The sequence below is a fragment of the Martinezella sp. CNPSo 3959 genome (genome assembly GCF_057784355.1).
In genome coordinates, this window is sequence record NZ_JBXSOV010000015.1 from 55,338 (window position 1) to 145,107 (window position 89,770).

Here is an 89,770-nt window from a genome sequence, read left to right on the forward strand (position 1 = left end):
GCCGACGGCACAGGAGCTGGAAGATATGAAGTTCGCCTTCCGTGTCGCCAAGCACGTAAAGTCGAATGCCGTCGTTTACGCCAAGGATGGCCAGACGGCCGGCATCGGCGCGGGACAGATGAGCCGCGTCGATTCTGCCCGCATCGCTGCCATCAAGGCCGAGGAAGCCGCCAAGGCCATGGGGCTTGCAGAGCCACTGACGCGCGGCTCCGCCGTCGCTTCCGAAGCCTTCCTGCCCTTTGCCGACGGCCTGCTCTCGGCGATCGCCGCAGGCGCCACAGCCGTCATCCAGCCCGGCGGCTCGATGCGCGACCAGGAAGTGATCGATGCGGCCAACGAGCACAATGTCGCGATGGTCTTCACCGGCGTGCGCCATTTCCGCCATTGATGACGTTACCCTCACCCCAGCGGAATTCCAAGCATTGAAGAGGAATCCGCAATCTGACCTACGGCAAGCGTTGCGGCTCCTCGTTGAGTGTCAGACCGAAGGCAACCAGCGCTGCCAGAGGCAGCGCCAGGAGCTTCGCCACGCTGAGACGTTAAATCTTCAGATGGAAGCTGCCTAAGTCTTTCCCCGCCGTCTCATTCATCATTTAACCGAGTATCCACCGTCGATGATGAGGTTTTGGCCAGTGACATAAGAAGCGGCATCGCTCGCTAGGAATACCGCCGGCGACCCGAATTCGCGCATGGTGCCTCGTCTCTGCAAGGGCGTCGTCGCGCGAATATCTTCCTCAAGGTCGCCGGTCCCGGCGGCTACGTCCGCACCGTCGGGCGGCACGTGTTCCGTCCAGCCCGGATTGATGGTGTTGACTCGTATGCCGTCGCTACCCCACTCAACGGCCAAGTTCCTCGCCATCATGTCCAAACCGCCTTTCGCGGTGGCGACCCCCACCAAATCGGCATAGCCGACAAGGCTGGAATTAGCGGAAACGAATATGACCGAGCCTGAACGTCGGCTGGCCATATACGGATGCGCCGCCTTGGAGAGGTAGAAGTAGCCCGAGAGTTCGACGTCGATCACCCGTCGCCAGCTTTCGGCCGTCATCCCGGCCGCCGCGCCTTGAATGTTCGTGGCGGCATTGCAGACCAGAATATCGATCGTGCCGAAAAGGTCGTTCGTTCGCCGCATTAAAGCTTCGCAATCGTCAGGCAATGAAATATCGGCCCGTGTCGTCTCGACCCGTCGCCCTCCTGCACGGATCGTTGCGGCGGTATCTGCCAGGTTGTTCTCCGTCCGGGAGGCGAGCATCACGTTCGCGCCGGCGGCGGCAAGCTCTTCGGCAATTGCGCGGCCTATACCTCGTCCGGCACCTGTCACCACTGCGGTTTTTCCAACCAAATTAAAGGCTTCAAGTCCACCAACTATATCTTTTCCGCTCACTGTCACGACCTCCTATGGACAACTTACCGACCGTTAATCCATTTTGCTTGCTCATGCAAATAATTTGGTAGATTCGGCTTGAATGCTTTGACTTTCGAACCGCGACAGCGTCTTGTGATGATTGAGTAATGCCAAAGAGATCGTCGTTAAAATGCCACTCAAGAAGAAACAAAGCGAAACGAACCGCTCGCTTGCGAATGCAAATGTCACCAGGAAGGAGATGCGAGCAGACCGTCGCAAGGCCCTCGTTGATGCTACCGTGAAGGCTATCTATCAATATGGGTTCGCTGGGATCACCGTAGCGAATATCGCATCGATCGCAGGGATTTCAGCGGGCAATGTCCACCACTACTTCGGGGGCAAGGATGCCCTTCTCGGCGAGGCAATGCGTGTCCGCCTCGAATCCGTTCGCATTGAAACCGTAAGAAGGATGGCTGGTGCAACAACGCCACTAGAGCGCTTGCATGCGATCATCGAAAGCAATTTCCTACCTTCTGTATTCTCCCGCGAGATGTGCGTAGCATGGTTACACTTCGCGGCTCACTCTACCCATGACGAAAGATTGCGGCGTCTATCGCGCATCAATGCCCGGAGGCTCAAAAGCAATTTGGTTGCCGATCTCAAAGTCCTAGTCGGGAAAGAGAAGGCCTTGGTAACAGCCGAGACCTTAACCGCAATGATCGACGGAATGTGGATGCATTGTGCCCACGAGGAAGTGACAGTGCCACCCATTCAAGGCATCCTCGAATATCTCGACAACGTGGTGACATCACACGCCTAACATCACAAAGAAACGTCGCCGGAAATTCCCGACGACGCCGCATATTCGATCAAGATGCCTAGCGTTGATTAGGCCGCCAGCGGCAGCCCCGCATCTTCGTGAACTTTAGCCATGACGGCCTCGCTAAGGTTCGTCTGAATTGAACCCTCTCGATTGTCCCGGCAAACAGCCGTCGGGAGAGGGTCGCGCGTCACGCGCGGGGTGAGGGGGCGTTACCGGGAAGGTATATGTTGTTCGCAATGACATAGGCCGCTTCCGGGTTACGCCGCGCTATCCCCTCATCCGACCCTTCAGGCCACCTTCTCCCCACGGGAGAAGGGAAGAGCATATCCCAACTTGAATAGAAGGATATCCCTACTTTGCCCCCTTGTCAGCCGGATAGGGCGTCGGTAACAGGAGTAGAAGGCCCCCGGCGAGGAAGATGACCAGCGTCGCCATGCCGAGACGGGCCGAACCGCTCCAATAGGTCATCAGCGAAAAGAACAGCGTCGCCATGAAGCTGGTGGCGCGGCCGGAGAGCGCATAGATGCCGAAATAGCGCCCGGCCTCCGAGAGGCTGACGCTGCGGGCGAGATAGGAGCGCGAGGAAGCCTGGACGGGGCCGAAGGCGATGCCGATCAACAGGCCGTAGCCGATATAGGCTTTTTCCGCCGCGGTGCCGAACAGACCGCCGGAGCTGATGGTGGAAAGCGGCACTAGGCCGAAGAGCGTGAAGCCGGGTCCGGTGGAGATGATGCCGAAGGTTGCTATAAGCAGCAATGTCAGGCTGATGACGACAGTCACTTTCGAGCCCAGCCAGCGATCGACATAGCCGGCGGCGAAGCAGCCGAAAATGGCGATGATATTGAGGATGATGCCGTAGATACCGATCTCGATCGTCGCCCAGCCGAACATGCCGGCCGCAAAGGTGCCGCCGAGGATAAGCAGGCCGTTGACGCCATCCTGGTAGATCATGCGGGCGATGAGAAAGAGACTGATGCCGCGCCGGCGCTTCAGCTCGCCCAAGGTCGCCGATAGCTCACGCAGGCCCGAGCGAACGGCGGCGCCAAGCGGCAGGCCGCGGGCGGCATCCGGTGTGAAGAGGAACATCGGCAGAATGAAGATGAAATACCACACGGCCGAGATCGGTCCGGTGATGCGGGCGTCCTCACCGAACGTGGCATCGAGGCCGAAAAGCGGCGCCAAGCCGAAGATAGTCTTGCCGGTCTGCGGATTACCGGCCAGCAGGGTCACGACCGTGATCAGCACGATCATGCCGCCGAGATAGCCGAGCCCCCAGGCGGCGTTCGACAGCCTGCCGACATCGTCCTTGCCGACCAGCCGCGGCATCATCGAATCGTTGAAGACGATCGAGAATTCGGCCGAGATCGAAGCGAGGATCATGAAGATCACGGGATAGATGAGGGGCGATCCCGGTGCTGCTCCCCAGAGACAGAAGAGACTTGCGATCTTGATGACGGCGAAGAAGGCGATCCAGGGCTTGCGGGCGCCGGATTGATCGGCGATCGAGCCGAGAACCGGCGAGAGGATGGCGATGATCACCGAGGAGATCGTCGCCATGTTGCTCCATGTCGTCTGCGCTGAGACGGGATCGGCCGTCAGCCGCGCGACGAAATAGGGGCCGAAGATGAAGGTGGTGACAACGGTGAAGAACGGCTGCGCCGCCCAGTCGAAGAACATCCAGCCCCAGATGCCGCGTGCCGGCACTTTTGCCGGCACGTCATTGCTAACTTCGGTTGCCACCAGATCCTGCCCCTGATTCCGTTACCACATCAAGCGGTCGGGGCGGACTGTGTCACCTTGCCCGGCCGTTCGCAAGATCGCTGAGCAGGCCGGCGGCGACGGTGATGCGGGCGAGGTTCGGATCGCCGCTTTCGCTGAGGCCGCCGAGCTCTTCGGCGATGCGATTGATGCGGATACGGTCTTCCGCATGCCATGCCTGAACCGGCTGCTTGTCCTTCGGATGGTTGGACAAGGCGGAGATGACGATATCGCGGCGGGCGCCGGCGATTTGGTCGAGGCTGCGTGCCAAGGCGAGGCTCTCATAGTGATCGCCTGTCACGATCCGGCTGCCGGCCAGCAATAGGCGGCTGACGCGGAAGGTTTGAGAGACGGTGAAGTAGCTTTCGGCTGCCCGGTTCAGCGTATCGCCGGTGCGCTCGGCGATCTGCATGATCTCCGGCACGAGAACGAGCGCATAGATGGTGGCGATCTCCGAAGCCAGCTTCTCCGGCAGGCCGGCAGCCTGATATTCCGATTCGCGAGCGGCGATCTCCGCGGCAAAATCCGCCGGAATATGCGTCAGGAAGACAGGTCGCAGTCTCTTCAGAGCTGCGCGAAGCCGGCTAACGGTTTCCTCGATTTCACCCTTGGCGGCCCCGGTCTTCAGCAGGAGCCGCGTCAACACGGTATAGACTTCGGTGATCTCGCCATAGACGCGATTCTGCATCTGGCCGCCGACCTTACCGTCAAGCGCATCCGTCTCGTTCCAGAGCCGGTCGAGATCGAAGCCGTCACGGGCGATGACCGCGGCCTTGACGACTTCGGCCGCCGACGCCGCCGTCGCATCCATCATGCTGACCGCAAAGCCCGGGCCGCCGCGATTGATCGCTTCGTTGGCAAGCGCCGTGCCGATGATTTCGCGGCGCAGACGATGGCTTTCGATATCGGTGGCGTTCGAACGCTGCATCTTGGCCGGAAAATAGCGGCTGAGCGTGGCGGCAAAATAGGGGTCGTCAGGCAGGTTGCTGGCGACAATCGCGTCGAAGAGCACGATTTTGGCGTAGGAAAGCAGCACGCCGATCTCGGCGCGGGTTAACGGACGTCCGTTGGCATAGCGCTCCGCGAAGGTCTGATCGTCGGGCAGGGTCTCGACCTTGCGGTTGAGCTGTTTTGCCGCTTCCAGCACGCTCATGAAGCGGCTGAGTTCCAAGCCGTTACCGGTGCCCTTGCGCTCGGTCAGCGAGATCGCCAGGGATTGCAGATAGTTGTTGCGCAGGACGAGCGAAGCCACCTCATCGGTCATGGAGGCAAGCAGCGTATCGCGCTTGGCGCGGGTCAGCCGGCCGTCATGCATGGCGTTGGCAAGAGCGATCTTGATGTTGACCTCGACGTCGGAGGTGTTGACGCCGGCGGAATTGTCGATGGCGTCGGAGTTGCAGCGCCCGCCCTTCAGGCCATAGGCGATACGGCCCTTCTGCGTGACACCGAGATTGGCGCCTTCGCCGATGACCTTGGCACGGACTTCATCGGCCGTGATGCGGATCGGATCGTTGGCGCGGTCGCCGACTTCCGAATCGGTTTCGGACGGTGCCTTGACGTAGGTGCCGATGCCGCCGAACCACAGGAGGTCGACGGGAGCCTTAAGAATCGCCGTCATGATCTCGAAAGGCGTTGCCATCGACTTGTCGATGCCGATGGCGGCGACCGCCTCCGGCGTTAGCGTGACCGACTTTGCCGAACGGGAAATGATCATCGCGCCCTTCGACAGGACGGACTTGTCGAAGTCCTGCCAGCTCGAGCGCGGCAGGTCAAACAGGCGTTGCCGCTCGGCGAGCGTCTTTGCCATGTCCGGATCGGGATCGATGAAGATGTCACGATGGTCGAAAGCGGCAAGCAGGCGGATCTTCGGAGAGAGCAGCATGCCGTTGCCGAAGACGTCACCGGACATGTCGCCGACGCCGACGACGTTGAAAGGCGTGGTCTGGATGTCGATGTCCATCTCGCGGAAGTGACGCTTCACGGTTTCCCACGCGCCGCGGGCGGTGATGCCCATCTTCTTGTGGTCGTAGCCGGCCGAGCCGCCTGACGCAAAGGCATCGTCGAGCCAGAAGCCGGCTTCCTGCGCCAGGGCATTGGCGGTGTCGGAGAAGGTAGCAGTGCCCTTGTCGGCGGCAACGACGAAATAGGGGTCGTCGCCGTCGAGCCGGACCGTATCGGCCGGCGGGATGATATCGGCGCCGGAAATGTTGTCGGTGATCGACAGCAGCGTGCGGATATAGGTCTTGTAGGCTTCGCGGCCGGCGTTGAATATCTCGTCGCGGCTGCCGCCGACTGGAAGCTTCTTCGGATAGAAGCCGCCCTTGGCGCCGACGGGCACGATAACGGCGTTCTTGACCTGCTGTGCCTTCACGAGACCCAGCACTTCGGTGCGATAGTCTTCAGCACGGTCAGACCAGCGCAGGCCGCCGCGCGCCACCTTGCCGAAGCGCAGGTGCACACCTTCCACCTCGACGCCATAGACGAAGATTTCACGGAAGGGCCGGGGTTCGGGCAGGCCATCGAGCAGCTTCGGATCGAGCTTGAAGGCAAGCATGGCCTTCGGCGTGCCGTCGGCATTTTTCTGGAAGTAATTGGTGCGCAGCGTTGCATCGATGGCGTTGACGTAGCGGCGCAGGATGCGGTCGTCATCGAGGCTTGGAACGTCGGCAAGCTTGGTTTCGATCGCAGCATGCAGTTCCGGGAGCTTCTTCGTGCGGCTCTTGTCGCTGAGCTTCGGATCGAGCGTGTCGTGAAACAGGCGGAAGAGGGAGGCGGCAATCCCGGGATATTTATCCAGGGTAGAGGCGATATAATCCTGCGAATAGGCAATACCGGCCTGGCGCAGATAGCGAGAATAGGCGCGCAACACATTGGTTTCACGGGCTGAGAGATCGGCGGAGACGATCAGCCGGTTGAAAGCGTCATTGTCGATCGTGCCGCCGAAGGCAGCGAGGAAGGCTTCTTCAAGAGCGGCGCCGTGGCGAGCGAGATCGATCGTCAGGCCGCTGCGGGTTTCGAGCTCCATGTCGTGGAGGACGACATGGCCGGTCGAGCCGTCTTTAGCCGTAACATAGATATCGAAGGTGCGCTCGCTGATAACGTTGAAACCGAGATTTTCGAGCAGCGGCACGCGGCGCGACAGCGCCAGGTTGCCATCGCCGTGGAATATCTTCAGCGAGAGAATATCACCCGCTTCATCCTTGCGGATATAGAAGCCGATACGGATCGGCTCGGTGCCGGCCGTGGCAATGATATCAGGCAGGTCGGCAAAGGCATCTTCCGGCGAGAAGGCTTCCTGGAAGGCCTGGCTGACGGAAATGCTTGGCGCCTTTGGACCCGCCAGCATGGCAAAGCGTTCGTCCCAGCGGGCCGTTATGGCGCGGATCGCTTCTTCGAGCTTGGCTTGCGGAACATGCGGCGTCTTTCCCGCGCTGCGGCCAATAATGAAATGAACGCGCGCCACTCCGCCTTCCGGGAAGGCGGGGTAATAGGCGGAGACGCGGCCGTCATAGATGGTCTTCAGATAATTGCCGATCTTTTCACGAACGACGGAATCATACTCCTCGCGCGGGACATAGACGATGACCGAGACAAAGCGGTCGAAATGGTCGATACGCGGCAATACGCGTACGCGCGGCCGATCGGTGAGGTCGTTGATCTGCTCGGCGAAGCTTGCCAGCAGCGTCGTGTCGATCTGGAAGAGATCGTCACGGGGATAGGATTCCAGCGTGTTTTCGAGCGTGCGACCCGAGTGGCTCGTCGGGTCGAAGCCGAAGTGATCCTTGACCTTCTGCACCTTCGAACGCAGCAACGGCACTTCGGTGGCGGCGCTCGTATAGGCCGTCGATGTGAAGAGGCCGACGATGCGCAGTTCGCCGGTCACGTTGCCATCAGCATCGAAACGCTTGACGCCGACATAATCCATATAGGCACGGCGGTGGACGATCGACTTGACGTTGGCCTTGGTGACGATCAGGAAATCCGGGCCGTCGAGGAAGGCGAGGATTTCCGGCGTCGTGGTGACGGCGTCCTTGCCCTGCCGGAGAACGCGAACATCCGGATTGGAGAGAATGCCGAGGCCGGTGCCGCGATCCCGCTCGACCTTGGCGTTGGCGCCCTTGCCGGAATAGACATATTCGCGCATGCCGAGGAAGGTGAAATTGCCGTCGCGTAGCCAGGCAAGGAAGGCAAGCGCCTCATCGCGGTCATTCTTGCGGCGGCCGGCAGCCTCATAGGTCGATAGTTCCGATATCACGGTATCGAGGCGCGACAACATCGGCTTCCAATCGGAAACGGCAAGATGCGTCTGATCGAGCACGGTCTGGATCCGCTTGGTCAGATCGGTCGCCTGCGCTGTCGTCAGGGGCGAGAGATGAAGCTGGATATGGCTAACCCGATGGGCCGGATCGCTCGGGCGATCGGCGGAATAAAGATCCGGCTGCTTGCCCTTCTCGATGACCAGGATCGGATGCACCGCCATATAGAGATCGCGATAGCTGCTGGTCACTTCGCCCATGATCGATTCATAAAGGAAGGGCATATTGTGGTCGGTGATCGAAAGGATCGAGACGGCAACGCCATCGGGTTCGATACCGCCGACCTGCTCGATGCTGACGCGAGGGGACGTGGCGCTCCAGGCTGCGAGCTCCTTGGCCGCATGCGCCGCGGCAAGTGCCAGCATCTCCGGGCTGTAAAGCTCCATGTCGTCATTGCTCGCCCGACCAAACAGGATTTCGGGATCGAGATGTGCCTCGCCTGTCGCCGCCGCAATCTTGCGTGCCGCCTCGATCTGTTTTTCCCGTTTCGGATTAGTCTTGGGCGCCATGAAATCCCTCCCGATTTTCGAATTCTGACGACAGTAGCAGAAGGTTTAGCGAAAAAACTGGCAAAAAGAATGCGAATTTGGTTCGTTTCGGACTGATTTTGGTCGGTTTTTTCAAAAAACTTGCCGAAAGCGGCGATATTGATGAAAAACAGGCTTAATTGGCGAGAAATTGGCGGAATCGACTCGTCAACAGAGGTTTTCATGACTCTGTGAAGGGCGGTTGACAGAGTGCCGCGAAAGGGATCATCAACTTGCGCAATTGCAGTTTGAAGCCCTGAACTGAAAGCACAATCATGTCGCAAGTGTCGGCCGGCGCCGTTATCGTCATTTCCAGTCATGTCGTTCGAGGGTCCGTCGGCAATCGCGCCGCAGTCTTTGCGCTGGAAACACTCGGCCATCCGGTCTGGGCGCTGCCGACCATCGTTCTGCCATGGCACCCCGGCCATGGCCGCTCGACGCGCCTGACCTTCAACGAAGCCGATTTCGACCATGCGATTGACGATCTTATCGCCGCACCCTGGCTTTCCGAGGTCAAGGCGGTGCTATCGGGCTACTTCGGCAACGCCGCCCAGGCGCATGCCGTCGCCCGGCTGGTGAAGGCTCTGCGGGAGAAAAACCCGGATATCCTCTATGCCTGCGATCCCGTCATCGGCGATGCCGGCGGGCTCTATGTGCCGCAGGCGACAGCGGAAGCGATCCGCGACCACCTGATCCCGCTGGCGTCGCTCGCAACGCCGAACCGCTATGAGCTTGCCTGGCTGGCGGGAGCGCCGCTCGAGGATAACACCGCCATCATGGAGGCGGCGCTCGCGCTTGGACCGTCGCGCATGCTGGTGACGTCCGCCGTTCCGATGATGGCCGGTGGTATCGGGAACCTCTATCTCAGCGGCCGAAACGCGCTGCTTGCCGAGCATCGCAGCATCGAAGGCGCACCGAATGGGCTCGGCGATCTCCTGTCTGCCGTCTTCCTGTCGCGCCTGCTTTCGGGGATGGATGAGGAGCGGGCATTGCAGCTGACGACGGCCAGTGTCTTCGAGGTGCTGGCACGAGCCGTCAAGCGCGGCAGCAACGAGCTGACACTGGCTGTCGATTCCGCAAGCCTGTCGACACCGATGGCGATGGTGCAGCTACGCCGCCTCGTCCATCCTGCACAACGCAGGAAAAAGTAGCGGCCAGAGCTTTTTAGCCTATCGCGCGCCGAAAATCGCCGAGCCGACGCGAACACTGGTCGCGCCGAAGGCAACTGCAATTTCGTAATCGCTCGACATGCCCATGGAGAGCTTTTCGACGCCGGCCTGCTTGGCGAGCTTTGCAAGTAGAGCAAAATGCGGCCCCGGATTTTCGTCGGCGGGCGGGATGCACATCAAGCCCTCGATGGAAAGCCCGAGCTCCTTGCGGCAGAGATCGACGAAACTAGCCGTATCGTCGGGCGCGATACCAGCCTTTTGCGGCTCTAACCCGGTATTGACCTGCACGTAGAGCCGAATGGCCTTGCCCTGCCGCTTGATTTCATCGGCAATGGCCCGCGCGATCTTTTCCCGGTCAATGGTTTCAATCACGTCGAACAGCGCCACGGCGTCTGCGGCCTTGTTCGATTGCAGCGGCCCGATTAGATGCAGCTCAATCCCGGGCGTTTCGGTCTTCAGCTCCGGCCACTTGCCCTGGCTCTCCTGCACACGGTTTTCGCCAAACACCCGCTGGCCGGCCGAAATTGCCGGGCGGATTTGATCGGCATCGAAGGTCTTGGAAACGGCAACGAGCTGCACAGAGCCGACAGCTCGGCCGGCCTGACGCTCGGCAGCCGCGATATGGGAACGGACTTCGTCCAAGCGCTCTTGAAGTTCCATCTTCTCGCCTCGATATTTGGCTTGCTTCTCAAACTTTGCAGTAATGAGGCTCGCGGGCTTTGCCAAGGGCGAATGCGTCCGAATCCGGCTTTGCATTGCAAGATAAGGCACTTGCTGCGGCTGCTAAACTTGACGCTTGGGTGGTTTCGTGGTGAAGGTCACGCCTTACTCCCCATGATTTTCCGGAATACAAGAACAGATGACTAGCGAACGTTATAATCCGCGCGATGCCGAGCCCCGCTGGCAGGAAAAATGGAACGAAGAGAAGGTCTTCGTGACAGACAATGCCGATCCGCGTGAGAAATATTACGTCCTAGAGATGTTTCCCTATCCATCGGGCCGCATCCATATGGGCCATGTGCGTAACTACGCCATGGGCGATGTCGTTGCCCGCTACAAGCGTGCCCGCGGCTATAATGTGCTGCATCCGATGGGCTGGGACGCCTTCGGCATGCCGGCGGAAAACGCCGCACGCGACAATAAAGTGCATCCGAAGGAATGGACCTACCAGAACATCGCCTCCATGCGCACCCAGCTGAAGGCCATGGGGCTGTCGCTCGACTGGAGCCGCGAGTTCGCGACCTGCGACGTCGATTATTATCACCGCCAGCAGATGCTCTTCATCGACATGATGGAGAAGGGTCTGGTCTATCGCAAGAAGTCCAAGGTCAACTGGGACCCAGTTGACAATACCGTTCTCGCCAATGAGCAGGTCATCGACGGCCGCGGCTGGCGCTCGGGCGCGCTGGTCGAGCAGCGCGAGCTGACGCAGTGGTTCTTCAAGATCACAGAGTTCAGCCAGGAACTGCTGGATGCTCTGGATACGCTCGACCATTGGCCGGAAAAAGTACGGTTGATGCAGAAGAACTGGATCGGCCGCTCCGAGGGCCTGACGGTTCGCTGGGAAATCGTTGCCGAAACCGCTCCCAACAGCGATCGCGAGATCACCGTTTACACGACCCGTCCCGATACGCTGTTCGGCGCCTCCTTCCTGGCGATCTCGGCCGACCATCCGCTCGCCAAGGAAGCGGCTGCCAAGGATCCGGCCATCGAGGCCTTCTGTGAGGAATGCCGCCGTGCCGGCACCTCACTGGCTGCCCTGGAAACGGCCGAGAAAAAGGGCATGGACACGGGCATCCGCGTCCACCATCCCTTTGACGCGTCCTGGGAGCTGCCCGTCTATATCGCCAATTTCGTGCTGATGGATTATGGCACGGGCGCTATCTTCGGCTGCCCGTCCGGCGACCAGCGCGACCTGGATTTCGCCCGCAAGTACGGCCTGCCGGTCGTTCCCGTCGTCATGCCCGCGGATAGCGATGCTGCGAGCTTTACAGTCGGAGACGTCGCCTATGACGGCGATGGCGTGATGATCAATTCGCGCTTCCTTGACGGCATGAGCACCGAGGAAGCCTTCCAGACGGTGGCGACGAAGCTCTCTGAGACGAGCCTCGGCAACACGCCGCAGGCTGAGCGCAAGGTGAATTTCCGCCTGCGCGACTGGGGCATCTCCCGTCAGCGTTACTGGGGCTGCCCGATCCCGGTCATCCATTGCGATGACTGCGGCGTGCTGCCGGTGCCGAAGAAGGATCTGCCGGTTAAGCTGCCCGACGACGTGACTTTCGACCAGCCGGGCAATCCGCTCGACCGGCACGCCAATTGGCGGCATGTCGCCTGCCCGCAATGCGGCAAGGATGCCCGCCGTGAAACCGATACGATGGATACCTTCGTCGATTCGAGCTGGTATTACGCCCGCTTCACCGCTCCCTGGGAAGATCAGCCGACGGATCCGAAGGCAGCCAATCACTGGCTGCCTGTCGATCAGTATATCGGCGGTATCGAACACGCGATCCTGCACCTGCTCTATTCGCGCTTCTTTACCCGCGCTATGCGCGAGACCGGCCATCTTGACGTGAAGGAGCCCTTCAAGGGCCTGTTCACGCAAGGCATGGTCGTGCACGAAACCTATAGTCGCGGCAGCGGCCTGACGCGCGAATGGGTGTCGCCGGCCGATATCAGGATCGAGGAAGTCGACGGCCAGCGCCGCGCCACACTACTGTCATCAGGCGAAGACATCGCCATCGGTTCGATCGAGAAGATGTCGAAATCGAAGAAGAACGTCGTCGACCCCGACGATATCATCGCCTCCTACGGCGCCGATACGGCACGCTTCTTCGTGCTCTCCGATTCGCCGCCCGATCGCGATGTCATCTGGTCGGAAGCCGGCGTCGAGGGCGCACATCGTTTCACCCAGCGCATGTGGCGCCTGGTCTCCGAAGCCGCCGATGTCCTGAAGGCGGTCAAACCTGCGCCGGCTAAGGAAGGCGAAGCCCTGGCGATTTCGCAGATCGCCCACCGCACGCTGAAGGCGGTTCAGGGCGATTACGACAAGCTCGCCTTCAATAAGGCCGTGGCGCGCATTTATGAATTCGTCAATGCGCTGGCGGCACCGCTCGGCAAGGTCGCGGCCGGCCAGGCCGATAGCGCCTATCGCTCCGCCGTTCGCGAAGCTGTGGAAATTCTGATTGCGCTGGTCGCGCCGATCACGCCGCATCTGGCTGAGGAATGCTCCGCTGCGCTTGGCAACGTCAACATGGTCGCGACCAGCCCATGGCCGGTTTATGACGAGGCGCTCGTGATCGAGAACGAGATCGTTTATCCCGTTCAGATCAACGGCAAAAAGCGCGCCGAATTGACAATCGCGCGCGATGCAGATCAGAATGCCGTGCAACAGGCCGTGCTCGCCCTGGACGCCGTTACAAGCACATTGAATGGTCAGGCGCCAAAGAAGATTATCGTCGTTCCACAGAGGATCGTAAACATTGTCGTCTGATAGACTTTTCAAATTCGCCCGCATGGCCGGCGTTGCGTCTCTGGTGGCCGTTGCCGGCCTCTTGTCTGCATGTCAGGTTCGGCCGCTCTATGCCGTCAGCACGGGCGTGACGCAGAAGTTGTCGGAAGTTTCCTTCTCTGACGTCGGCTCGCGCGTGGGTCTCCAGGTGCGCAACCAGCTGATCTTCATCGCCGGGCGTGGTGCAGGGGAGACCAAGACGCCGAAATACAGTGTCGACCTAAGCGTCAGCTCCGGCACTGGTGGCGTGCTTTATCTGCCGTCTTCGAGTACGTCGGCCGCAGGCCGCACGACTGTGACCGCCTCCTTTACATTGAAAGAGATCAGCACCGGCAAGGTCATCAAGTCCGGTAGCCGTGCGGTAACTTCGCTGGTTGACTTCCCGACGCAGGAATTTGCCAAGCAGCGCGCAATCCGTGATTCGGAAGACCGTGCCGCCCGCGAAGTCGCCGAGATGGTCGCAGCCGACATCGGCGCTGCGCTCAGCCGCTGATAGAGAGCGCGGCATGGCAGAAATCAAGTCTCATGAATTTGACGGATTCCTGCAAAATGCCGCGCGCAATTACCGGATCTTCGTGATCTATGGTCCGGATCGCGGTCTCGTTTCCGAACGCGCCGCGCAGATTGCCGGCAAGACGGGCGTCGATCTCAGTGACGCATTTTCCCTCATCAAGCTCGACGTCGGCGACCTGCAGAATGACGCTGGCCGCCTGCTTGACGAAGTCAACGCGATCGGCCTGTTCGGCGGCGAAAAGCTCGTCTGGATTCGCGGCGCCGCCAATGAGAAGGCGCTGGTCGATGCGCTGCAGATCATCGCGGACAATCCGCCCGATGCCAGTTTTGTCATCGTCGAGGCTGGCGATCTCAAGAAGGGATCGGGATTGCGCAAGGTGGCAGAGCCGGCTCGAACTGTCGCAACCATTCCCTGCTATGCCGATGACGCAAGAGCCCTCAACAATCTGATCGACACCGAATTGGCGAATGAAGGCCTGCGCATCTCATCTGCTGCCCGCCAGGCGCTGCTCGAACTTCTCGGTGGCGACCGCATCGCCTCGCGCAACGAAGTACGCAAGCTCGCGCTCTACTGCCGCGGGCAGGGGACGATCGAAGAAGAGCACGTGATCGAAATTATTGGCGATGCCAGCGCCATTTCCACCGACGATGCCGTTGATGCGATTCTAAAAGGGGATTCTGGCGCCTTTCTGCATGCCATGCAGAAAATCGCCTCGTCCAAAACGCCTATGTTTCTCGTACTGCAAGGCTGTCTGAGGCAGTTTCAGATGCTTGACACGATGCGGGCCGAGATGGATGAAAAGCGCCTCGCACCCGCTCAGGTCATGCAGACCCATGGGCGCCATCTCCATTTCAGACGAAAGCCCGTGATCGAGCAGGCGCTGAAAAGCTGGAACGCTCCCGCCATTGCCCGCGAGATGAACAGGCTGCAAATGGCCATTCTGCAGACGCGTCAGCGCGCCAGCCTCGAAGACACGATCGCAACGCAAACGCTGCTTGCGACCACACTCCAATCAGCCCGCAAGGGCTGATGTTTCACGGGAATCACGCACACGCAAATCTCGGAAAAAGCCAGAACTCTCCGCTAATATATTGTTCTTATTGCATTTTTTCTATGTTACCGGCGCTCCAGCAGCCGGCATATCTCTTCAAGCTGCTCCAGCGTCTTATAGCTGATCTTCACCTGGCCGCCATTGCCGCGGTGATTGATCGAGACATCCAGCCCGAGTGTGTCCGACAGTGTGCGCTCGAGCGCAAGCGTATCGGAATCCTTTTCATCCCTGCGCGCACCGGCGGGGCGGGGGTCATTCTGAGCCTTAATGTCGTTCTGCGCGAGACGCTCAGCATCACGAACCGACATGCCCTTTGAAACAACGGTTCTCGCAAGCCCCGTCGGATCGGAGGTCGAAACCAGGGCGCGGGCATGGCCGGCGGAAAGCGAACCCGCGGCAAGCATATCGCGCACCGGATCGGGGAGTTTCAACAAACGCAGAGAGTTGGCAACGTGGCTGCGGCTCTTGCCGATGATTTCGCCGAGATCGTTTTGTGTGTAGCCGTGTTCGGCAATCAGCTGCTCGTAACCCAGCGCCTCTTCCAGGGGATTGAGATCCGCTCGCTGCACATTCTCGACGATCGCAATCTCAAGTGCGGTCTTATCATCGACATCCCGAACGATTACCGGGATTTCGATCAACCCGGCAAGCTGCGCCGCCCTCCAGCGTCGTTCACCGGCGATGATTTCGTACCGATCGGTGGAAACGGTGCGAACGACGACCGGCTGTACGATGCCGTGCTGGCGAATGGAGCTGGCAAGATCATGCAACTCGGTCTCGTCGAAATAGCGGCGAGGATTGCGCGGGTTGCGGCTGATGAATTCAATCGGGACCAAGCGATCGGGATTGACCGCCGGTCGGCTTGCATCCACGGGCGTCGGCTGATCCATCTCCCCGATGAGAGCCGCCAGTCCGCGCCCGAGGCGCCGCTTCGAAAGATCATCATTCATTTTGCCGATACTCACCCTGAAACAAATACTAGATATCAGGCGGCAGCTTTCCGCTGCCGCTCTCTTTGAATGACTTCGGAAGCCAGTTGGAGATAGGCCTGACTGCCTGCGCACTTCAGATCGTAAAGAATGGCTGGCTTGCCATAGGAAGGCGCCTCGGACACGCGTACGTTGCGCGGAATCAACGTATGGTAGACTTTTTCGCCAAGATGGGTCCGTACGTCGCTCACCACTTGCTGCGCTAGATTATTGCGGGAATCGAACATGGTTAAGACGATCCCCTGGATATCCAGAGATGGATTGACCGTGCGCCGAACCTGATCGACCGTTTCAAGTAATTGACTGAGGCCTTCTAGGGCGAAAAATTCGCATTGTAACGGCACCAAAACGGAATGCGCCGCAGCCATCGCGTTCATCGTCAGGAGATTGAATGAGGGCGGGCAATCAACGAGAATATAGGAAAAGGAGAGGGCATCCGGCGCATTCAACGCACGGCGCAGCTTGAAGACGCGATCAGATTGCTGCGCAATCTCCATCTCGATCCCGAGCAGATCCATGGTCGATGGAACGATGAAGAGATTCGGCACGGCCGTTTCCTGCACCGTATCCATGATGCCGTGGCTACCGACCAGCAGATCATAGGAAGACAATTTGCGATCGCGCCGTTCAATACCCAAACCCGTGCTGGCATTACCCTGCGGATCGAGATCGACGATCAGGACACGCTCGCCGATGGCGGCAAGGGCCGTCGCGAGGTTGATTGCCGTCGTCGTCTTGCCGACGCCGCCCTTTTGATTTGCGATGGTAATAATCCGGTTTCGCTCGCCGATCATCTGCCGCATATCCAATTATGGTTAAATCAGGCGTCGAAGGTGGCTGAATTCCAAAATAACCGAATCTCGCTCAACGACACTCTGATGTTTTACCAGATCGAATTGCCAACGACCACGGACTTTCTGAAGCTCTCGCTCGTAATCCCGGCCTTTGTGCAGCAGAAGGCGGAGATTTTCATTGCGCCTGAGCCAAGGCTCTGCATAGTCCAGCAACGTCTCTAGCTCCGCAAGTGCGCGCGCCGAGATCACATCGCAGTTCTGGATGACCGCGGGCGCTTCTTCGATACGAATGGCATGAACCGCGCCGCGGGCATCGCATTCACGCAGGCAGACGCGCAAAAAGGCAGCCTTCTTCTGATTGCTCTCGACCAGATCGACATGACCTGCGCCTTTTTCTGCAAGCAGGATCGCAGTTATAACGCCCGGAAATCCGCCGCCGCTTCCCAAATCAACCCAATGATCGGTCACGGGATGCAATTGAAAAATCTGCGCACTATCCGAAATATGGCGACGCCAGAGATCATCGATCGTGGACGGTGCGACAAGATTGATGGTCTTTGCCCATTTTTGAAAGAGTTGCGCAAAATGCTGCAGCCGCTCCTGTGTTTCACGTGAAACACGTACGCCGTTCAATTCCATACTATGGACTCTCTAGCCTTGTATTGTCAGGAAACGAGTTTCTGCTCTTCGGCTGTACTCAACTTCCTTAGATAAGCCAAGAGCAAAGAGATCGCAGCTGGCGTCATTCCGTCAAGGCGTGATGCTTGCGCGATATTCTTGGGGCGGGCGGCCATGAGCTTCTGCTTCAGCTCGTTGGATAATCCCGAAATAAGGGAGAAGTCGAATTCTGCCGGTATGGCACGCTCTTCCTCTCTCCGAGCCTGAACGATATCGGCGGTCTGGCGATCCATATAAACGGCGTAGGCCGCCTCGATTTCAATCGCCTCGCCAATCTTTCGCTGCATTGAATGCAGTTCCGGCCAAATGCGCGAGAGACTTTCAATAGACTGGCCGGGATGCGAAAGAAGCTCATAAGCCGAGCGGCGTTGGCCATCCTTATTGAGATGCATTCCGACGCGTTCCGCTTCATTTGGCGTCACCGTCAAGCTCTTCAAGCGATCGCGGGCCTGATCGAGAGTCTTTATATATTGCTCAAAGCGCAGGGCCCGATCAGAGGCGACACAGCCTACTGCAATACCCATCGGCGTCAGACGAACGTCTGCATTGTCTGCCCGTAGCGATAGGCGATACTCCGCCCGCGATGTAAACATGCGATAGGGCTCCGCGACACCGCGCGAGGTCAAATCGTCAATCATCACCCCAATATAGGATTCCGTCCGACTGAACTCGATTGCTGTGCCGCCCGCCGCTAGACGCGCAGCATTCAGTCCGGCAACGAGCCCCTGAGCGCCGGCTTCTTCATATCCCGTTGTGCCATTGATCTGGCCTGCCAGAAAAAGACCGGGAATCTTTTCCACTTCTAGGGACAGCTTCAATTCGCGCGGATCGACATGGTCGTATTCGATCGCATAAGCATGTTGAAGAATACGAACTCGTTCCAGCCCCGGAATGGTCCTAATAAACGCGTCCTGAACCTCCTCGGGCAAGGACGTGGATATGCCGTTTGGATAGACCGTAGTGTCGTCCAAACCTTCTGGCTCGAGAAAGATCTGGTGACCGTCACGTTCCCCGAACTTGACGATCTTGTCCTCTATGGAAGGACAATAGCGCGGCCCGACACCTTCAATCTGCCCTGAATACATCGCTGACCGCTTCAGGTTTTCAGCAATAATTCTATGCGTTTCCGGCGTCGTGCGGGTAACACCGCATTCGATCTGCGGATTCACGATAGCATCCGTCATGAAGGAGAAGGGCGTCGGATCTTCATCCGCACCCTGACGCCCGACCGAGCCCCAATCGATCGTTGCACCATCAAGCCGGGCAGGTGTCCCAGTCTTCAAACGACCCAATGCCAGTCCGTGCCGGAGCAACGTATTCGAGAGTCCAATAGAGGGGTCTTCTCCGACGCGGCCCGCCGGTATCTTTTTATCGCCGATATGAATAAGGCCGCGAAGAAAAGTACCTGTCGTCAAGACGACCGCGCCACAGGGAATATGACGTCCGTCCTTCAAGATTACGGCGGACACGCGGCCATGCTCCAAGACAAGATCGAAAGCATCACCCTCTATAACATCGAGATTGTCGATGGCGGCGATTTCTGCCTGCATGGCCAGGCGATACAGCTTGCGATCCGCCTGTGTGCGGGGGCCGCGCACTGCCGGGCCTTTCTTGCGATTGAGCATGCGAAATTGAATGCCGGCGGCATCGGCAACCCGGCCCATCAGGCCATCAAGCGCATCAATTTCTCGAACCAAATGTCCCTTGCCAAGCCCGCCAATCGCGGGATTGCAGGACATGACGCCGATCGTCTCGCGCTTATGCGTTACGAGCGCGGTGCGTGCACCCAGGCGCGCCGATGCAGCGGCAGCTTCGCTTCCGGCATGGCCACCGCCCACAACAATCACATCATACGCTTTATCGAACATCATAAAGTCCTCGGTCGTGCCGTTTGTTTGGCACACCAATTTCAGGAGTCAAGAAGGTTTCACGTGAAACGTTCAGCGAGAGTGTGCCGCTCTCTGTTTCACGTGAATCATTTGCCGATGCAGAATTCCGAGAAGATCACATCCAGTAGATCTTCAACATCAACGCGCCCGGTTATGCGCCCCAAGCTTGTGGCTGCCTGCCGCAAATATTCCGCTCTGATATCCAGACCTCGATCTTCCGACGCAAGCGCTGCCGTCACTGCACGAAGACTATCCGTCAGCAATGTGCGATGACGCAGCCGACTCGGCAGGGCCAAGGATAGCATCCCCGAACGCGCCTGCAGATCCTTCCGGAGAAACTCATGCAGCTCAGCCAGCCCGACGTCGGTCGCGGCCGATATCACCACATCATAACCGTCGTGAGCATCGGGGTGAATATCAGATTTTGTTCCGACAGTCAGCACCTTGCCGGCAAACCCCGGAAAGATGCGTTGCGGTTCCTCGCCGATTTCGGCAAGGGATAAAACCAGATCCGCGTCTGCCACGGTGCGTAACGCACGGCGAATGCCTTCACGCTCCACGATCTCGTCCGTCTCCCGAAGCCCCGCCGTATCGTAGAGCTTGACGGCATATCCCTCGATATTCAGATCGACGTGCAGCACGTCGCGGGTGGTTCCAGCAATTTCTGTGACGATCGCCACTTCGCGCTTTGCTAGCGCGTTCATCAGGCTGGATTTACCGGCATTGGGGGGGCCCGCAATCACCACCTTCAGCCCGTCGCGAATGATCTCGCCGAGATCGGCGCCTGCGAGATGATCAGACAGTTCGCGGTGCAATTGCTTCATATCCGCCCAGACCATATCCGATACAGAGCCGGGCACATCATCCTCATCGGCAAAGTCCAGCTCCGCTTCAATCAGAGCGCGCGCGCGCGTTAGACGGTCCGCCCAGCGGTTATAGAGGTCGGATAGCCCGCCGGCGGCATGCTCCATCGCGAGCCGCCGCTGCATCTCGGTTTCGGCGCTGATAAGATCGGCAAGGCCCTCTACCTCGACCAGATCCATCTTTCCATTTTCCAGCGCCCGTCGGGAGAACTCACCATGTTCCGCCAGGCGAAAGTTTTCGAAGCTCGAGAGCTCGTCGAGGAGCGCGTTCACGACCGCCTTGCCGCCATGAACGTGAATTTCCACGCAGTCCTCACCCGTGAAGGAGGCTGGACCGAGAAAAGTCAGGACAAGAGCTCGATCGATAATGAGACCGTTACGAGTCCGAATCGTTTTAAGAGCCACTTGTCGTGGCGTCGGCAACGCGCCAGCGAGCGACTCCGCCGCGTAAAAGGCTCCATTTCCGCTGATACGCACTACAGCAACTCCAGCAGGTAATCCGCCACTGGATAGTGCATAGATTGTCTCACTTGTCGCCAACATCAGATTAAACCGCATCCGAATCGATTGCCGAAGATTTCTAACTTTGACATTCGATACATCAAAAACAAAATCGGGCCGCATAACGCAGCCCGATCATAGCACTATTCATCACCGACAAACCTTCGACGGGAGCAATCCCGTAGCAGGTTAGGTGTTCATCGAATCGAAGAAATCCGGGTTGTTCTTCGTCTGCTTGAGCTTGTCGATCAGGAATTCGATCGCATCGGTCGTGCCCATGGGCGCGAGGATACGGCGGAGAACGAAGATCTTTTGCAGATCCTGGCGGGGAACGAGAAGGTCTTCCTTACGCGTACCGGACTTGAGGATGTCCATCGCCGGGAAGATGCGCTTGTCGGCAACCTTGCGGTCAAGAACGATTTCCGAGTTACCGGTACCCTTGAACTCTTCGAAGATCACTTCATCCATGCGGCTGCCGGTATCGATGAGGGCCGTCGCGATGATCGTCAGCGAACCGCCTTCTTCGATATTACGCGCCGCACCGAAGAAGCGCTTCGGGCGCTGCAGAGCGTTGGCGTCGACACCACCGGTCAGAACCTTGCCGGAGGAGGGGACGACGGTGTTGTAGGCGCGGCCGAGGCGGGTGATGGAATCGAGCAGGATGACGACGTCGCGGCCGTGCTCGACGAGGCGCTTGGCCTTTTCGATGACCATTTCGGCGACCTGGACGTGGCGGACGGCCGGTTCGTCGAAGGTCGACGAGATGACTTCGCCGCGGACGGAGCGCTGCATATCCGTCACTTCTTCCGGACGCTCGTCGATCAGCAGAACGATCAGGTAGCAATCCGGATGATTGGCGGTGATCGAATGGGCGATGTTCTGCAGCAGGACGGTCTTACCCGTGCGCGGCGGAGCGACGATCAGGCCGCGCTGGCCCTTGCCGAGCGGGGCGACGAGATCGATCACGCGGGGCGACAGATCCTTCGATGTCGGAACGTCGAGTTCCATGCGGAAGCGCTCATTCGGATAGAGCGGCGTCAGATTATCGAAGTGAACCTTGTGACGGATCTTTTCCGGATCGTCGAAATTGATGGTGTTGACTTTCAGGAGTGCGAAATAACGTTCGCCTTCCTTCGGTCCGCGGATCGGTCCCTCGACCGTGTCGCCGGTCTTCAAGGAGAAGCGGCGGATCTGGGAGGGGGAGATGTAGATATCATCCGGACCGGGAAGATAGTTTGCATTCGCGGAACGCAAGAAACCGAAGCCGTCCTGCAGAACTTCGACGACGCCCTCGCCGATGATTTCTACGTCTTGGCTCGCCAATTCCTTCAGAATTGCAAACATCAGTTCCTGTTTGCGCATCGTGCTGGCGTTTTCGACCTCGAGCGATTCGGCAAAGGCCAGGAGATCGGTCGGGGATTTATTTTTCAGTTCCTGAAGCTTCATTTCAGCCATGAAGGGAATTACTCATTTTTTTAGGAGGGGAAAGGCAATGTTGCTCGTATTCAGAACCGCGATAGGGGCGCTCGCGGGCGACAGAATGGATACATGCCACGAAGAGAAGATGGCGGGAAAATAGCGACTCACTTTCTGAACCGCAAGGGGGGCAGGCAAAATGAAAGAAATTTAACGCCGCCCCTAATACAGCCCGCTTCACGCAAACGGCTTGACGACCACGAGAATGACGATTGCGATCATCAAAAGCGTCGGCGCCTCGTTCATGACACGCCAGTAGCGAGCCGAATGCTTGTTCTCGTCGCGGGCAAAGGCGCGGACCGCACTGCTGAAATGGCCGTGAACGCCCGAGAGAACCAAGACAAGCCCGATCTTGGCATGCAGCCATCCGCCCTGGAAATCATACACCGACCAGGCAAGATAAAGCCCGAAAATCCAGGTCAGGATCATCGCCGGGTTGATGATGTAGCGCAGCAGCCGCTGTTCCATCACCTTGAACGTCTCAGATTGCTGCGAACCGGGTTCGGCGTCGGTGTGATAGACGAAAAGCCGCGGCAGATAGAACATGCCGGCCATCCACGAGATGACCGCGATGATGTGCAGCGCCTTGATCCAGAGATAAAGATCGGCCGGATGCCAGGCGAAAAGCCCGATCGCCAGCGCCGCAAAGATCAGGATCATGAAATAGGCCCGCCGTCCAGCCTTCTGACCCGCCGCGGAATCCGTCTGCTTTTCCACCGTCATCAGCTCCTCCATCCCCGCACGCGTTCGACCAGCGCCGCCACATTGGCCGGATCGGCCTGCGGCGTAATGCCGTGCCCGAGATTGAAGATCAGCGGGCCATTCCCGAGCTGCTGCAGGACATCGTCGATTCCGTCGTCCAGCGCCTTGCCGCCGGCAACGACACGCATGGGATCGAGATTGCCCTGCACCGGGCCATCCTTCTGAAGCTCCCGCGCGAAGGCGAGCGGTACGGACCAATCAAGCCCGATCGCATCGGCACCGGTCTTCTGCCGATAGGTTTTCAGCAGATAGCCCGCTCCCTTGGCGAAGGCGATTACCCGAGCCCGCGGCCGCCGCGCCTTGATCGACGCGATCATCTTCGCGACGGGCTTGATGGCGAAAGCCTCGAATTCCTTCTCACCAAGCACGCCCGCCCAGGAATCGAAAATCTGCACGGCATCCGCACCGGCATCGATCTGCGCCACGAGGTAATCGGCCGAGATCTCGGCAAGCAGCATCAACAGATGTTCGAAGGCCTTAGGATAGCGATAGGCAAACAGCCGGGCAGGAGCCTGATCCGGCGTGCCGTGTCCGGCGATCATATAGGTCGCAACGGTCCAGGGAGCTCCACAGAAGCCAAGAAGCGTGGTTTCCTGGGGCAGGTCCCGCCGCAGCCGTCGCACCGTCTCCATGACGGGCTCCAGATACGCCAGAATGCCCTCAGGTTTCAAAGCCAGGATACCCGCCTCGTCGATTGGGTCCATTTCCGGCCCATGTCCCTCGGTGAAGCGAACATTCCGCTTCAGCGCATCGGGGATGACGAGAATATCGGAGAAGAGAATGGCAGCATCGAAGCCATAACGCCGGATCGGCTGCAGCGTGACTTCGACGGCGTGGTCAGGCGTATAACAGAGATCGAGAAAGCTTCCCGCCTTCGCACGTGTTTCACGATACTCGGGTAGATAACGGCCTGCCTGCCGCATCAGCCAGAGCGGGGGAGGGGTGAGCGTTTCTCCGCTCAAGACCCGCATGATCTTCCGGCGTTCATCGGTCACAGACGTCGTCCTATATAAAACCAAACATATATTGAAAGGTTTCTATTTCTTAGAGTCGGTGAGTAGCAAGGATTAAAGTTCATCCCTTGCCTATCCAATTTGTCGCGCCTTGAGCATGGAATTGGGAGAGATTTCGAGATCACAAGCCGATATGTGGAAAAGAAAGGCGATTTTTCAATCTTTTGAGGAGGTTGAAGAGAAATTTGGCTCTTCCCCATCTGGGGACAAGTCGGGGATGAGCGAGCTGTTGCCAATCTTGTCCACATTGCCCACAGCCGCTGCGAAAGCCTTCTCTCGAAAATTCCAAATGTGGAAAACTCGGCCGTTTTCCACTTGCCCTAGATAGCCCCCTTCTCGTACCTCTCTTTTCTCCCGAGATATCAACAGGTGATGGAAAGTAGCGTGGAAAACCGGACGAGCTTCTTTCATCTGCACCTGATTTCTGACTCAACGGGCGAGACTCTCATTTCGGCCGGCCGCGCCGCCTCCGTGCAATTCCATGCCAGCCAGCCGATCGAGCACGTCTATCCGCTGATCAGAAACCGCAAGCAGCTTCTGCCTGTCTTGGAGGCGATCGACCACAGCCCGGGTATCGTCCTCTATACGATCGTCGATCGAGAACTTGCCGATTTCATCGCCGAGCGCTGCAGGGAGATGGGCGTACCGTCAGTCAATGTTCTCGAGCCGGTGATGAACGTGTTCCAGACCTATCTCGGCACGGTCTCGCGCCGCCGCGTCGGCGCGCAGCATGTGATGAATGCGGACTATTTTGCCCGCATCGAAGCGCTGAACTTCACCATGGATCACGATGATGGCCAGATGCCCGATGATTATGACGACGCCGACGTCGTCATAATCGGTATCAGCCGCACCTCGAAAACGCCGACGAGCATTTATCTGGCCAACCGCGGCATCAAGACAGCAAACATTCCGATCGTCTATGGCGTGCCGTTGCCGGAAAGCCTTGCCAGGGCGACGAAGCCCTTGATCGTCGGACTTGTCGCGACGACCGACCGTATCTCGCAGGTTCGCGAAAACCGCATCCTCGGCACGACGCCCGGCTTCGATCGAGGCGACTACACCGATCGGGCTGCGATCTCCGAAGAGCTGAAATATGCCCGCTCGCTTTGCGCCAGGCACAACTGGCCGATCATCGATGTCACACGCCGTTCCATCGAAGAGACCGCCGCCGCCATTGTTGCCCTGCGACCCAAGCTGCGCTAAGCGCTCCCCATGACTATCTCGGAGGCAGCTGTCATGACCTCGCCCCTTATCCTTGCATCCTCCAGTCCATTTCGGCGGATGCTGATGGAAAACGCCGGATTGCATTTTCAGGCGATCGCTGCCGATATCGATGAGCGCGCGATCGAAGCACCGCTGGAACTGGGTGGAGCTAGCCCGGATGCGGTCGCGCTCGTGCTGGCGAAGGCGAAGGCAAAAGAGGTGAGCGATCGCTTTCCCGCCTCGCTCGTCATCGGTTCCGATCAGACCATGTCGTTGGGTGCCCAGGTCTTCCACAAGCCGAAGTCGATAGCCGATGCGGAAAATCATCTGCGGACCTTGTCCGGAAAGACGCATCGGCTGAACAGCGCCATCGCGCTCGCACGCAAGGGCGACATTATATGGGAGCATGTGTCTCACGCCGATCTGACCATGCGGGAATTGTCGGCCGATTTCATTCACCGCCATCTGGGCCGGGTCGGCGATAAGGCTTTGTCGAGCGTCGGCGCCTATCAGCTGGAAGGCGAAGGCATCCAGCTCTTCTCCAAAATCGACGGCGATTACTTCACCATCCTCGGATTGCCGATGCTGCCGCTTCTGGAAAAACTGCGAGAGTTGGGGACGATCGATGGATGATTCACGTGAAACACAAAGCGTAAACGCTTTTGTAACGGGTTATCCGGTCAAGCATTCGCGCTCGCCGCTGATCCATGGTTACTGGCTGAAGCAGCTTGGTCTGGCCGGCAGCTATCGTGCCCACGAAGTTCCAGTAGAAGCTTTCGAAGCCTTCATTGCATCCTTGAAGGACGGCACCAGCGGCTTCGTCGGCGGCAACGTCACCATCCCCCATAAGGAAGCGGCATTCAAACTCGCTGATCGGCCTGACGAACTTTCGGAAGAATTGGGCGCGTCCAACACCCTGTGGCTCGAGGGCGGCGAGCTGCATGCAACGAACACCGATAGCCGCGGCTTTACGGCAAACCTCGACGAGCGTCACCCTGGCTGGGATCGCAGCGATCGTGCCGTCATCCTCGGGGCAGGGGGTGCCAGCCGCGCCGTGATCCAGGCGGTGCGCGACCGCGGCTTCAAGGAAATTCATGTGGTCAACCGCACGGTCGAGCGGGCGCAGGAATTGGCGGATCGCTTCGGCGACCGGATCCATGCCCATCCGATGGCCGCACTCGGCGAGGTCATGCAGGGCGCCGGTCTTTTTATCAATACGACATCGCTCGGCATGGACGGCGAAGCAGCGCCCCGCATCGATTTTTCTACTCTTGCAGAAGGCGCCGTCGTCACCGACATTGTCTATGTACCGCTGAAGACGCCGCTTCTCACCCAGGCCCAGGAACAGGGCTTCGCCATCGTCGATGGCCTCGGCATGCTGCTGCATCAGGCCGTGCCGGGCTTCGAAAAATGGTTCGGAAAACGGCCGGTGGTCGATGAAACCTTGAGGACATTGATCATCGCCGACATGGAAAAGCACTAATATGATCAAGATCGGGCTCACCGGATCGATCGGCATGGGAAAATCGACCTCGGCAAAACTTTTCGCTGAAGCCGGAATACCGGTGAACGATTCCGATGCGGTCGTGCATGATCTCTATAGTGGCGAAGCCGTGCCGCTGGTCGAGGCTTCCTTTCCGGGAACGACCATCGACGGCAAGGTCGATCGACAGGAGCTCAGCCGAAAGCTTGCCGGCGATCCCTCCGGTTTCAAGCGTCTCGAGGCCATCGTTCATCCGCTGGTGCGCGAACGCGAACGTCAGTTCCTGGAACGTCAACGCAAGGCCGGCGCCGGCATGGTTGTGCTGGATATCCCTCTGCTCTTCGAAACCGGCGCCGACAAACGAGTGGATAAGATCGTTGTCGTCAGCTGCGATCCACAGATTCAGCGGGAGAGGGTGCTTGCCCGACCGGGCATGACGGAGGAAAAATTCAACATGATTCTCTCCCGCCAGACGCCGGATGTGGAAAAGCGGGCGCGCGCCGATTACGTCATCGATACCGGCGGAAGTATCGAGACGGCCGGCGAACAGGTCAGAGAGATTATTGCGGATCTGCGGCGCAAACAGCAGAACAAGCCATAGGAAAGCGGAGTTTCGATATGCGCGAAATCATTTTCGATACGGAAACCACGGGCCTCGACAACAGGGCCGACCGTATCATCGAAATTGGCGGTATCGAGCTCATCAATCATTTCCCGACAGGAAACACGCTACACCTCTATATCAATCCGGGTGACCGCAAGGTGCATCCGGATGCGCTCGCGGTGCACGGCATCACCGATGAATCGCTGAAGGACAAGCCGCCTTTCGAAGAGGTCGCCGACAAGATTCTCAACTTCTTCGGCGATGCCAAATGGATCGCGCACAACGCCACCTTCGACATGGGCTTCGTCAATGCCGAATTCGCAAGGCTAGGCCGGCCGCCGATCCTGCCCGACATGGTGATCGATACTTTGGCCATGGCCCGGCGCAAACATCCGATGGGTCCGAATTCGCTCGATGCTCTTTGCCGTCGCTACGGCATAGACAACTCGCACCGTACGAAACACGGCGCGCTGCTCGACTCCGAACTGCTGGCCGAAGTCTATATCGAGATGATCGGCGGCCGGCAGACGGCCCTTGGGCTTGGCAGTGTCAACGGCTCATCGGCGCGCTCGCGCCAGAACGATGTCGCGGAGGAAGTCGTTGTCGACATCCTGGCACGGCCCGCTCCGTTGCCGAGTCGCTTGACTGAGGAAGAACTCGCGGCTCATGCGGCGCTGGTCGCCAAGCTCGGCACGAAGGGAATCTGGTCGAAATACAGCGCTTCCGAATAGAGCAGCTTTTCAAAGTATCAAAAGAAAATGCCCGGACGTGCGATCCGGGCATTTTCGTTTCTAGGAAAAGGGAAATTCAGGCTCAGTTCGGAACGGCCGAAACCTGGGCGCGGGCCTGTTCTTCGGCCATGCGCTGCGTGAACATCTGCGCGAAATCGATCGGGTCGATCATCAGCGGCGGGAAGCCGCCATTGCGCGTGACGTCGGCGATGATCTGGCGTGCGAAGGGGAACAGCAGGCGCGGGCATTCGATGAAGAGCAGCGGCAGCATGTGTTCCTGCGGGAAACCGGTGACGCGGAAGACGCCGCCATAAACCAGCTCGGTGTGAAAGAGAACGCGCTCGCCATCCTTGGCTTCGGCGCTCAGCGTCAGCACGACGTCGAAATCGGAATCCGACAGCGGGTTGGCGTTGACATTCACATTGATATTGATGTCCGGAGCATTTTCCCGGGCCTGGAGCGAGCGCGGAGCACCCGGATTTTCGAAGGAAAGATCCTTGGTGTACTGAGCAAGGATGCTGAGGCTCGGGCTGGCAGCACCGTTGCCGTTGGTCTCGTTGGCCATGGGGGTGTCCTCTCACGTCTCGATGGGTGTCGCCATCTAGCATTTAGAAAAGGGGCTTACAACCCTTATGGCTCCGGCGCTCCGGAGGCCGTTCTCTAGTCTTCCAGCCGCTTTTGGTCCGACCAGGGCGAGTTGCGGTTTGGTTCCCGATGGAAATCGCCTTCATCGAGATCGACGACGTTTCCGGGTTTGTTCGGCCGGCTCTGCGGTCCGGCGCCCGGGCCTTGCCCGCGGCGGAACGCCCGCGAATTGCCGACAACGACGATGCGCTTGCGCAAAACCTGCCAGGCGAGATCGCGTACGGCAGGGATGAAGAGCAGCAGGCCGATGATATCAGAGATGAAGCCGGGCAGCATCAGGAAGAAGGCGGCAACGACGATCATGGCGCCATGCACCATCTCGCGGCCGGGATCGCCGCCATTACGACTTTCGGCCGAAATGCGCTGTAGAATGCCGATGCCCTGGATTCTCAAGAGAGCTGCACCGAGCAGCACGCTGAGGATGACGAGCCCCAGTGTCGCCCAGACGCCGATCATCTTTCCAACGACGATGAATCCGGCAATTTCAGCCAGAGGCATCAGAAAGACGAAGATAGGAAGAAGTGATAGGCGCATGTTACGGTGGTCCTGAGAGCGGGGTTTCTTCACGTAAGCGTTGGTTTCGCGCGTATAATAAAGAAACCGGTCCGCTATTTGAATGATAGATCGATGCGGACTATATGGGGATTGATCTTTTAATTTTAACGGTGGTTCCGATACGAGATGGGTGCAAACGATTTTGTGACGATCTTTTTCCTGGTGGCAGCGGTGCTGATCTTCTTTCAGCTGCGCAGCGTTCTCGGCCGCCGCACGGGGAATGAGAAGCCGCCGCGCGATCTCTATGGTTCCGCAGATCCGGCCAATGGCCCAACGGCACCGGATGCCGGCAAGGTGGTGACCTTGCCGCGGCGCGATGGGACCGAAGAGGAAGATCGTTTTGCTGCCATCGATGCCTTTACCCCGGCCGGCACGCCGCTCAATGATTCGCTGCGCGACGTAAGCAAGGCGGATCCTTCCTTCAATCCCAAGGAATTCGTCAACGGTGCCCGCATGGCCTATGAGATGATCGTCATGGCCTTTGCCGAGGGCGATCGCAAGTCACTGAAAGGGCTGCTGTCGCGCGAGGTCTACGAGGGCTTCGATGCCGCCATCGCCGAACGCGAAGCCAGGGGCGAAAAGGTGAAGTCCACCTTTGTCGGTATCGACAAGGCCGATATCGTCACCGTCGAGGTAAAGGGAACGGATGTCCTCATCACCATGCGCATCGTCAGCCAGATGATCTCGGCTACCTACGACAAGGCGGGCACTTTGATCGATGGCGATGCCGAAGCCGTAGCCGAGGTCAGCGATCTCTGGACCTTCGCCCGCGACACGCGTTCGCGCGATCCGAACTGGAAACTTGTGGCGACCGAATCGGAACAATGACGAGCCTATCGCAGGATTTCAGGCTGGAGCCGGCAACCTTCGCCGATCTGAAGGGCTGGGAGGACGACGATCCTTCCAGCCTTTTTCGCGCGATGAAAGACTGTCGCACCCATATCCGCAATGTGAAGCCCTATCGCACGGGTGCGGTGGGACTGACAGCCGATGATCTCCTGACGCTCCTCGAAGCGGCGGAAGGCAAGGAACCGCGCGATGCGGCCGAAGCCCGGGCTTTCTTTGAGGAACGCTGTCAGCCCTTTTTCATTCGCCGCGATAGCGGCGCGGCCGGCTTCGTGACAGCCTTCTACGAGCCGGAAATCGAAGTCTCCGCCGAGCCTAACGAGATCTACCGCTATCCCTTTTATCGCCGCCCGGACGATCTCATCGATCTCGATGACAGCAATCGTCCTGCCCAGCTCGATCCGTCCTACATGTTCGGCAGGCTTGAGAACGGTTCGATTTCCGCCTATCCCGACCGCGGCGAAATCGATCGCGGCTATCTCGAAGGCAAGGGCCTGGAGATCGTGTGGGCGAAATCCAAGGTCGATATCTTCTTCGTACATGTGCAGGGCGCGGCACGTCTGCGCTATCCAGACGGGCGTCTCGGCCGCATCACCTATGCCGCCAAGGCCGGTCATCCCTTTTCGGCGGTCGGGCGCCTGCTCATCGACCGCGGGTTGCTGGATCGCGCAACGATTTCCATGCAGACGATCCGCGACTGGCTTTACGCGCACCCCGAGCAGGTCGATGAAGTCCTCTGGCACAATCGATCCTATATCTTCTTCCGCGAGGCCGATGTTAGCGACCCGGCTCTTGGGCCGATTGCAGCGGCGAAGGTGCCGCTGGTGGCTGGCCGTTCTCTTGCGGTCGACAGGCTTATCCACACCTTCGGTTTTCCCTTCTTCATCCGTTCGGAAAGCCTGACGCACCTCGACGCCGGCAAGCCCTTCGCCCGGCTGATGCTGGCGCTCGATACGGGCTCGGCGATCGTCGGGCCGGCGCGTGGCGATATCTTTACCGGCTCCGGCTACGATGCCGGGGAGCTCGCCGGCACCGTGCGCAACGACGCCGATTTTTATATACTCATTCCGAAGGCGGCGGCGCAGAGGTTTGGCTGATGGCCCCGGAACGGCAGAACAAGGAACGAAAGCTCAGCACGGAAGACCGCATCCTCTGGGGTAAGGTCGCCAAGAGCACGCGCCCTATGCCGGGCCGGATAGCTGACATCGAGGCTTTCGAGGCGGCGCTGCAGGCGGAAGCCGAAAGCGAGGAACGCACCCGAGCCGCAAAGGCAAAGCCGGCGCCGGTATCGGCGGAAACACCGGAAGCTCCCGCGCCTGTAAAGCAGCCCGCCGGCCGCCATCATCCGCTCGAACGTCCCGTCAAGCGCAAGATCGCTAGGGGTCATCTGGCACTCGAAGCCAGGATCGATCTTCACGGCCTCATCCAGAGCGAGGCCCATGGCATGCTTCTTGATTTCCTGCTGCGCGCCCATAGCCGCGGCCTTCGCCATGTGCTCGTCATAACAGGCAAGGGCAGCTCCATGGGCAGCGAAGGAGCGCTGAAGCGTGCCGTACCGCTCTGGTTTTCCAAGCCCGAATTCCGCTTTCTGATTTCCTCTTACGAGACGGCGGCGCAGCATCACGGCGGCGAGGGCGCGCTTTATATCCGCCTATCGCGCCTGAAGGGGGAGAAGCTTTGACCCCTTTCGGCGAAGCGGTACGCAAGCTGCGGCTGCGCAAGGGCGTCTCGCAGAAGCAGATGGCGGCGGCGCTGAACGTGACTCCGGCTTATTTATCCGCCTTGGAACACGGAAAGCGCGGCCTGCCGACCTTCGATCTCCTGCAGCGCATTGCCGGTTATTTCAACATCATCTGGGACGAGGCCGAGGAATTGTTCCTGCTGGCGCGGTTTTCCGACCCCCGCGTTGTCGTCGACACGTCCGGGCTTTCGCCGGAATATACGGCTTTTGTCAATCACTTGGCAGGCAAGATCCGCAGCCTTGACGCGGCAACGATCCGCGAACTCTCGAAGGTTCTGGAAAATGCCGGAAAAACCGGCTGAAAACCGCCTTAATCCCCTGTTTTATACCTGATTTCGGGGCCTTCCGTTTGGAACTTCAGGGTGAAACATCCTATATACAGGCTAGGAAAAACCGCTGATTCGTTAGAGTCGGATGATGTTAGGTCGAAACGACCTGAAATCTGAATCCGCTCTAAACTCAAAGAAGTGGAGCATGATGTCGTCCGAAAACCGCTCACACTTTTCGGCATCGTGCTCTACGGATCGGCAGCGTTCTCTAAACACTGGAAAGACTTCAATATATGACCGACATATCCGTAACCGATAATGGTGGCAACGCCGAGTATGGCGCAGACTCCATCAAGGTCCTGAAAGGACTCGATGCGGTGCGTAAGCGTCCCGGCATGTATATCGGCGACACGGATGACGGCTCGGGCCTGCATCATATGGTCTATGAGGTCGTCGACAACGCCATTGACGAAGCCTTGGCCGGCCATGCCGATATCGTAACGGTGACGCTCAATCCCGACGGCTCGGTCACGGTCACCGATAACGGCCGCGGCATCCCGACGGATATTCACAGCGGCGAAGGTGTTTCGGCGGCTGAGGTTATCATGACTCAGCTTCATGCCGGCGGTAAGTTCGACCAGAATTCCTATAAGGTTTCCGGCGGTCTGCATGGCGTCGGCGTTTCGGTCGTCAATGCGCTGTCTGTCTGGCTAAAGCTGAAGATCCGCCGCCAGGGCAAGATCCATGAAATGAGCTTCACCCATGGCGTGGCGGATGCACCGCTGAAGGAAACGGGTGATGCGGGCGACGAGACAGGCACCGAAGTCAGCTTCATGCCGAGCTCCGAAACCTTCACCATGATTGAGTTCGACTACGGCACGCTCGAGCATCGTCTGCGCGAACTCGCTTTTCTGAATTCCGGCGTCCGTATCCTTCTGACCGACAAGCGTCATTCCGACGTCAGGCAGGAAGAGTTGCTTTACGACGGCGGCCTGGAAGCCTTCGTCTCCTATCTCGATCGCGCCAAGAAGCCACTCGTTCAGAAGCCGGTGTCGATCCGTAGCGAAAAGGACGGAATCACCGTCGAAGTGGCGATGTGGTGGAACGACAGCTACCACGAAAACGTGCTCTGCTTCACCAACAACATCCCGCAGCGCGATGGCGGCACGCATATGGCCGGCTTCCGCGCCGCCCTGACGCGCCAGATCACCTCCTATGCGGACAGCTCGGGCATTACCAAGAAGGAAAAGGTGACGCTGACCGGCGACGACTGCCGCGAAGGCCTGACGGCCGTGCTGTCGGTCAAGGTTCCCGATCCGAAATTCTCGTCGCAGACCAAGGACAAGCTGGTTTCCTCCGAAGTTCGCCCCGTCGTCGAGAGCCTGGTTAACGAAGCTCTCAGCACGTGGCTCGAAGAGCATCCGTCCGAAGCCAAGGTTCTGGTCGGCAAGGTCGTCGAGGCCGCCGCTGCCCGCGAAGCGGCCCGCAAGGCCCGCGAATTGACCCGCCGCAAGGGCGCGCTTGATATCGCCTCGCTCCCCGGCAAGCTTGCCGACTGCTCGGAGCGCGATCCCGCCAAGTCCGAGGTCTTCCTCGTCGAGGGCGACTCGGCAGGCGGTTCGGCCAAGCAGGGCCGTTCGCGCGAAAACCAGGCCATCCTGCCGCTGCGTGGCAAGATCCTCAACGTCGAGCGCGCACGCTTCGACAAGATGCTGTCGAGCCAGGAAATCGGCACGCTGATCACCGCACTCGGCACCGGCATCGGCAAGGACGAATTCAACGCCGAAAAGCTGCGCTATCACAAGATCATCATCATGACGGACGCAGACGTCGACGGCGCGCATATCCGCACTCTGCTGCTGACCTTCTTCTTCCGGCAAATGCCCGATCTCATCGAGCGCGGCCATCTCTATATCGCCCAGCCGCCGCTCTATAAGGTGACGCGCGGCAAGTCGGTGCAATATGTCAAGGACGAAAAGGCACTGGAAGAATATCTGATCGGCCAGGGCACGGACGATGCGAGCCTGCGCCTCGGCAACGGCGAGGTCCGTACCGGTCAGGATCTGCGCGAGGCGATCTATGACGCGCTTCGTCTGCGCACGCTGATCGACAATCTGCATTCCCGCTATAATCGCTCTGTCGTCGAACAGGCCGCTATTGCGGGGGCTCTCAACGCCGAAATGGTCAGCGATCCCGCACGTGCGGAGGCGCTCGCCAATGATGTCGCCAAGCGGCTTGATGTCATCGCCGAGGAAACCGAGCGCGGCTGGACTGGCGCCGTGACGGGCGAGGGCGGCCTGCGCTTTGAGCGCACCGTACGCGGCGTCAAGGAAGTCGTCTTCCTCGACATGGCGCTCATCGGTTCGCAGGATGCCCGCCTTATCGATCAGCTCGGCGCGCGGTTGAAGGAAGTCTATGTCACACCGCCAAAGCTCGTTCGCCGCGATGGAGAGACGGAGATTTCCGGCCCTCGCCAGCTGCTGGACACGATCTTCGCCGGCGGCCGCAAGGGGCTGACGCTGCAGCGTTATAAAGGTCTCGGCGAAATGAACGCCGAGCAGCTCTGGGAAACGACGCTCGACCCGAACGTCCGCTCGCTGCTGCAGGTGAGGGTCACGGATGCGACCGATGCAGACGGCCTCTTTGCCCGGCTCATGGGCGATGAGGTCGAGCCGCGGCGCGAGTTCATTCAGGACAACGCGCTGAACGTCGCCAATCTCGACATCTGATCGTTCGACGAAGACATAAAAGGCCCGCCGGATAGTTTCGGCGGGCCTTTCCTTTTTTATCAATTACTTGGCGATAAAGGTGCCGTTGAAGGCTAGTCCAGAGAGCGGATTGCGCTGGCTCGGCACTTCGCGCTCGCGCAGCTTTTCCGGAAGTTGATTCTTGTCGCCGATCTTGCCGATCGCAACGGCAGCCTCGACGCGGAAGCCATCCGGAATGCCGAGAACCTCATATGCCTTTTCGACGTGGAAGCCCGTCATGCCATGAGCTTCATAGCCGGCTAAATGCGCCTGGATGGCCAGGAAGCCCCAGGCCGCGCCAGCATCGAAGGAGTGGCTGTAGCTGGGCTTCTGCTCGGCGGAGCCAAGCTCGCCGCTGTGAGTGCGGGAAATGACGAAAAGCAGCGCACCAGCGGATTTCACCCAGCCCTGATTGAAGTCGATCAGGACGCTCAAAAACCGGTCCCAATGTTCTGAGCCGCGCAGAGCATAGAGGAAACGCCAGGGCTGCAGGTTCGAGGCGGAGGGTGCCCAATGAGCCGCTTCCAGAATGGTCAGCAGGTCGGCTTCCGGCAGGGTCTCGTTGGAAAAGGCGCGCGGCGACCAGCGGTCGAGAAAGAGCTTGTCGATCGGATATTGGGATTCGCGGCTATTGCTTGATGTCATGAGGGCTTCTTTCCTTGGTGAGCGTCTGCCGCGGGCGATCGAAACTCGCCGTTGGCTGGTTATAAATAGAGGATGGAAACTTAAACTCGGGCAGTCCAGCTCACGTCGAGCTCCTCGCGGAAGGCGAAGCGCTTGAGGTGGTCGGCAACGACGTTCTGCATGCGCTCGAGGTCTTCGGGCTTCTCGACCGTCAGTGTCATGACGAGGTTGCCGGGCTCGGCCGTCAGATCGAGGAAGTTTTCCGCGCCGAACGGCACCCTGCCGGCAGCCGCATCGAATTCCACGCTGAAGCGATGGCTCCAATGCTTGCAGAGCTGCTGGAGATAGCGGCTGGCATGGTCGGTCCTGACGTTGGAAACGGATGTCGCCATGGGATTTCTCCGATAAACCTGATCGCAAATGCGTCATTTGATACATAGAGGCATCAGCATTCGCCAGGTAGACAGTCTGTTTCAAGTTTGCGTTATTCCCGTGAAATTCTGTTCCGCTATGCTTCGCCCCTATAGGAACGCGTGCGAGCGGAGATAGAGCCTTGCTGGTAAATGGAAAATGGACTGAGGATTGGCAGCCGGTTCAGGCCAAGGATGAGAAGGGCGGTTTCGTTCGCCAGATTTCGAGCTTCCGCAACTGGGTCACGCCCGATGGTCGTGCAGGACCGACGGGTGACGGCGGTTTCAAAGCAGAGGCCGGCCGCTATCATCTTTACGTCGCTCTGATCTGCCCCTGGGCTTCACGTACCCTGATTGGCCGCAAGCTGAAGGGTCTGGAAGAGGTCATTTCCGTTTCCATCGTTGAACCCGTGTTGTCCAAGCAGGGCTGGCAGTTTGGCGACTATCCCGGCGCGACGAACGATCCGATAAACGGTGTCAGCCACATGCATGAGATCTATACCAAGGCTGATCCGACGTTTACTGGCCGCGCCACCGTACCGGTCCTATGGGACAAGCAGAAAGGCACGATCGTCAACAACGAATCCTCCGATATCCTGCGCATGCTGAATGACGGCTTCGGCGATCTTGCCCGCAATGATATCGATCTCTATCCGGCCGGCAAGCGGGATGAAATCGACAGTTTCAATGCCCGGATCTATCCCGCTCTCAATAATGGCGTCTATCGCACGGGCTTCGCCACGACGCAGATCGCCTATGAAGAAGCCTTCAGCGAGGTCTTCGATTGCCTTGATCAGATCGAAACCGAGCTGGAGGGCAGGGATTTCCTCTTTGCCGCCAATCCGACGGAGAGCGATATCAGGCTGTTCGTTACCCTCGTCCGTTTCGATGTCGCCTATCACGGCCTGTTCAAATGCAATCTGCGCCGGCTGTCGGACTATGCCAACCTCCAGTCTTTCTGCCGCCGGATGTTCGATTGGCCAGGTGTTGCCGAAACCGTTGACTTCGATCATATCAAGCGCGGCTACTACTCGATTTCGACGCTCAATCCCACAGGCATCGTGCCGCTGGGGCCGGCGCTGGACGAGCTTTTCTGATACTCGACCGAGTATCGAAACCGGTCTAAGGTCCGCCCGTCCGATGGAGCAGGGAGGATCGTCATGGATTGGGAGCAGTTTCGCCAGTGGTCGGAGAAGGCGGCTAATTGGGGCGCGGATTATCGTGCGTCGCTTCGCGACAGGCCGGTCCGGGCGAAGATGGCGCCGGGCGAGATTGCGGCTCATATAGCCGATTCTCCGCCGGAAACGGGCGAAGCCATGGAGGATATCTTCAAAGATTTTGAGAATATCCTGGTGCCCGGCATGACGCATTGGCAGCATCCGCGCTTTTTCGCCTATTTTCCTGCCAATGCCGCCCCCGTCTCGGTGGTTGCCGAATATCTGGTCAGCGCCATCGCCGCGCAATGCATGCTGTGGCAGACATCGCCCTCCGCAACAGAACTTGAAACGAAGGTCGTTGACTGGCTGCGCCAGGCCCTCGGCCTGCCTGAAACCTTCACGGGCGTCATTCAGGATTCCGCCTCGACCGCGACCCTTGCCGCTGTTCTGGTCATGCGCGAAAGAGCGCTGGACTGGCAGGGCAACAAAAACGGGCTTGCGGCCAACAAGGCAGTGCGCATCTATTCCACGGATCAGGTCCACACATCAATCGACCGCGCCATCTGGATTGCTGGCATCGGCCATGAGAATCTGGTGCGCATCCCCACCGGCGGTCCCAACAAGGCCATGGATCCGAAAGCACTTGCAGATGCGATCGAGCGCGATCGCGCGGCCGGGTTGCTGCCCGCCGGTGTCATCGCCTGCGTCGGCGGCACCAGCGTCGGTGCCTGCGACGATATCGCGGCCCTCGTGGAGGTCGCCCATGCGCATGGGCTCTATGTCCATGTCGATGCCGCGTGGGCGGGCTCGGCGATGATCTGCCCGGAATTTCGCACTCTGTGGCAAGGCGTCGAACAGGCCGATTCCGTCGTCTTCAACCCGCATAAATGGCTCGGTGCGCAATTCGATTGCTCCGTCCAGTTCGTTCGTGAGCCGGAGACGCTGGTCCGCACGCTGGCGATCCAGCCCGAGTATCTGCGCACGCACGGCCATGATGGCATCATCAATTACTCGGAATGGTCCGTGCCGCTCGGCCGCCGCTTCCGTGCGCTGAAGCTCTGGTTTTTGTTGCGCTATCACGGCCTGGAAGGATTGCGCACGATGATCCGCAACCATGTGTCCTGGTCGCAGAATCTGGCGATGCGCCTAGCCGCAGAGCCGGATTTCGAAATTGTCACCGAGCCGTTCCTGTCGCTGTTCTCCTTCGATCATAAGGCGCCTGCGGGAGTCGATCAGGAACAGCATACGCAGCGACTGCTCAATGCCATCAACAATGACGGCCGCATCTACCTGACGCAGACCCGCGTCGGCGGCCGGCTGGTCATCCGCTTCCAGGCCGGCCAGTTCGAGGCGACGGCTGAAGACATCAATACGGCCTTTGACGTCATCGTCGACATCGCAAGGTCATTATCCCCGAACTAGAAAAGCTGTTTTTCCAGCGCGGAGAGCCGAGCCATGCTAGGCTTTCGGAAATCGATTGATGACACTGGTGAATAACTCGTTCATATATGACGTCATCGATCTCGTCTTTGAAAATGCAGGGAAGGAAAATCCATGAAACTGTTGCGTGTTGGCGAAGTCGGCAAGGAAAAGCCGGCGCTTCTGGATAGCGACGGCAAGATCCGCGATCTCTCGGCCCATGTCGCCGATATCGGCGGCGAGGCGATTTCGCCGGCAGGTCTGGCAAAGATTGCGGCCCTCGATCCGAAGAGCCTGCCCGAGTTGCCGGAAGGCCGCCTCGGCGCCTGCGTCGCCGGTACCGGCAAGTTCATCTGCATCGGCCTGAACTTCTCCGACCATGCTGCCGAAACCGGCGCTACCGTGCCGCCGGAGCCGATCATCTTCATGAAGGCAAGCTCTGCTATCGTCGGTCCGAACGACAATGTGCTGATCCCGCGCGGCTCGGAAAAGACCGACTGGGAAGTCGAGCTCGGCGTCGTCATCGGCAAGAAGGCGAAATATGTCAGCGAAGCCGATGCGCTTGATTATGTCGCCGGTTACTGCGTTTCCCACGATGTCTCCGAGCGTGCCTTCCAGACCGAGCGTTCGGGGCAGTGGACCAAGGGCAAGTCCTGCGACACCTTCGGCCCGATCGGCCCGTGGCTCGTGACCAAGGATGAAATCGCTGATCCGCAGAATCTCGGCATGTGGCTGAAAGTCAACGGCAAGATGATGCAGAATGGCTCGACCAGGACGATGGTCTATGGCGTTGCCTACCTCGTCTCCTATCTCAGCCAGTTCATGTCGCTGCATCCGGGCGACGTCATCTCCACCGGCACGCCTCCCGGCGTCGGCATGGGCATGAAGCCGCCGCAGTACCTGAGGCCGGGCGATGTCGTCGAGCTCGGCATGGAGGGCCTTGGCACCCAACGCCAGACCTTCCTCGCCGATGCCTGAGCTCAGGAACTTTAACCTTTCGAGATCATTCTTGATGCCGGGGAAGCGATTCTCCGGCGTTTTTTATCGATAAGAACCAATTGTAGTTATGTTGCTCTGCAGCAAAAACTGCTAGGTTGGATTATAGGAAGGATGAGGATCACGCCCGAGGAGCGGTCATTATCCTGCTGCGCAGCGCGACCGGAGGAGTGTCGCAGTGAAGGCAGCGACACGCAAGACGCGTGCGCTTCAATGATTTAGGTGATTTGCGCGGCCGGATGCCCCGCATCACGAAAGGTAAAGCCCCCATGTTTTATCAGTTTTATGAACTCAATCATGCCGCTCTCGCCCCTTTTCGCGCCGCGGCGGACATGATGCGCCTGGCCTACGCCAATCCCCTTAATCCCCTTTCGCATACCGTATTCGGCCGCACCTTGACGGCGAGCCTCGAGGTTTTCGAGCGCACCACCCGGCGCTATGGCAAGCCGGAATTCGGCCTGCCTGAAACCGAGATTGAGGGCAAACGCGTCTCCGTGCACGAAAAGATCGTCTGGAAGAAGCCCTTCTGCAATCTCATCCATTTCGAGCGCAGCTTGCCCGCCGGCCATGGCGCCGATCCCCGCATTCTGATCGTCGCGCCGATGTCCGGCCACTATGCGACGCTGCTGCGCGGCACGGTGGAAGCCCTGCTGCCGGGTGCTGACGTCTACATCACCGACTGGATCGATGCGCGTATGGTGCCGATGACAGAGGGCACCTTCGATCTCGAGGATTATATCGATTACGTCATCGAGATGTTGCACCACCTCGGGTCGGATACGCATGTCGTCGCCGTCTGCCAGCCATCCGTCCCGGTTCTCGCAGCGGCGGCCGTGATGGAGGCGGCGGGCGATCGCCTGGCGCCGTCGTCGATGACGCTGATGGGTGGCCCGATCGATACCCGCATCAATCCGACTGCCGTCAACCAGCTCGCCAAGGAGAAGCCGCTGGAATGGTTTGCCGACAATGTCGTCATGAACGTGCCCTGGCCGCAGCCGGGTTTCATGCGGCCCGTTTATCCCGGCTTCCTGCAGCTTTCCGGCTTCATGTCGATGAACCTCGATCGGCACATGATCGCCCACAAGGACTTCTTCGTACACCTCGTCAAGAATGACGGCGAGCCGGCCGAGAAGCACCGCGATTTCTACGACGAATATCTGGCCGTCATGGATCTGACGGCGGAGTTCTATCTGCAGACAGTCGATCAGGTGTTCATCAAACACGCGCTGCCCAAGGGCGAGCTCATGCATCGCGGCGAGCGCGTCGATCCCTCCGCCATCCGCAACGTCGCGCTTCTAACCGTCGAAGGTGAAAACGACGATATTTCCGGCGTTGGCCAGACCCATGCGGCGCAAACCATCTGTACCAATATCCCCGATCATATGCGCATGCACTATCTGCAGCCGGATGTCGGCCATTACGGCGTCTTCAACGGCTCGCGCTTCCGCCGCGAGATCGCGCCGCGCATCCTGGCCTTCACCCGCGAGCATGCCCGTACCGGTCGGTCGGTTGTCAAGCGCGTCATCAAGGGCGGAAAGTCCGCCTGAGCGCAAGCAAAATCAATGGGATAGAGCGGTTCGGAGCTTGTTGAGGAACCGAACAGTTCCTGCTGGGCAAACTATTAGCTTTTGTTGAATTATCCAGGCGGATTCAAGTACTTGTGCGAATCCGCCTGGCGATCCCATTGAAGCCTCACGAAGAGGTTACCATCTCGATTCCAGCGGTACCGCAGTGATCGGGCCGTTTACCGCGCCGCGCGTCCTTGGAACGCGCTGAGATGCAGGTAGAGCTTTAAAAACCGCGCAGAAGCCTGACCATTGACCGGTCTCGGTCGAAGGGCGATGCGCCGTGCGAGGATACCTGACAATGAATCAATCTGCATTGCTTCGCCCGGATTGGACTCCGGCTACTATTGCCCTGATGGTGCTTGGCTTCGTGGTCTTCTGGCCGCTGGGCTTTGCCATGCTCGCCTATATTCTCTTTGGAGAACGTCTGCGGGAATTCAAACGGGATGTAAACGAAAGGACCGACGGCATGTTTGCTGGCTGCGGACGTCATCGCAATCGTCATCGCCACTCCTTCTCCACCGGCAACGTCGCCTTCGACGACTGGCGCCGGGCAGAGCTTGAGCGCCTCGAAGAGGAGCGCCGCAAGCTGGACGAGATGCGCGCCGAGTTTGACACCTATGTCCGCGAGCTGCGCCGTGCCAAGGATCAGGATGAGTTCGACCGTTTCATGCGCGAGCGCAACAGCGTCAAGCGCAATGACAATGGCGGCTCGCCGACTGAATTCCAGACGCCGTGACGGGAGTTCCGTCACGAGGTCAAAGCCGGCATCATCCGATGCCGGTTTTTCTTTGCCAGAATCTGCAAAGCAAGTCGCGCAAAAGTGCGCGGCGGTTTTGCGATGACGATATGCGAAAATCGAGAACCAAAGCGCAAGGAGCAAATCTGAAAGATTGCGACGCGCTTTGGCGAATCATATAAAACTGCCTCATGTTTCCGCTGCTCTCCAGATCCCGCAAACCGCAAGCCAAGTTGGCCGCGCCGGAAACGCGCACGCTTGATGTCGCCGGCCGGCTGATGCCGCTGACGATCCGTCAGCACGAGCGCGCGACCCGCATCACGCTCAGGATCGAGCCCGGCGGGCGGTCGCTGAAGATGACCATTCCACGTGGGTTGGCGGCACGCGAGGTCAACGCCTTCCTCGACCGGCATCAAGGCTGGCTGCTGACGAAGCTCGCGAAATTCTCCGTCGACAGCAGCCTGCGCAGCGGCAGCGAAATCCTTCTGCGCGGCGTGCGTCACCGGATCGAGCATACCGGCACTCTGCGCGGCCTCACCGAAGCCGTCACCATCGAGGGCATGCCTGTTCTGCGCGTCAGCGGCATGCCGGAACATGCCGGCCGCCGCATCGCCACCTTCCTCAAGAAGGAGGCGCGCGCCGATCTGGAAAAGCTTGTCGCTGTCCACGCCAAGACCATCCGCGCCAACGTCACGTCAATCACCATGAAGGATACCCGCAGCCGCTGGGGCTCCTGTTCCTCGCAAGGGAATCTGAGCTTCTCCTGGCGCATCGTCATGGCGCCGCCCTTGGTCATCGATTATCTCGCCGCTCACGAAGTCGCGCATTTACGCGAAATGAACCACGGCCCACGCTTCTGGGCGCTCTGCCGCAAGCTCTGCCCCGACATGGACGAGGCCAAAGCCTGGCTGAAGCGTCACGGAAGTCAGCTGCACGCGATTGATTTTGATTGAGCGGCATTCCGCCTGAGCAATGCTGGAGCGTGCCCAGGGCAATAGCCCCTCATCCGTCCTTTCACAGTTTCGCGTTGCTCAACTGTTCAAGTCCACCTTCTCCCCGCACGCGGGGCGAAGGTTGGGGTGAGGGGCGCTTTTCCTTGAGGTATGATGGCTCTGGAACCACGCAAAAATCCCGCCAACGTCGCCTTTAGGCTCGACTCTTGCGAAATTTCGTGTCACTCCGCTGCCATGAACCCCGATATCAAAATTTGTGGTCTGAAGACGCCGGAAGCGGTGGATCGTGCTCTTGAGCGCGGTGCCACCCATATCGGCTTTATCTTCTTTGAAAAGAGCCCGCGGTATATCGAGCCGGATCTTGCCGGAGCGCTCGCCGAGCGTGCCCGCGGCAAGGCGAAGGTCGTTGCCGTCACGGTCGATCCTACCAATGACGATCTCGATGAGATCATGGCACTGGTGAAGCCCGATATGCTGCAGCTTCATGGCAACGAAAGCCCGGAGCGTGTGCTGACCATCAAGGCGGTCCATAATGTCCCCGTCATGAAGGCCATGTCGGTGCGCGATGCCGACGATCTGAAGCGGGTGGAATCCTATATCGGCATTGCCGACCGCTTCCTCTTCGATGCCAAGCCGCCGGCCGGCTCTGTGCTGCCGGGCGGAAACGGCGTATCCTTCGATTGGAGCCTGATGAGCTGGCTCGACGATCGAGTGGATTACATGCTGTCCGGCGGCGTCAACAAGGACAACGTCGCCGAGGCGCTGGCTTCCACCAAGGCCAGCGGTATCGATCTTTCCTCCGCCCTCGAGAGTTCGCCGGGCGTGAAGGATCTAGGCAAGATCGACCAGTTTTTCGACGCGTTTACAGAAGCATGCCTGCCGGAACCGGCAGCAGGGAGTAGAAAGTGAACCAGACGCCCAAACCCAATTCTTTCCGCTCCGGCCCCGATGAGGATGGCCGTTTCGGTATTTATGGCGGTCGTTTCGTAGCCGAAACGCTCATGCCGCTGATCCTGGACCTACAGGAGGAATGGGCGAAGGCGAAGGACGATCCGGCCTTTCAGGCGGAGCTAAAGTCTCTCGGCACACATTATATCGGCCGGCCGAGCCCGCTTTATTTTGCCGAGCGCCTGACGGCCGAGCTTGGCGGCGCGAAGATCTACTTCAAGCGCGAGGAGCTGAACCATACAGGCTCGCACAAGATCAACAACTGCATCGGCCAGATCCTGCTCGCCAAGCGCATGGGCAAGACGCGCATCATCGCCGAAACCGGCGCAGGCCAGCACGGCGTCGCGTCGGCGACCGTCGCCGCCCGCTTCGGCCTGCCTTGCGTCGTCTACATGGGCGCAACCGATGTCGAGCGTCAGGCGCCGAACGTGTTCCGCATGAAGCTCTTGGGCGCCGAGGTCATTCCGGTGACAGCCGGCAGCGGCACGCTCAAGGACGCCATGAACGAAGCCCTTCGTGACTGGGTCACCAATGTCGAAGACACCTATTACCTGATCGGCACGGCCGCCGGCCCGCATCCCTATCCGGAAATGGTCCGCGATTTCCAGGCCGTGATCGGCACCGAAGCCCGCGCGCAGATTCTGGAGGCCGAAGGCCGCCTGCCGGATCTCGTCATTGCGGCCGTCGGCGGCGGCTCGAATGCCATCGGCATCTTCCATCCTTTCCTCGATGACGAGAGCGTCAAGATCGTCGGCGTCGAAGCCGGTGGCAAGGGTCTGCAGGGTGATGAGCATTGCGCCTCGATCACCGCCGGTTCGCCCGGCGTGCTGCATGGCAACCGCACCTACCTGCTGCAGGACGGCGATGGCCAGATCAAGGAAGGCCATTCCATCTCGGCCGGTCTCGATTATCCTGGCATCGGCCCGGAACATTCCTGGCTGAACGATATCGGCCGCGCCGAATATGTGCCGATCATGGACCATGAGGCGCTCGAAGCCTTCCAGACGCTGACGCGCCTCGAAGGCATCATCCCGGCGCTCGAGCCGAGCCATGCGCTCGCCGAAGTGATCAAGCGTGCCCCGAAGATGGGCAAGGACGAGATCATCCTGATGAACCTCTCCGGCCGCGGTGACAAGGATATCTTTACCGTCGGCAAGATTCTGGGAATGTGAGTTAGACGCCATGACCGCACGTATGGACAAACGCTTCGCCGCTTTGAAGGCTGAAGGCCGCCCGGCACTCGTCACCTATTTCATGGGCGGCGATCCCGATTACGAGACCTCGCTTGGCATCATGAAGGCGCTGCCGGAAGCCGGCGCCGACGTCATCGAGCTTGGCATGCCCTTTTCCGATCCCATGGCCGACGGCCCGGCGATCCAGCTTGCCGGCCAGCGCGCCCTGAAGGCCGGCCAGACGCTGAAGAAGACGCTGCAGCTCGCCGCCGATTTCCGCAAGGTCGATGCCGATACGCCGATCGTGATGATGGGCTATTACAATCCGATCTACATCTATGGCGTCGAAAAGTTCCTGGACGATGCGATCGCCGCCGGCATCGACGGCCTGATCGTCGTCGACCTGCCGCCGGAAATGGATGACGAGCTTTGCATTCCGGCCATTCGCAAGGGCATCAACTTCATCCGCCTGGCAACGCCGACCACCGATGACAAGCGCCTGCCGACGGTTCTGAAGAACACGACCGGTTTCGTCTATTACGTCTCGATGAACGGCATCACCGGTTCGGCATTGCCCGATCCCTCGCTGGTGTCGGGTGCCGTCGAGCGCATCAAGCAGCATACCGGTCTGCCGGTCTGCGTTGGTTTTGGCGTCAAGACGGCCGAACATGCCAAGCTGATCGGTGCGTCTGCCGATGGCGTTGTCGTCGGCACAGCGATCGTCAACCAGATTGCCACCAGCCTCACCAAGGATGGCAAGGCAACAGCAGACACCATCCAGGCTGTCGCCACCCTGGTGCGCGGCCTGTCGACAGGAACGCGTTCCGCCCGCCTTGTTGCCGCCGAATAGTTTTTCCATATAGGCCTCTCATCAATCCCCTGCGGATTGAGGGGAAAAGCCTATGGGCATTTGGTGACGACTAGGATATCGATTAATTCGGTCGATTAGGAGTTTCGAATTGAACTGGATCACGAACTACGTCCGCCCGCGGATCAATTCCATGCTGGGCCGTCGCGAGGTTCCGGAGAATCTCTGGATCAAGTGCCCGGAAACGGGCGAAATGGTCTTCCACAAGGATCTGGAAGACAACAAGTGGGTCATCCCTGCTTCCGGTTTCCATATGAAGATGCCGGCCAAAGCTCGCCTTGCCGATCTCTTCGACAACGGCGAATACGAAGCCCTGCCGCAGCCGAAGGTCGCGCAGGATCCGCTGAAGTTCCGGGATTCGAAGAAATATACCGACCGCCTGAAGGACAGCCGCTTGAAGACCGAGCAGGAGGATACGATCCTCTCCGGCGTCGGCAAAGTTCGCGGCCTGAAGCTCGTTGCCATCGTGCATGAGTTCAACTTCATCGGCGGTTCGCTCGGCATGGCGGCCGGCGAAGCTATCGTGAAGGCTTTCGAGCGTGCGATCGCCGAAAAATGCCCTGTCGTGATGTTCCCGGCTTCGGGCGGCGCCCGCATGCAGGAAGGCATTCTGTCGCTGATGCAGCTGCCGCGCACGACGGTTGCCGTCGACATGCTGAAGGAAGCTGGCCAGCCCTACGTCGTAGTTTTGACCAATCCGACGACCGGCGGCGTCACGGCCTCCTACGCCATGCTTGGCGACATTCATTTGGCCGAACCCGGGGCTGAAATCGGCTTCGCCGGCAAGCGCGTGATCGAGCAGACGCTGCGCGAAAAGCTACCCGAGGGCTTCCAGACCTCGGAATACCTGCTGGAGCACGGCATGGTGGATATGGTGGTCAAGCGTCACGACATTCCTGACACCCTGGCGACGCTTCTGAAGATCCTGACCAAGGCGCCGGCAAACGACGTATCGGTCAAGAATAAGAATGGCGCGGCACTGGCGATAGCAGCGAGCGCCTGACATTATCGATTGCCGACGGGCGGAGGTGCGGGATGACGTCTATGGACCAATCCGCAATGAGCGAGGCAGCACGGGAGATCGAGAAGCTCATGGGGTTGCACCCCAAGGGCTTCGATCTTTCTCTGGAGAGAATAACCCGGCTGCTCGACGCCCTCGGCAATCCTCATCAGAAATTGCCGCCGGTGATCCATGTCGCCGGCACCAACGGCAAGGGTTCCGTCACGGCCTTCTGCCGCGCGTTGCTCGAAGCCGGCGGCTATAGCGTGCACGTCCACACCTCGCCGCATCTCGTCAATTGGCACGAGCGCTATCGCATCGGCGTCAAGGGCGGCCGCGGCAAGCTCGTCGACGATGCTGTGTTTGCCGATGCGCTGAGACGCATCGCCAAGGCCAATGGCGGGCAAAAGATCACCGTCTTCGAAATTCTGACGGCCGCGACCTTTCTCCTCTTTGCCGAACATCCGGGCGATGTTGCCGTCATCGAGGTTGGCCTTGGCGGCCGTTTCGACGCCACGAATGTCATTTCCGATCCCGCCGTGTCGGTCATCATGCCGATTTCGCTCGATCACCAGCCCTATCTCGGCGACCGCGTCGAACTGATCGCTGCCGAAAAGGCCGGCATCATGAAGCCGGGCCATCCCGTCGTCATAGGCCATCAGGACTATGATGCGGCACTCGACGTGCTGATCTCGACGGCCGAGCGGCTCCGTTGTCCGACCGCCGTCTTTGGCCAGGATTTCTCCGCCCATGAGGAATACGGCAAGCTGGTCTATCAGGACGAGTTCGGCCTTGCCGACCTGCCGCTGCCGCGCCTGCCGGGCCGCCACCAATATGGAAATGCCGCTGCCGCCATCCGCGCCGTCAAGGCTGCCGGCTTCGTCGTGACCGAAGCGATGATGGAAAAGGCGATGACCTCGGTCGAATGGCCGGGCCGCCTGCAGCGACTGACGGAAGGTGAGCTGGTTGCGCATGTCCCGGAGCGCGCCGAGATCTGGGTGGATGGCGGCCACAATCCCGGCGCCGGCGAAGTCATCGCCGAGGCCATGGCGAATTTCGAGGAGCGCCAGCCGCGGCCTCTGTTTCTGATCATCGGCATGATCAATACCAAGGATCCGATCGGCTATTTCAAAGCCTTTGTCGGCCTGGCTGAAAAGGTCTATTGCGTGCCGATCCGCGGCAGCGAAGCCATGATCGATCCAGTCATCCTGGCGAATGCAGCCTATGATGCCGGCCTTGTCGCCGAACCCATGTCCAGCGTCGTTGAGGCGCTGGATGCGATCAAGGGTGCGGCCGCGCCAAATTCGCCTCCCCCACGCATTCTGATCGGCGGTTCGCTCTATCTGGTCGGCGATGTCCTTGCCGACAACGGCACGCCGCCGCGGTGATTCTGGCCGGGTGGTCAACCACCCGCCCTCGTGCTTCGAGACGGCCTGGGCCTCCTCAGTATGAGGGCTGACCTTCGCACCCAGCCGCTACGGGCTCATTTCTTCGTTGCCTCTGCGTTGCCATGGAGAGGAGCCTGCTCCATCCTCACCCTGAGGTGCGAAGCTTCGAAGGGCAAGGATGACCCGCTCTCTCCGCACCAACAAAAAACCCCGCCGAAGCGGGGCTCTTGTTCCTACAGTCGATACCGATCAGGCTGCGCTGGAGATCCAGTTCTGCAGGGCCGTCTTGGGAGCGGCGCCGACCTTGATGTCAGCGACTTCGCCGGCCTTGAACATGGCGAGCGTCGGGATCGAGCGAACGCCGAACTGGGCAGCCAGTTCCGGATTTTCGTCGATGTTGAGCTTCGCAACCTTGACCTTGCCTTCGAACTGCACGGCAAGCTCTTCCAGAGCCGGGGCGATCATCTTGCACGGACCGCACCATTCGGCCCAGAAATCAACGACAACAGGCTCTGCAGACTGCAGCACTTCGGTGGCGAAGTTGGAGGTATCGACTTTAACGGTAGCCATAGGCTGCTCCTTACCAGGATTTGCGGGTTGCTAGATATGTGATGGTGCGGTGCCCATATTTCAATATCTGGTATTTCACTTTGTTTCGAGCTCCGCAAGCGCCAATGCAAGTGCCCTATCCGACAGCGTGTAGATCGAGGCATTTTCGGTATAGACCAGCATGCAGTCGACGCGCTTTCCCGGATAAAGCGGCGAAAGGATCTCGCGGTAGATGGCCAGCTGAGCTTTGTGAGCGAAGGGGATGCTGCTTTCCTCGGCAGGAGGCACGCGATTCGTCTTATAGTCGAGAATGACGACACGATCGTCTAGGTCAGCCAGCCGGTCGATGCGGCCGGAAACGGCATAGGATTGGCTGCCGAGCTTCAGCGTGCCCATGATCGACACTTCCGCCTGCGCATGGGTGCTGAACGTGCCCTGCAGATCCGGATGCGACAGCAGCGCCATGACTGACTTCACCAGCGCCCCTTGCTCGGCCCGCGGCCAGAAGCGCGCGGCCCGCTCGGCGTAGCGCCGGGCGGCATCGGCGCGCTCTTCTGGCGCGATTTCAGGCAAGGTCTGCAGCATACGGTGGATGAAGCGACCCTTCTGCAAGGCGCGGTCGGATTTGGCTTTCTCGCCGAAAAGCGCCGAAGTCACCAGCAGATCGTCGGCTTCCTCATCGATGACAGTGCCGACGCCGGAGGGGCTCAGTGGCCGCGGCAGGCTTCTTTGCGGCGGCAGCGGGCGGTTGAGGCTGTCGGGCAGGCCAGCGCGTTCGGAGCGTTTCTCATGCTCCCTCGCGGTCTCGAATTCGAGCTGAACCTGGGCAACCCGCCAGCTCAAGCCCTGCCAGTCGCCATCCGGGCCGGTGAAGGTCTTCTGCGTGCAGCGCAGCTCATCCCCGCGCAGCGCTGCGGAAATCATCGCCTGCCAGGTATCGGCATTTTCGCGGATGCCGCGGTAGCCGCAAATGATCAGCCGGTCGGCGGCGCGCGTCATGCCCACATAGAGCAGCCGGCGATATTCCTCCTCCGCCAGCGCCTGCAGCCGCGCCGTATCGGTCTGCGTCAGCGAATTGGCAAGCGCCGAGACCGGCACCCAGACCGGCAGCGGGATCTCGTCTTTGCCGGTTTCGATCAACCGCAGCTTCGGCAGATGTGTATGGGTGAAGGCCTTGCCGCCGCTATCGACGAGGAAAACGATCGGCGCTTCCAATCCCTTCGAGGCGTGCACCGTCATGATCCGCACTTCGTTGCGGCCCTTGTCCTGCTCGCGCTTGACCGTCGGCGCTTCCAGTTCCAGCGTCGAGATGAAGGATTGCAGGCCGGGCAGGCCGCTTGTCTCGTGATCGAGCGTGAAGGTCAGGAATTCGTCGAGGATATCGCTGACCTCTGTGCCAAGCCGCGCCAGAAACTTCCGCCGGCCGCCAAAGCTTCCGAGCACCCGTGCATAAAAATCATGGACAGGAAGGCTCCTGGACAAAGCAAGGAAGGTTCTTAAGCGTTCGACCACCTGGCTGAAGCGGTCATGTCCCTCTGCGGCAAATCTCTGCAGGTGGCTCCAGACGCTTTCCTCGTCGTCGCGATAGGCGGCAACGGCAAAGACATCCTCTTCGCTAAGGTCGAACAATGGGCTCTTCATGAGGGCACAGAGCGAAAGATCGTCTTCCGGCAACAGCAGGAAGCGGCCGAGCGCCAGAAGATCCTGAATGGCGATATGGCTCGTCAGCACCAGACGATCGGCGCCGGCAACAGGAATGTTGCCCCGTCGTTTCAGGGCGCGGGTCAGCGCGTTGACGAAGCTGTCGCGCTTGCGCACCAGCACGAGAATGTCGCCGGCCTCGATGAAACGGGCCTTGCCCTTCTCGATGATCGTTTCCCGACCGATCAGATTGCCGATCATGTGCGCCATTCGTCGCGCCAGGATGGCGGCCGGCGCGCTCTCCGGCGTCGAATCGAAAGGTGCCGTCCAGTCTTCTTCCTTGGCGGCCGGCTCCGGCGCGATCGTCTCCCAGAGATCGACGGCTCCGGGATGGCCGATGCGGCTGGAGCGATGCACCACAGGCTCGTTGAGGGCGCTGAGTCCTCGGGCATTCTCCGGGCTGGTGAAGACATGGTCGACGGCGCCGAGTACATCGGCTGTCGAGCGGAAGGAGAGGGGCAGGCGGATCGACGAGAATTGCTGGCCGCTCGCCACCACGCGCCGCCGCGTGCGGTCGCTTTCCTCGGAAAAGCGTTCGGGACGGGCGCCCTGAAACGAATAGATCGATTGTTTCTCGTCACCGACAGCAAAGATCGTGCGCAGCGTCGGCCGGGCGCTGTCGCCGGAGAAGAAATCCTCCGCCAGCGATTGGATGACGCTCCATTGGATCGGGCTGGTATCCTGCGCCTCGTCCACGAGAATGTGGTCGATGCCCTGATCCAGCTTGTAGTGAATCCAGGGGCCGACATCCTTCTTGGTCAAGAGATCGGCCGTGCGGGTGATGAGGTCTTCGAAATCGAGCTGGCTGCGGCGCTTCTTTAGCTCCTCGTAGTCGCGGTTCAAGCGATCGGCGAGGATGAGGGCGGCATGGGTGGCGCGATACATCCGCATCAGCTTCAGCCGGTCGCGGCAAGCAACGACATGGGCGCGTGCCTCAGCGACGGCATCGGCGAGTGCCGGCGCATCAGCAAGCATCGCCTTGACGAAGAACTGGCTGTCCGACTTTGGTTCGCCCTTGGCAGTCAGCATAGCCTTTTCGAGGATTTCGGCGCGGGCAAGCGGATCTGCCTCGCGTTTCGCAAGCCGCAGCGCGTAAGCAACTTCCTGAGCCTTGGCGCCGCCCTTCTCGTCGGCAAGCGTCAGATAAAGCTCCAGCGTCGCGCCGGAGAGGCCGGGCAGCGGCCAATATTGCTCGGCAATGCTCGTTTCCGTCTCACCGGGCGTAAGGCCAAGCCGGGCAAGCAGTGCGGCCTCGATGCCGCCTTTGCGCTCGGCGGCCTCGGTGAAGCGGCGGATGGCATTGCGATTGGCGACGATGTCGCCAAGCAGGGTCTCAAGGCCGGATTCATCGCCGAGATCGAGCACATAGTCGAAAGCTCGCGCCAGTTCGGCATCGCCATACGGCGTCGTTGCCGTCAGCAAGGCGCGTCGCGCGTCGTCGAGCAGGACTTCGGCGGCGCGGTCGTCGAGAACGGAGAAGTGGCCGGCGACGTTTGCTTCGAGCGGAAATTGATGCAGCAAAGCCTCGCAGAAAGCATGGATGGTCTGGATCTTCAATCCGCCGGGCGTTTCCAGCGCCTTGGCAAAGAGACGGCGTGCCTCGGCGAGCTTGAAGAGATCGGGCTCCTTGCCTTCGATATCGGCGATGCGTTTCTTCAGCTCCTCGTCCGGCATCGTCGCCCAGTCGGCAAGCCGATCGAAGACACGGTTCGACATTTCGGACGCTGCCGCCTTGGTATAGGTGAGGCAGAGGATCGCCGAGGGCCGCGCACCTGCCAGAAGCAGGCGGATCACACGCTGTGTCAGCACATGCGTCTTGCCGGAGCCGGCATTGGCCGAGACCCAGGCCGAGCGTTCGGGGTCGGAGGCGATGGATTGCTGGATCGTCGTCCAGCTGATCCAGACGCCGGGATCGTCGCTCTCGGGTAGCGTGGCGATGTCGTCGGCGGAAAAATCACTCATCGCCGCCGCCTTCCTGCTCGCTCTCGGCCGTCGACCATTCCGAGACACGGGCGAGGTGATCATAGTCGCCGCCATATTCAAACTGCTGGGCCGGAATCAGCCGCGAGGAAAAACCCTTCTCGCCCGACTGCAGCAGCGAAACGAATTTCACCAGCTGGTCCATTGATTCCTGCGCGAGATCCATAGCCGACTTCGTTTCCGTCTTGCCACCGCGGCCGGAATGCTCGTTGTTGACCTGATCGACCTTGAAGCGATCGCCGGGCCGCAGCCGGACATAAAGCAGGTTTTCCGGCACCAGTGCGCCGATATTGCGGAAGGCGCCGGCCTTCAGCGCATAGGCTTCCAGCGCCAGCTGCGGATCGAGTAGCGCGCGCGCCTGTGGCGGCGAGGGATTATAGCCGGTCTTATAATCGATGAGGTCGGCGCCCTTGTCGCTCTTGATATCGATGCGGTCGGCAACGCCTGTGAGACGAATGCCGATCGGTTCGATCTCGACGCCGGCCGGCACTTCCGTTGCCGTTTTGCGCACTTCGGGCCGTCGTTCCGCTTCCCAGACAAGAAAGGCGCGAGCCACTTCGCGGAAACGCGGGCGCCAGACGCTGTCGATGTGAACAGGTAGCCGCTCGGCATCGAAAAGCTCCGCAATAATGCGATCCATAGCGAGCGCCGCATCCGGCGTGCCGGCAATATGCCCTTCGCGGACGAAACGATCGATGATCTTGTGGTAGAGCGTACCGCGCTCGGCCGGCCCGGGATCGCGGTTGAACGGATCGACCGGATCGAGCCGCAGCACGCGCCGGGCATAGATCGAATAGGGATCGCGCCGCAGCCGCCCCACCTCGCTGAAGGAATAGCTCTTCGGTTGCAGCTCTGCAGGCGGCTTCGGCGCCGGCCGCAGCGCCGGAGCCTGGTTTTCACCCTCGTCGATCATTGCGGCCCAGTGGCGATACTGGTCGCCGCGCGCCTTCATGGCCTCTTCCAGTTCCTTGCCGCCGAGTGCGATCAGCCGCTGCAGCCAGCGTGAGGCGACCGTCGGCGTCGAACCTTGGCGCAGGGCGCGGGAATAGATCAGATCGCGGGTGCCGTTTGCCATTTCGAAATCGTGCGCAAGCTGGCCGATACGGCGCTCCGGTGGTTCCAGACCGATCTCGGTCTTCATACTGCGCGAAATGAAGGGATTGTTTGCCGACTGCCCCGGCCAGGATCCTTCGTTCAACCCGCCGAGGATCAGCGTATCGACGCTCTGCAGGCGCGCTTCCAGCGTGCCGAAGATGAAGAGGCGGGGATGGCTGAGCGCCCGTGGCTTCACCGCCTGGCCCACGCACAGTGCTGCCATGATGTCGATCCACTGCACGCCGTCCCCTTCCAGCTGGCCATCGGTTTCGATGACATCCCGAAGAAGACTGGCAAGCGTATCTCCCGCCTCGCCGGACCAGAGGCCTGCCAGGCTGCCACGCTCGTCGGCGGCCGCAGCTTCCAGGGCGCGGCCGGTACGCTCCGCCCAATCCGAAAGTGTGAGGAGACCCTCTGAAGCCGGCAGGGAAAGCGCTGATACCAGCGGTTCGCATGCCGCCGTCACTCGCTGGGCGAGCGCCCGCGCATGCTCGATGGCCTCGGACGGCAGCGCTTTGCGCCATTGCGGCGCATATCGGTCATTGGCCTGCTCCGCTACGCGGTCGTCCAGCAGGGTTTCCAGCCTGCCGATGTCGATGTTGTCGACGCCACCCCTGAGCGCCAGGATCTCCAGCGCATCGACAGCAGGCCGATGTGTCTCCGCAGGCAGGCCGAACAAGGCGAGGGGATGTTTGAGCAGCGCGACAACGGCAACGGGATCGCCAGGTCGGAGCGACGCCTCCAGCAGCAATTGCAGCAACATGCCTTGTGGCGTCGCGTTCAGCGGCGTACCGGCAGAATCGTCGGCGGTGATACCGAAGCGGGCAAGCTCCGCTGTCACACGCCGCGCGAGATTGCGGTCGGGCGTAATCAAGGCCGCCTGGCTTTCGCCGCCGTTGCGCCCCGGTTTCTCCAGCGCCAGCCGTAAGGCGATGGCGATCGCGGTCGCCTCCTCACGCTCGTTGGCCGCTTCGATCAGCGCCACGTCGGCGAATGCGTCCGCTATCGCATCGGGAGCAAGCGTCTTGCGCCAGCTTCCCCAGCCGCTCGTCGCCTTGGCCGGCGCCAGCGCGCGCGACAGGATCTGCGCCCGCATCTGCATGGTTTCAACCGCATCCGCGATGGATTCGACATCGCGCCGCGTGACCTGCAACCGTTTCAGCAGCAGGGAGAGACCATATTGCGGATGGCTGCGCGTCGTCGGATCGGCTCTTTCGCCGATGGATGTCTCCGGCGCCACGAGCTGCCAATCCTCTTCCGGCATCGCAAGATCGAGGCCGGGCAGCACGATCACGCCTTGCGGCAAGGTAGCGACCGCTGAAATCAACTCAGCCGTTGCCGGCACTGAGCCCGTCGAGCCTGCTATGATAACCGGCCCTGGATGCAGCATCCTGGAGATGCGCTGCGCCTCGGCGCGCAGGATGGCATTACGGTTGCGGGCGGGCGAGGACTTTCCGAGTTCTTCAAGACGCGCCGGCCAGAAGGCGCTGGCGATCGCCAGGAATTCGGCCGTCAGCTGCCACCAGAGCGCATGATCCTCCGCGCTGAGATTGGCAAGCTCGCTCCATTCACGGTCCTCGGTCTCCAGCGAATCAATGAGTTCGGCGAGATTGCGCGCGAGCCAAATAGCATCCGCCGGGCTTGCCGGCGCCACTAGCGGCGAATCGGAGTGAATATCGCGCACGATCTGCGGCAGCTTGTTGCGCCAGACAAGGATCAGCCGGGCCAGCTCCAGCAGTCGGGCGGTATTGGCAAGCGGCTGCGCCAGGTCGGCCGTTTCGGGCAGGGCTTCCTCGAAATAGCCGCTGTCGTCATCGGTTTCGCCGAGTGGGCGGATGACGGGCAGGATGGCGGCGCGGCCGCCGAGCAGGTCGACGAATTCCGAACGCAGCACGCGCGCTGCGCGCCGCGTCGGCAGAAAGATGCTGACCTTGGCAAGCGACAGCGGGTCCGCCGGATCGTGACGGAAATGCTCGGTCAGCCGGCCATCGCAGAGCGCTGTCGCAAGCGTTTTCAGGAAGGGCAGGCCTGCCGGAATCGTCAGAATGCGTTGCCGGTGTCCGCCCGCCATCGGCTCACGCAAACGCCCGGAAATTCCGGATCGTTTCCTCCGCTTCCCCGACCGCCTCCGGCGTGCCGACAGTCAGCCAGTGACCGTCGAGCATCGTGCCATAGAGCCGGCCGCGCTTGATGGCCTTGTCGTAATATGTGTTGATGTTGAAGGCGTCGTCTGGCGCGTCATCGAGAAACGACGGATTGATGACCAACGTGCCGGCATACACTACGCCGTTGCCGGTGACATCGCTATAGCGTGAGAGGCGACCATCCTCAGCCATGCTGAAATCATTCTTGCCGTTGTGGCCCGTCGTCTTCTCCAACGCCACGCAGAGCATCCCAAACTCCATACGGTCTGCGTCGAAGAATCCGGCTAAGTGCTCAAGGTTCGTCGGTTGGTTTTCTCTTTCGCCAATCCAGAAGAGATCCGAATTCATAACGAAGACCGGTTCTCGACCAAGAAGCTTCAATCCTTTTGCCAACCCGCCGCCATTGTTCATCAGCGCGTCCCGCTCGTCGGAAATCAGGATTTCAAGGCCGCGATAGCTGCGCAGATGCGCCTCCATCTGGTCGGCATGGTGATGCACATTCACGACGGCCCGCTCGACACCTGCCTGCACCAGCGCATCCAGCGTATAGTCGATCATCGGCTTGCCAGCGATCTTCACCAGCGGCTTCGGGATGGTATCGGTGATCGGCCGCATGCGGGTTCCAAGCCCCGCGGCCAATACCATGGCTTGCTTGATGGTCATTTCGTCTCGAACTTTCGATTCGCTATCTGATTTCCATAGCACAGGGCCGGAAAGCCGTCGCGGGGTCTGGTTCGCTATGCCCGGCCAATGCCGGCCTTCTCGCACCATTCGCGCAAGGGTGCGAGCGCTTCGTGTTCAAAGGCGATGGCGAGATAGGCGAGCGTGCGCGGCATATGCTTCAAATATCCCGGCTTGCCGTCACGCTGCAAGAGCCGCACCCAGAGGCCGGCAAGCTTGCAATTGCGCTGCGCCGACATGATCGCCCAGCTCTTCAGAAATTTCGCCTCGTCGAAACCGCCCTGGGCATGACGAAGTGCGAGATAGTCTGACATCAGCTGGTCATGCAGATCGCGCTCGATCGTCACGCGCGCATCCTGCACCAGCGAGGCGACGTCATAGGAGGTCGGCCCGATCATTGCATCCTGGAAATCGATCATGCCGACACGCTTTATGCCCTGTTCATGCGCCCGCCAGATGATGTTTGGCGAATGCATGTCGCGCAGCAGCAGGTTCTTTTCCGCATCGTCGAGCTGATCGATCAGCCTGTCCCAGATCACCAGATAGTCGGCCCGTTCCTCGTCGCTTGCTGGCGTGCCGCGCTTCCAGGGCAGATGCCAGTCGAGCAGCAGCCGCGCTTCCATCTTCATCGCCGTCCGGTCGAAATCCGGAATGTGATGGATGTGATCCGGCGTGACCGGGATGTCGCGAGGAATGGAGAGACTGTGCAGATGCGCGAGGCAGGCGACGCTCGCCCGATAACGCTCGGCGATCGGCTTTCCCTCCGCATCGAGCACGCCGTCGGTGCCGAGATCCTCGATCAGAAGAATGCCGAGATCGTAGTCGGCGGCGAAAATTTGGGGGGCGGCAAAGCCGTTCTTGCTGAGAATATTGGCGATCGCCACAAAGGGGTAGGTATCCCAGGCGAGATGCGCGACCTTGGGATAGGGCTTGCCGTCAAGCACCGGGGGCCCTTCCGGCAGCCGTGGCCAATCCATCAGGATCACGCGGTCGCTGCCATCGGCGGGATAAAGGGACTCGTAAGCCCGCAGCGAGGCATCGCCGGTGAGGAAACGTCTGGCGGCACCGCGATAGCCATGCGAATCGATAAAGGCGCGTATAGCCAATACGCGTTCGATGCGTGCTATCTGCTTGGCCGGTGCCGTGAGGACGGCGCGCCGTCCTTCGCCCTCATGCGTCAGTTTGAGATCGATGCGTTCTTTCGGCAGCTCGCCCTCGGCCATTTCGGGCCACTCGACAAGGCAGATGCCGGTCTGGAGCGCCTCGTCGAAGCCGAGCTCCGTCAACTCGCTTGGATCGCCGAGACGATAGAGATCGAAATGCGAGACCGGGATGCGCAGCTCATAGGATTGCACGAGGGTAAAGGTCGGGCTCGGCACGTCCAGTTCGGCATCGTCGGCCATGGCGCGCAGCAGCGCGCGGGCGAGCGAGGATTTTCCCGCGCCGAGATCGCCCGACAAGGCCAGACAGTCGCCGACCTTCAGAGCCATCGCCAGATCTTCGCCGAGCTGGGCTGTGGCGGCGTCATCTGCGAGGAAAAGGGAAATGCTGGTCTCTGGGGCTGTCATTCTGCTGCGACGGAGTGGGGCAGTTCGGCCGAAGGAATCCGGCAGGTGACCGTCGTTCCCTTGCCCGGTTGGCTTTCGATCGAAACCTCGCCCTCATGCAGGCTGACGAAGCTTTCGACGATGGAAAGGCCGAGGCCGGCACCGCTGCGCTTGCCACCCTTGCCGCCGGAGGCGAAGCGGTTGAACACCGCATTGATCAAATCCTCCGGTATGCCTGGACCTTTGTCGGCAACCGAGAAAACGAAATCTGTGCTCTCTCGCCCGCATTTCAAGGTGATCGTCGATCCCTCGGGCGCGAAATTCGCGGCATTTGTCAGAAGCTTGAGCAGGATCTGCTTCAGCCGCTGCTGATCGGCGACGATAGAGCCGAGATGAGCCGGCACGGTGATTTCAAGCATCACGCCGCTTTCCTGCAGCCGGTCGGCGATCTGCATAGAGACTTCGTCGAGCAGATCGGAGAGCACGATCTCGGAATAGTTCAGCCGCATGATGCCGGCGTCGAGCGTCGCGAGATCAAGGATGTCGTTGACCAGCGTCAGCAGCACGGAAGAAGAGGTCGAGATATGGTCGATATATTCGGCCTGCCGCTCGTTCAGCGAGCCGATGCCCGGCGTCTTCAAGAGGTCGGTGAAGCCTATGATGTTTGTGAGCGGCGAACGCAGCTCGTAGGAGACGTGCTGGACGAAATCGTTCTTCAGCTCGTCCGCCTTCAGCAGCGCTTCGTTTTTCTCGGTCAGGGCGCGTTCGGCGCGCACGCTGTCGGTCTTGTTGACGAAGGTCAGCATGGTCTGCGCATTCGGCAGCGGAATGACGGCGTAGTCGAGCACCAGATTGGAATAAAGCTCCAGTGTGCCCTGCGATGAGGGCCGCTCGTCGTCGAAGCTGGTGATCTGCTCGGCAAACCGCTTCCAGCCATCAGGCCGGTCATAGGAAGGTGCGCATGCCTCCGCCAGTGTCTGGATATGCGTGCCGGGCTTTGCCTGTGCCTCGGTAATGTTCCAGAGAATGCGGAACGCAGGGTTCGACAGGCGGATGCGGCCATCGGGACCGAAAACGGCGACGCCTTCGGAAAGATGGTCGATGGTTTCGCCCTGAACCTTGACCAGCGTGTTGTAGCGCGTTTCGAGATCGACCTGCTCGGTTAGGTTCTCGAATACCCAAGTTGCGCCGCCCTGCGGATGCGCGGTCGCGAAAACCTTGAGAATCTGACCGTTGGGGAGATGCCAGAGATCGGTCTGCGTGTCGAGCGCGCGATAGACCGAAAGGACGTCATCCTTCCAGGTCTTCCAGTTCAGCTGCTCCGGTAGCTTCTTGGCGCCGCGCAGCCGGTCCAGGAGCTCGCTATTGTCCGGTCGTTTCTCGAGGAAAGCGATATCGAGTTCCCAGAGCTGGACGAAGGCCTGATTGTAGAATTGCAGCCGTCTGTCGCCATCGAAAATCGCAACCGGTGTCGCCAGATGGTCGAGGGTTTCGGCATGGCTCTTCAGCGTACGGGCAAGCTCGGCGCGAATCGCTTCCGCTTCGGAAATATCGATCGCAATGCCGGCGGAGCCATTTGGCGACTTGACATCGACAACGTCGAAAAAGGTGCGGTTGCCGTGGACCACGGTCGAAATCTTGTCGTGGAAGGGCGACTCCGGCGTAGCGGCTGCCCGAATGCGTTCGCGAGCCACGGTCGTCAGGAATTCCCTTCCCTCGCGCACGGCTTCATCTGTCGAAACCGCTTCCACGGCCTCGCCATAGGCCTGATTGACCCATGTGAGCTTACCTTCCGCATCGCGCTGCCAGACGGGCAGGTCGATGGCATCGAGCAGATTTTGGAACGCGGAGATCGAGGTCATCAGCCGGTCGCGCTCGATCTTCAGTTCGGCGAGTTCGGCGCGCAGATTGTTAAGCGCAATGAAGCGGACAAAGGCGCGTCCGCCGGAAATGCGGCCCTGCGCTTCCAGAATCTCGTCGCGATTGGTTTCGACCACCATGTCGAAGCTCTGACCGCTGCCGCGCAGCTTGTCGATCGCCTTGTCGAGCTCGCCGGCCGACCATGATTTCAGCCAGCGGCCGAAGGCGAGGAATTCATTGTCCTGCGGCGCGCCGGTCTCGACCGGCAGCTGTCCGAGCAGTTCCGGCCGAGCATTCTGGCCATCCCAGATGACGATCCGGCGGTTCTTGTCGGCAATCAGCGCCTGATATTGCGAAATACGCTGATTGGCATCCGAAAGGGCCGTGCGGATCTCGCGGCTTTCGCTTTCCATATTCCCGCGCTGCCGAACCATCCACATGGTCGACAGGAGTGCGGCGGAGATCACGCCGATGATAACGGAGAAGACGGCCATTTCCGAGGAGGTGAAGAGGCGCATGCCCGCCTGCGTGACGTCATTGCCCTGCGCAAGAACGGGCCCGGCCAGACCGATCAACAGCCCGCCGAAAACGCTGAGCCTCAACAGGCGGCTCAGGCGCGCTAGTCGGCCCTTGCCCTGCTTTGCCCCTGTCGAAAGCCGATATACGCCGCCCTGCAGCAACCGCGCCGCCACTCCGTGTAGCGCTGGTCGATGCAGTTTGTCTTCCCCTTCAAACATAAGAGGTCTGTCTCCGTCTTTTAATGTGCCGCATCCTGACAAGACATCCCATTTTCATGGCTCCGGGCACGCCCGGTTCGTCACGAATCAAGTGTAAAAACAATACTGCCTAGGAGAATCCGGGGGAAGGGAGCTGGCTAAAAAATAAGCCCCGGCATTTGTCAATGCCAGGGCCACAAGATGTTGTGGATACTGTTTTAATAATCAGTATCTGTAGTGGTCGGACTTGAACGGGCCCTTCGGCGTCACGCCGATATACGATGCCTGCTCTTCGGAAAGCTCCGTCAGCTTCACGCCGAGCTTGGCGAGATGCAGGCGGGCGACCTTCTCGTCGAGGTGCTTCGGCAGAACGTAGACTTCGTTCTTGTACTGGCCGGGCTTGGTGAAGAGCTCGATCTGCGCCAGCGTCTGGTTGGTGAAGGAAGCCGACATCACGAAGGACGGGTGACCGGTGGCGTTGCCGAGATTCAGGAGACGGCCTTCCGAGAGCAGAATGATGCGGTTGCCCTTGGAGAATTCGACCATGTCGACCTGCGGCTTGATGTTCGTCCACTTCTGGTTCCGCAGCGCGGCAACCTGGATTTCGTTGTCGAAGTGGCCGATGTTGCCGACGATCGCCATGTCCTTCATCGCACGCATGTGGTCGATGCGGATGACGTCCTTGTTGCCGGTCGTGGTGATGAAGATGTCGGCCGAGGAAACGACGTCCTCGAGCTGAACGACTTCATAGCCGTCCATGGCAGCCTGCAGTGCGCAGATCGGGTCGACTTCCGTGACCTTGACGCGGGCGCCGGCGCCGGAAAGCGAAGCGGCAGAACCCTTACCGACATCGCCATAGCCGCAGACGACAGCGACCTTGCCGGCCATCATGACGTCGGTGGCGCGGCGGATACCGTCGACCAGCGATTCTTTGCAGCCGTACTTGTTGTCGAACTTCGACTTGGTGACGCTATCGTTGACGTTGATGGCCGGGAAGGGCAGCAGGCCCTTCTGGCTGAGCTGGTACAGACGGTTGACGCCCGTGGTGGTTTCTTCCGTGACGCCCTTGATGGCGTCGCGTTGCTTGGTGAACCAGCCAGGCGTTGCCTGCAGGCGCTTCTTGATCTGCGCGAAGAGGATTTCCTCTTCTTCGGAATGCGGGTTGGAGAGCACGTCCTCACCGGCTTCGGCGCGGGCGCCGAGCAGGATGTACATCGTGGCATCGCCGCCATCGTCGAGGATCATGTTGGAAAGGCCGCCATCGGCCCACTGGAAGATCTTGTCGGTGTAGATCCAATAATCTTCGAGGCTCTCGCCCTTGACGGCGAAGACCGGAACGCCGGATGCGGCGATTGCGGCGGCGGCATGGTCCTGCGTCGAGAAGATGTTGCAGGATGCCCAGCGCACCTGAGCGCCGAGTGCCACCAGCGTCTCGATGAGAACGGCTGTTTGAATCGTCATGTGCAGCGAGCCGGTGATGCGGGCGCCCTTCAGCGGCTTCGCTTCGCCGAATTCGGCGCGGCAGGCCATCAGGCCCGGCATCTCGGTTTCGGCGATCGTGATTTCCTTGCGGCCGAAGTCGGCAAGGCCGATATCCGCGACGATGTAGTCCTTTTCAGTGCTCATGAAGGTCTCCAGCCTGAACGATGCAGTCGCGCCGCGGGCAGACGCCTCGGCCGAATGCAACAAGAATTGCACGCTGACAGCGTGTGGATGATGCCGTGTAGCAGGCTTCAGGGTGGAAATCAATAATGATATAAAGAAGTCTTTATGTCTTTATATCCGCGATAGCAGGCGGAAAAGCCTACATTTCCTCGCCGAACTTGTTGGCGACCAGTTGGTCAAGCGCCTCGAGCGCTTCGGCTGCCTGGTTGCCGCTTGCCGCGACAAGCACGCTGCAGCCCGGGCTGGCTGCCAGCATCATCAGGCCCATGATCGAAGTTCCGCCGACCGTGGTACCGTCTTTTGAAACGGTGATCACGGCGTCGTAGGCTTCGACGGTCTGGACGAATTTCGCGGAGGCACGGGCATGCAGGCCCCGCTTGTTGATGATCAGGAGTTCCCGGGAAAGCTCGGTCATGGGGGCGGTGTTTGCCTCGTTATTTGCCACTGAGCACACGGCTGGCCACGTTGATATATTTGCGCCCGGCCTCTGAGGCCTCCGCCAGAGCTCTTTCCATGTTGTTGTCGCCGCGTACGCCCGCGAGCTTGATCAGCATCGGCAAATTGACGCCGGCGATGACCTCGGTATGGCCGCTATTCATGACGGAGATTGCGAGATTGGAAGGAGTACCGCCGAACATGTCGGTGAGGATGATGACGCCGTGCCCGTCATCGGCGCCGGCAACGGCCTGCAGAATGTCCTGCCGCCGCTTGTCCATGTCGTCTTCGGGACCGATGCATACCGTCTCTATGAACTTCTGCGGACCAACGACATGCTCGACGGCATGCCGAAACTCTTCAGCCAGCTTGCCATGAGTGACAAGCACAAGTCCAATCATGATATTACTGCTCCCATGGCATACGCAAACAGGTGGCCAATATCGCAATGCAGCAATGTCGTCCACCGGTGGGGGGACATCTTGGCGATGAAAAGGCGAAGTGCAAGCTTAAAATATAGGATTTGCATGCCTGTTCGGGCCTAAATGGCCGATTAGCCGAAACTCGCGCCGATTTTCGCTATTATTATGGCCAGCGGATTCGCGGAGGTTGCGGCTAGGCGGATCAAGGGCAACCGGATGGAGCCGGTAATATCGACCTGCTCGTCTTCCGGCGGCAGCCTTTCTGCCGTGGCCGGATCGACGGGGCGGACCGCGAAGTGCATTTCGCCTTCGGAAATGTAAGGCATCCGGACGATGCCGGTATAGCGGATTTCCATGAGCCCTTCGATCGAGGGCGGGCATTTCGCAATCACGGAGCCACTTTGCTCGCTGATCAGCACCCGGTCGTCGGCAACAAGGCTTGCCGCCAGCCCGAGCGGTTTGGCAGCGGCAAGGCACGAAAAAGCGAGGGCGGATTTGCCGCTGCCCGAAGGGCCGAGAAACAGGAGCCCGGTCTTGCCGATGACGATCGCCGTGGCGTGGATATTGGTCGCTTCGCCGATCATGCGAGCGCTCACGCCTGCGTCTGGGCGGGCAGCGACAGGATGAACCGTGCCCCGAGCAACGTCGAGCCATCGCTGTCGACGATATTCTCGGCGCGCAGCGAGCCGCCATGCGCTTCGGCGATCTGCCGGCTGATCGAAAGGCCGAGACCGGAATTCTGCCCGAAACCTTCGGATTCGGGTCGGTCAGTATAGAAGCGTTCGAAGATGCGGTCGATATTTTCGGCCTGAATGCCGGGACCATTATCTTCGATATAGATGACGCAACGCGTCCGTGTCCGCGTCAGCCGCACGGTGATCTTGCCGGTTTCCGCCGGGACGAAGGACCGTGCGTTTTCGATGAGATTGGTGACGATCTGACCGATGCGCAGGTCGTGACCCTCGACGGAGAAATTCGTCTTGTTGCCCGGCTTGCGGTCGACGACATATTCGATTTCGACGGCCTTCTTGCTGTGGCCGACTTGTCTGGAAATATCGATCATGTCGCGCAGCAGTACTTCCAGATCGAGCGACTTCGCATCCGGGCGCGCAAGTTCGGCGTCAAGCCGCGATGCATCGGAGATATCGCTGATCAGGCGGTCGAGGCGGCGAACGTCGTGCTGGATCACGTCCATCAGCCGCTTCTTCGAATCATCGCTCTTAGCGAGTGGCAGCGTCTCGACAGCGCTACGCAGCGACGTCAACGGGTTTTTCAGCTCGTGGCTGACGTCGGCTGCAAAACTCTCGATGGCATCGATGCGATCATAGAGTGCCGATGTCATGTCGCGCAATGCGATCGACAGGTTGCCGATCTCGTCCTGGCGGGCGGAAAAGTCAGGGATTTCCTCGCGTTCCTTCGCCCCGCCGCGGCGCACACGGATGGCCGCAGCCGAAAGCCGGCGCAGCGGATTGGCGATGGTGGAGGATAAAAGCAGCGACAGCACCACGTTGACCAGCGTCGCGACGCCGAAGACGCGCATGATCGCGAGACGCTCGGCATGAACGATCTTGTCGATGTCGCCGGCCTGGGTCGAGAGCAGTAAGACGCCGAGCACGGCGCGGAAGCGCTGGATCGGCACGGCGACCGAGACAATCAGCTCGCCCTTCTCTGTGGTGCGGACCACAGCACCGCGCACGCCGGTCAGCGCATTCATGACTTCCGGATAGATCGAACCGTCGCCGCCGGGCGCCTCTTTATAGACAGGCAGGTTGCCCGGCTGCAGCATCTTGTTGAGCAACCCGCTGAACCAGTCGGACCAGCTCTGCTTCTCGTCGTCGACGGGGGGCAGGTCGTAGCGCAGCACCTGGCCACGGGAATAGAGATGGCGGCTGTCGAGCAAGAGATTCGCGTCGGCATCGAAGATGCGGGCGCGGGTGCGTGTCGGCGAGATCAGCCGCGTCAGCACCGGCGCCACCTTTTCCGGATCGATCGGGAATTCGAGATCCTCATCGTTCGGAACGGGCGTGATGCTCTGGCCGGCCTGCAGCTCCAGCAGCTTCTGTGGGTCGATGGTGATGGAGTTGGTATCGACCGATGCCGAGGCCGAGACGGCACCGGCGATGATCTCGCCCTGCGTCAAGAGGCTCTCGACGCGGGCATCGATCAGGCCTTCGCGGAACTGGTTGAGATAGAGAATGCCGCCGACAAGGACGACGAGGGCGGCCAGATTGAAAAACAGGATGCGCCGCGTCAGGCTCGAAAAGACAGCATTGCCGAAGATGCGGCGGATCAGCACGAAGGGATGAGTCCAGCGCCGGCGCGCGATTCGAGCGCCGCTCGGGCTTTCCGAGTCGTCTATATCCCTGTCCTGCACCAGCTGTGCCAAGCCAACGGCCCTTTCGAAGAACGGGATTCGCGACCCCGTCCGCATGCTCTTATTCCATCGTCCGCCGTATGGTCCAGTTAACTATCCGTATGGTCTAGCTAACTATTATGCAGCTTCGCGGAAACGGTAGCCGACGCCATACAGCGTCTCGATCATATCAAAATCGAGGTCGACCATCTTGAATTTCTTGCGCAGCCGCTTGATGTGGCTGTCGATCGTGCGGTCGTCCACATAGACCTGCTCGTCATAGGCCGCATCCATCAGCGCATCGCGGCTCTTGACTACGCCGGGGCGCTGGGCAAGCGAATGCAGGATGAGGAATTCGGTGACGGTGAGCGTCACCGGCTCGCCCTTCCAGGTGCAGGTATGGCGTTCCTGGTCCATGACAAGCTGTCCGCGTTCCAGTGAGCGGGCCTGCTGTGCAGCACCCGGCTTGGCAACGGCTGCGCCGCCGGCAGCATTTGCGGCTTCGCGAGCGGACGCACGGCGGAGAACGGCCTTGACGCGTTCGACCAGCAGGCGCTGCGAGAACGGCTTGGTGATGAAATCGTCGGCGCCCATCTTCAGGCCGAAGAGTTCGTCGATTTCCTCGTCCTTCGAAGTCAGGAAAATCACTGGTATATCGGATTTCTGGCGCAGGCGGCGCAGAAGCTCCATGCCGTCCATGCGGGGCATCTTGATATCGAAGATCGCCAGTTGCGGCGGCCGGGCAAGCAGGCCGTCCAGCGCCGAGGCTCCGTCCGTGTAGGTCTCTACCTTATATCCCTCTGCTTCCAAGGCAATCGAAACGGAAGTCAGGATATTGCGGTCGTCGTCAACGAGCGCGATTGTCAACATGGTGTTCGTCTCCGTCATCAGTGCGCGTCTCCCGGATTTGGAATCCAGCCCAGGCGGTCTGCCAGTTCGGTCGGCGGTAACCTGGCGCGCTTATGGGGATAAAGGTGGAACAAATTGTGGCAAAGATAAAGGGGAGGATTGTTGCGGAGAAAAACCCTTGCGCAGGGGTTGTATGACGTAACGCCCCGACGCCTGCTATTCAAACGATTTAAAATTATGGAAATTTATTTAAATCGATTAAATAACTGATATCATTAAATATTTTTCGCGTATGGCTCTTGTGCTTTTAAAAAGACCTCTTTACGCTTTAGATAATTCTAACGGCCAAGCCCCTTGTAGAGGAAAAAGTGATGGAGCAATTCGGCGTCCGCAATCCCGCGACTGAACTGGGATCGATCGGCCTGGGAGCCGCCGCCAGTGTGCGTTACAACCTCATGGAAGCCCATCTTTACGAAGAGGCGATTCGCCGTCGCGAGGCCGATCTGACCGCCGATGGCGCGCTCAGGGCCTTAACCGGCCAGCACACCGGCCGTTCGCCGAAGGACAAGTTCGTGGTGCGCAATGCCACCACAGAAGACCAGATCTGGTGGGACAACAACAAGCCGATGTCGCCGGAGCATTTCGAGCTCCTGCATGAGGACATGCTGGCCCATGCCCGCGGCAAGGACCTGTTCGTGCAGGATCTGATTGGCGGTGCCGATGCTGAATACGCCTTGCCGACGCGCGTCATCACCGAATTCGCATGGCATTCGCTGTTCATCCGTAATCTGCTGATCCGCCCCGATCGCTCTGAGCTCGAAAGCTTCGTACCGCAGCTGACGATCATCGACCTGCCAAGCTTCCGCGCCGATCCGGAGCGCCATGGCTGCCGCACCGAAACGGTCATCGCCTGCGATTTCGTCAACGGGATCGTCCTGATCGGCGGCACCTCCTATGCCGGCGAAATGAAGAAATCGGTATTCACGGCGCTGAACTACATGCTGCCGGAGCGCGGCGTCATGCCGATGCACTGCTCGGCCAATGTCGGCCCGGAAGGCGATGCCGCGATCTTCTTCGGCCTGTCGGGCACGGGCAAGACGACGCTCTCGGCAGACCCGACCCGCACGCTGATCGGTGATGACGAGCATGGCTGGGGCGAAAACGGCATCTTCAACTTCGAAGGCGGCTGCTACGCCAAGACCATCCGTCTTTCGGCAGAAGCCGAGCCGGAAATCTATGCAACGACGCGCCGTTTCGGCACCGTGCTCGAAAACGTCGTGCTCGATGAGCATGGCCGCCCGGATCTCGACGATGGGTCGCTGACGGAAAACACCCGCAGCGCCTACCCGCTGCATTTCATCCCGAATGCTTCGGAATCCGGTATCACGGGTCATCCCGAGACGATCATCATGCTGACGGCGGACGCTTTCGGCGTCATGCCGCCGATCGCCAAGCTGACACCGGATCAGGCGATGTACCACTTCCTGTCCGGCTACACCGCCAAGGTCGCCGGCACGGAAAAGGGCGTCGTCGAGCCGGAAGCAACCTTCTCGACCTGCTTCGGCGCGCCTTTCATGCCGCGCCATCCGGCCGAATACGGCAACCTCCTCAAGGAGCTGATCGCCCGCCACGGCGCTCGTTGCTGGCTGGTCAACACCGGCTGGACTGGCGGCGCCTACGGCAAGGGAAGCCGCATGCCGATCAAGGCGACGCGCGCCCTGCTGGCCGCTGCCCTGAAGGGCGATCTCGACAATGTCGAATTCCGCACGGATGCGAATTTCGGCTTCGCGGTCCCGGTCGCGGTGGAAGGTGTCGATACAGCGATCCTCGACCCGCGCTCCACCTGGGCCGATGGCAATGCCTATGATGCGCAGGCCGAGAAGCTGGTACAGATGTTCGTCACCAACTTCGCCAAGTTCGAGGATCATGTGGACGGCAACGTCCGTGATGCAGCACCGGGGATGCCGGTTGCTGCGGAATAATCATCCAGAGCGGGAATGACTCACGTGAAACCCGGCGGCCAGTTCGCCGGGTTTCATTTTATCCGGCAGTAGTTTTCAACCGCGCATCAATGTGGGATAGACAGGCGCGGAGAAAATCATGGCCAGCGAAGCGCTTTACATTAACGACCGGATCACGATTGCCGGCTGGGAGCTGACGGAACAATTCGTTCTGGCGGGCGGTCCTGGCGGTCAAAACGTCAACAAGGTCGCGACCGCAGTCCAGCTTTTCTTCAACGTCCAGAATTCCCCCTCGCTGACCGACCGCGTCAAGGCGAATGCGATCAGGCTTGCCGGCCGTCGTGTGTCCAAGGAAGGCGTTCTGATGATCGAGGCCAGCCGCTTCCGCAGCCAGGACCGCAATCGCGAGGACGCCCGCGAGCGGCTGAAGGAACTGATCCTCGAAGCAGCCGCCCCGCCGCCGCCGCCCCGCCGAAAGACCAAGCCGACAAAGGGATCGATCGAGCGCCGGCTGAAGGAGAAATCCGGGCGCTCCGAGGTCAAGAAGATGCGCGGCAAGGTCGGCGGCGACTAGATTGGGTTTTCGGGCTGCAGTTTTGGCTTGGCTGGGTAAAATTGAAGCTTGTCGGGCGGGTTCAGTTTTGTGGACGCTGTCTGCCTGGCCCCTCATCCTAGCCTTCTCCCCGCATGCGGGGAGAAGGGACGACACAGCGAAACAGTAAGACTCTCAGTCGCGGCGGCTGGCTTGAGGCAGGATAAACCCCCTCGCCCCGCTTGCGGGGAGAAGGTTGGGGTGAGGGGCCGTGCACCAAAGCGCTAGAACGACACGCTCACCCGACCGGCATCATCGCAGGAAACCAAAATGCTGCTCCCCAACGGAATTCGCCATCTCCCCGGATATCTCGACCGCCCTGCCCAGGAAGCGCTCGTCGAGGCGATCCGCGCCGTTGTGGCAGAGGCGCCGCTCTACACACCGGTCATGCCGGGTACCGGCAAGGAAATGTCGGTCCGGATGACCAATTGCGGTTCGCTCGGCTGGGTGACGGACAAGCAGCACGGCTATCGTTATCAGCCGATTCATCCGGTCACAGGTCGCACATGGCCGGCCATGCCGCCGCAACTGCTCGATCTCTGGCGCGATATAGCAGGCTATGAAAAGCCGCCCGAAGCCTGCCTTGTCAATTTCTATGGCGACGATGCCCGCATGGGCCTGCATCAGGATCGCGACGAGCAGGATCTCAAGGCGCCCGTCCTGTCGGTCTCGCTGGGAAACGCCTGCCTCTTTCGGGTTGGCGGTCTCAGCCGCAACGATCGCACGCTATCCTTCAAGCTCGCGAGCGGCGATATCGTCGTTCTCGGCGGCGAGGGGAGACTCTGTTTCCACGGCGTCGATCGTATCTATCCGGCAACGTCGACATTGCTGAAGAACGGCGGACGGATCAACCTGACCCTCAGGTGTGTTCAGCCCTAAGCCTCAGAGCTTTCTGAGCGCCACTTGCTCGATCAGGTGATTCTTGCCCTTCTGCAGGATGAGATCGGCGCGCGGACGCGTCGGCAGAATGTTCTGGCGCAGGTTCTTCAGGTTGATGTTCTTCCAGAGCCCCTCGGCGATCGCCAGCGCCTCTTCCTCACTGATCGAGGCGTAGCGGTGGAAGAAAGAGTTGGGATCGCGGAAGGCGGTTTCGCGCAGCCGCATGAAGCGGGCGACATACCAGTTGTGGATCAGCTCCTCGTCGGCATCGATATAGATCGAGAAGTCGAAGAAATCCGAGACCATCGGCACGATCTTGCCATCGGCTGGCAGATGCCGCGATTGCAGCACGTTGATGCCCTCGAAGATCAGGATATCCGGGCGGTCGACCGTCTTGAATTCATTCGGCAGCACGTCATAGACGAGGTGCGAATAGGACGGCGCCTGCACATTCGGCTGGCCGGCCTTGATTGCCGAGAGGAAACGCAGCAGCGCTGCGGTATCGTAGCTTTCCGGAAAACCCTTGCGCTGCATCAGGTTGCGGCGCTGCAATTCGGCGTTCGGATAGAGAAAGCCGTCCGTAGTGACCAGATCGACCTTCGGGCTCGACGGCCAGCGGCCCAGCAATTCCTTCAGGATACGCGCCGTGGTGGACTTGCCGACCGCGACCGAACCGGCGATGCCGATGACGAAGGGCGTCTTGGCGATATCGGAGAGGCTGAGGAAGCGATTGCGCTGCTCGAAGAGGATCTGCGAGGATTCCACATGCGAGGACAAAAGCCGCGACAGCGACAGATAGATGCGCCTGACTTCGTCGAGATCGATCGGATCGCCCATGGATCGCAGCCGCTTCACTTCGTCTGATGTCAGCGTCAGTGGCGTGTCGGCGCGAAATTTCGCCCATTCTTCCGAGGAGAAGAAATAATAGGGCGAATAGGCTTTCGCCTGGAAAATATCGAGCGTTTCGGGCGCTGGCTGGCTCTTGGTCGCTATTGTCATCGCGTTCTTACCGGCTGGCCTTTTCCTGAAGGCCGGATTGGGCGGTGCGCCTTTCGAGCTCACCCATGACATTCTCTAACGGAATGCCGGCAATCTTCAATACGACCAGAAGATGATATAGCAGATCGGCCGCCTCATAGGTAAGATTGTCGCGATCGTTGATGACCGCTGCCATCACGGCCTCGATCGCCTCCTCGCCGAGTTTCTTCGCCGCCTTCGGCTGGCCGGCGGCAACAAGCTTCGCTGTCCAGGATTCGTCCGGCGAAGCCTTGGAGCGTTCCTCGATGATTCGTTCGAGGTCGGAAAGGGTAAATCCGCTCATTGGTCCGCTGTCTCCTAATCCAGCCGCATCGGAATGCCGCGCTCGGCCATGTAGCGCTTTGCCTCGCCCACCGAATAGGTGCCGAAGTGGAAGATCGAAGCGGCAAGCACCGCCGTCGCATGGCCTTCCTTAACGCCGGCGACGAGGTCGTCGAGATCGCCGACGCCGCCGGAGGCGATGACGGGCACGCGCACCGCATCGGCAATCGCCCGCGTCAGCTCCAGATCGTAGCCGACTTTCGTGCCGTCGCGGTCCATGGAGGTGACGAGCAGTTCGCCGGCACCGCGTTCGACCATCTTGCGGGCAAAATCGACGGCATCGATGCCGGTCGCATTGCGGCCGCCGTGGGTGTAGATTTCCCAAGCGCTCAGATTGTCGCCACCGAGCGCCTCGGTCCGGCGCCGCTTGGCATCGATGGATACCACGATGCACTGGTTGCCGAACTTATCGGCCGCTTCAGCCACGAAATCGGGATTGTTGACCGCCGCCGAATTGATCGAAACCTTGTCGGCGCCGCAAAGCAGAAGCTTGCGGATATCGGCGATCGTGCGCACGCCGCCGCCGACCGTGACAGGCATGAAGCATTGTTCGGCGGTGCGGGCGACAACATCGAAAATGGTGTCGCGATTGTCGGAGGAAGCCGTGATGTCGAGAAAGCAGAGTTCGTCGGCACCGGCCGCGTCATAGGCCTTGGCAGCCTCGACCGGATCGCCGGCATCGATAAGGTTGACGAAGTTGACGCCCTTGACGACGCGGCCGTCCTTGACGTCGAGGCAGGGGATGACGCGGGCTTTCAGGGTCATTGCGCTGCCTCCTTGGCCTGCTTGATCAGGGCCAGTGCCTCTTTCGGATCGATCCGGCCATCATAAAGCGCGCGGCCGGAAATCGCACCTTCCAGTTTACGGGCATCCGGCTGGATCATGCGGCGGATATCATCAAGCGAGGCAAGGCCGCCGGAGGCGATGACGGGGATGGAAACGGCATTGGCCAGTTCCAAGGTCGAATCCCAGTTGATTCCCGTGAGAATGCCGTCGCGATCGATATCGGTATAGATGATCGCTGCAACGCCGACACCTTCGAATTTCTTGGCGAGTTCGATGACGCCGAGTTCGGAGGCCTCGGCCCAGCCCTCAACCGCCACCTTGCCACCCTTGGCATCGATGCCGACAGCAATATGGCCCGGATAACGCCGGCAGGCTTCGACGACAAGCGCCGGATCGCGCACCGCCACGGTGCCGAGGATAACGCGGGCGAGCCCGCGCGACAGCCAGTTTTCGATGTGCTCGAGCGTGCGGATACCGCCGCCGAGCTGCACCGGGTTCTTCGTCGCCTTGAGAATGGCATCGACGGCGGCGCCGTTGACGGTCTCGCCGGCGAAGGCGCCGTTGAGATCGACGACATGTAGCCATTCGAAGCCCTGGTCTTCAAAGGCTTTCGCCTGGGCACCGGGATCGGGGTTGTAGACGGTTGCCTGCTCCATGTCGCCGAGCTTGAGGCGCACGCATTGGCCGTCTTTTAGGTCGATAGCAGGAAAAAGAATCATGATGTCTGTCCTTGGAGCGCGAGCCTTACGGCTTCCAGCGCAGGAAATTGGCGATCAGGGCAAGGCCGAGTTTCTGGCTCTTTTCCGGATGGAACTGTGCGCCGGCGATGTTGTCCCGGCCGACGAAAGCGGTCATCGGCCCGCCATAATTCGTCGTCGCGATCACATCGTCTCCGTGGTCGGCGGCCAGATGGTAGGAATGGACGAAATAGGCGTGCAGGCCGTCAGGCCCGGTCTCGATCCCATCGAAGAGCGCGTGCGGGTGGCGGATATCCAGCGTGTTCCAGCCGATCTGCGGGATTTTCAGGTTGGGATCGCTCGGCGTCATTTCCTTGACGTCACCCTTGATCCAGCCGAAGCCTTTCGTGATCGTCTTTTCCAGCCCGCGCGACGACATCAGCTGCATGCCGACGCAGATGCCAAGGAAGGGGCGGGCCTTGTGTTCCACGACGTCGATGATCGCTTCCGCCATGCCGGGCACGGCATCGAGGCCCCGACGGCAATCGGCATAGGCGCCGACGCCGGGAAGCACGATGCGGTCGGCCGTGGCGACGCGCTCGGCGTCATCGGTCAGGTCGATCTCTGCGTCGATGCCTGCCTCGCGGGCGGCCCGTTCGAAAGCCTTGGTGGCCGAGCGCAGATTGCCGGAACCATAGTCGATAATCGCGACGCGCATGATCAGCGTCCTCCGTCATAGCCGGGAAGGCCGAAGCTCGGGCCTGGGCGGCTGGTATTCGTGTTGGTGGCCGAGATATCCCAATTTTTAGGGTGGATATCCGGGTTTGGCTTCTGCTCGAACTCGGAAAAGTGGATTTCCTCCGCAGTCGCCAGATCGTGTGCCGAGACGAGGTTTTCAACCTTCCAGCCGCGGCTGATGAGACGATCGCTGATCGCGTTCCGGCCCTCAAGAGCCGCAAGGGCATGGACACCAAGCAGAAGCGCGGCTCCGGCGGCGAAAAAGCCCGGCTGACGCATCAGTTCCAGCGCAATGCCCTGCAGCAGAAAAGCGGCGACCGCATGCAGCCAAAGCCTATGGAAGAGCATCCAGAGCGTCGGAAACAGGAACGCCGTCCACGAAAAACCGTCGCGGATGAATCGCGTTTCGTCGCGATACCGATCCGATATTTCGGATCGGCTCGGTGCTCCGGGTGGAGTCAAAATCAGATAGCTTGCCATCTCTTCACTTTCCCCATGATGGGGCTCAGGCGAGCGTGCCTTTCGTCGAGGGCACACGGCCTGCCTGCCGCGGATCGATCTCGGTTGCGGTGCGCAATGCGCGCGCAACTGCCTTGAAGCATGTCTCGGCTATATGGTGATTGTTGGCGCCATAATGGTTGAGGATATGCAAGGTGATGCCGGCATTCTGCGCCAGCGCCTGAAAGAATTCGCGCACCAGCTCGGTATCGAAGGTGCCGATCTTCGGCGCGCTGAACGACACGTTCCAGACGAGAAAGGGCCGGCCCGAGAGGTCGACGGCCGCCTTCGTCATCGTCTCGTCCATGGCGAGGTCGATCGAGGCATAGCGCGTGATGCCGCGCCGGTCGCCCAGCGCCTTGGCGATCGCCTGGCCGATCGCGATGCCGGTATCCTCGACGGCGTGGTGATCATCGACATGCAGGTCGCCCTTGGTGTCGATCTCCATGTCGATCAGCGAATGTCGCGACAGCTGTTCCAGCATATGATCGAAAAAGCCAACCCCCGTCGAAATCGTCGATTTGCCGCTGCCGTCGATATTGACGGAAACGGAAACCGAGGTCTCGTTGGTCTTGCGGGAAACGCTTGCCGTGCGGCTCGCTGCGGTCTCTGCCATGGGCTGCTCCATCGGAATACGGCCGTTCCTTATCAGGCGTATCGGGAAATATCCAGAAGTTACGCGTGGGCCCCACGCGTTTAGCCGGCTTGCCGCCATCATTCGGCCGCGGTTGCCATTTGCAATCGCCAAAACCCCTCTTACATAGGTGCTGACGGGGCCGATACGCGGCCCGGCAGAAAGCCCGCCGAAATGGGGGCAAACAGGTGTTGAATGACGACAATCGTGACTATTCGCAAGAACGGCAAGGTCGTGATGGCTGGTGATGGCCAGGTGAGCCTTGGCCAGACCGTAATGAAGGGCAATGCCCGCAAGGTTCGCCGCATCGGCAAGGGCGATGTCATCGCCGGTTTCGCCGGCGCGACTGCCGATGCCTTCACTCTTCTCGAGCGCCTCGAAAAGAAGCTCGAACAATATCCCGGCCAGCTGATGCGCGCCGCCGTCGAGCTCGCCAAGGACTGGCGGACGGACAAATATCTGCGCAACCTCGAAGCCATGATGCTGGTTGCCGACAAACAAATAACGCTCGCGATCACCGGCAACGGCGATGTGCTCGAGCCTGAACATGGCGCCATGGCAATCGGCTCCGGCGGCAATTTCGCCCTCGCTGCCGCACGTGCGCTGATGGACAGCGACAAGTCGGCTGAAGACGTCGCCCGCCGCGCTCTCGATATCGCTGCCGACATCTGCGTCTATACCAACCACAATGTGGTCGTCGAAACGCTCGATGCCGAAGCCTAAGTTCCTCTCTTGATAGTTTCCAGCCCTGACAGGGAACATACGAAATGACCACTTTTTCCCCCCGCGAGATCGTTTCCGAGCTCGATCGCTATATTGTCGGCCAGCATGAGGCCAAGCGCGCCGTGGCGATTGCACTGCGCAATCGCTGGCGCCGCCAGCAGCTCGAACCTGAGCTGCGCGACGAAGTCATGCCCAAGAATATCCTGATGATCGGCCCGACCGGTGTCGGTAAGACGGAAATCTCTCGCCGCCTCGCGAAGCTCGCCGGCGCCCCCTTCATCAAGGTCGAGGCCACCAAGTTTACCGAAGTCGGCTATGTCGGCCGCGATGTCGAGCAGATCGTCCGCGATCTCGTCGAAGTCGGCATCGGTCTAGTGCGCGAAAAGAAGCGCGCCGAGGTGCAGGCCAAGGCGCATATGAGCGCCGAAGAGCGCGTGCTCGATGCGCTGGTTGGTGCCACCGCCTCGCCGGCGACGCGCGACAGCTTCCGCAAGAAGCTGCGGGACGGCCAGCTTGACGACAAGGAAATCGATATCGAAGTGGCCGATACCGGCTCCGGCATGCCCGGCGGCTTCGAAATCCCCGGCATGCCCGGCGCCAATATCGGCGTGCTCAATCTCTCCGAAATGTTCGGCAAGGCCATGGGCGGCCGCACGAAGAAGGTGCGCACGACGGTCAAGGATTCCTACAAGGAGCTGATCCGCGACGAGTCCGACAAGCTGATCGACAACGAGGCGATCCAGCGCGAAGCCGTGCAATCGGCCGAAAATGACGGCATCGTCTTCCTCGACGAGATCGATAAGATCGCCGCCCGCGACGGCGGCATGGGTGCTGGCGTCTCCCGCGAAGGCGTGCAGCGCGATCTGCTGCCGCTGGTCGAAGGCACGACGGTGTCGACCAAGTATGGTCCGGTCAAGACAGACCACATCCTCTTCATCGCGTCCGGTGCGTTCCACGTGTCCAAGCCTTCGGATCTTCTGCCGGAACTGCAGGGTCGCCTGCCGATCCGCGTCGAACTCCGGCCGCTGACCAAGGAAGACTTCCGCCGCATCCTGACGGAGCCGCAGGCAAGCCTCATCCGCCAGTACAAGGCGCTGATGGAAACGGAAGACCTGAAGCTCGACTTCACGGATGACGCGATCGACGCTCTCGCCGATGTCGCCGTACATCTGAACTCCACCGTCGAGAATATCGGCGCACGTCGCCTGCAGACGGTCATGGAGCGGGTGCTCGACGAGATCTCCTATAATGCCTCGGATCGTGCTGGAGTATCGATAACCATCGATGCCGCCTATGTCCGCGAGCATGTCGGCGACCTCGCCAGCAACACCGACCTGTCCCGCTTCATTCTGTAAGCGGGCCGGCAAAGGCGATTTAAGACAGTAAACACTCGACAGCGGGCCGTTAACTTTTTAGTTAGAGCGTGATGCCGAAAAGTGTATGCGGTTTTCGGACAACATCACGCTCTACTTTTTTGATGCTAGAGCGGATTCAGATTTTAGGTCGACAGACCTAAAATCATCCGCGCTAGAGACCCGTTTCTTTGTGTCGCGTGGCTTTATTCGGCCAAGATTATCCGTCAGGCAGCCGCACGGAAACATCGGTTTAAACTTCGACAGGACAGCCATCTTGCGACGGATACTGATCACTCTTCTTCTGGCAGTTGTCAGCCTTTCCTGGATACCAGCCTATGCGGATGCGGCGACCGCGGTGCCCTCGGGCAACCGCAATGCCGAGCAGCCGCCGGTTCCCGGCGCTTCGGTCCGGCGGACCCGCGGCACGAATTCGAGCTTTGAGCGCAAGTATCAGAAAGTCCGCGAATTGCTGGCGACCGATACGAAGCTGATGGCAAAGATCAAGTCGACAGCGCGGGCCTACGGCATCGATCCGATCCACATCATCGGCGCGCTCGTCGGCGAGCATACCTATAATGTCGATGCCTATGACGGTCTGCAGTCCTATTATGTCAAAGCCGCTTCCTATGCCGGCCAGAGCTTCCGCTTCGCCTATAATGGCGAGAACGTCGACGATTTCGTTGCGCGGCCGCAATTCGATGCCTGCAAGGGCAAGGGTGATTCCTACAGCCTCTGGACCTGCCGAGAGGATGTCTGGGAAGATGATTTCCGCGGCAAGACGGTCGGCGGCACATCCTATCCCGACAACCGCTTCAGCGCGGTCTTCTTCCAGCCCTTCTATGCTGGTCAGACTTTCGGCCTGGGCCAGGTCAATCCGCTGACGGCCCTTGAGCTATCGGATCTCGTCAGCCGCACCTCGGGCATCCCGAAGCTCAGCGAGAAGGATGCGGGCGGCGTCTACAAGGCGATCATGGACCCGGACCTGTCGCTTGCCTTCGTCGCGGCCTCGATCCGCAAGTCGATCGACGACTACCGCTCGATCGCCGGCATGGATATATCAGGCAACCCCGGCATCACCGCGACACTCTACAACCTCGGCAACTCCCGCAAGCGCGCCGCCGCCCTCGCGGCCAAGAACCGCGGCTCTTCGCAGCCGGTCTGGCCGGAAGAAAATTACTACGGCTGGCTCATCAATGATAAGCTGAGCGACCTGAAGTCGCTTTTATAGGCGAGCAGCGCGACGTTTTATCGTCTAGATTTCGTAAGCGGCGTTCCCCATATCGGATGGGCGCGCCGCTTCAGCGGCATAGATCCAGCAGCGGTCGGTTTTCGAGGAGAATTGAACTGATGGACATGATTCCGGAAGCCTTCTCTCCGCCGGCACCGATTCCGCGTACTGTGCCGCCGTCGCGCTTGACAATCATCCGCACGATCCTGCGCAATCCGCTCGAGCTCTGGGGCGAGCCCTCCTATACGCTGCCCTGGATCAAGACCAAATTCTTCAACGAGCGGACGCTCATCGTCAACGATCCAGGCCTCATCAAACATGTGCTGGTCGACAACGCAGCCAATTACCGCATGTCCGATATTCGGCAGCTCGTGCTCCGGCCCATCCTGCGCGACGGCTTGCTGACGGCGGAAGGGCCGGTCTGGAAGCGCTCGCGCAAGGCTGTGGCACCGGTTTTTACACCGCGTCACGCCCAGGGCTTTGCCGGCCAGATGCTCAGCCAAAGCCTGGAATATCTGCAGAAATACGAGGACATCGGCAACGAAGGCGCCGTATTCGATATTGCCGCCGACATGACCGAATTGACTTTCGCCATCTTGGCGGAGACCCTGTTTTCCGGCGAGATCGTCACCGAGGGCGAGCATTTCGCCGATGAAGTCAATGAGCTCCTGCATCGCATGGGCCGGGTCGATCCGATGGATCTTTTGCGCGCTCCTGCCTGGGTGCCACGCATCACCCGCATCGGCGGCCAGCGCGTGCTCGACAAGTTCCGCGGCATCGTCCGCAGCACCATGGATCAGCGGCTGGACAAGATGCGCCGGGATCGCGCCAGCGCGCCGGATGATTTCCTGACGCTGCTGCTCGAAAAGGCCGGTCCAGATGGACTGACCATGGAGGAGATCGAGGACAATATCCTCACTTTCATCGGCGCAGGCCACGAGACAACAGCCCGTGCCCTTGCGTGGGCGCTCTATTGCGTCGCCAACAGCCCGCATATTCGCGATGCCATGGAAGAGGAAATTGACCGCGTGCTGGCAACCGATGCCGAGCCGGTCGCCTGGCTCGACCTGATGCCGAACGTCCGAGCCGCCTTCGAGGAGGCGATGCGCCTTTATCCGCCGGCACCGTCGATCAATCGTGCCGCCATCGCTGATGACGAATGGACGAGCGCCAAGGGCGAGCGTGTGACGATGGAGAAGGGCATCACCGTCTTGATCATGCCCTGGACGCTGCATCGCCACGAACTCTACTGGGAAAAGCCGCGCGCCTTCATACCGGAGCGCTTCCTTCCGGAGAACCGCGGCAAGATCAACCGCTTCCAATATCTGCCTTTCGGCGCCGGTCCCCGCGTCTGCATCGGCGCCACTTTCGCGCTTCAGGAAGCGGTCATCGCCCTTGCCGTCATGATGCGCCGCTTCCGCTTCGACCTGACTGATGAGACCGATCCCTGGCCGGTGCAGAAGCTGACCACTCAGCCGCGTGGCGGTCTGCCGATGCGGGTTACGAGGCGGTAGGACTGTTTTTGCCGTTTGCCAGCTAGCGGCCCGGCCCGGAAGGGTGCAATAACGGCATCACAGTGCATTCAAGGCTGGATATTGTCGTGACGTCTCATTTCCTGCTCGGCATCGACACGGGTGGAACCTACACCGATGCCGTTCTCTTCCATGAAACCGATGGCGTGATCGCCAAGGCGAAATCGCTGACCACGCGGCATGATCTGGCCGTCGGCATTGCCGGCGCCGTCGATGCGGTCATTGCCAAGGCCGATATTCCCGTTTCGGCGATCGGCCTCGTATCGCTGTCGACGACGCTTGCCACCAACGCGCTTGTCGAAGGGCAGGGCGGCCGAGCCGGGCTGGTCATGATCGGTTTCGGCCCTGAGGATCTCAAGCGTGACGGCCTTGCGGAAGCGTTGGGCTCCGATCCCGTGCTCTATCTTCCTGGCGGCCATAATGTTCACGGCAATGAAAACCCGCTCGATATGACGGCGCTGCGCGATGCGTTACCCGAATTGGCGAAGTCGGTGTCGTCCTTTGCCGTCGCCGGCTATTTCGCCGTACGGAACCCGGCTCATGAAATCAGGGTGCGCGATTGCATCCGCGAAATCTCGCATCTGCCGGTCACCTGCAGCCATGAACTCTCTTCCAAATTGGGCGGGCCGCGCCGCGCCCTGACGACGCTGCTCAATGCCCGACTCGTCTCGATGATCGATCGTCTCGTCGGCGCCTGCGAAGGTTTTTTAGCGACACGCGGCATTTCCGCCCCGATGATGGTGGTGCGCGGCGATGGCGCCTTGATTTCGGCCGATGAAGCCAAGCTCCGCCCGATCGAGACGATCCTCTCGGGTCCGGCGGCAAGCCTCGTCGGCGCGCGCTATCTCACCGGCCTCGACAATGCCGTCGTTTCCGATATCGGCGGCACCACCACCGACGTCGCCGTCATGGAGGATGGCAGGCCGCGTCTCGATGCCGATGGTGCCGTGGTCGGAGGCTATCGCACTATGGTCGAGGCCGTTGCCATGCGCACTTATGGCCTTGGCGGCGATTCCGAAGTGAAGATCAACGACCGTGGCCTCGTCGCCGCCTTCGAACTCGGCCCGCGCCGCCTGTTGCCGCTGAGCCTCGCCGCTCACATGCATGGCGATGCAGTCTTGAATGTCCTGGAGCAGCAGCTGCGGGCGACGCATCTCGCCCGCAATGCCGGCCGCTTTGCGCTGCGCACCGGCGTGCCGGATCATCTGGCAAGCGGCCTCAGCAGCCCGGAGGAGGCGTTGTTCGATCGCATCGGCAGCGTGCCCGTTGCGCTCGACAAGCTTCTGACGATGACGTCGCAGAAGGCGACGCTGGATCGGCTTGTCGCGCGCGGCCTCGTGCATCTGAGCGGCCTGACGCCTTCCGATGCCATGCACGTGCTCGGCCGGCAAAACCAGTGGAATGCAGAGGCTGCCCGCCTTGGGCTTGCGCTAGCGATGCGGCTGAAGGATGGTTCGGGACGTCTCATCGCCGAATCTGTCGAGGAATTGGCGCAGAAGATCGTTGATCGCCTCACCCGCCAGTCGGCGGATGTCATTCTCGCCGCCTGCCTTGCCGAAGATGGCGTGGCCGATCTCGCTCCCGCGAAATCCATTTCCATCGATCGCGCCCTTCGCCGCGCGCCGGGGATTGCCCGCTTTGCCATTTCGCTCGATCGGCCGCTCGTCGGCCTCGGTGCTTCCGCTCCGGTCTATTATCCCGCCATTGCCGAGATGCTGGCGACCGAAAACGCCATTCCCAGCGATTCGGATGTGGCGAATGCCGTCGGTGCCGTCGTCGGTCAGGTCCGCACCAGCGTCACCGTTTTCGTCACCATGCCGGAGGATGGCATCTATGTGCTGAACGGCGCCGGCGAAAGCCTGCGCTTCACCGATGAGGATCGCAGCTTCGCCGATGCCCGCTCGCGCGCCATCGAGGCGGCAATGGCGCAGGCAAGGCTGAATGGTGCCGTGGATCTGGTGGTTGCGGTGGACGAGCAGGTGGATGCGCCCGAGGTGGAAGGCAGTCGCAAGCTGATCGAGGCCCGGTTCGTGGCGACCGCTACGGGCCGTCCCCGAATCGCTGCGGACTGATTATTTCCCGAGTGGCATAAATCTTTCGAACTATTGCCAAATTGACAGAAGTGAAACCGTCAGCAAAGTGGCAACATGTAAAAATTGAGCCGTGGAACGGCCTTGAGGAGTATATGGCATGAGCCGCATTGAAAAACACGGACTTCAGATCGAACAGGTCCTCTACGATTTCCTCGTCAAGGAGGCGCTATCGGGTTCGGGCGTGGATGCGGAGGCCTTCTTCGCCGGCTTTTCCAAGATCGTCCACGATCTCGCACCGAGAAACCGTGAGCTCCTTGCCAAGCGTGACCGGATGCAGGCAGCGCTCGACGACTGGTATCGCAAGAACGGCGCCCCCGTCGATCTCGCCACCTATGAAGCCTTCCTGCGCGAGATCGGCTATATCGTGCCCGAAGGCCCGGCCTTCACGATCTCGACCGCCAATGTCGACCCGGAAATCTCAGAGATCGCCGGCTCGCAGCTCGTCGTTCCCGTCATGAATGCCCGCTATGCCCTGAACGCGGCCAATGCCCGCTGGGGATCGCTTTACGACGCCCTCTACGGCACCGATGCCATTCCCGAGACCGATGGCGCCGAAAAGGGTAGGGGATATAATCCCAAGCGCGGCGAGAAGGTCATCGCCTGGGTTCGTGATTTTCTGGATTCCACCGTGCCGCTCGCCGGTGCAAGCTGGAAGGACGTCACCGGCCTTGCGGTCAAGGATGGCGCTTTGGCGGTTACGACCAACGGCGGCGCTGTAAAGCTGGCCGATAGCAGTCATTTCGCCGGCTATCTCGGCGATGCCGCTACCCCCACCCATATCCTGCTGAAGCAGAACGGCATCCATATCGAAATCGTCATCGACACGAGCACGGCCATTGGCAAGTCCGATCCGGCCGGCATTTCCGATGTCCGCCTGGAATCGGCAATCACGACGATCATGGACTGTGAGGATTCGATCGCGGCCGTCGATGCCGAGGACAAGGCCGAAGTTTACCGCAACTGGCTCGGCCTGATGAAGGGCGATCTGACAGAGGAAGTCGTCAAAGGTGACAAGACCTTCACGCGCCGGCTGAACCCCGATGTCGCCTACACCGCGCCGGACGGCAGCACGTTCGATCTGCATTGCCGTTCCCTCATGCTGGTGCGCAATGTCGGCCACCTGATGACCAATCCGGCCATTCTCGACCGCGATGGCAACGAGGTGCCTGAAGGCATCATGGATGCCGCCATCACCGGCCTGATCGCGCTCTACGACATCGGCCCGAATGGCCGCCGCAAGAATTCCCGCACCGGCTCGATGTATGTCGTCAAGCCGAAGATGCACGGGCCCGAAGAGGTCGCCTTCGCTGTCGATATCTTTACGCGCGTCGAAGACCTGCTCGGCATGCCCAGGAACACCATGAAGATGGGCATCATGGACGAGGAGCGCCGCACGACGGTCAACCTCAAGGAGGCCATTCGCGCCGCCCGCGAGCGCGTCGTCTTCATCAACACCGGCTTCCTCGATCGCACCGGCGACGAGATCCATAGTTCGATGGAAGCCGGCCCGATGATCCGCAAGGGCGATATGAAGCAGGCCTCTTGGATCGGCGCCTACGAGAACTGGAACGTCGATATCGGCCTCGAATGCGGCCTTTCCGGCCATGCCCAGATCGGCAAAGGCATGTGGGCCATGCCGGACCTGATGGCCGCCATGCTCGAGCAGAAGATCGCTCATCCCAAGGCCGGCGCCAACACCGCCTGGGTGCCGTCCCCGACGGCAGCGACGCTGCACGCCACCCACTACCACCGCGTCAATGTCGCCGATGTCCAGAAGAGCCTGAAGAGCCGCGCCCGCGCCAAGCTTTCCGACATCCTCTCCGTGCCGGTCGCCTCGCGGCCGAACTGGACGCCGGAGGAAATCCAGCGCGAGATCGACAATAACAGCCAGGGTATCCTCGGCTATGTCGTGCGCTGGGTGGATCAGGGCGTCGGCTGCTCCAAGGTGCCTGACATCAACAATGTCGGCCTGATGGAAGACCGCGCCACCTTGCGTATCTCGGCGCAGCATATGGCGAACTGGCTGCATCATAAGGTCATCAGCGAAGCGCAGATTGTCGAAACGATGAAGCGCATGGCGGCGGTGGTCGATCAGCAGAATGCCGGCGATCCCAACTACATCGCCATGTCAGGAAATTTCGATAGTTCGGTCGCCTTCCAGGCCGCCCTCGATCTCGTTCTCAAGGGACGCGAGCAGCCGAACGGCTATACCGAACCGGTCCTGCATCGCCGCCGCATCGAACTGAAGGCAAAGCAGGCGGGTTGATAGCTCGTTTGTGATGTTTTGCGGCCAAGAACAATGCTTGGCACCTTCTTCCCAAAGGGAGAAGGAGGGACGGCCACCCGCCCCAAATAAAAAGGCCGCCGGATATCGATCCGGCGGCCTTTTTCAATCCGAATATCCAGTGATTACTGGACCACGACAACCTTGGTGCTGCGGCCCGGAAGAACGCGGCTGTAGAGATCGATCACGTCCTGATTGATCAGGCGGATGCAGCCGGAGGAGGCGGCGGTGCCGATCGAAGCCCATTCCGGCGTGCCGTGCAGGCGGAACAGCGTGTCCTGGCCCTTTTCATTATAGAGATACATGGCGCGCGCGCCGAGCGGGTTGGAAAGGCCCGGGTTCATGCCGCCGTCGACATACTTGGCAATTTCCGGACGACGGACAGCCATTTCCTTCGGCGGGTGCCAATTCGGCCATTCCTGCTTCCATGCAACATAGGCGGTGCCGGACCAGGAGAAGCCCTGCTTGCCGACGCCGATGCCGTAGCGCATCGCTTCGCCATTGCCGAGGATGTAGTAGAGGTGACGCTCGCGCGTGTTGACGATGATCGTGCCTTCGGCTTCATCCGTCTTGTATTCGACGATCTGACGGCGGAACTGCGGCTTCACCTTCTGGATCGGGATCGCCGGCAGCTGAAAGCCATTGTCGGTCGTCACACCATAATCGCCATCGAACGTCTTGATGGTCTCGGTAGCCGAATTTGCGGTAGCGGCCGGCGCTGCTGCGGCGGTGGTGGCATAGCCAGCCGATGCGAGCATTGCGACAAGGCCGAGTGCGGTCATAGCATTACGGATGCGCATGGAAGTCTCTTGAATTTTCGTGGCGGGAAACGGATGGCTATCAACCATCTTTGTCTAAAGTTTATTTTCCATTAAACTTGGCTTTGCAAGCTGCTCTGGCCCTACAAAAATAGTGCCGGCGCGCAAATTAGAAGGACATGGTTTTTTTGCAACAACGCCAGGCCTGTCCCCGAGACAATTCATGACGATTTTGAACGTTTACAATAACAATCCGTTAATAGATGGTCGGCAGTCGGAACGGGCCATGCTTGTACGCAAGGGCGTGCAACTATTACTGCATGACATGCGTCACGCCGTGCTACCCGAGCTGCCCCTTGCCAGCGGGCGCCGCGCCGATCTCATCAGCCTTTCGGAAAAGGGCGAGATCTGGATCATCGAGATCAAGACCTCGATCGAAGATTTCCGCGTCGACCGCAAATGGCCCGAATACCGGCAGCATTGCGACCGGATGTTCTTCGCGACGCACAAGGACGTGCCCCTGGATATCTTCCCGGAAGATTGCGGGCTGTTTCTGTCGGATGGTTATGGCGCCCATATGATCCGCGAGGCGCCGGAGCATCGCCTGCCGCCGGCGACGCGCAAGTCGGTAACGCTCAACTTCTCCCGCGCCGCAGCCCAGCGCCTAATGCTGGCCGAGTGGGCAACGGGTAAAGATTTTGCCTTCTCCCCTCGGGGGTCCGAAGGACGGGTCGAGACCGGTGGCTCGACCCTGGTTGGTGCCCGCCCTTCGATAGCGCAGGACGCCGATGAGGGAAGCGAGGAGCTTTAGCTTCGAGCGTTTTTTGCAACTCGCGCTTACAGCATCCTTCTCCGAGGCAAAGTATGCTCTATTTCGGCGCCCGCTTGGCAAGGATGCGCTGCAAGGTGCGGCGATGCATGTTGAGCCGGCGAGCCGTCTCGGAGACATTGCGCTCACACATTTCATAGACGCGCTGAATATGCTCCCAGCGTACGCGGTCCGCCGACATCGGGTTTTCAGGCACTTCGGCCTTCTCACCAGGGCGCTGGGTCAGCGCGGCATAGACGTCGTCTGCATCGGCCGGCTTGGCGAGATAGTCGAGCGCGCCGAGCTTGACTGCGGTCACTGCTGTCGCGATGTTGCCATAGCCAGTCAGCACCACAATATGTGTGTCGTCACGCCGCTGGCGGATGGCTTCGATCACGTCGAGCCCGTTGCCGTCGCCGAGGCGAAGGTCGACCACGGCATATTTCGGCGGGGTCGCCTTGGATTTGGCAACGCCTTCCGCCACGGATTCCGCCGTCTCGACTGCAAAGCCGCGTGTCTCCATTGCCCGCGCCAGTCGGCGCAGAAAGGGGCCATCGTCATCGACGATCAGCAATGTAGCATCCGGGCCGATATAGGCCTCGGCATCCTTGGCCCCTGCTTGCGGGGCCACGCTTTCCTTATCCGTCATTTTATCTTCTATCCCGGCGACCATCCGCCTGCATATTCAACCGATTTTGACGATGGCAGTTTTAAGCCGCGAAAATCATTTTGTCGAATTACTGTCGATTAACACGCGCGGCCATTCGACGCGGACACGCGCTCCCGGCGTCTCCGCGTCGCGATTGCCGAAGGAAAGTGTAGCGCCAGAGCGTTCCAGCAACGTCTTGGCGATGAAGAGCCCGAGCCCGAGCCCGCCTGCCGTGTCGTCGCGCTGGCGTGAGGTGACATAGGGTTCGCCGATCCGCGCCAGTATTTCCGGCGAGTACCCGCCGCCGTCGTCCTCGATGATAATAGTCAGAGTTTCGGCGGTGTATTCCACCGTGACGGTCACAGTCTTGCGGGCGTAGTCGACCGCATTTTCGATGAGGTTGCCGAGGCCGTACATGATGCCGGCATTGCGTGACAGAACAGGCTCGCCGGAGCGGGGACTCTTTTCGATGAGTTCCAGGTTGATTCCGAATTCGCGATGCGGCGCGATGATCTCTTCCATCATCGAGGATAGCGTCAGCCGCCGCATATGCGCCTCATCCTCGGAAGAGAGCGTCGTCAGCCGCCGCAGGATATCGCGGCAACGCTCGCTTTGGCTGCGCAGCAACGCCACATCCTCGCGGAACCGGTCGTCTTCTCTGAGCTCCCGTTCCATCTCCTTGGCGACGACGCTGATCGTCGCAAGCGGCGTGCCGAGTTCGTGTGCGGCCGCTGCCGCTAGGCCGTCGAGCTGAGACAGATGCTTTTCCCGCTGCAGCACCAGTTCGGTTGCAGAGAGCGCATCTGCAAGCTGCGAGGCCTCCATGGAGACGCGATAGGCATAGAAGGCGGCAAAGGCCATGGTGGAGGCGATGGAACACCAGACGCCGAGCTGCATCACGCTGTGGATGTTGACGGCAACACCCTCGTACCAGGGGAGCGGGAAGGGCGAGAAGGCGAGGCCGCTAATGCAGATCATCGCAAGTCCGATCAGCGGCATGCTGTAGCGGATCGGTTGCGAGGCGAAGGAGATGATGACGGGCACGCAGACCAGCACTGAGAAAGGGTTGGCAAGCCCGCCGGTGATCAGCAGCAGCCCGCAGAGCTGCAGAAGATCGAGACTGAGCAGCGCGAAAGCGGCCGGGGGTTCCAGCCGGTGCGTCGGCGGATAGCGCAGCGTCAGGAAGAAGTTGATCCAGGCAAGGCAGGCGATCAGCACGCAGCACGGCAGAAGCGGCATCGGAAATTTCAGCCAGAAGGCAACGATCATCACCGTCACCGTCTGGCCGCCGACTGCCAGCCAGCGGAGGCGCACCAGTGTCTGCAGCCTTAGCCGCCGGCTGGTATGGTGGCCTTCCTGTGCCTTCATTTCGGCCTCGGAGAGTTTTTCCAGTCCTCGGAAGAAGCGTGCCATCGTCAGGTCCCCCTTGGCTTGGCGCGTGTCGTCGGCAAGGCCTCGGCCGGATCTTCCGGCCATGGATGCCTGGGATAGCGGCCGCGCATGTCGGCGCGGACATCCTTCCAGGATCCGGCCCAGAAGCCCGGCAGGTCGCGCGTCGTCTGGATCGGGCGATGTGCCGGAGATGTCAATTCCAGCACCAGCGGCAATCTGCCGCCGCCGATGGCCGGATGCTGCTTCAGCCCGAACAGCTCCTGCACGCGGATGGTGAGCAGCGGCTCCTCGCCGTCATATTGTATAGGATGGCGCTGACCGGTGGGCGCCTCGAAATGCGTCGGCGCCATTCGGGCGAGATCGCGCTGCAGTTCGTGCGGCACCAGCGACATCAGTCCATTGGAGAGCCCGCCGGCCGAGATATCGGAAAGGCCGCGCACACCGCTTTGAAACGGCGTGAACCATTCGTCGAGTCGGCCAAGCAGTGCTTCATCGCTCATGTCGGGCCAGGGCTCGCCGATCGTCCTGTATAAGAAGCTGATCCTGTCGCGCAGCTGCATCGCTTCCTTGGAGAAAGGCAGGACGTCAATGCCGAGTTCGCGAATACCTTCGGCCAGCGCTTTCGCCGCCTGTTCACCGGAGGGGCGGGGCAGGGGCGTTTCCTCGAAGATGATGGCGCCGAGCCTTGTCGCCCGCCGCGCCCGCACCTGTCGGCTCGCTTTATCGAAAAAGCTTTGATCTTCGGTGCGGATCTCGCCCGGCAAATGCTCTTCGACATCGGCGCGGGAAATCTCCGCCGCCGCCAGAATGCGCGCCTGCGCTGCCCGTCCCGTCAGGTCGGCGATGACGAGCATCAGCGATCCCGCCAGCCGCTCGGTCTCCGGCAGTTCCGCGCCGCGCCCATTGGCCATGACGAATCGCCCCCGCCCGCCGCGCTGCAGCGCGATTCGATCGGGAAAGGCATGCAGCAGCAGCGCGCCAGCAAGCGGAGGAGCAGAAGTGGCGGCGCTGCCTTTGCTGCCGGCAGCCCGCGCGAGTCGCCCGGCCAGCCGGCGCGCCGCCTCGGCCCGCTCGCCCTTTTCCGTCTTGAAGCGACGCAACCGATCTTCCAGATCGATGCTCTGGCCGCCAAGCCCCTGTTCCGTCAGCAGCACAGCAAGCAGCGCCGCCTCGCGCGCCTGGCCGAATTCGCCAGCGGAAATAACCATGGCCGCCAGTCGCGGAGGTAGGGCGAGCTCGCGCATAAGCCGGCCGCGCGCCGTTAGCCCGTTTTCCGCGTCGAGCGCACCCAGCTGCCGCAGCAGGGTCCGCGCCTCGGCAAGTGTCGTTGCCGGCGGTTGGTCGACGAAGGCAAGCGTTGCCGGATCCTGCACGCCCCAATGAGCGAGATCGAGTGCGAGGCCGGAAAGGTCGCTGGAAAGAATCTGCGGTGGCGTAAAGGCCGGAAGTGCCGCCGTCTGGCCCGGGTGCCACAAGCGGATGGCTATACCCGGCTCAGTTCGCCCGGCACGGCCGGCGCGCTGATCGGCCGAGGCACGCGATACGCGCACCGTTTCGAGCCGCGTGATGCCGGTCGAAGCCTCGAAAACAGGCAGGCGCTGCAATCCGCTGTCGATGACGATGCGCACGCCATCGATGGTGATGGAGGTTTCGGCGATCGAGGTTGCCAGCACGATCTTGCGGGTGCCCTGGACTGCGGGCCTGATCGCCGCGTCCTGCTCCTTTTGGCTGAGATTGCCGTAGAGCGGCGCGATCATCGTCTCCGACCCGAAGCGGCCTTCGAGCCGCTCCACCGTGCGGGTGATTTCCGCCTGACCGGGCAGGAAGGCGAGGATGGAACCCTGTTCGCTCGCATGCGCGTTGAGGATCGCCCGCGTCACCGTATCCTCGATCCGTTCCCCTGCCGGCCGATCCAGATGGCGGATATCGATCGGAAAGCTGCGGCCCATGCTCTCGATGACCGGTGGATGATCGAGCAGGATCGCGACACGCTCAACATCCAGCGTTGCCGACATGACGAGGATGCGCAGATCGTCGCGCAGCGCCGATTGCACGTCGAGGGCCAGCGCCAGGCCGAAATCCGCATCCAGCGAGCGCTCGTGGAATTCGTCGAAGATGACGGTGGAGATGCCTGATAGTTCGGGATCGTCGAGGATCATCCGCGCGAAGACACCCTCCGTCACCACCTCAATGCGGGTCTTGGAAGAGATGCGGTTGTCGAGCCGCATGCGATAGCCCACCGTATCGCCGACCTGTTCGCCAAGCAGCGAGGCCATGCGGGCGGCCGCGGCCCTTGCCGCCAGCCGCCGTGGTTCCAGAAGAATGATCCTGCCATCGCCGCGCCAGGCCTGCCCTAAGAGATAAAGCGGCACCAGCGTCGTCTTGCCGGCGCCGGGCGGCGCGGAAAGCACGGCACGCCGCTCTTTAGCGAGTGCGGCGCCAATATCGGCAAGCACATGCGAGACCGGCAGCTCCGGCAATGAAGGCACTCTATATGTCACGCCGGCGGGCTCCACATATGTTTATGGGCGAAAGCTGGAGTTTGCCGGTTCGACGCAGCTTGTGCCCGCCTTTTATCGAGAAGCACCATATCCGCTCCCTTCAATCTCTCGATGTCTATTAGGTCCTGGGTGTCCGGCTGGCAATGCGAGGCGGATCCGGTGCTTGCAACAGGCGCAAGTAGCCCTTTGGGAGCGCTTATCGGGGCGATTCCGGCAGACGACGTAAAATGAATCCTGAAATCGCCGCCAATCGCGAAAAAATCTCCAGGATTTCAGCGCCACTT

Annotated in this window: 76 protein-coding genes (1 of these 76 running past the window's edge); 37 read left to right on the plus strand and 39 right to left on the minus strand. The window is 60.3% G+C overall.

Annotated features, from left to right (window positions below; genetic code table 11):
• Positions 1-388 carry the 3' end of a bifunctional phosphoribosylaminoimidazolecarboxamide formyltransferase/IMP cyclohydrolase gene (gene purH / locus AC13RE_RS24370; RefSeq protein WP_488564841.1) on the plus strand. 1,229 nt of this gene lie to the left of the window's left edge, so only the last 388 of its 1,617 coding nucleotides appear in the window; its start codon lies off the left edge, out of view; it ends in the stop codon at positions 386-388.
• Positions 389-589: 201 nt separating this feature from the next.
• Here the strand turns inward: purH and AC13RE_RS24375 are convergent, their stop codons facing one another.
• The gene (locus AC13RE_RS24375) at positions 590-1,384 is read right to left on the minus strand and encodes an SDR family NAD(P)-dependent oxidoreductase (RefSeq protein ID WP_488564842.1); all 795 of its coding nucleotides are present in this window, start codon (positions 1,382-1,384) and stop codon (positions 590-592) included.
• 151 nt (positions 1,385-1,535) lie between these two features.
• Here AC13RE_RS24375 and betI point away from each other — a divergent pair, with 151 nt between their 5' ends.
• Positions 1,536-2,165, plus strand: a complete 630-nt coding sequence (gene betI, locus AC13RE_RS24380; protein ID WP_488564843.1) for a transcriptional regulator BetI — start codon at positions 1,536-1,538, stop codon at positions 2,163-2,165.
• Between the two features lie 354 nt (positions 2,166-2,519).
• On the opposite strand, the gene AC13RE_RS24385 is transcribed toward betI, so the two are convergent.
• Complete coding sequence (locus AC13RE_RS24385; RefSeq protein WP_488564878.1) at positions 2,520-3,911, minus strand: MFS transporter; 1,392 nt, start codon at positions 3,909-3,911, stop codon at positions 2,520-2,522.
• A 49-nt stretch (positions 3,912-3,960) separates the two neighbouring features.
• Positions 3,961-8,751: an NAD-glutamate dehydrogenase gene (locus AC13RE_RS24390; protein ID WP_488564844.1), complete on the minus strand. Its 4,791-nt coding sequence runs from the start codon at positions 8,749-8,751 to the stop codon at positions 3,961-3,963.
• A 293-nt stretch (positions 8,752-9,044) separates the two neighbouring features.
• On the opposite strand from AC13RE_RS24390, the gene pdxY reads away from it, so the two are divergent.
• Entirely contained in the window at positions 9,045-9,920 is an 876-nt protein-coding gene (gene pdxY, locus AC13RE_RS24395; protein ID WP_488564845.1) for a pyridoxal kinase PdxY, read from the plus strand.
• Between the two features lie 18 nt (positions 9,921-9,938).
• Here pdxY and AC13RE_RS24400 read toward each other — a convergent pair whose 3' ends face one another.
• Positions 9,939-10,598 carry a YggS family pyridoxal phosphate-dependent enzyme gene (locus AC13RE_RS24400; protein ID WP_488564846.1) on the minus strand — a complete coding sequence of 220 codons (660 nt, stop codon included), beginning with the start codon at positions 10,596-10,598 and terminating at the stop codon, positions 9,939-9,941.
• Positions 10,599-10,797: 199 nt separating this feature from the next.
• Here AC13RE_RS24400 and leuS point away from each other — a divergent pair, with 199 nt between their 5' ends.
• From leuS to holA, 3 genes are read left to right on the plus strand one after another with little or no spacing between them, the layout of a single operon-like run.
• Positions 10,798-13,428 carry a leucine--tRNA ligase gene (gene leuS / locus AC13RE_RS24405; RefSeq protein WP_488564847.1) on the plus strand — a complete coding sequence of 877 codons (2,631 nt, stop codon included), beginning with the start codon at positions 10,798-10,800 and terminating at the stop codon, positions 13,426-13,428.
• Positions 13,418-13,939, plus strand: coding sequence for a hypothetical protein (locus AC13RE_RS24410; RefSeq protein WP_488564848.1), 522 nt, complete (start codon positions 13,418-13,420; stop codon positions 13,937-13,939). Before leuS ends, AC13RE_RS24410 begins: the two co-directional genes overlap by 11 nt.
• A 13-nt stretch (positions 13,940-13,952) precedes the next feature.
• Positions 13,953-14,990, plus strand: a complete 1,038-nt coding sequence (gene holA, locus AC13RE_RS24415) for a DNA polymerase III subunit delta (protein ID WP_488564849.1) — start codon at positions 13,953-13,955, stop codon at positions 14,988-14,990.
• Positions 14,991-15,076: 86 nt separating this feature from the next.
• Here the strand turns inward: holA and AC13RE_RS24420 are convergent, their stop codons facing one another.
• The 8 genes from AC13RE_RS24420 to hemE form a co-directional block, all read right to left on the minus strand.
• On the minus strand, positions 15,077-15,961 hold the full coding sequence (locus tag AC13RE_RS24420; protein WP_488485831.1) for a ParB/RepB/Spo0J family partition protein: 885 nt from the start codon (positions 15,959-15,961) through the stop codon (positions 15,077-15,079).
• A 35-nt stretch (positions 15,962-15,996) separates the two neighbouring features.
• On the minus strand, positions 15,997-16,794 hold the full coding sequence (locus tag AC13RE_RS24425; RefSeq protein ID WP_488564850.1) for a ParA family protein: 798 nt from the start codon (positions 16,792-16,794) through the stop codon (positions 15,997-15,999).
• A gap of 21 nt (positions 16,795-16,815) precedes the next feature.
• Positions 16,816-17,433 carry a 16S rRNA (guanine(527)-N(7))-methyltransferase RsmG gene (rsmG, locus tag AC13RE_RS24430; RefSeq protein WP_488485829.1) on the minus strand — a complete coding sequence of 206 codons (618 nt, stop codon included), beginning with the start codon at positions 17,431-17,433 and terminating at the stop codon, positions 16,816-16,818.
• A 26-nt stretch (positions 17,434-17,459) separates the two neighbouring features.
• Positions 17,460-19,340: a tRNA uridine-5-carboxymethylaminomethyl(34) synthesis enzyme MnmG gene (gene mnmG, locus AC13RE_RS24435; RefSeq protein ID WP_488564879.1), complete on the minus strand. Its 1,881-nt coding sequence runs from the start codon at positions 19,338-19,340 to the stop codon at positions 17,460-17,462.
• Between the two features lie 107 nt (positions 19,341-19,447).
• Positions 19,448-20,782: a tRNA uridine-5-carboxymethylaminomethyl(34) synthesis GTPase MnmE gene (mnmE, locus tag AC13RE_RS24440; RefSeq protein WP_488564880.1), complete on the minus strand. Its 1,335-nt coding sequence runs from the start codon at positions 20,780-20,782 to the stop codon at positions 19,448-19,450.
• A gap of 132 nt (positions 20,783-20,914) precedes the next feature.
• Positions 20,915-22,180, minus strand: coding sequence for a transcription termination factor Rho (gene rho, locus AC13RE_RS24445; protein WP_015341775.1), 1,266 nt, complete (start codon positions 22,178-22,180; stop codon positions 20,915-20,917).
• A gap of 198 nt (positions 22,181-22,378) precedes the next feature.
• Positions 22,379-22,924, minus strand: coding sequence for a protoporphyrinogen oxidase HemJ (gene hemJ / locus AC13RE_RS24450; RefSeq protein WP_181476394.1), 546 nt, complete (start codon positions 22,922-22,924; stop codon positions 22,379-22,381).
• Positions 22,924-23,958, minus strand: coding sequence for a uroporphyrinogen decarboxylase (gene hemE, locus AC13RE_RS24455; protein ID WP_488564851.1), 1,035 nt, complete (start codon positions 23,956-23,958; stop codon positions 22,924-22,926). Before hemE ends, hemJ begins: the two co-directional genes overlap by 1 nt.
• Before the next feature lie 402 nt (positions 23,959-24,360).
• Between hemE and AC13RE_RS24460 the strand changes: the two genes are divergently transcribed.
• Genes AC13RE_RS24460 through dnaQ form a run of 5 tightly spaced genes read left to right on the plus strand, consistent with a single transcriptional unit; the run spans position 24,361 to position 28,000 of the window.
• Positions 24,361-25,182, plus strand: a complete 822-nt coding sequence (locus AC13RE_RS24460) for a pyruvate, water dikinase regulatory protein (RefSeq protein ID WP_132719645.1) — start codon at positions 24,361-24,363, stop codon at positions 25,180-25,182.
• A gap of 33 nt (positions 25,183-25,215) precedes the next feature.
• Positions 25,216-25,815, plus strand: a complete 600-nt coding sequence (locus AC13RE_RS24465) for a Maf-like protein (protein ID WP_132719643.1) — start codon at positions 25,216-25,218, stop codon at positions 25,813-25,815.
• On the plus strand, positions 25,808-26,665 hold the full coding sequence (locus tag AC13RE_RS24470; protein ID WP_488564852.1) for a shikimate dehydrogenase: 858 nt from the start codon (positions 25,808-25,810) through the stop codon (positions 26,663-26,665). The genes AC13RE_RS24465 and AC13RE_RS24470 overlap by 8 nt, the downstream gene beginning before the upstream one ends.
• Before the next feature lies 1 nt (position 26,666).
• Positions 26,667-27,266 carry a dephospho-CoA kinase gene (coaE, locus tag AC13RE_RS24475; RefSeq protein ID WP_488564853.1) on the plus strand — a complete coding sequence of 200 codons (600 nt, stop codon included), beginning with the start codon at positions 26,667-26,669 and terminating at the stop codon, positions 27,264-27,266.
• A gap of 17 nt (positions 27,267-27,283) precedes the next feature.
• Entirely contained in the window at positions 27,284-28,000 is a 717-nt protein-coding gene (gene dnaQ, locus AC13RE_RS24480) for a DNA polymerase III subunit epsilon (protein ID WP_132719637.1), read from the plus strand.
• A gap of 82 nt (positions 28,001-28,082) precedes the next feature.
• On the opposite strand, the gene secB is transcribed toward dnaQ, so the two are convergent.
• Together secB and AC13RE_RS24490 are read right to left on the minus strand one after the other, a co-directional pair.
• Positions 28,083-28,565 (minus strand): protein-export chaperone SecB, encoded by a 483-nt coding sequence (gene secB / locus AC13RE_RS24485; RefSeq protein WP_069613913.1) that lies wholly within the window; start codon positions 28,563-28,565, stop codon positions 28,083-28,085.
• A gap of 95 nt (positions 28,566-28,660) precedes the next feature.
• Positions 28,661-29,179, minus strand: a complete 519-nt coding sequence (locus tag AC13RE_RS24490) for an FxsA family protein (RefSeq protein ID WP_183875069.1) — start codon at positions 29,177-29,179, stop codon at positions 28,661-28,663.
• A gap of 147 nt (positions 29,180-29,326) precedes the next feature.
• Between AC13RE_RS24490 and AC13RE_RS24495 the strand changes: the two genes are divergently transcribed.
• The 5 genes from AC13RE_RS24495 (at position 29,327) to gyrB (ending at position 34,785) form a co-directional block, all read left to right on the plus strand.
• A complete protein-coding gene (locus AC13RE_RS24495) occupies positions 29,327-30,028 on the plus strand; it encodes a Tim44/TimA family putative adaptor protein (RefSeq protein ID WP_488564854.1) in 702 nt (233 codons plus the stop codon).
• Positions 30,025-31,143: a murein transglycosylase A gene (gene mltA, locus AC13RE_RS24500; protein WP_488564855.1), complete on the plus strand. Its 1,119-nt coding sequence runs from the start codon at positions 30,025-30,027 to the stop codon at positions 31,141-31,143. Before AC13RE_RS24495 ends, mltA begins: the two co-directional genes overlap by 4 nt.
• Entirely contained in the window at positions 31,143-31,727 is a 585-nt protein-coding gene (locus AC13RE_RS24505) for a Smr/MutS family protein (protein ID WP_488564856.1), read from the plus strand. The genes mltA and AC13RE_RS24505 overlap by 1 nt, the downstream gene beginning before the upstream one ends.
• A complete protein-coding gene (locus tag AC13RE_RS24510; protein WP_069613918.1) occupies positions 31,724-32,089 on the plus strand; it encodes a helix-turn-helix domain-containing protein in 366 nt (121 codons plus the stop codon). The genes AC13RE_RS24505 and AC13RE_RS24510 overlap by 4 nt, the downstream gene beginning before the upstream one ends.
• A 260-nt stretch (positions 32,090-32,349) precedes the next feature.
• A complete protein-coding gene (gyrB, locus tag AC13RE_RS24515) occupies positions 32,350-34,785 on the plus strand; it encodes a DNA topoisomerase (ATP-hydrolyzing) subunit B (RefSeq protein ID WP_488564857.1) in 2,436 nt (811 codons plus the stop codon).
• 63 nt (positions 34,786-34,848) lie between these two features.
• On the opposite strand, the gene AC13RE_RS24520 is transcribed toward gyrB, so the two are convergent.
• Positions 34,849-35,448, minus strand: coding sequence for a nitroreductase family protein (locus tag AC13RE_RS24520; protein WP_015338178.1), 600 nt, complete (start codon positions 35,446-35,448; stop codon positions 34,849-34,851).
• A gap of 80 nt (positions 35,449-35,528) precedes the next feature.
• The gene (locus AC13RE_RS24525; protein ID WP_488564858.1) at positions 35,529-35,819 is read right to left on the minus strand and encodes a DUF2218 domain-containing protein; all 291 of its coding nucleotides are present in this window, start codon (positions 35,817-35,819) and stop codon (positions 35,529-35,531) included.
• A gap of 161 nt (positions 35,820-35,980) precedes the next feature.
• On the opposite strand from AC13RE_RS24525, the gene AC13RE_RS24530 reads away from it, so the two are divergent.
• The 11 genes from AC13RE_RS24530 (at position 35,981) to AC13RE_RS24580 (ending at position 48,042) form a co-directional block, all read left to right on the plus strand.
• Positions 35,981-36,934, plus strand: coding sequence for a glutathione S-transferase family protein (locus AC13RE_RS24530; protein WP_132719624.1), 954 nt, complete (start codon positions 35,981-35,983; stop codon positions 36,932-36,934).
• Between the two features lie 63 nt (positions 36,935-36,997).
• A complete protein-coding gene (locus AC13RE_RS24535; protein ID WP_488564859.1) occupies positions 36,998-38,416 on the plus strand; it encodes a pyridoxal phosphate-dependent decarboxylase family protein in 1,419 nt (472 codons plus the stop codon).
• Between the two features lie 132 nt (positions 38,417-38,548).
• Positions 38,549-39,391 (plus strand): fumarylacetoacetate hydrolase family protein, encoded by an 843-nt coding sequence (locus tag AC13RE_RS24540; RefSeq protein WP_015338182.1) that lies wholly within the window; start codon positions 38,549-38,551, stop codon positions 39,389-39,391.
• Between the two features lie 287 nt (positions 39,392-39,678).
• Positions 39,679-40,956 carry a polyhydroxyalkanoate depolymerase gene (locus AC13RE_RS24545; RefSeq protein WP_488485816.1) on the plus strand — a complete coding sequence of 426 codons (1,278 nt, stop codon included), beginning with the start codon at positions 39,679-39,681 and terminating at the stop codon, positions 40,954-40,956.
• A 319-nt stretch (positions 40,957-41,275) separates the two neighbouring features.
• Entirely contained in the window at positions 41,276-41,713 is a 438-nt protein-coding gene (locus tag AC13RE_RS24550; RefSeq protein WP_132719618.1) for a DUF2852 domain-containing protein, read from the plus strand.
• Between the two features lie 191 nt (positions 41,714-41,904).
• Positions 41,905-42,666: a M48 family metallopeptidase gene (locus tag AC13RE_RS24555; protein WP_488485815.1), complete on the plus strand. Its 762-nt coding sequence runs from the start codon at positions 41,905-41,907 to the stop codon at positions 42,664-42,666.
• A 234-nt stretch (positions 42,667-42,900) separates the two neighbouring features.
• A complete protein-coding gene (locus AC13RE_RS24560) occupies positions 42,901-43,575 on the plus strand; it encodes a phosphoribosylanthranilate isomerase (protein WP_488564860.1) in 675 nt (224 codons plus the stop codon).
• On the plus strand, positions 43,572-44,786 hold the full coding sequence (gene trpB / locus AC13RE_RS24565) for a tryptophan synthase subunit beta (protein WP_132719612.1): 1,215 nt from the start codon (positions 43,572-43,574) through the stop codon (positions 44,784-44,786). Before AC13RE_RS24560 ends, trpB begins: the two co-directional genes overlap by 4 nt.
• 10 nt (positions 44,787-44,796) lie before the next feature.
• Positions 44,797-45,636, plus strand: a complete 840-nt coding sequence (gene trpA / locus AC13RE_RS24570; protein WP_488564861.1) for a tryptophan synthase subunit alpha — start codon at positions 44,797-44,799, stop codon at positions 45,634-45,636.
• Positions 45,637-45,745: 109 nt separating this feature from the next.
• A complete protein-coding gene (gene accD / locus AC13RE_RS24575; RefSeq protein WP_015338192.1) occupies positions 45,746-46,657 on the plus strand; it encodes an acetyl-CoA carboxylase, carboxyltransferase subunit beta in 912 nt (303 codons plus the stop codon).
• Between the two features lie 32 nt (positions 46,658-46,689).
• Positions 46,690-48,042 (plus strand): bifunctional folylpolyglutamate synthase/dihydrofolate synthase, encoded by a 1,353-nt coding sequence (locus AC13RE_RS24580; protein WP_488485810.1) that lies wholly within the window; start codon positions 46,690-46,692, stop codon positions 48,040-48,042.
• Between the two features lie 249 nt (positions 48,043-48,291).
• Here AC13RE_RS24580 and trxA read toward each other — a convergent pair whose 3' ends face one another.
• The 12 genes from trxA to AC13RE_RS24640 form a co-directional block, all read right to left on the minus strand.
• Complete coding sequence (trxA, locus tag AC13RE_RS24585) at positions 48,292-48,612, minus strand: thioredoxin (RefSeq protein WP_015338194.1); 321 nt, start codon at positions 48,610-48,612, stop codon at positions 48,292-48,294.
• Between the two features lie 75 nt (positions 48,613-48,687).
• On the minus strand, positions 48,688-52,254 hold the full coding sequence (addA, locus tag AC13RE_RS24590; RefSeq protein WP_488564862.1) for a double-strand break repair helicase AddA: 3,567 nt from the start codon (positions 52,252-52,254) through the stop codon (positions 48,688-48,690).
• A complete protein-coding gene (gene addB / locus AC13RE_RS24595) occupies positions 52,247-55,438 on the minus strand; it encodes a double-strand break repair protein AddB (protein ID WP_488564881.1) in 3,192 nt (1,063 codons plus the stop codon). The genes addA and addB overlap by 8 nt, the downstream gene beginning before the upstream one ends.
• 4 nt (positions 55,439-55,442) lie before the next feature.
• The gene (locus tag AC13RE_RS24600; RefSeq protein WP_488564863.1) at positions 55,443-56,174 is read right to left on the minus strand and encodes a nucleotidyltransferase family protein; all 732 of its coding nucleotides are present in this window, start codon (positions 56,172-56,174) and stop codon (positions 55,443-55,445) included.
• 74 nt (positions 56,175-56,248) lie between these two features.
• Complete coding sequence (tsaE, locus tag AC13RE_RS24605; RefSeq protein WP_488564864.1) at positions 56,249-57,760, minus strand: tRNA (adenosine(37)-N6)-threonylcarbamoyltransferase complex ATPase subunit type 1 TsaE; 1,512 nt, start codon at positions 57,758-57,760, stop codon at positions 56,249-56,251.
• Positions 57,757-60,336 carry a PAS domain-containing sensor histidine kinase gene (locus AC13RE_RS24610; protein ID WP_488564865.1) on the minus strand — a complete coding sequence of 860 codons (2,580 nt, stop codon included), beginning with the start codon at positions 60,334-60,336 and terminating at the stop codon, positions 57,757-57,759. Before AC13RE_RS24610 ends, tsaE begins: the two co-directional genes overlap by 4 nt.
• A gap of 204 nt (positions 60,337-60,540) precedes the next feature.
• Positions 60,541-61,941 (minus strand): adenosylhomocysteinase, encoded by a 1,401-nt coding sequence (gene ahcY / locus AC13RE_RS24615; protein ID WP_015338200.1) that lies wholly within the window; start codon positions 61,939-61,941, stop codon positions 60,541-60,543.
• Between the two features lie 178 nt (positions 61,942-62,119).
• Complete coding sequence (locus AC13RE_RS24620; RefSeq protein WP_015338201.1) at positions 62,120-62,395, minus strand: HPr family phosphocarrier protein; 276 nt, start codon at positions 62,393-62,395, stop codon at positions 62,120-62,122.
• Between the two features lie 19 nt (positions 62,396-62,414).
• Positions 62,415-62,816, minus strand: coding sequence for a PTS sugar transporter subunit IIA (locus tag AC13RE_RS24625; RefSeq protein WP_488564866.1), 402 nt, complete (start codon positions 62,814-62,816; stop codon positions 62,415-62,417).
• 152 nt (positions 62,817-62,968) lie between these two features.
• On the minus strand, positions 62,969-63,421 hold the full coding sequence (locus AC13RE_RS24630; RefSeq protein WP_132719599.1) for an HPr kinase/phosphorylase: 453 nt from the start codon (positions 63,419-63,421) through the stop codon (positions 62,969-62,971).
• Positions 63,422-63,429: 8 nt separating this feature from the next.
• The gene (locus AC13RE_RS24635; RefSeq protein ID WP_015338204.1) at positions 63,430-65,223 is read right to left on the minus strand and encodes a sensor histidine kinase; all 1,794 of its coding nucleotides are present in this window, start codon (positions 65,221-65,223) and stop codon (positions 63,430-63,432) included.
• Between the two features lie 105 nt (positions 65,224-65,328).
• The gene (locus AC13RE_RS24640; RefSeq protein WP_207899651.1) at positions 65,329-66,060 is read right to left on the minus strand and encodes a response regulator transcription factor; all 732 of its coding nucleotides are present in this window, start codon (positions 66,058-66,060) and stop codon (positions 65,329-65,331) included.
• Positions 66,061-66,410: 350 nt separating this feature from the next.
• On the opposite strand from AC13RE_RS24640, the gene AC13RE_RS24645 reads away from it, so the two are divergent.
• The 3 genes from AC13RE_RS24645 to AC13RE_RS24655 all read left to right on the plus strand — a co-directional run bounded on the left by AC13RE_RS24645 (position 66,411) and on the right by AC13RE_RS24655 (position 69,471).
• Positions 66,411-68,021, plus strand: coding sequence for a phosphoenolpyruvate carboxykinase (locus AC13RE_RS24645; protein ID WP_488564867.1), 1,611 nt, complete (start codon positions 66,411-66,413; stop codon positions 68,019-68,021).
• A gap of 118 nt (positions 68,022-68,139) precedes the next feature.
• Positions 68,140-68,574, plus strand: a complete 435-nt coding sequence (gene arfB / locus AC13RE_RS24650) for an alternative ribosome rescue aminoacyl-tRNA hydrolase ArfB (RefSeq protein WP_132719593.1) — start codon at positions 68,140-68,142, stop codon at positions 68,572-68,574.
• Positions 68,575-68,862: 288 nt separating this feature from the next.
• Positions 68,863-69,471, plus strand: coding sequence for an alpha-ketoglutarate-dependent dioxygenase AlkB family protein (locus tag AC13RE_RS24655; RefSeq protein WP_488564868.1), 609 nt, complete (start codon positions 68,863-68,865; stop codon positions 69,469-69,471).
• Positions 69,472-69,474: 3 nt separating this feature from the next.
• On the opposite strand, the gene coaA is transcribed toward AC13RE_RS24655, so the two are convergent.
• From coaA to hisB, 7 genes are read right to left on the minus strand one after another with little or no spacing between them, the layout of a single operon-like run.
• Positions 69,475-70,470, minus strand: a complete 996-nt coding sequence (coaA, locus tag AC13RE_RS24660) for a type I pantothenate kinase (RefSeq protein ID WP_015338209.1) — start codon at positions 70,468-70,470, stop codon at positions 69,475-69,477.
• Between the two features lie 7 nt (positions 70,471-70,477).
• Positions 70,478-70,792: a phosphoribosyl-ATP diphosphatase gene (locus AC13RE_RS24665; RefSeq protein WP_488485801.1), complete on the minus strand. Its 315-nt coding sequence runs from the start codon at positions 70,790-70,792 to the stop codon at positions 70,478-70,480.
• Positions 70,793-70,806: 14 nt separating this feature from the next.
• Positions 70,807-71,595, minus strand: coding sequence for an imidazole glycerol phosphate synthase subunit HisF (gene hisF / locus AC13RE_RS24670; RefSeq protein ID WP_112414767.1), 789 nt, complete (start codon positions 71,593-71,595; stop codon positions 70,807-70,809).
• On the minus strand, positions 71,592-72,335 hold the full coding sequence (gene hisA / locus AC13RE_RS24675; RefSeq protein ID WP_132719589.1) for a 1-(5-phosphoribosyl)-5-[(5-phosphoribosylamino)methylideneamino]imidazole-4-carboxamide isomerase: 744 nt from the start codon (positions 72,333-72,335) through the stop codon (positions 71,592-71,594). The genes hisF and hisA overlap by 4 nt, the downstream gene beginning before the upstream one ends.
• A 25-nt stretch (positions 72,336-72,360) precedes the next feature.
• Positions 72,361-73,011: an imidazole glycerol phosphate synthase subunit HisH gene (hisH, locus tag AC13RE_RS24680; protein ID WP_488564869.1), complete on the minus strand. Its 651-nt coding sequence runs from the start codon at positions 73,009-73,011 to the stop codon at positions 72,361-72,363.
• 2 nt (positions 73,012-73,013) lie between these two features.
• Complete coding sequence (locus tag AC13RE_RS24685; RefSeq protein WP_488564870.1) at positions 73,014-73,511, minus strand: DUF2628 domain-containing protein; 498 nt, start codon at positions 73,509-73,511, stop codon at positions 73,014-73,016.
• Between the two features lie 25 nt (positions 73,512-73,536).
• Entirely contained in the window at positions 73,537-74,145 is a 609-nt protein-coding gene (hisB, locus tag AC13RE_RS24690) for an imidazoleglycerol-phosphate dehydratase HisB (RefSeq protein WP_015338215.1), read from the minus strand.
• A 213-nt stretch (positions 74,146-74,358) separates the two neighbouring features.
• On the opposite strand from hisB, the gene hslV reads away from it, so the two are divergent.
• From hslV to AC13RE_RS24720, 6 genes are all read left to right on the plus strand, one after another.
• Positions 74,359-74,886 carry an ATP-dependent protease subunit HslV gene (gene hslV, locus AC13RE_RS24695; RefSeq protein ID WP_488564871.1) on the plus strand — a complete coding sequence of 176 codons (528 nt, stop codon included), beginning with the start codon at positions 74,359-74,361 and terminating at the stop codon, positions 74,884-74,886.
• A gap of 44 nt (positions 74,887-74,930) precedes the next feature.
• Positions 74,931-76,241 carry an ATP-dependent protease ATPase subunit HslU gene (gene hslU / locus AC13RE_RS24700; RefSeq protein ID WP_488485798.1) on the plus strand — a complete coding sequence of 437 codons (1,311 nt, stop codon included), beginning with the start codon at positions 74,931-74,933 and terminating at the stop codon, positions 76,239-76,241.
• A 274-nt stretch (positions 76,242-76,515) separates the two neighbouring features.
• The gene (locus AC13RE_RS24705) at positions 76,516-77,469 is read left to right on the plus strand and encodes a DUF1402 family protein (protein WP_488564872.1); all 954 of its coding nucleotides are present in this window, start codon (positions 76,516-76,518) and stop codon (positions 77,467-77,469) included.
• 119 nt (positions 77,470-77,588) lie between these two features.
• Positions 77,589-78,983, plus strand: coding sequence for a cytochrome P450 (locus tag AC13RE_RS24710; protein ID WP_488564873.1), 1,395 nt, complete (start codon positions 77,589-77,591; stop codon positions 78,981-78,983).
• 86 nt (positions 78,984-79,069) lie between these two features.
• Positions 79,070-81,073 (plus strand): hydantoinase/oxoprolinase N-terminal domain-containing protein, encoded by a 2,004-nt coding sequence (locus AC13RE_RS24715; RefSeq protein ID WP_488564874.1) that lies wholly within the window; start codon positions 79,070-79,072, stop codon positions 81,071-81,073.
• Positions 81,074-81,191: 118 nt separating this feature from the next.
• Positions 81,192-83,360: a malate synthase G gene (locus AC13RE_RS24720; protein WP_488564875.1), complete on the plus strand. Its 2,169-nt coding sequence runs from the start codon at positions 81,192-81,194 to the stop codon at positions 83,358-83,360.
• 143 nt (positions 83,361-83,503) lie between these two features.
• Here AC13RE_RS24720 and AC13RE_RS24725 read toward each other — a convergent pair whose 3' ends face one another.
• Positions 83,504-84,178: a L,D-transpeptidase gene (locus tag AC13RE_RS24725; protein WP_112414816.1), complete on the minus strand. Its 675-nt coding sequence runs from the start codon at positions 84,176-84,178 to the stop codon at positions 83,504-83,506.
• Between the two features lie 181 nt (positions 84,179-84,359).
• On the opposite strand from AC13RE_RS24725, the gene AC13RE_RS24730 reads away from it, so the two are divergent.
• Positions 84,360-84,947 carry an MmcB family DNA repair protein gene (locus AC13RE_RS24730; RefSeq protein WP_488485793.1) on the plus strand — a complete coding sequence of 196 codons (588 nt, stop codon included), beginning with the start codon at positions 84,360-84,362 and terminating at the stop codon, positions 84,945-84,947.
• Positions 84,948-85,005: 58 nt separating this feature from the next.
• Here the strand turns inward: AC13RE_RS24730 and AC13RE_RS24735 are convergent, their stop codons facing one another.
• The 3 genes from AC13RE_RS24735 to hrpB form a co-directional block, all read right to left on the minus strand.
• Positions 85,006-85,593: an ActR/PrrA/RegA family redox response regulator transcription factor gene (locus AC13RE_RS24735; protein WP_132719574.1), complete on the minus strand. Its 588-nt coding sequence runs from the start codon at positions 85,591-85,593 to the stop codon at positions 85,006-85,008.
• A gap of 75 nt (positions 85,594-85,668) precedes the next feature.
• Positions 85,669-86,961 carry an ActS/PrrB/RegB family redox-sensitive histidine kinase gene (locus AC13RE_RS24740; RefSeq protein ID WP_488564882.1) on the minus strand — a complete coding sequence of 431 codons (1,293 nt, stop codon included), beginning with the start codon at positions 86,959-86,961 and terminating at the stop codon, positions 85,669-85,671.
• Between the two features lie 47 nt (positions 86,962-87,008).
• Positions 87,009-89,474, minus strand: coding sequence for an ATP-dependent helicase HrpB (gene hrpB / locus AC13RE_RS24745; protein ID WP_488564883.1), 2,466 nt, complete (start codon positions 89,472-89,474; stop codon positions 87,009-87,011).
• Between the last annotated feature and the right edge of the window lie 296 nt (positions 89,475-89,770).

Bases quoted from the DNA above. Each gene is read 5' to 3' on its own strand.
- betI (WP_488564843.1), top strand. From the start codon at position 1,536: ATGCCACTCAAGAAGAAACAAAGCGAAACGAACCGCTCGCTTGCGAAT.
- AC13RE_RS24390 (WP_488564844.1), bottom strand. From the start codon at position 8,751: ATGGCGCCCAAGACTAATCCGAAACGGGAAAAACAGATCGAGGCGGCA.
- pdxY (WP_488564845.1), top strand. From the start codon at position 9,045: ATGTCGCAAGTGTCGGCCGGCGCCGTTATCGTCATTTCCAGTCATGTC.
- AC13RE_RS24400 (WP_488564846.1), bottom strand. From the start codon at position 10,598: ATGGAACTTCAAGAGCGCTTGGACGAAGTCCGTTCCCATATCGCGGCT.
- leuS (WP_488564847.1), top strand. From the start codon at position 10,798: ATGACTAGCGAACGTTATAATCCGCGCGATGCCGAGCCCCGCTGGCAG.
- holA (WP_488564849.1), top strand. From the start codon at position 13,953: ATGGCAGAAATCAAGTCTCATGAATTTGACGGATTCCTGCAAAATGCC.
- AC13RE_RS24420 (WP_488485831.1), bottom strand. From the start codon at position 15,961: ATGAATGATGATCTTTCGAAGCGGCGCCTCGGGCGCGGACTGGCGGCT.
- AC13RE_RS24425 (WP_488564850.1), bottom strand. From the start codon at position 16,794: ATGATCGGCGAGCGAAACCGGATTATTACCATCGCAAATCAAAAGGGC.
- rsmG (WP_488485829.1), bottom strand. From the start codon at position 17,433: ATGGAATTGAACGGCGTACGTGTTTCACGTGAAACACAGGAGCGGCTG.
- mnmG (WP_488564879.1), bottom strand. From the start codon at position 19,340: ATGTTCGATAAAGCGTATGATGTGATTGTTGTGGGCGGTGGCCATGCC.
- mnmE (WP_488564880.1), bottom strand. From the start codon at position 20,782: ATGCGGTTTAATCTGATGTTGGCGACAAGTGAGACAATCTATGCACTA.
- rho (WP_015341775.1), bottom strand. From the start codon at position 22,180: ATGGCTGAAATGAAGCTTCAGGAACTGAAAAATAAATCCCCGACCGAT.
- hemJ (WP_181476394.1), bottom strand. From the start codon at position 22,924: ATGACGGTGGAAAAGCAGACGGATTCCGCGGCGGGTCAGAAGGCTGGA.
- AC13RE_RS24465 (WP_132719643.1), top strand. From the start codon at position 25,216: ATGACCTCGCCCCTTATCCTTGCATCCTCCAGTCCATTTCGGCGGATG.
- AC13RE_RS24470 (WP_488564852.1), top strand. From the start codon at position 25,808: ATGGATGATTCACGTGAAACACAAAGCGTAAACGCTTTTGTAACGGGT.
- coaE (WP_488564853.1), top strand. From the start codon at position 26,667: ATGATCAAGATCGGGCTCACCGGATCGATCGGCATGGGAAAATCGACC.
- dnaQ (WP_132719637.1), top strand. From the start codon at position 27,284: ATGCGCGAAATCATTTTCGATACGGAAACCACGGGCCTCGACAACAGG.
- secB (WP_069613913.1), bottom strand. From the start codon at position 28,565: ATGGCCAACGAGACCAACGGCAACGGTGCTGCCAGCCCGAGCCTCAGC.
- AC13RE_RS24490 (WP_183875069.1), bottom strand. From the start codon at position 29,179: ATGCGCCTATCACTTCTTCCTATCTTCGTCTTTCTGATGCCTCTGGCT.
- AC13RE_RS24495 (WP_488564854.1), top strand. From the start codon at position 29,327: ATGGGTGCAAACGATTTTGTGACGATCTTTTTCCTGGTGGCAGCGGTG.
- mltA (WP_488564855.1), top strand. From the start codon at position 30,025: ATGACGAGCCTATCGCAGGATTTCAGGCTGGAGCCGGCAACCTTCGCC.
- AC13RE_RS24505 (WP_488564856.1), top strand. From the start codon at position 31,143: ATGGCCCCGGAACGGCAGAACAAGGAACGAAAGCTCAGCACGGAAGAC.
- gyrB (WP_488564857.1), top strand. From the start codon at position 32,350: ATGACCGACATATCCGTAACCGATAATGGTGGCAACGCCGAGTATGGC.
- AC13RE_RS24520 (WP_015338178.1), bottom strand. From the start codon at position 35,448: ATGACATCAAGCAATAGCCGCGAATCCCAATATCCGATCGACAAGCTC.
- AC13RE_RS24525 (WP_488564858.1), bottom strand. From the start codon at position 35,819: ATGGCGACATCCGTTTCCAACGTCAGGACCGACCATGCCAGCCGCTAT.
- AC13RE_RS24535 (WP_488564859.1), top strand. From the start codon at position 36,998: ATGGATTGGGAGCAGTTTCGCCAGTGGTCGGAGAAGGCGGCTAATTGG.
- AC13RE_RS24540 (WP_015338182.1), top strand. From the start codon at position 38,549: ATGAAACTGTTGCGTGTTGGCGAAGTCGGCAAGGAAAAGCCGGCGCTT.
- AC13RE_RS24545 (WP_488485816.1), top strand. From the start codon at position 39,679: ATGTTTTATCAGTTTTATGAACTCAATCATGCCGCTCTCGCCCCTTTT.
- AC13RE_RS24550 (WP_132719618.1), top strand. From the start codon at position 41,276: ATGAATCAATCTGCATTGCTTCGCCCGGATTGGACTCCGGCTACTATT.
- AC13RE_RS24555 (WP_488485815.1), top strand. From the start codon at position 41,905: ATGTTTCCGCTGCTCTCCAGATCCCGCAAACCGCAAGCCAAGTTGGCC.
- AC13RE_RS24560 (WP_488564860.1), top strand. From the start codon at position 42,901: ATGAACCCCGATATCAAAATTTGTGGTCTGAAGACGCCGGAAGCGGTG.
- trpA (WP_488564861.1), top strand. From the start codon at position 44,797: ATGACCGCACGTATGGACAAACGCTTCGCCGCTTTGAAGGCTGAAGGC.
- AC13RE_RS24580 (WP_488485810.1), top strand. From the start codon at position 46,690: ATGACGTCTATGGACCAATCCGCAATGAGCGAGGCAGCACGGGAGATC.
- trxA (WP_015338194.1), bottom strand. From the start codon at position 48,612: ATGGCTACCGTTAAAGTCGATACCTCCAACTTCGCCACCGAAGTGCTG.
- addA (WP_488564862.1), bottom strand. From the start codon at position 52,254: ATGAGTGATTTTTCCGCCGACGACATCGCCACGCTACCCGAGAGCGAC.
- addB (WP_488564881.1), bottom strand. From the start codon at position 55,438: ATGGCGGGCGGACACCGGCAACGCATTCTGACGATTCCGGCAGGCCTG.
- AC13RE_RS24600 (WP_488564863.1), bottom strand. From the start codon at position 56,174: ATGACCATCAAGCAAGCCATGGTATTGGCCGCGGGGCTTGGAACCCGC.
- tsaE (WP_488564864.1), bottom strand. From the start codon at position 57,760: ATGACAGCCCCAGAGACCAGCATTTCCCTTTTCCTCGCAGATGACGCC.
- AC13RE_RS24610 (WP_488564865.1), bottom strand. From the start codon at position 60,336: ATGTTTGAAGGGGAAGACAAACTGCATCGACCAGCGCTACACGGAGTG.
- ahcY (WP_015338200.1), bottom strand. From the start codon at position 61,941: ATGAGCACTGAAAAGGACTACATCGTCGCGGATATCGGCCTTGCCGAC.
- AC13RE_RS24620 (WP_015338201.1), bottom strand. From the start codon at position 62,395: ATGACCGAGCTTTCCCGGGAACTCCTGATCATCAACAAGCGGGGCCTG.
- AC13RE_RS24625 (WP_488564866.1), bottom strand. From the start codon at position 62,816: ATGATTGGACTTGTGCTTGTCACTCATGGCAAGCTGGCTGAAGAGTTT.
- AC13RE_RS24630 (WP_132719599.1), bottom strand. From the start codon at position 63,421: ATGATCGGCGAAGCGACCAATATCCACGCCACGGCGATCGTCATCGGC.
- AC13RE_RS24640 (WP_207899651.1), bottom strand. From the start codon at position 66,060: ATGTTGACAATCGCGCTCGTTGACGACGACCGCAATATCCTGACTTCC.
- AC13RE_RS24645 (WP_488564867.1), top strand. From the start codon at position 66,411: ATGGAGCAATTCGGCGTCCGCAATCCCGCGACTGAACTGGGATCGATC.
- arfB (WP_132719593.1), top strand. From the start codon at position 68,140: ATGGCCAGCGAAGCGCTTTACATTAACGACCGGATCACGATTGCCGGC.
- AC13RE_RS24655 (WP_488564868.1), top strand. From the start codon at position 68,863: ATGCTGCTCCCCAACGGAATTCGCCATCTCCCCGGATATCTCGACCGC.
- coaA (WP_015338209.1), bottom strand. From the start codon at position 70,470: ATGACAATAGCGACCAAGAGCCAGCCAGCGCCCGAAACGCTCGATATT.
- AC13RE_RS24665 (WP_488485801.1), bottom strand. From the start codon at position 70,792: ATGAGCGGATTTACCCTTTCCGACCTCGAACGAATCATCGAGGAACGC.
- hisF (WP_112414767.1), bottom strand. From the start codon at position 71,595: ATGACCCTGAAAGCCCGCGTCATCCCCTGCCTCGACGTCAAGGACGGC.
- hisA (WP_132719589.1), bottom strand. From the start codon at position 72,335: ATGATTCTTTTTCCTGCTATCGACCTAAAAGACGGCCAATGCGTGCGC.
- hisH (WP_488564869.1), bottom strand. From the start codon at position 73,011: ATGCGCGTCGCGATTATCGACTATGGTTCCGGCAATCTGCGCTCGGCC.
- AC13RE_RS24685 (WP_488564870.1), bottom strand. From the start codon at position 73,511: ATGGCAAGCTATCTGATTTTGACTCCACCCGGAGCACCGAGCCGATCC.
- hisB (WP_015338215.1), bottom strand. From the start codon at position 74,145: ATGGCAGAGACCGCAGCGAGCCGCACGGCAAGCGTTTCCCGCAAGACC.
- hslV (WP_488564871.1), top strand. From the start codon at position 74,359: ATGACGACAATCGTGACTATTCGCAAGAACGGCAAGGTCGTGATGGCT.
- hslU (WP_488485798.1), top strand. From the start codon at position 74,931: ATGACCACTTTTTCCCCCCGCGAGATCGTTTCCGAGCTCGATCGCTAT.
- AC13RE_RS24710 (WP_488564873.1), top strand. From the start codon at position 77,589: ATGGACATGATTCCGGAAGCCTTCTCTCCGCCGGCACCGATTCCGCGT.
- AC13RE_RS24720 (WP_488564875.1), top strand. From the start codon at position 81,192: ATGAGCCGCATTGAAAAACACGGACTTCAGATCGAACAGGTCCTCTAC.
- AC13RE_RS24725 (WP_112414816.1), bottom strand. From the start codon at position 84,178: ATGCGCATCCGTAATGCTATGACCGCACTCGGCCTTGTCGCAATGCTC.
- AC13RE_RS24730 (WP_488485793.1), top strand. From the start codon at position 84,360: ATGACGATTTTGAACGTTTACAATAACAATCCGTTAATAGATGGTCGG.
- AC13RE_RS24735 (WP_132719574.1), bottom strand. From the start codon at position 85,593: ATGACGGATAAGGAAAGCGTGGCCCCGCAAGCAGGGGCCAAGGATGCC.
- AC13RE_RS24740 (WP_488564882.1), bottom strand. From the start codon at position 86,961: ATGAAGGCACAGGAAGGCCACCATACCAGCCGGCGGCTAAGGCTGCAG.